This is a genomic window from Streptomyces sp. LHD-70 (genome assembly GCF_031157275.1).
In the GTDB taxonomy this organism is placed as follows: Bacteria; Actinomycetota; Actinomycetes; order Streptomycetales; family Streptomycetaceae; genus Streptomyces.
This window is the reverse complement of the sequence record NZ_JAVIFW010000007.1, coordinates 1-115,343: the sequence shown is the minus strand read 5'-3', so window position 1 is coordinate 115,343 and position 115,343 is coordinate 1. Positions and strand designations below refer to the sequence as shown.

At 71.8% G+C, this 115,343-nt stretch carries 94 protein-coding genes and 2 pseudogenes (1 of these 96 running past the window's edge); 47 read left to right on the top strand and 49 right to left on the bottom strand.

Translation table 11 applies throughout. The features are described from left to right. The 3 genes from RCO28_RS15365 to RCO28_RS15355 all read left to right on the top strand — a co-directional run. Window positions 1-63: the final stretch of an AraC family transcriptional regulator gene (locus RCO28_RS15365; RefSeq protein ID WP_308941675.1), read on the top strand. The gene continues 954 nt to the left of window position 1, outside the view; the window shows 63 of its 1,017 coding nt (coding positions 955-1,017); the start codon falls outside the window, past its left edge; the stop codon is at window positions 61-63. 101 nt (window positions 64-164) lie between these two features. After that, complete coding sequence (locus RCO28_RS15360; protein WP_308941674.1) at window positions 165-1,346, top strand: hypothetical protein; 1,182 nt, start codon at window positions 165-167, stop codon at window positions 1,344-1,346. After that, entirely contained in the window at window positions 1,343-2,170 is an 828-nt protein-coding gene (locus tag RCO28_RS15355; protein WP_308941673.1) for an SDR family oxidoreductase, read from the top strand. The genes RCO28_RS15360 and RCO28_RS15355 overlap by 4 nt, the downstream gene beginning before the upstream one ends. Window positions 2,171-2,187: 17 nt before the next feature. Here the strand turns inward: RCO28_RS15355 and RCO28_RS15350 are convergent, their stop codons facing one another. Then, window positions 2,188-2,625 (bottom strand): DUF4345 domain-containing protein, encoded by a 438-nt coding sequence (locus tag RCO28_RS15350; RefSeq protein ID WP_308941672.1) that lies wholly within the window; start codon window positions 2,623-2,625, stop codon window positions 2,188-2,190. Window positions 2,626-2,732: 107 nt separating this feature from the next. Between RCO28_RS15350 and RCO28_RS15345 the strand changes: the two genes are divergently transcribed. Beyond that, entirely contained in the window at window positions 2,733-3,335 is a 603-nt protein-coding gene (locus tag RCO28_RS15345) for a TetR/AcrR family transcriptional regulator (protein WP_308941671.1), read from the top strand. A gap of 44 nt (window positions 3,336-3,379) precedes the next feature. On the opposite strand, the gene RCO28_RS15340 is transcribed toward RCO28_RS15345, so the two are convergent. From RCO28_RS15340 to hutU, 5 genes and pseudogenes are all read right to left on the bottom strand, one after another. Continuing rightward, window positions 3,380-4,669 carry a phosphodiester glycosidase family protein gene (locus tag RCO28_RS15340; protein WP_374991168.1) on the bottom strand — a complete coding sequence of 430 codons (1,290 nt, stop codon included), beginning with the start codon at window positions 4,667-4,669 and terminating at the stop codon, window positions 3,380-3,382. A gap of 177 nt (window positions 4,670-4,846) precedes the next feature. Continuing rightward, window positions 4,847-4,997, bottom strand: a pseudogene (locus RCO28_RS15335) (DUF779 domain-containing protein); the annotation flags it as partial. A gap of 152 nt (window positions 4,998-5,149) precedes the next feature. Further along, complete coding sequence (locus RCO28_RS15330; RefSeq protein ID WP_308941670.1) at window positions 5,150-5,653, bottom strand: hypothetical protein; 504 nt, start codon at window positions 5,651-5,653, stop codon at window positions 5,150-5,152. Window positions 5,654-5,968: 315 nt separating this feature from the next. Next, window positions 5,969-6,949, bottom strand: a complete 981-nt coding sequence (gene hutG / locus RCO28_RS15325) for a formimidoylglutamase (protein ID WP_308941669.1) — start codon at window positions 6,947-6,949, stop codon at window positions 5,969-5,971. Then, entirely contained in the window at window positions 6,946-8,622 is a 1,677-nt protein-coding gene (gene hutU, locus RCO28_RS15320) for a urocanate hydratase (RefSeq protein WP_308941668.1), read from the bottom strand. Before hutU ends, hutG begins: the two co-directional genes overlap by 4 nt. A gap of 268 nt (window positions 8,623-8,890) precedes the next feature. On the opposite strand from hutU, the gene hutC reads away from it, so the two are divergent. Next, window positions 8,891-9,640 carry a histidine utilization repressor gene (gene hutC, locus RCO28_RS15315; protein WP_308941667.1) on the top strand — a complete coding sequence of 250 codons (750 nt, stop codon included), beginning with the start codon at window positions 8,891-8,893 and terminating at the stop codon, window positions 9,638-9,640. On the opposite strand, the gene RCO28_RS15310 is transcribed toward hutC, so the two are convergent. After that, the gene (locus RCO28_RS15310) at window positions 9,573-10,454 is read right to left on the bottom strand and encodes an IclR family transcriptional regulator (RefSeq protein WP_308941666.1); all 882 of its coding nucleotides are present in this window, start codon (window positions 10,452-10,454) and stop codon (window positions 9,573-9,575) included. The genes hutC and RCO28_RS15310 overlap by 68 nt on opposite strands. Window positions 10,455-10,596: 142 nt before the next feature. Between RCO28_RS15310 and RCO28_RS15305 the strand changes: the two genes are divergently transcribed. After that, on the top strand, window positions 10,597-12,024 hold the full coding sequence (locus tag RCO28_RS15305; protein WP_308941665.1) for an amino acid permease: 1,428 nt from the start codon (window positions 10,597-10,599) through the stop codon (window positions 12,022-12,024). Window positions 12,025-12,238: 214 nt separating this feature from the next. Next, window positions 12,239-13,777: a histidine ammonia-lyase gene (hutH, locus tag RCO28_RS15300; RefSeq protein WP_308941664.1), complete on the top strand. Its 1,539-nt coding sequence runs from the start codon at window positions 12,239-12,241 to the stop codon at window positions 13,775-13,777. A gap of 99 nt (window positions 13,778-13,876) precedes the next feature. Here the strand turns inward: hutH and RCO28_RS15295 are convergent, their stop codons facing one another. From RCO28_RS15295 to ltnD, 8 genes are all read right to left on the bottom strand, one after another. After that, window positions 13,877-14,641 (bottom strand): IclR family transcriptional regulator, encoded by a 765-nt coding sequence (locus tag RCO28_RS15295; RefSeq protein ID WP_308941663.1) that lies wholly within the window; start codon window positions 14,639-14,641, stop codon window positions 13,877-13,879. A gap of 255 nt (window positions 14,642-14,896) precedes the next feature. Then, a complete protein-coding gene (locus RCO28_RS15290; protein WP_308941662.1) occupies window positions 14,897-15,643 on the bottom strand; it encodes a FadR/GntR family transcriptional regulator in 747 nt (248 codons plus the stop codon). Between the two features lie 17 nt (window positions 15,644-15,660). Further along, on the bottom strand, window positions 15,661-16,701 hold the full coding sequence (gene denD / locus RCO28_RS15285; RefSeq protein ID WP_308941661.1) for a D-erythronate dehydrogenase: 1,041 nt from the start codon (window positions 16,699-16,701) through the stop codon (window positions 15,661-15,663). Further along, complete coding sequence (otnI, locus tag RCO28_RS15280; RefSeq protein WP_308941660.1) at window positions 16,698-17,528, bottom strand: 2-oxo-tetronate isomerase; 831 nt, start codon at window positions 17,526-17,528, stop codon at window positions 16,698-16,700. Before otnI ends, denD begins: the two co-directional genes overlap by 4 nt. A gap of 53 nt (window positions 17,529-17,581) precedes the next feature. Beyond that, the gene (locus RCO28_RS15275; protein WP_308941659.1) at window positions 17,582-18,886 is read right to left on the bottom strand and encodes an MFS transporter; all 1,305 of its coding nucleotides are present in this window, start codon (window positions 18,884-18,886) and stop codon (window positions 17,582-17,584) included. A gap of 108 nt (window positions 18,887-18,994) precedes the next feature. Continuing rightward, window positions 18,995-19,669: an aldolase gene (locus RCO28_RS15270; RefSeq protein WP_308941658.1), complete on the bottom strand. Its 675-nt coding sequence runs from the start codon at window positions 19,667-19,669 to the stop codon at window positions 18,995-18,997. Beyond that, window positions 19,666-20,952, bottom strand: coding sequence for a 3-oxo-tetronate kinase (gene otnK / locus RCO28_RS15265; protein ID WP_308941657.1), 1,287 nt, complete (start codon window positions 20,950-20,952; stop codon window positions 19,666-19,668). Before otnK ends, RCO28_RS15270 begins: the two co-directional genes overlap by 4 nt. A 2-nt stretch (window positions 20,953-20,954) precedes the next feature. Beyond that, window positions 20,955-21,914 (bottom strand): L-threonate dehydrogenase, encoded by a 960-nt coding sequence (gene ltnD, locus RCO28_RS15260; protein ID WP_308941656.1) that lies wholly within the window; start codon window positions 21,912-21,914, stop codon window positions 20,955-20,957. A gap of 215 nt (window positions 21,915-22,129) precedes the next feature. Here ltnD and RCO28_RS15255 point away from each other — a divergent pair, with 215 nt between their 5' ends. Next, window positions 22,130-22,708: an NUDIX hydrolase gene (locus RCO28_RS15255; RefSeq protein ID WP_308941655.1), complete on the top strand. Its 579-nt coding sequence runs from the start codon at window positions 22,130-22,132 to the stop codon at window positions 22,706-22,708. A 39-nt stretch (window positions 22,709-22,747) separates the two neighbouring features. Here the strand turns inward: RCO28_RS15255 and RCO28_RS15250 are convergent, their stop codons facing one another. Continuing rightward, window positions 22,748-24,718 carry a BTAD domain-containing putative transcriptional regulator gene (locus tag RCO28_RS15250; protein WP_308941654.1) on the bottom strand — a complete coding sequence of 657 codons (1,971 nt, stop codon included), beginning with the start codon at window positions 24,716-24,718 and terminating at the stop codon, window positions 22,748-22,750. Window positions 24,719-24,903: 185 nt separating this feature from the next. Here RCO28_RS15250 and RCO28_RS15245 point away from each other — a divergent pair, with 185 nt between their 5' ends. After that, the gene (locus tag RCO28_RS15245) at window positions 24,904-25,275 is read left to right on the top strand and encodes a VOC family protein (RefSeq protein ID WP_308941653.1); all 372 of its coding nucleotides are present in this window, start codon (window positions 24,904-24,906) and stop codon (window positions 25,273-25,275) included. A 192-nt stretch (window positions 25,276-25,467) separates the two neighbouring features. After that, entirely contained in the window at window positions 25,468-25,878 is a 411-nt protein-coding gene (locus RCO28_RS15240) for a hypothetical protein (RefSeq protein ID WP_308941652.1), read from the top strand. A gap of 142 nt (window positions 25,879-26,020) precedes the next feature. On the opposite strand, the gene RCO28_RS15235 is transcribed toward RCO28_RS15240, so the two are convergent. Next, on the bottom strand, window positions 26,021-27,406 hold the full coding sequence (locus RCO28_RS15235; protein ID WP_308941651.1) for a DEAD/DEAH box helicase: 1,386 nt from the start codon (window positions 27,404-27,406) through the stop codon (window positions 26,021-26,023). A 133-nt stretch (window positions 27,407-27,539) separates the two neighbouring features. Here RCO28_RS15235 and RCO28_RS15230 point away from each other — a divergent pair, with 133 nt between their 5' ends. After that, window positions 27,540-28,031, top strand: a complete 492-nt coding sequence (locus RCO28_RS15230; protein WP_308941650.1) for a hypothetical protein — start codon at window positions 27,540-27,542, stop codon at window positions 28,029-28,031. A gap of 99 nt (window positions 28,032-28,130) precedes the next feature. On the opposite strand, the gene RCO28_RS15225 is transcribed toward RCO28_RS15230, so the two are convergent. The 6 genes from RCO28_RS15225 to RCO28_RS15200 all read right to left on the bottom strand — a co-directional run bounded on the left by RCO28_RS15225 (window position 28,131) and on the right by RCO28_RS15200 (window position 35,437). Further along, window positions 28,131-28,793 (bottom strand): DNA alkylation repair protein, encoded by a 663-nt coding sequence (locus tag RCO28_RS15225; RefSeq protein WP_308941932.1) that lies wholly within the window; start codon window positions 28,791-28,793, stop codon window positions 28,131-28,133. A 101-nt stretch (window positions 28,794-28,894) separates the two neighbouring features. Beyond that, window positions 28,895-30,532 carry a glycoside hydrolase family 13 protein gene (locus tag RCO28_RS15220; RefSeq protein WP_308941649.1) on the bottom strand — a complete coding sequence of 546 codons (1,638 nt, stop codon included), beginning with the start codon at window positions 30,530-30,532 and terminating at the stop codon, window positions 28,895-28,897. A gap of 49 nt (window positions 30,533-30,581) precedes the next feature. Continuing rightward, window positions 30,582-31,433, bottom strand: coding sequence for a carbohydrate ABC transporter permease (locus RCO28_RS15215; protein WP_308941648.1), 852 nt, complete (start codon window positions 31,431-31,433; stop codon window positions 30,582-30,584). Then, on the bottom strand, window positions 31,430-32,374 hold the full coding sequence (locus tag RCO28_RS15210) for a sugar ABC transporter permease (RefSeq protein ID WP_308941647.1): 945 nt from the start codon (window positions 32,372-32,374) through the stop codon (window positions 31,430-31,432). Before RCO28_RS15210 ends, RCO28_RS15215 begins: the two co-directional genes overlap by 4 nt. 24 nt (window positions 32,375-32,398) lie before the next feature. Then, entirely contained in the window at window positions 32,399-33,694 is a 1,296-nt protein-coding gene (locus tag RCO28_RS15205; protein ID WP_308941646.1) for an extracellular solute-binding protein, read from the bottom strand. Between the two features lie 12 nt (window positions 33,695-33,706). Next, on the bottom strand, window positions 33,707-35,437 hold the full coding sequence (locus RCO28_RS15200) for a glycoside hydrolase family 13 protein (RefSeq protein WP_308941645.1): 1,731 nt from the start codon (window positions 35,435-35,437) through the stop codon (window positions 33,707-33,709). A gap of 90 nt (window positions 35,438-35,527) precedes the next feature. On the opposite strand from RCO28_RS15200, the gene RCO28_RS15195 reads away from it, so the two are divergent. Both RCO28_RS15195 and RCO28_RS15190 read left to right on the top strand, forming a co-directional pair. Then, window positions 35,528-36,766 (top strand): ROK family transcriptional regulator, encoded by a 1,239-nt coding sequence (locus tag RCO28_RS15195; RefSeq protein WP_308941644.1) that lies wholly within the window; start codon window positions 35,528-35,530, stop codon window positions 36,764-36,766. A gap of 31 nt (window positions 36,767-36,797) precedes the next feature. After that, a complete protein-coding gene (locus tag RCO28_RS15190) occupies window positions 36,798-37,574 on the top strand; it encodes an SDR family oxidoreductase (RefSeq protein ID WP_308941643.1) in 777 nt (258 codons plus the stop codon). 34 nt (window positions 37,575-37,608) lie between these two features. On the opposite strand, the gene RCO28_RS15185 is transcribed toward RCO28_RS15190, so the two are convergent. The 4 genes from RCO28_RS15185 to RCO28_RS15170 form a co-directional block, all read right to left on the bottom strand. Next, complete coding sequence (locus tag RCO28_RS15185) at window positions 37,609-38,985, bottom strand: cellulase family glycosylhydrolase (RefSeq protein ID WP_308941931.1); 1,377 nt, start codon at window positions 38,983-38,985, stop codon at window positions 37,609-37,611. A gap of 134 nt (window positions 38,986-39,119) precedes the next feature. Further along, entirely contained in the window at window positions 39,120-40,205 is a 1,086-nt protein-coding gene (locus tag RCO28_RS15180) for a MerR family transcriptional regulator (protein WP_308941930.1), read from the bottom strand. A 197-nt stretch (window positions 40,206-40,402) separates the two neighbouring features. Further along, window positions 40,403-41,053, bottom strand: a complete 651-nt coding sequence (locus RCO28_RS15175; RefSeq protein WP_308941642.1) for a HEAT repeat domain-containing protein — start codon at window positions 41,051-41,053, stop codon at window positions 40,403-40,405. Window positions 41,054-41,199: 146 nt separating this feature from the next. Further along, on the bottom strand, window positions 41,200-41,676 hold the full coding sequence (locus RCO28_RS15170) for a hypothetical protein (protein WP_308941641.1): 477 nt from the start codon (window positions 41,674-41,676) through the stop codon (window positions 41,200-41,202). A gap of 644 nt (window positions 41,677-42,320) precedes the next feature. On the opposite strand from RCO28_RS15170, the gene RCO28_RS15165 reads away from it, so the two are divergent. From RCO28_RS15165 to xdhC, 3 genes are read left to right on the top strand one after another with little or no spacing between them, the layout of a single operon-like run. Next, window positions 42,321-43,796, top strand: coding sequence for an FAD binding domain-containing protein (locus RCO28_RS15165; protein WP_308941640.1), 1,476 nt, complete (start codon window positions 42,321-42,323; stop codon window positions 43,794-43,796). Beyond that, window positions 43,793-46,180 carry a xanthine dehydrogenase molybdopterin binding subunit gene (gene xdhB / locus RCO28_RS15160; RefSeq protein WP_308941639.1) on the top strand — a complete coding sequence of 796 codons (2,388 nt, stop codon included), beginning with the start codon at window positions 43,793-43,795 and terminating at the stop codon, window positions 46,178-46,180. The genes RCO28_RS15165 and xdhB overlap by 4 nt, the downstream gene beginning before the upstream one ends. A 1-nt stretch (window position 46,181) precedes the next feature. After that, window positions 46,182-46,991, top strand: coding sequence for a xanthine dehydrogenase accessory protein XdhC (xdhC, locus tag RCO28_RS15155; RefSeq protein WP_308941929.1), 810 nt, complete (start codon window positions 46,182-46,184; stop codon window positions 46,989-46,991). Between the two features lie 66 nt (window positions 46,992-47,057). Here the strand turns inward: xdhC and RCO28_RS15150 are convergent, their stop codons facing one another. Continuing rightward, window positions 47,058-47,930, bottom strand: a complete 873-nt coding sequence (locus RCO28_RS15150; protein WP_308941638.1) for a hypothetical protein — start codon at window positions 47,928-47,930, stop codon at window positions 47,058-47,060. Window positions 47,931-48,060: 130 nt separating this feature from the next. On the opposite strand from RCO28_RS15150, the gene RCO28_RS15145 reads away from it, so the two are divergent. Next, a complete protein-coding gene (locus RCO28_RS15145; RefSeq protein ID WP_308941637.1) occupies window positions 48,061-49,692 on the top strand; it encodes a serine hydrolase in 1,632 nt (543 codons plus the stop codon). A 71-nt stretch (window positions 49,693-49,763) separates the two neighbouring features. Here the strand turns inward: RCO28_RS15145 and RCO28_RS15140 are convergent, their stop codons facing one another. The 4 genes from RCO28_RS15140 to RCO28_RS15125 form a co-directional block, all read right to left on the bottom strand. Continuing rightward, the gene (locus tag RCO28_RS15140; RefSeq protein WP_308941636.1) at window positions 49,764-52,616 is read right to left on the bottom strand and encodes an NHLP bacteriocin export ABC transporter permease/ATPase subunit; all 2,853 of its coding nucleotides are present in this window, start codon (window positions 52,614-52,616) and stop codon (window positions 49,764-49,766) included. Window position 52,617: 1 nt separating this feature from the next. Next, window positions 52,618-54,903, bottom strand: a complete 2,286-nt coding sequence (locus RCO28_RS15135) for an NHLP family bacteriocin export ABC transporter peptidase/permease/ATPase subunit (protein WP_308941635.1) — start codon at window positions 54,901-54,903, stop codon at window positions 52,618-52,620. Next, a complete protein-coding gene (locus RCO28_RS15130) occupies window positions 54,900-55,703 on the bottom strand; it encodes an HlyD family efflux transporter periplasmic adaptor subunit (protein ID WP_308941634.1) in 804 nt (267 codons plus the stop codon). The genes RCO28_RS15135 and RCO28_RS15130 overlap by 4 nt, the downstream gene beginning before the upstream one ends. Window positions 55,704-55,831: 128 nt before the next feature. Continuing rightward, window positions 55,832-56,059: a type A2 lantipeptide gene (locus RCO28_RS15125; protein WP_308941633.1), complete on the bottom strand. Its 228-nt coding sequence runs from the start codon at window positions 56,057-56,059 to the stop codon at window positions 55,832-55,834. A gap of 564 nt (window positions 56,060-56,623) precedes the next feature. Between RCO28_RS15125 and RCO28_RS15120 the strand changes: the two genes are divergently transcribed. The 10 genes from RCO28_RS15120 (at window position 56,624) to RCO28_RS15075 (ending at window position 70,875) form a co-directional block, all read left to right on the top strand. After that, window positions 56,624-57,541: a LysR family transcriptional regulator gene (locus RCO28_RS15120; protein ID WP_308941632.1), complete on the top strand. Its 918-nt coding sequence runs from the start codon at window positions 56,624-56,626 to the stop codon at window positions 57,539-57,541. A 398-nt stretch (window positions 57,542-57,939) separates the two neighbouring features. Continuing rightward, a complete protein-coding gene (locus RCO28_RS15115; protein WP_308941631.1) occupies window positions 57,940-59,319 on the top strand; it encodes an MFS transporter in 1,380 nt (459 codons plus the stop codon). Further along, entirely contained in the window at window positions 59,316-60,989 is a 1,674-nt protein-coding gene (locus tag RCO28_RS15110; protein WP_308941630.1) for an acyl-CoA dehydrogenase family protein, read from the top strand. The genes RCO28_RS15115 and RCO28_RS15110 overlap by 4 nt, the downstream gene beginning before the upstream one ends. Next, complete coding sequence (locus RCO28_RS15105) at window positions 60,982-62,244, top strand: CoA transferase (protein ID WP_308941629.1); 1,263 nt, start codon at window positions 60,982-60,984, stop codon at window positions 62,242-62,244. Before RCO28_RS15110 ends, RCO28_RS15105 begins: the two co-directional genes overlap by 8 nt. Before the next feature lie 117 nt (window positions 62,245-62,361). Continuing rightward, window positions 62,362-63,543, top strand: coding sequence for an acyl-CoA dehydrogenase family protein (locus RCO28_RS15100; RefSeq protein WP_308941628.1), 1,182 nt, complete (start codon window positions 62,362-62,364; stop codon window positions 63,541-63,543). 59 nt (window positions 63,544-63,602) lie between these two features. Beyond that, complete coding sequence (locus RCO28_RS15095; protein ID WP_308941627.1) at window positions 63,603-64,169, top strand: dihydrofolate reductase family protein; 567 nt, start codon at window positions 63,603-63,605, stop codon at window positions 64,167-64,169. A 112-nt stretch (window positions 64,170-64,281) separates the two neighbouring features. Beyond that, window positions 64,282-65,451, top strand: coding sequence for a serine hydrolase domain-containing protein (locus RCO28_RS15090; protein WP_308941626.1), 1,170 nt, complete (start codon window positions 64,282-64,284; stop codon window positions 65,449-65,451). A gap of 214 nt (window positions 65,452-65,665) precedes the next feature. Beyond that, entirely contained in the window at window positions 65,666-66,898 is a 1,233-nt protein-coding gene (locus RCO28_RS15085; protein WP_308941625.1) for an alginate lyase family protein, read from the top strand. A gap of 232 nt (window positions 66,899-67,130) precedes the next feature. After that, on the top strand, window positions 67,131-70,046 hold the full coding sequence (locus tag RCO28_RS15080; RefSeq protein ID WP_308941624.1) for an FAD-binding and (Fe-S)-binding domain-containing protein: 2,916 nt from the start codon (window positions 67,131-67,133) through the stop codon (window positions 70,044-70,046). Between the two features lie 115 nt (window positions 70,047-70,161). After that, a complete protein-coding gene (locus RCO28_RS15075; RefSeq protein ID WP_308941623.1) occupies window positions 70,162-70,875 on the top strand; it encodes a GntR family transcriptional regulator in 714 nt (237 codons plus the stop codon). On the opposite strand, the gene RCO28_RS15070 is transcribed toward RCO28_RS15075, so the two are convergent. Next, the gene (locus RCO28_RS15070) at window positions 70,872-71,084 is read right to left on the bottom strand and encodes a hypothetical protein (protein WP_308941622.1); all 213 of its coding nucleotides are present in this window, start codon (window positions 71,082-71,084) and stop codon (window positions 70,872-70,874) included. The genes RCO28_RS15075 and RCO28_RS15070 overlap by 4 nt on opposite strands. An 88-nt stretch (window positions 71,085-71,172) precedes the next feature. Between RCO28_RS15070 and RCO28_RS15065 the strand changes: the two genes are divergently transcribed. The 9 genes from RCO28_RS15065 (at window position 71,173) to RCO28_RS15025 (ending at window position 80,881) form a co-directional block, all read left to right on the top strand. Beyond that, complete coding sequence (locus RCO28_RS15065; RefSeq protein ID WP_308941621.1) at window positions 71,173-71,748, top strand: rhodanese-like domain-containing protein; 576 nt, start codon at window positions 71,173-71,175, stop codon at window positions 71,746-71,748. Window positions 71,749-71,951: 203 nt separating this feature from the next. Next, on the top strand, window positions 71,952-72,911 hold the full coding sequence (locus RCO28_RS15060; protein WP_308941620.1) for a hypothetical protein: 960 nt from the start codon (window positions 71,952-71,954) through the stop codon (window positions 72,909-72,911). A 146-nt stretch (window positions 72,912-73,057) separates the two neighbouring features. After that, the gene (locus tag RCO28_RS15055) at window positions 73,058-74,104 is read left to right on the top strand and encodes an FAD-dependent oxidoreductase (protein ID WP_308941619.1); all 1,047 of its coding nucleotides are present in this window, start codon (window positions 73,058-73,060) and stop codon (window positions 74,102-74,104) included. Between the two features lie 20 nt (window positions 74,105-74,124). Then, a complete protein-coding gene (locus RCO28_RS15050; RefSeq protein ID WP_308941618.1) occupies window positions 74,125-75,945 on the top strand; it encodes a carbamoyltransferase C-terminal domain-containing protein in 1,821 nt (606 codons plus the stop codon). A gap of 87 nt (window positions 75,946-76,032) precedes the next feature. Beyond that, a complete protein-coding gene (locus RCO28_RS15045) occupies window positions 76,033-76,530 on the top strand; it encodes a nucleoside deaminase (RefSeq protein WP_308941617.1) in 498 nt (165 codons plus the stop codon). A gap of 47 nt (window positions 76,531-76,577) precedes the next feature. Next, window positions 76,578-77,057, top strand: coding sequence for an SRPBCC family protein (locus tag RCO28_RS15040; RefSeq protein WP_308941616.1), 480 nt, complete (start codon window positions 76,578-76,580; stop codon window positions 77,055-77,057). A gap of 5 nt (window positions 77,058-77,062) precedes the next feature. After that, window positions 77,063-77,680 carry a histidine phosphatase family protein gene (locus RCO28_RS15035; RefSeq protein WP_374991167.1) on the top strand — a complete coding sequence of 206 codons (618 nt, stop codon included), beginning with the start codon at window positions 77,063-77,065 and terminating at the stop codon, window positions 77,678-77,680. A gap of 185 nt (window positions 77,681-77,865) precedes the next feature. Further along, entirely contained in the window at window positions 77,866-78,585 is a 720-nt protein-coding gene (locus RCO28_RS15030) for a sortase domain-bontaining protein (RefSeq protein WP_308941615.1), read from the top strand. A gap of 319 nt (window positions 78,586-78,904) precedes the next feature. Further along, window positions 78,905-80,881 (top strand): hypothetical protein, encoded by a 1,977-nt coding sequence (locus RCO28_RS15025; protein WP_308941614.1) that lies wholly within the window; start codon window positions 78,905-78,907, stop codon window positions 80,879-80,881. A gap of 224 nt (window positions 80,882-81,105) precedes the next feature. Here RCO28_RS15025 and RCO28_RS15020 read toward each other — a convergent pair whose 3' ends face one another. Together RCO28_RS15020 and RCO28_RS15015 are read right to left on the bottom strand one after the other, a co-directional pair. Then, entirely contained in the window at window positions 81,106-82,629 is a 1,524-nt protein-coding gene (locus RCO28_RS15020; RefSeq protein WP_308941613.1) for an aldehyde dehydrogenase family protein, read from the bottom strand. A 244-nt stretch (window positions 82,630-82,873) separates the two neighbouring features. Next, a complete protein-coding gene (locus RCO28_RS15015) occupies window positions 82,874-84,136 on the bottom strand; it encodes a GAF domain-containing protein (protein WP_308941612.1) in 1,263 nt (420 codons plus the stop codon). A gap of 246 nt (window positions 84,137-84,382) precedes the next feature. On the opposite strand from RCO28_RS15015, the gene RCO28_RS15010 reads away from it, so the two are divergent. Then, the gene (locus RCO28_RS15010) at window positions 84,383-84,754 is read left to right on the top strand and encodes a DUF6479 family protein (protein WP_308941611.1); all 372 of its coding nucleotides are present in this window, start codon (window positions 84,383-84,385) and stop codon (window positions 84,752-84,754) included. A gap of 137 nt (window positions 84,755-84,891) precedes the next feature. Here the strand turns inward: RCO28_RS15010 and RCO28_RS15005 are convergent, their stop codons facing one another. The 8 genes from RCO28_RS15005 to RCO28_RS14970 form a co-directional block, all read right to left on the bottom strand. Then, window positions 84,892-86,451, bottom strand: coding sequence for an FAD-dependent oxidoreductase (locus tag RCO28_RS15005; RefSeq protein ID WP_308941610.1), 1,560 nt, complete (start codon window positions 86,449-86,451; stop codon window positions 84,892-84,894). Between the two features lie 171 nt (window positions 86,452-86,622). Continuing rightward, window positions 86,623-87,273 carry a peptidoglycan recognition family protein gene (locus RCO28_RS15000; RefSeq protein WP_308941609.1) on the bottom strand — a complete coding sequence of 217 codons (651 nt, stop codon included), beginning with the start codon at window positions 87,271-87,273 and terminating at the stop codon, window positions 86,623-86,625. Window positions 87,274-87,397: 124 nt separating this feature from the next. Continuing rightward, window positions 87,398-88,414, bottom strand: a complete 1,017-nt coding sequence (locus tag RCO28_RS14995) for an acetamidase/formamidase family protein (RefSeq protein ID WP_308941608.1) — start codon at window positions 88,412-88,414, stop codon at window positions 87,398-87,400. A 241-nt stretch (window positions 88,415-88,655) separates the two neighbouring features. Further along, the gene (locus RCO28_RS14990; RefSeq protein ID WP_308941607.1) at window positions 88,656-90,104 is read right to left on the bottom strand and encodes a pyridine nucleotide-disulfide oxidoreductase; all 1,449 of its coding nucleotides are present in this window, start codon (window positions 90,102-90,104) and stop codon (window positions 88,656-88,658) included. Next, window positions 90,101-91,303, bottom strand: coding sequence for an MAB_1171c family putative transporter (locus tag RCO28_RS14985; RefSeq protein WP_308941606.1), 1,203 nt, complete (start codon window positions 91,301-91,303; stop codon window positions 90,101-90,103). Before RCO28_RS14985 ends, RCO28_RS14990 begins: the two co-directional genes overlap by 4 nt. Next, on the bottom strand, window positions 91,300-92,862 hold the full coding sequence (gene xylB / locus RCO28_RS14980) for a xylulokinase (protein ID WP_308941605.1): 1,563 nt from the start codon (window positions 92,860-92,862) through the stop codon (window positions 91,300-91,302). The genes RCO28_RS14985 and xylB overlap by 4 nt, the downstream gene beginning before the upstream one ends. A 495-nt stretch (window positions 92,863-93,357) precedes the next feature. Further along, window positions 93,358-94,716, bottom strand: a complete 1,359-nt coding sequence (locus RCO28_RS14975; protein WP_308941604.1) for an SWF or SNF family helicase — start codon at window positions 94,714-94,716, stop codon at window positions 93,358-93,360. Further along, window positions 94,713-97,613, bottom strand: a complete 2,901-nt coding sequence (locus tag RCO28_RS14970; RefSeq protein WP_308941603.1) for a DEAD/DEAH box helicase — start codon at window positions 97,611-97,613, stop codon at window positions 94,713-94,715. The genes RCO28_RS14975 and RCO28_RS14970 overlap by 4 nt, the downstream gene beginning before the upstream one ends. A gap of 333 nt (window positions 97,614-97,946) precedes the next feature. Here RCO28_RS14970 and RCO28_RS14965 point away from each other — a divergent pair, with 333 nt between their 5' ends. The 3 genes from RCO28_RS14965 to RCO28_RS14955 all read left to right on the top strand — a co-directional run bounded on the left by RCO28_RS14965 (window position 97,947) and on the right by RCO28_RS14955 (window position 103,754). Next, window positions 97,947-99,068, top strand: coding sequence for an acyl-CoA desaturase (locus tag RCO28_RS14965; RefSeq protein ID WP_308941602.1), 1,122 nt, complete (start codon window positions 97,947-97,949; stop codon window positions 99,066-99,068). Between the two features lie 342 nt (window positions 99,069-99,410). Further along, window positions 99,411-99,593, top strand: coding sequence for a hypothetical protein (locus RCO28_RS14960; RefSeq protein ID WP_308941601.1), 183 nt, complete (start codon window positions 99,411-99,413; stop codon window positions 99,591-99,593). A 498-nt stretch (window positions 99,594-100,091) separates the two neighbouring features. Continuing rightward, window positions 100,092-103,754, top strand: a complete 3,663-nt coding sequence (locus RCO28_RS14955) for a hypothetical protein (RefSeq protein ID WP_308941600.1) — start codon at window positions 100,092-100,094, stop codon at window positions 103,752-103,754. Window positions 103,755-103,788: 34 nt separating this feature from the next. Here the strand turns inward: RCO28_RS14955 and RCO28_RS14950 are convergent, their stop codons facing one another. The 3 genes from RCO28_RS14950 to RCO28_RS14940 all read right to left on the bottom strand — a co-directional run bounded on the left by RCO28_RS14950 (window position 103,789) and on the right by RCO28_RS14940 (window position 106,065). Further along, on the bottom strand, window positions 103,789-104,889 hold the full coding sequence (locus RCO28_RS14950) for a hypothetical protein (protein WP_308941599.1): 1,101 nt from the start codon (window positions 104,887-104,889) through the stop codon (window positions 103,789-103,791). A 150-nt stretch (window positions 104,890-105,039) separates the two neighbouring features. Continuing rightward, window positions 105,040-105,375 carry a hypothetical protein gene (locus RCO28_RS14945; RefSeq protein ID WP_308941598.1) on the bottom strand — a complete coding sequence of 112 codons (336 nt, stop codon included), beginning with the start codon at window positions 105,373-105,375 and terminating at the stop codon, window positions 105,040-105,042. 27 nt (window positions 105,376-105,402) lie between these two features. Further along, entirely contained in the window at window positions 105,403-106,065 is a 663-nt protein-coding gene (locus tag RCO28_RS14940; protein ID WP_308941597.1) for a methyltransferase domain-containing protein, read from the bottom strand. 204 nt (window positions 106,066-106,269) lie between these two features. Between RCO28_RS14940 and RCO28_RS14935 the strand changes: the two genes are divergently transcribed. The 5 genes and pseudogenes from RCO28_RS14935 to RCO28_RS14915 all read left to right on the top strand — a co-directional run bounded on the left by RCO28_RS14935 (window position 106,270) and on the right by RCO28_RS14915 (window position 111,434). Continuing rightward, the gene (locus tag RCO28_RS14935) at window positions 106,270-107,046 is read left to right on the top strand and encodes an MHYT domain-containing protein (protein WP_308941596.1); all 777 of its coding nucleotides are present in this window, start codon (window positions 106,270-106,272) and stop codon (window positions 107,044-107,046) included. A gap of 51 nt (window positions 107,047-107,097) precedes the next feature. Next, a pseudogene (locus RCO28_RS14930) lies at window positions 107,098-109,669 on the top strand (nitrate- and nitrite sensing domain-containing protein). Continuing rightward, window positions 109,666-110,103 (top strand): roadblock/LC7 domain-containing protein, encoded by a 438-nt coding sequence (locus RCO28_RS14925; RefSeq protein ID WP_308941595.1) that lies wholly within the window; start codon window positions 109,666-109,668, stop codon window positions 110,101-110,103. The pseudogene RCO28_RS14930 and the gene RCO28_RS14925 overlap by 4 nt, the downstream one beginning before the upstream one ends. A 45-nt stretch (window positions 110,104-110,148) precedes the next feature. Beyond that, on the top strand, window positions 110,149-110,571 hold the full coding sequence (locus RCO28_RS14920) for a DUF742 domain-containing protein (RefSeq protein ID WP_308941594.1): 423 nt from the start codon (window positions 110,149-110,151) through the stop codon (window positions 110,569-110,571). A gap of 251 nt (window positions 110,572-110,822) precedes the next feature. Next, window positions 110,823-111,434, top strand: a complete 612-nt coding sequence (locus RCO28_RS14915; protein ID WP_308941593.1) for an ATP/GTP-binding protein — start codon at window positions 110,823-110,825, stop codon at window positions 111,432-111,434. Window positions 111,435-111,482: 48 nt separating this feature from the next. On the opposite strand, the gene RCO28_RS14910 is transcribed toward RCO28_RS14915, so the two are convergent. Next, window positions 111,483-111,914 (bottom strand): PPOX class F420-dependent oxidoreductase, encoded by a 432-nt coding sequence (locus tag RCO28_RS14910; RefSeq protein ID WP_308941592.1) that lies wholly within the window; start codon window positions 111,912-111,914, stop codon window positions 111,483-111,485. Between the two features lie 76 nt (window positions 111,915-111,990). On the opposite strand from RCO28_RS14910, the gene RCO28_RS14905 reads away from it, so the two are divergent. Beyond that, on the top strand, window positions 111,991-112,398 hold the full coding sequence (locus RCO28_RS14905; RefSeq protein ID WP_308941591.1) for a roadblock/LC7 domain-containing protein: 408 nt from the start codon (window positions 111,991-111,993) through the stop codon (window positions 112,396-112,398). 208 nt (window positions 112,399-112,606) lie between these two features. Continuing rightward, window positions 112,607-113,716, top strand: coding sequence for a DUF6397 family protein (locus RCO28_RS14900; RefSeq protein ID WP_308941590.1), 1,110 nt, complete (start codon window positions 112,607-112,609; stop codon window positions 113,714-113,716). Window positions 113,717-113,899: 183 nt separating this feature from the next. Here RCO28_RS14900 and RCO28_RS14895 read toward each other — a convergent pair whose 3' ends face one another. Together RCO28_RS14895 and RCO28_RS14890 are read right to left on the bottom strand one after the other, a co-directional pair. Beyond that, entirely contained in the window at window positions 113,900-114,421 is a 522-nt protein-coding gene (locus RCO28_RS14895; RefSeq protein WP_308941589.1) for a tetratricopeptide repeat protein, read from the bottom strand. Beyond that, window positions 114,418-115,305: an acyl-CoA thioesterase II gene (locus RCO28_RS14890; RefSeq protein ID WP_308941588.1), complete on the bottom strand. Its 888-nt coding sequence runs from the start codon at window positions 115,303-115,305 to the stop codon at window positions 114,418-114,420. Before RCO28_RS14890 ends, RCO28_RS14895 begins: the two co-directional genes overlap by 4 nt. Window positions 115,306-115,343: the final 38 nt, after the last annotated feature.

Below are 115,343 nucleotides of genomic sequence, written 5' to 3'. Positions count from 1 at the left end.
GCCGTGCGGCGCTGGTTCGGGTGCAGCCCGCGTGCACTGCGCCGAACGGCAGGCACCGGCTGAGGGACCGTACCGGCAGAACTTTGTCGTACTGGAACAAGTTCCGGCTGCGGCGCGGCGGCACTCTGAGGGGGCGCGAACGCCCGCACGGAGGAAGGACCCCCATGGCGCATCAGACAGAGCGACCGACACCGGATCTCACAGCACCGGATCTCACAGCACCCGATCTCGCAACACCGGATCTCACCGCGATCGGCGCCCGCCCGGTCCCCGAGTTCGACGGCGTCCACGACGTGTGGCCGCGCGGCGAGCGACTGGTGGCGGTGCGCGAGGCGGCGGCGGCGTACAAGGAGCGGTTCAAGGCGCAGGGCCAGGTCCGCGCCGTGCGGTCGGTGGACATCGCGGCGGCGCCGTACCCGGTCGACTACGCCTTCCACGGCGCGGTGTCGGTGCCGACGCTGCCGCTGATCTCGATGATCAACCGCATGATCGTCGTCCAGTACGACGACTGGAACGGCACCCCGCGCACGCTGGCGTTCGAGCCCACGGTCCCGGACGGCTCCGCGGAGGCGCCGTTCTACCGGAACCTGCGCAGGCTCATGGACAAGGTGCCGGCCGGCCACCTGATCGAGAAGACCGTCCTGCGCTACTACCACGAGCCCGCCGACGTCCTCGCGAAGGTCGGCCTGACCGCCGCGGACATCGACTTCTGCACCTTCGACCACCTGCACGTCCAGGACCCGCGGATGATCCTCGGCTCCACCGAGGTGATCGAGGGCGAGAGCGCGCCGCGCCGGCCGCTGTTCGGCGACGCGAAGCTGCTCGTGCACAGCCGCGAGCTGGACACGCTGCGCTCGCTGCACCCGATGCAGTGGGCCTGGTACGTCGAGGGCGGTCTCGGCGGCGTGGACCCGGAGAAGTTCGTGACGTTCGACGGCGACATCGAACTCGGCCCCGGCATCGCCCTGTTGTGGACACCCGGCCACACCGACGGCAACCACTCCCTGGTGATCAACACGCCGGACGGCGTCTGGGTCTCCTCGGAGAACGGCATCTCCCTGGACAACTGGCAGCCGGAACTGTCGAAGATCCCGGGCGTACGCAAGTACCACCAGCGGTTCGGCCGCGAGATCTGCCCCAACGCGAACACCCTTGAGGACTCCCTCGACCAGTACGACTCGATGGTCAAGGAGAAGACCCTCGCCGACCCCTGCCGGCGCGACCCCCGCTGGCTGCAGATCCTGCCCTCGACGGAGCTGGCCCCGTGGAAGCGGCTCTGGCCGGTGGTGCCCACGTACGTGCACGGCGGCATCGCGTACGGCGAGATCACGAGCGGCCGGCGGTGAGCGGGGCCCCCGCGGGAGCGGTCGTCACCGGAGCGGGCCGCGGGCTCGGGCGGCTGATCGCGGCCCTGCTCGTCGAGCGCGGACACCGCGTGCTCGTCACCGACCTCGACGAGGCCGCCGCCCGTGACACGGCCACCCGGCTCGGCCCCGACGTCCTGTGGGCGGGCGTGGACGTACGCGACGAGGTCCAGGTCGCCGAGGCCCGCGACCGCATCGTGGCGGAGGTCGGACGGCTCGACGTGTGGGTGAACAACGCGGGCGTGCTCATGACCGGGCCCGCCTGGACCCAGCCGTCCGACGTGCACCGGCTGATGCTCGACGTCAACGCGCTCGGCACGATCAACGGCACGGTCGCCGCGATCGAGGCGATGCGCGACACGGGCGGACACATCGTCACCATCGTGTCGCTCGCGGGCCTGACGGCGGTGCCGGGCGAGGCCGTGTACGCGGCTTCCAAGCACGCGGCGATCGGCTTCAGCCTCAGCACACTCGCCGATCTGCGCCTCGCCGGGATCAAGGGGATCACGATCTCCTGCGTCTGCCCGGACGGGATCTGGACGCCGATGCTGCACGACAAGCTCGCCGACCCCGCCTCCGCCCTCTCCTTCTCCGGCACGCTCCTGCAGCCGGAGGAAGTGGCCGCGGCGGTGCGGAAGGTACTCGACCGGCCCCGTCCGGTGACCGCGCTGCCCGTGCGGCGCGGACTCCAAGTACGCCTGGCCGACGCGTTCCCGGCCCTCGGTCTGCGCGCGCTGCCGCTCCTTGTCGCGCGGGGCAGGCGCGTACAGCGGCGGATGCTGGCGCGCGTTCGCCGGCGCGAGTGAGGGGGCGGCCGCGCTGTTCAGGGTGTGCGGGCCGCCGCCACATCCCCGTAGGACGCTCCCGTACGGGACGCTGCGGCGCGTTCGTCGGCGGACGCGAGCCAGAAGTACACCAGTGGCAGGCCGAGTTCGAGGGCCGTCAGCGGGATCTGGAACCAGTGCGGCATGCCGTGCACCGCGACGGACAGGACCCGCCCGATGCCGCCGAGGAGGAACACGGCGGTCAGCGCGCGCACCAGGTTCGCCGGGATCGGGGACCGCCGGGCAACCCAGAGCCAGGTGAGCCCGAACCCGAAGAAGATCGCGTTGTAGAACCGCTCCCGGCTGTCCACCGTGGCCCCCGCCGACTCCGCACCCGGCACGGACGCGACGCCGAGGACCACGTGGTAGATCCCGATGGCCATGCAGTTGTAAGCCATCGCCAGACAGAGCCACTTGAGCCAACGGGCCTTCGTCATGACGGCCTACCTACCTCTCGGCGTGGGCGACACACACGTTGGTGGACACGTGTCCAACAAGCATCAGTGAAGGGTGTTGGTAGACATGTGTCAAGTAAGCTGTGTGCGTGACACCGAACCGGCGCCAGCGCCTCACCCCCGCCGACCGGCGTGCCCAACTCCGCGCCATCGGCGCCGAGTTGTTCGCCGAGCAGCCCTACGACGAGGTCCGGATGGACCAGGTCGCCGCCCGCGCCGGTGTCTCCCGCGCCCTGCTCTACCGCTACTTCCCGAACAAACGGGACCTGTTCACGGCCGTCTACCGGCAGGCCACGGACCGCCTGATCGACACCGTCCGGCTCGACCCCTCGGCCGGCCTGGAACAGCAGCTGAGGGACGGACTCGACGCGCACTTCGACTACTTCACGGCCAACCGGCACGCGGTCCTCGCCGCCAACCGGATCCTCGCGGGCGACGAGACCATCCAGGCGATGATGGCTGACGAGCTGGACGTGATGTGCGAGCGGCTGCTCGACGGCGGCACCCTCGGCGACGCGCCCCGCGAGGCCGTCGGAGCCGTCGTCATGAGCTGGCTGGTCTTCGTCCGGGTCCTCTGCGTCGAATGGCTCGGACAGGAGCAACCCGCGTTCAGTCAGGAGGAGTTGCGGGAGATCTGCGTCGGCTCCCTGCTCGGCTCGCTGCGCCCGCTCATGGACCCTCCGCAGGGCTGACCCACCCATACTCACCCCGTGCTCACCCCCTACTCACCCCCTACTCACCCCCCTACGAACACCCCGATCCCGTTCGGCACCGCCCGCTCCATCCCGCCGCTCGGATGGTTGCGTACGGTCACCGTCGGTGCGCCCGGGTCGCGGGACGCGAGGGTCGAGGAGCCGCCGCCGTCCAGGCTGAACGCGTCCCGTGCACCCAACTCCCGCATCAGCGCGGCCACTTCGGCGATCGTCAACCCCGTACGGAAGTCCGGCGCGCCGTCCAGGGCGAGCAGATACAGCCGGCGCCCGTCGTCCGAGGCCCCCACGGCCGAGCGCACGGCCGACGTCAGCGTGTCGAGCCCCGCCAGCGGCCGCCCGTCCCGCAGCACGGGATAACCGCCCACCGCGAACCGGAACGGACTCCGCGAGCCCTCCGCGACCAGCCGATGCCGTACGTGGACCCGCTCGCCCACCGCCAGCTTCCGCAGCTGCTGCGCACCCGACTCGCGGCCGACCAGGACCGTCTCGTGCGCGCCCACGGGCCCGGCGCCCGGCGTGTCGGCGGCGGCGACGACACGCCCGGCACGGACCGTCACCTCGTACGTGTCCGTACTGCACGGCGCGGCCCGGTCCGTGTCCGTACCGCAGACCGAGCGGAGCCGGGACATCGCGCCCCAGTCGGCGGTGAACGCGCCGACCGAACCGACCGGCAGGGCGTACTGGTTGAGCCCGCCGAGCGGCAGCCTGCCCTGCTCGGTGTGGACCGTGCCGTGCAGGTCGAGGCGGCCGATGCGGGCGCGCCGGTCCAGGCCGACGCCGAACACGTCCGGGGTGTGCGTACCCGGCGGCAGGGCGGGGCCGAAGCGCTGGCCGTCCGGCACGGCCGCCTTCAGCTGCCGCCCGTCCGCCACGGCAGGACCGACGGCGGCGCCGGTCGCCTCGACGCCCGGGTGCTGTGCCTCGCTGATGTTGAAGAAGTCCCCGTTCACCGCGGCCACCGCGCCCGCCGTGTCGGCCATCGCGGAGACCGTGCGGCGGGCCGCGACCGCGCCGGGGTGCAGCAGGCCGAGCCGGACACGCGGGTCGCGCAGGTCCACCGTGACCAGATGCGCGCGGGCCGGGCCGTAGGTGGCCGGAACGGTGAAGGAGCGGTACTCGACGCCGGAGGCGACCCGTACGACCGGGCCGTCGCCTCCTCCTCCGGATGCCGCCGCCCCGGCGGGCGCGGCCCCGGCGAGGCCCGCGCCGACCAGGGCGGCACAGGTGAGGACGGTGACCACGGCTCTGCGCCGCGCCCCGCCGAGAGAGCTTCTGATCCGCTGTGACCGTCCGACCCACGCCGTGCGCAGCACCGCAGACCCCCTGATGCCTCCGGGGCCGCCCCGACACGCCGCGAGCCGCCCGCCCTTGACCGCCATCAAGCCGCAACAGCCCTCAACTGTCCCAGTTGACAGGGGAGTTCACCAGAGTGCGGCACGGGAGGAGAGGCTAGGCGCTCACCGGGCCTGCAAGATCAAAACGACACGGGTCTACGTTCCGACGGCAGGGGAACGGATCAGGAAACGCACCCCTTCGGGCGCTTCGAGGGAGAAGCCGCTGCCCCGCCCCGGCGCCACGTCCACCACGAGCCGGGTGTGGCTCCACAGCTCGCATAAGGCTCTTCGACATCCAGAACCCGATCTATGCGGGTCCGCGACGCCTGGCACCCTCCCCCCAGCCTCCGGCCGGGGGGACCCCCCACTCACCGCACCGGGTGGGGCTCGTCACCATGCGGGCCAGTCCACCCCCCCCCGCAACGTTGCAACGGGTTTGCGCGGGACCGACGCCCGCCCTCAGGCGCGGGCGCGGGCGCGGTGGCGGAGGACCGCGACCGTTCCGGCCCCGGCGAGTGCGACCAGGCCGACGCCGATCGCGATGTCCGTGCCGGTGGTGCCGTCCTGCGCACCGCCGATTCCGCCGCGTACGCCCGGGGCCGGTGAGGGAGAGGCGGACGCGCCGGCGACGGTGATCGAGTAGGTGGACGTGCCGCTGCCGGGGCAGGCGACGTCGACGGTGTGGCTGCCGGGGCGGGCGTTCCGCTTGATGGTGGCGTTGCCGGTGTAGAAGCCGCCGGAGCCGCTGGAGAGCGGGACGCTGCTGGTGAACGCGTCGGACGTGGCGGTCGCGGAGGAGGCCGTGCAGCCGCCGGAGACGGAGACCACGACCGACGCGCCCGGTCGGGCCGGGCTCGGCGTGATCGACAGGGACGGCTCCGGCTCCGCGACGGCCGCCCCCGCCACGCCGACGACGGCGAGGGAGGAGAGGGCGAGGGAGCCGAGCAGATGTGCAGGACGCATGGGGAACCCACTTCCCGGCGCGGGCCGTCGTTCCGGATCCGTCGGCTGCCTGACCGCGCCGCGCTCTCATGGAACGTGGCCGGTGCATGCGTCAGCACCTCGATACGGACCGCCGAACGGGCGGCACCCGTCCGTGCCGCCGACCGAACCCGCTGGTCATACGGCCGGGGCCGGGCGCCGCACACGCCCGGCCCCGGTAGCCCGTGTGTGTGAGGGACACCCGGGCAGCGGGAGGAAGCCGAGGGAGGTTGGTGCGGTCGCCGGGCCGCGGCTGTCCTCTGCTGCGCGGCCCGGCGACCGGATCGTGAGGGCCTGTCAGGCCTTCCCGACTGCCGCGTGACGTGTCGTCAGGATGCGGTGGACGAGACGGGCGCCCGCGCGGGCCGTGCGGTGGTCGACGTCGAGGTCGGGGTTGAGCTCCGCCACGTCCACGACCAGCGGCTTGCCGCTCGCCGCGATCCGGGCGCAGACCCGCTCGACGATCTCCATCTGCACACCGTGCGCGGCCGGGGCGCTGACGCCGGGCGCGACCGCGGCGGGCAGCACGTCGAGGTCGATGCTCAGGTGCAGCACGTCACCGCCGTCGACGAACGCGTCGGTGAACGCGTCCACCTTGGCCACGTCGAGCAGCCCGCACTCCGTGTCCGCCAGATACCGTACGCCGAGCGCGTCCGCCGTACGGAACAGATGCTCCGTGTTGCTCGGCTGACTCACGCCGAGGACCTGGTAGTTCAGCCGCCGCCCGAGCTCCTCCTCGCCCCGCGCCATCTGCAGGAACGGCGTGCCGGAGCTGGGGCGGACGTCGTCGCGCAGGTCGAAGTGCGCGTCCAGGTTCAGCACGGCGAGCCGTCCGCCCGACCGCACTACGCCGCAGTCGCGCAGGCCCAGATACGTGCCGTACGCCACCTCGTGACCGCCGCCGAGGACGATCACCGGGGAGCCGCTGTCGAGCAGCGCGGTGACGGCCTCACCGAGGCGCCGGTGGCCCGACTCCAGGTCTCCGTCGGCGACTTCGACGTCACCGGCGTCGAGCGCGGTCAGCGGGGCCGGGAGCGCCATCGACGCGAGGGCGGCCCGCAGCTCGCGCGGACCGTTCGCCGCGCCCTGCCGCCCCTTGTTGCGCCGTACGCCCTCGTCGCTGCGGAAGCCGACGAACGCCGCGTCCCACGGGCCGGGCCCACCGGAGTCCGCAGTGACGACGTGGTGCCAGCGCAGGTGGGCGTCCCCGGGACCGTCGTCCCGGCCGTGCCACCGCTCCGCGGCCGCGTCCACCGGGAGGGAGGCAGTGGCGCTCACTTGGCCTCGCCCTCGGCCATCGGGATGCGCACGCCGCGCTCGCGGGCCACGTCACCGGCGTGCTCGTACCCGGCGTCGACGTGCCGGATGACACCCATGCCCGGGTCGTTGGTGAGCACCCGGGACAGCTTCTGCGCGGCCAGCTCGGTGCCGTCGGCGATGCAGACCTGGCCGGCGTGGATGGAGCGCCCCATGCCGACGCCGCCGCCGTGGTGGATGGAGACCCAGGAGGCGCCGGACGAGGTGTTCACGAGGGCGTTGAGCAGCGGCCAGTCGGCGATCGCGTCGGAGCCGTCGAGCATGGCCTCGGTCTCGCGGTACGGGGAGGCCACCGAGCCGGAGTCCAGGTGGTCGCGACCGATGGCGACCGGGGCGGACAGCTCGCCGCTCGCGACCATCTCGTTGAACTTCAGCCCGGCGCGGTGCCGTTCGCCGTAGCCGAGCCAGCAGATGCGGGCGGGCAGGCCCTCGAAGGAGACGCGCTCGGCGGCCATGTCGAGCCAGCGGTGCAGGTGCTTGTTCTCCGGGAACAGCTCCTTGATGGCCTTGTCGGTGGCCTCGATGTCCTTCGGGTCGCCGGACAGGGCGGCCCAGCGGAACGGGCCGAGGCCCTCCTCGAACAGCGGGCGGATGTGCGCCGGGACGAAGCCGGGGAAGGCGAAGGCGCGCTCGCAGCCTGCCTTGCGGGCCTCGTCGCGGATCGAGTTGCCGTAGTCGAACACCTCGGCACCGGCGTCGAGGAAGCCGACCATGGCCTCCACGTGCAGGCGCATCGAGTGCCGCGCCTTGTCGGTGAATCCGGCCGGGTCCGCCTCGCGCTCCTTGTCCCAGTTCTCGACCGTGACGCCGACGGGCAGGTAGGCGAGCGGGTCGTGGGCGGAGGTCTGGTCGGTGACGATGTCGATCGGGGCCCGGCGGCGCAGCAGTTCGGGGAAGACCTCGGCGGCGTTGCCGACGACGCCGATGGACAGGCCCCGGCGCTCGTCCCGGGCCTGGACCGCAAGCTCCAGGGCGTGGTCCAGGTGGTCGGCCTTGACGTCCAGGTAGCGGGTGCCGATGCGGCGGTCGATGCGGGTCTCGTCGACGTCGACGCAGATCGCGACACCGTCGTTCATCGTCACGGCGAGCGGCTGCGCGCCGCCCATGCCGCCGAGTCCCGCGGTCAGCGTGATGGTCCCGGCGAGGGTGCCGTCGAACTTCTTGCGGGCGACCGCGCCGAAGGTCTCGTAGGTGCCCTGGAGGATGCCCTGGCTGCCGATGTAGATCCAGGAACCGGCGGTCATCTGCCCGTACATGGTGAGGCCGCGGGCCTCCAGGGAGCGGAACTCCTCCCAGTTCGCCCAGTCGCCGACCAGGTTGGAGTTGGCGAGGAGCACGCGCGGCGCCCACTCGCTGGTGCGCATGACGCCGACGGGCTTGCCGGACTGCACGAGCATCGTCTCGTCGTCCTTGAGCGACTTCAGGGTCCGCACGATCGCGTCGTACGCGGCCCAGTCACGGGCGGCCTTGCCGGTGCCGCCGTAGACGACCAGGTCCTCGGGGTGCTCGGCGACCTCCGGGTCGAGGTTGTTCATGAGCATGCGCAGGGCGCCCTCCTGCTGCCAGCCGAGGCAGGTGAGTTCGCTGCCACGGGGTGCGCGGATGTGGCGGGCATCGGGGGAGGTGCCGGTCATGTTCACTCCAGGTCGCTTACGGAGGTACGGAGGTACGCAGGCACCCGCCGGTACGAGGAGGTACGGGGGTGCTGTGTGCTCCATGACAGGCCCGGCGCGAGCCGCGATCCAGCGACGCGGCGCGAAGTTCTCGGATCCGAGAACGCGATCGCCGGAACCTGGTGATCCGGGGCCTGACCAGGCCAAGTCCCCTCGCCTACACTGCCGGTGAGTCTCGGGCCGCGGCACGGCGGACCGATGGGGGACGAGGACGGTGGACGGCTTGGTCGTGAGCGCTGAGGAACTCGCCAGGCTCTATGCGGCGCAGGAGCCCGCCTCGGCCCCGGCCTATCAGCGGGTCAAGGACCTGGTGGCGGGCCAGATCGCGGGCGGGAGCTGGCGCGAGGGGCAGGCGCTGCCCTCGGAGAGCCAGTTCGTGGAGTCCCTGGGCCTGTCCCGGATGACCGTCAACCGGGCCCTGCGCGAGCTGAGCGCCGAGGGTCTGCTGCGCCGCGTGATGGGGGTGGGCACCTTCGTGGGGCGCCGCAAGAGCAGCTCGGCCCTGGTCGAGGTGCACGACATCGCCGACGAGATCCGGGGCCGCGGCCATCAGCACACCGCCCGCGTGCTCTCCCTGCGCGAGGAGCTCCCGGACCCGGAGACCGGCGCCCAGCTCGGGCTCGACGGGCGGCGCAGCGCGTACCGCTCCCGGGTCGTGCACCTGGAGGACGGCAAGCCGGTCCAGCTGGAGGACCGCTTCGTCCACCCGGACTTCGCGCCCGGTTATCTGCGGCAGGACTTCACGGCCCGTACGCCGTACGCGTTCCTGTCCGAGGTCGCGCCGCTCGGCCGGGGCGAGCACATCGTCGAGGCGGTGCTGCCGTCGGCCGAGGAGTGCGAGATCCTCCGCGTGGGCCCGTCCGAGCCCTGCCTGCTGATCCGGCGGCGTACGTGGTCGGGCGAGGCGGTCGTCAGTGTGACGCGGCTGATCCACCCCGGCTCGCGCTACCGCCTGGAGGGGACGTTCGACGCGCACTGAGGCGCGTACCGGACGCGGGGCGCCGGCCGGACATCGCGGCGGTCAACCGGGCCGCCGCGCGTTCCAGGACCTCGCGCACCTCGTCGGGGGAGTGCTTGCTGTAGTGCCGCTGCCAGGTGGAGCTGAGCGCGGCGACGGGCCGCTCGTTGTGGTCGAACGCCGCGACCCCGAGCGACCTGAACCCCTCGGAGACCAGCTCGACCTCCTCCGACCAGCCGCGTTCCCGGTCGGTGGCGAGCAGGTCGATCAGCTCGGCGAGCGAGCGCGGCCCCTTGCCCGTCCGCGTGATCAGGCTGGCCTGGCGCGGGAAGAGGGCGCGCAGCTGGGCCGGTGAGGAGTGCGCGAGGACGGCCCGGCCGTTGGCCGTGAGGTGGGCGGGCAGCCGTACGCCGACATCGGTCACGAGCGCCGGGTCCGCCTCGCCCGACCGGCCGGACGGCGGGCGCTCCTTGAGCAGGTACACGGTCTCCGCGCCGTGCACGATGCCCAGGTGCACGGTCTGCCCGAGCCGTGCGGAGGCGCTGCGCAGGATCGGATGGGCGAGCCGCTCCAGGGGTTCGTGCCGCAGATAGGCCGAGCCGATCTCGAACGACGCGACCCCGAGGCCGTACGCCTGCTCCTGAGGCAGATACGTGACGAAGCCGCGGTCCACCAGGACGGTGAGGATGTGGTACGCCGACGAGCGGGGGATGCCGAGCTCGCGTGCGAGGGCCGCCGCCTGCACCGGTCCGGAGCGGCCCGCGAGATGCAGGAGAATGTCCAGGGCTCGCCCGACGGCGGGCGAGGCGCTCGACGTCGTCTCTCGTTCACCCATTGGTCCACCTCTTGACGAGCCTGTATATACAGGAATATACAAGGCCCTCGTCATGCGGGATGTGCCGACGGAAGCCGTAGACCGGCCCGTGATCCAACCCCGCTACCTCGTCCGGAACACGGCGTTCCAAGGAGGCCCTTCCTTGACCAGCGACACCTCGTCGTCCCTGCAGCGCGGGCTCAAGTCCCGGCACATACGCTTCATCGCCCTGGGTTCCGCCATCGGGACCGGTCTCTTCTACGGTTCCTCGGAGTCCATCAAGGCGGCCGGGCCCGGAGTCCTGCTGGCCTATCTCATCGGCGGTGCCGCGGTCTTCCTCGTACTGCGCTCGCTGGGCGAGATGGCGGTGGCCAGACCGAGCGCCGGATCCTTCGGTGAATACGCCACAAAGTACCTCGGGAAGCTGCCCGGCTTCCTCACGGGCTGGACGTACGCCCTGGAGATGATCGTCGTCTGCCTGGCGGACATCACGGCCCTCGGGCTCTACATGGGCTTCTGGTTCCCCGACGTGCCCCGCTGGATCTGGCTGCTCGCGGCCGTCGTCGTCATCGGCGTGATGAACCTGTTCAGCGTGAAGGTCTTCGGTGAGCTGGAGTTCTGGCTGTCGTTCGCCAAGGTCGTCGCCATCGTCGCGATGATCCTCGGCGGGCTCGCCATCCTCGTCTTCGGCATCGGCGGCGACGACGGCGCGAGCATCTCCAACCTGTGGAGCCACGGCGGCTTCCTGCCCAACGGGGTCCAGGGGCTCGTGCTCTCCTTCGCCGTGGTGATGTTCGCCTTCGGCGGCACCGAGATCATCGGCGTCACGGCCGGTGAGGCGCAGGACCCGGAGAAGACGATCCCGAAGGCCGTCAACACCATCCCCGTACGCATCATCCTGTTCTACGTCCTGACCCTCGCCGTGCTGATGTCGCTCGACCCGTGGAAGCACATCGGGTCCGAGGGCAGCCCGTTCGTCGAGATCTTCGCCGGGCTCGGCGTCACGGCCGCCGCGGGCGTGCTGAACCTCGTCGTGATCATCGCGGCGCTCTCCGCCATCAACAGCGACATCTTCGCGGCCGGCCGGATCATGTACGGCATGGCCGAGCGCGGCCAGGCCCCGGCCGTCATGCGCAAGGTCTCCCGCAACGGCGTGCCCACGATGACCGTCGGCATCATGATCGGCGCCCTGCTCTTCGGCGTGGTGCTCAACTACCTGATGCCGGAACGGATCTTCCTCGTCATCGCCTCGATCGCCACCTTCGCGACCGTCTGGGTCTGGCTGATGATCCTGCTGTCCCAGGTCAGCGCCCGCCGGAAGATGACCCCGCAGGAGGTCGCGGAGCTCAAGTACCCGGCCCCCTTCTGGCCGTACGGGCAGATCATCACGATCGTCTTCATGGCGGGTGTGGTCGTGCTGCTCGCGTTCTCCGAGGACACCCGGATCGCCCTGATCGTCGGCGGGGTGTGGCTGGCCCTGATGACGGCGGTGTTCTACGTGTTCGTACGGCCGGGGCTGCGGCGGGCGGAGGCGGCGGAGGACGTGCCGGTCCAGGCCGACCAGGTGCTGGAGGCTGCGCCTCGGGCGTAGGTCTCTTTTGGCCCCTCCCCGCCCCTTCCCGGAGGCCCGTCCGGCGAGGACTTTCGGGAAGGGGCGGGTCAGGGGAGAGAACCGGCGGTACCGCGAACCATGCGGTGCCGCCGGTTCTCGTCTGTCAGGGGCACCGTCAAGCGTCTGGGATGCCAGACAGCAACCAACCCGTACCCCCTGCCGAAACACCCCCGACCTCAGGCTTCATTGACCCATGAACGAAACCTTCGTAGGGGTCGGCCCCCTCTCCGCCGCCGATGTCGTGTCCGTCGCCCGGCACGGGGCCCGCGTGACCCTCAGCCACGAAGCCCTCGGCGAGATCTCCCAGAGCCGCAAGGTCATCGAGAACCTCGCCGACGACGTGGTTCCGCACTACGGCGTCTCCACCGGCTTCGGCGCCCTCGCCACCCGCCACATCCCCGTCGAGCTCCGCGCCCAGCTGCAGCGCAGCCTCGTCCGCTCCCACGCGGCCGGTTCCGGCCCCGAGGTCGAGCGTGAGGTCGTCCGCGCCCTGATGCTGCTCCGCCTCTCGACGCTCGCCACCGGCCGTACCGGTGTGCGCCCCGAGACCGCGCAGGCCTACGCGGACCTGCTCAACGCCGGTATCACCCCGGTCGTGTACGAGTACGGCTCCCTCGGCTGCTCCGGTGACCTCGCTCCGCTCGCCCACTGCGCCCTGGCCGTCATGGGCGAGGGCCAGGTGCGCGACGCCGCCGGCGAGCTGGTGTCCGCCGCCGACGCGCTCGCCGCCGCCGGGCTCGCCCCGGTCACGCTGCACGAGAAGGAGGGCCTGGCCCTCATCAACGGCACCGACGGCATGCTCGGCCAACTCGTCATGGCCGCCCACGACTTGAGGCTGCTCCTTCGTACGGCCGACATCGCCGCCGCGATGAGCGTCGAGGGCCAGCTCGGCACGGACGCCGTGTTCGCCGCCGACCTGCAGGCCCTGCGCCCGCACCCGGGCCAGGCCGCGAGCGCCGCCAACCTCACGGCCCTGCTCAAGGACTCGGGGATCGTCGCGAGCCACCGCGGCCCCGAGTGCACCCGCGTCCAGGACGCGTACTCGCTGCGCTGCTCCCCGCAGGTGCACGGCGCCGCCCGCGACACCCTCACGCACGCCGAGACGGTCGCCGACCGCGAGCTGGCCAGCGCCATCGACAACCCCGTCGTCACCCCCGACGGCCGGGTCGAGTCCAACGGCAACTTCCACGGTGCGCCCGTGGCCGCCGTCCTCGACTTCCTCGCGATCTCCGTCGCCGACGTCGCCTCCGTCAGCGAGCGCCGTACGGACCGCTTCCTGGACGTCGCCCGCAACCACGGGCTCAACGCGTTCCTCGCCGACGACCCCGGCGTCGACTCGGGCCACATGATCGCCCAGTACACGCAGGCCGGCATCGTCTCCGAGCTCAAGCGGCTCGCCGCACCGGCCTCGGTGGACTCGATCCCCTCCAGCGCCATGCAGGAGGACCACGTGTCCATGGGCTGGTCCGCCGCGCGCAAGCTGCGCCGCGCGATCGACGGCCTGACCCGGGTCGTCGCCGTCGAGATCCTCACCGCGGCCCGCGCCCTCGACCTGCGCGCCCCGCTGGAGCCGTCCCCCGCCACGGCCGCCGTCCTGGCGGGCCTGCGCGAGCACGTCGAGGGCCCCGGCACGGACCGCTACCTCGCCCCGGAGATCGAGTACGCCGTCCGGTACGTACGCGAGGGCCGCGCCCTGGCGGCGGCGGAGTCGGTGACGGGCCCGCTCGGCTGAGCCTCCCCCCGCCGTACGTCAGGCCCCTTCCGCCACCGTGCACCTGGTGGCGGAAGGGGCCTGCGGGCACTTGCGGCCCGAGGTGCGCGGGGGCCTCGCTCAGCCGCCCGCCCCGCCGATCCGACGGCTCAACTGCTCGGCCGTACGCGATACTTGGGCCGCGATCCGCTGCTGCTCCGCCGCGTCGACCTCCGCCGCGGGGAACGTGACCGCCACCCCGGCCACCGGATGGGCCTGGTGGTCGAGGACGGCCGCGGCGACCGAGGCGAAGCCGGGGGTCACCTCGCCGTCCTCCGTGGCGTACCCGCGGCGGCGGGCCTCCACGAGGAGGTGGCGGAGCGCGGTGAGCGAACCGGGGCCCGTCTCGTTGCGCAGGACGAACGCCGAGGCGTCGGGGAACAGGGCGCGCACCTGCGCCGGGGAGAGGCCTGCCAGGACCGCTCGGCCGCTGGCGGTCAGATGGGCGGGCAGCCGGACGCCGACCTCGGTGACCAGCGGGGCCCGGCCGGGGGCGCGTTCCTCGATGACGTAGATGACCTCGCGCCCGTGCAGCACGGCGAGGTGGGCGTTGTGGCCCGTACGGTCGACCAGCTTCGCCAGCGGCACCCGGGCCAGGCGCTGGAACGGGGCCTGACGGCTGTAGCCGGAGCCGAGCTCGAAGGCCCCGACGCCCAGTCCGTACCGCCGTTCCTCCGGCAGATGCACCACGAAACCCTCGCGCGCCAGCGTGTCGAGCAGGTGGTACGTGGTCGAGCGCGGCACCCCGACGTCCCGGCTGATCGCCGCCGCGGGCACGGGGCCCGCCTGCCCGGCGAGGTAACGGAGGATCGCGAGCACCTGAGCGGCGGCGGGAACTTGGGCCATGGCGGGAGGCTACGTCCGAGCACGCGCCCCATCCCGCACGCCTGCTCCGACGTCTGGGATGCGAGACACCGGCCGGCGAGGTCTTACGGGCCGACGATCTCGCGCAGGGCGCGCTGCTCCACGCACCCGGCGTCGATCGGCGCACCGGTGTGTCTGCTCAACGCCGAGGCGGACAAGCCGAGTTGCTCCTGCGGCACCGCGAACTCGGCGTCCCCTGCTTCGGGGCTCCGCCGCGGACGCCGATCGCCCTCCGGGCTACAGGTTGACGTCCACCTCGTCCGCCTCCGTCCAGAACCCCTCATCCGCGTCCTGCAGCCGCGAAGCCGCGTGCTTCATGTGGCGGCGGACCGCGTCCCGGGCCGCGCGTGCGTCGCCGGACTCGACGGCCTCGAGGATCGCGTGGTGCTCGACCCGCACCGCCTCGATGAAGTCGTCCCGGCGGGCCTCGTTGGCGCGGGTGACGCGGATGCCGCTGCGCAGCACCTCGCCGAGGTAGCGGACGGTCGAGACCATCACCTCGTTGCCCGTCGACTCGGCGATCGACTGGTGGAACGCGAGGTCCTCGTCCACCCCGTCACCCCCGGCGGCCACGGCCCGGTCGATCGCCGCCAGGGCCTGCCGCATCCGCTCGACGTCGGCCGGGGTGGCCCGGGTCGCGGCGAGGGAGGCCGCCTCGCCCTCCATGGCGCGGCGGACCTCCACGATCTTCAGGACCTTCGCCTTGGTCGCGGAGCCCTCGCCGTCCGCCTCCAGGTCGAGCGGCCGGGTGCGGCGCGGCATGACGAACACGCCGCGGCCCTGCCGGGGTTCGACGAGGCCGGCGTTGCGCAGCCGGGACACGGCCTCACGGATCACCGTGCGGCTCACGCCCAGCTGCTTCACCAACTCGACCTCGGTGGGCAGCTTGTCGCCCTCGGCGAGGCGCCCGGACTCGATCTCCTCCGAGAGGATCGCCGCGACCCGGTCGGCCAGCCGTACGGGGCCACTCACCTTGGAGAACATGCGTGCCAGTCTATCCGTCAGCCCTCGACCGCCCCGGCGGCGGCCGGTGCACCGGCGGTCACGGCCTCCGGGTGGTCCTCGACGTACGCCCGTACGACCGCCTCGAAATCGGCGTCGGGCGTGAGGCCGAGCCCCGCCGCCCGCGCGTTGTCGAAGACGGCGGGCCAGGAGCCGACGATCGCCTCGACGGCCGGGTCCGGCTCGACGGTCACCAGGTCCGCGACCGCGTCACCGGCGACCCGGCGCAGCGTCGCAAGCATCTCGGCGACCGTGACGGTGAGCGCCGGCAGGTTCACCGGAAGCTCCCCGTCCAGCTGGCCGGGACCGCTGCCGCGCTCCGCCTCGGCGATCCGCAGGATCCCCTCGACGGTGCGCCGCGGCGAGGCCAGGGCGACCCGCAGGTCCGGGCTGACCGGGCAGACCGCCTCAAGCCCGGCGAGCGGCTCGCGGACAATGCCGGACAGGAAGCCGGAGGCGGCCGCGTTCGGCTTGCCCGGGCGTACGGACACCGTCATGAGGCGGGCCACGCGCCCGTCGAGGAAACCGCGGCGGGTGTACTCGGCGACGAGCTGCTCGCAGATCCGCTTCTGCACGCCGTAGCTGGAGCGCGGCGTGGGCAGCGTCGACTCGCTCACCACGGGCGGCAGCGGCAGCGCGGCGTCCGATCCGTACACCGCGACACTGGACGAGAACACGATCCGGGGCAGCGGACCGCCCGCGGCGGCCTGGGCGCGGGCGGCCTCCAGGAGGGCCCGCGTGGTGTCCAGGTTGGCGCCCATGCCGAGGTCGAAGTCGGCCTCGCACTCGGCGGAGACCGCGGACGCCAGGTGGATCAGGACGTCGACGGGCTCCGCGAAGACCTCGTCGAGCCGTTCGACCAGGTCACCGCGGACCGCCCGCACCAGGGGATCGGCCAGAAGCGGGGAGTCCTCGGGCACGAACCGGTCGGCGAGCACGAGCCGTTCGACGGGCGCCCCGCCCAGGGTGCGGCGCCGCAGCAGGGCCTCGGCGACCTTGTGTCCCAGGAAGCCGAACCCCCCGGTGATGACGATCCTCATGCCTGTGCTCCTCGGTTGTTCACGTGCTGTGCGCCCTCGTGGTCCTTGATCCAGCCGAGCCCCTCGCTCGTGCCGGCCCGCGGGCGGTACTCGCAGCCGACCCACCCGTCGAAGCCCAACTCGTCGGCTACGGCGAGCAGTTGACGGAAGTTCAGCTCGTTCGCGTCGTCCGGTTCGTGGCGGTCGGGCACGCCCGCGATCTGCAGATGGGCGACGCGGCCCGTGGGCAGGTCCCGGCGCAGCGTCGCCGTCAGGTCGCCCTCGACGATCTGGCAGTGGTACAGGTCCAGCTGCACCTTCAGGTTGGGCGCGCCCACCTCCCGTACGACGGCGTGTGCGTCGGCCTGCCGGTTCAGGAAGTAGCCCGGCATGTCACGGGTGTTGATGGGCTCGATCAGCAGGTCCACGCCCGCCGCGGCGGCCTGCGCGGCGGCCCGGGTCAGGTTGGCCACGTAGGTCTCGCGGTGCGCGGCGCGCTGTTCGGGCGTCGCGTCCCGCGGGACGAGTCCGGCCATCACGTGCACCTGCCGGCAGCCGAGCGCGGACGCGTACTCCAGGGCCCGGTCGATCCCGGCGCGCAGTTCGGCCTCGCGGCCCGGCAGTGACGCGAGGCCGCGCTCGCCCGCGTCCCAGTCGCCGGGCGGCGCGTTGAACAGCACCTGGCGCAGGCCGTGCCGGTCGAGCAGGCGGCGCAGTTCGGCCGGGTCGTGGTCGTACGGGAAGAGGTACTCGACGCCTTCGAAGCCGTCGGCTGCGGCTGCGGCGAAGCGGTCGAGGAAGGGGTGTTCGGTGTACATCATGGACAGGTTCGCGGCGAACCTCGGCATGGCTGCTCCTGTGCTCGGAACGGAAGCGGACCCGGGCCTGAACCCGGTACCGGTCATCGGTTCACGACGTGCTTCTTGGTGGTGAGGACCGCGGCGGCGCCGATGATGAGGCTCAGGGCCAGGACGTACATCGGGATCTCGGCCGACCCGGTGGCGTCCTTCAGCTCGCCGATCATGAACGGGCTGACGAAGCCCGCCAGGTTGCCCACCGAGTTGATCACGGCGAGACCGGCGGCGGCAGCGGTGCCGCCGAGGAATGCGGTGGGCAGCGACCAGAACAGCGGGGCGCAGGTCAGCACACCGGCGGCGGCGAAGGACAGGGCGATGAGGGAGAGCGTGGTCGAGCCGCTCCAGCCCGCGGCCAGGGAGAAGCCGACGGCGCCCATGAGGCTGGGTACCACCAGGTGCCAGCGGCGCTCGCGGCGCTTGTCGGCGGAGCGGCCGAAGAGGTTCATCGCGATGAGCGCGGCGAGGAACGGCACGGCGCTGAGCACGCCGATGGTGAGGGTGTCGTCGATGCCGGTCGACTTGACGAAGGTCGGCATCCAGAACGTCAGCGCGTACTGGCCCATCACGAAGCAGAAGTAGATGAGGCACATCAGCCACACCTTCGGGTCGCGGAAGCCGTCCCAGGTGCTGCCGTGCTTCTGGTGCGCGGTGTCCTTGGCGAGGGCCGCCTCGACGATGTCCTTCTCGTCGTCGGAGAGCCACTTGGCGCCACGCACCCCGTTGTCGAGGTAGAAGAGGCAGGCCACACCGATCAGGATCGCCGGGATGGCTTCGAGCAGGAACATCCACTGCCAGCCCTGCCAGCCGTTCTTCCCGTGGAAGGAGTCCATGATCCAGCCGGAGAGCGGGTTGCCGAAGATACCGGCCACGGGGATCGCCGACATGAACATCGCGATGACGCGGGCCCGGCGGTGCGACGGGAACCAGTACGTGCAGTAGAGGATCACGCCCGGGTAGAACCCGGCCTCTGCGGCTCCGAGGAGGAAGCGGAGCACGTAGAACATCGTCTCGTTGGTGACCAGCGAGAACGCACCCGAGACCAGACCCCAGGTGATCATGATCCGGGCGATCCAGGTGCGGGCGCCGATGCGCTGCAGCATCAGGTTCGACGGCACTTCGAAGAGGAAGTAGCCGATGAAGAAGAGCCCCGCGCCGAGCCCGTACGCCGCCTCGCTGAGGCCGAGGTCGTCGGACATCTGCAGCTTGGCGAAGCCGACGTTGACGCGGTCCAGGTACGAGAAGGCGTAGCAGAGGACCAGGAAGGGGACGATGCGGAGAACGACCTTGCGGAACACGGCGTTCTCACGGGCGAGGTCGGGGGCCTCGGCCGTCGTGGTGGACGTGGACATGCGGAATCCTATCTGCGGCTCAGGGGATTCTCGGGCAGGAAGATGAACGGTCGTACGGGGGGACCGGTGGTGCGGGGACGAGCGGTGGTGCGGGGACGGGTCCGGCGGTCACCAGGAGGCGCCGAACGTGGCCTTCAGTTCGTCGAGTGCGGGGACGGGGAGGGGCTCGGGGCGGCGGTCGGTGAGGAGCCAGAGGCGCGCGGTCTCCTCCAGCTCTTCGAGCACGGCGAGCGCGGACGCGGCATCGGGGCCCCAGACGACCGGGCCGAGCCGGTCGAGCAGCACGGCCCTGACCGGGGTGGAGTCGGCGGCCCGCCGGGCGATGTGCCCGGCGACCAGGTCGGCCACGCGGGGATCGCCGGGCCGGTGGTACGGGACGAGCGGGACGTGCCCGACCTTCATGACGTAGTACGGCGTGATCGGGGGGAGCACGTCGTCCTGGGTCCACACGCCGGCCAGGGTCAGCGCGACGAGGTGCGTGGAGTGGGTGTGGATCACGAACCGGGCCGCGGGGTCGGCCTCGTAGATCCGCCGGTGCAGCGTGAGCGTCTTGCTGGCCCGGTCGCCCGCGACCTGGGTGCCGTCGGCGTCGACCAGGGCGAGGTGCTCCGGCGCGAGGAAGCCGAGGGCGGCGTCGGTGGGCGTGATCAGGTGCGCGTCGTCGAGCCTGGCGCTGATGTTGCCGGCGCTGGCGTGCACGTACCCGCGCGCGAAGAGGCTGGTGCCGACGCGGACGATCTCGGCGCGGGCCGCGTCCACGGCCTGCTCGGAGGGGAGGGTCATGCGGGCTCCCCGGAGGCCGCGAGCCGGGCGAAGGCTTCGTGGAAGAAGCCGGGGCCGCCGAAGTTGCCCGACTTCAGGGTGATGTGAAGGGTGTCCCCGCCGGGCAGCGCCGCCGCGCACCACGGCACGCCCGGGTCGATCTGCGGCCCGATGCGCAGGCCGGTGAGGCCGAGTGCCTGGACGACCGCGCCGGAGGTCTCGCCGCCGGCCACGGCCAGCTGCCGTACGCCCAGGTCCACCAGGCCCCGCGCCACGCGGGCCAGGGTCTGCTCGACGAGCTCACCGGCCTCGGCGGCCCCGAGCCTGCCCTGCACGCTCTTGACGGTGTCCGGCGTCTCGGTGGAGTAGACGAGCACCGGCCCGTCGGCGAGGTGCTCGGCGGCGAAGGCCAGGGCCTCGGCGGCGACGTCCGCGCCCTCGGCGATCCGCAGCGGGTCCACGCTGAACGCGGGCCGGCCGGTGCTGAGGAACTCCCGCACCTGACCGTTGGTCGCGGTGGACACCGAACCGGAGACGACCGCCTGGAGGCCTGCGGCCTCAGGGAGCCCGGCGGCGGCGCGGGACGGCTCGAAGCCCCAGTTGGCGGGAAGGCCGATGGCGAGCCCCGAACCGGCGGTCACCAGCGGGAGGTCCTTTACGGCCGCGCCGAGCCGTACGAGGTCGTCGTTGGAGACGGCGTCGACGATGGCGGCGCCGAACCCCTCCTTGCGCAACTCCTCGATACGGTCGAGGACTTCGTCCGGACCGGCCGCGACGGCGTTGTGGTCGATCAGACCCACCGGGCGCGCGGACTGCGACTGAAGGACCGACACCAGGTTGGAGTCCGTCATCGGCGTCAGCGGGTGGTGGCGCATGCCGCTGTCGCTCAACAGGACGTCCCCGACGAAGAGATGGCCCTTGAACACGGTCCGCCCGTTGTCCGGGAATGCCGGTGTGGCCACCGTGAAGTCGGTGCCGAGGGCGTCCATCAGGGCCTCGGTGACGGGGCCGATGTTGCCGTCCCGGGTCGAGTCGAAGGTGGAGCAGTACTTGAAGTAGATCTGCTCCGCACCCGCCGAGCGCAGCCAGTCGAGGGCTCGCAGCGAGACCTCGACGGCCTCTTCGGCGGGCGTGGTCCGCGACTTGAGGGCGATGACGACGGCATCCGCGTCGATTGGCCCCGGGGTGCCGGGCGCGGGTACGTCGATCAGCTGGACGACGCGCATGCCCGCGCGTACGAGGTTGTTGGCGAGGTCGGTGGCGCCGGTGAAGTCGTCGGCGATGCAGCCGAGTCGGATCGTCATGGTCAGTTCTCCTCCGCCTGCCGGCGCTCGGGCCGCTCGACGTCGCTCCGGCCGGGCAGCTCGATCCCCGGGAACGTCTTGATCACCGCGCTGTCGTCCTCGCCGCCGAGACCGGACGCGGAGGCCTGGAGGAACATCTGGTGCGCGGTGGCCGCGAGCGGCAGCGGGAACTTCTCCGGGCGGGCCGCGTCGAGCACGAGCCCGAGGTCCTTGACGAAGATGTCGACCGCCGACAGCGGCGTGTAGTCCCCGGCCAGGACGTGCGCCATCCGGTTCTCGAACATCCACGAGTTGCCCGCGCTGTGCGTGATCACCTCGTACAGCGCCTCGGCGGGCACCCCGGCCTTGATGCCGAGAGCCATCGCCTCGGCGGCCGCGGCGATGTGCACCCCCGCGAGCAGCTGGTTGACGATCTTTACCTTGGAGCCGGTGCCCGCCTCGTCGCCCAGGCGGTAGACGGTGCCGCTCATCGCTTCGAGCACCGGGTCGGCGAGGGCGTACGCGGCGGGGGAGCCCGAGGTCATCATCGTCAGCTCGCCGCTCGCGGCCTTGGCGGCGCCGCCCGAGATCGGGGCGTCCAGGTAGAGCACGTCCCGCTCGGCGAGCCGCTTCTCCAGCCGCGCCGACCAGTTCGGGTCGGCGGTGGAGCACATCACGTACACGGAACCGGGGCGCAGGGATTCGGCCGCACCGCGGACCTCGCCCGCGCCGAACAGGACCGCCTCGACCTGTGCCGCGTTGACCACGACGCCGACGAGGACGTCGACCTCGGCCGCCAGCTCGGCGGCCGAGGCGTAGGCCGTACCGCCGTCCTCGGCGAAGGCGGCGGCGACCTCGGGGCGCAGATCGTGGACGCCGACGTCGAAGCCCGCGCTGCGCAGGCTGCGGGCCATCCCGAGCCCCATGGCCCCGAGGCCCACCACACCCACGCGGGGCGGCGCCTGCCTGACCTGGTCGTTCATGAAACATCCTCGTTTCGCAGTGCAGTCCGGTGCGGTCCGCCGAGGGCTGGTGCTCGATGCGGCCCTGGGAGCGGCGCTCCGGTCCTGATTCCGTGCGGCGATCGCGTCATATGATGACCTGCGGACAGCGTCTAATGGAACTGTGATGCCGGTCACATTGCGGGGTCCGGCTCGCGCGGACTTCGAACCGGCCCGTCCTGGGCAGGACTTCACCCATGGACGAACAGGAAGCCACCACTCCGGACGCGGCCGGCCTCGGCCCCTGGGCCCGCCACCGCCGCACACCCCTGTACGCGACGCCCCGCCTCACCGCGTACCGCGACGAGGTCACGTTCCCTGACGGCAGCACCGGCCCGTACAACTGGGTGCGCGTCCCCGACCAGGTGCGGGTGGCCGCCCTGGTCGACGGGGCGCTCCTCGTCTGCGAACAGCACCACTACCTGACCGGCGTGATGTGGCAGCTGCCGGGCGGCTCCGTCGACCCGGCGGACGGCGACCCCGCCACAGCCGCCCGCCGTGAACTCGCCGAAGAGACCGGCTACCGCGACGGCCACTGGACCGACCTCGGCACGCTGCATCCCCTGCCCGGCGCCACCCCGGCCCGCGTGCACCTGTGGAGCACGGTCGACCCGGACCCGTACCCGGCGGCGCCGGAACCCGTCGAGGCGGACCTGAAGATCCATCACGTACCCCTGGCCGAGGCCGTGTCGGCGGTCCGCGACGGGCGGCTGCGGTGCGCGGCGAGCGCGGCACTGGTTCTTGCGGTGGCCCTGGGGGAGGGGCGCAGGTCCTGAGGGCCGCGCGGTCCGAGATGTGCGCCCGGGTGCGGAGGCTCAAGTGTCTCGGCGGGCGGCCCCGTGCCGTTCGCGGGCGCCCCGCGCCCGTACCGCACGCGCCGCCTCCGCGAGCGCGGTGACGGCCGGTTCGCCCGCCCGGTCGCGGTGCCAGGCCAGGGCGGCGGTGGACGGCGGCAGATCCGGTACGTCGACGTAACGGACGCCCGGACGCGGGAAGAGGTGGCGGGCGGGGGCGGGCAGGAGCGCGACGGCCTGTCCGCGCGCGACGGCGAGCAGCATCCCCTCCACGCCGGACACCATGGGCCCGAATCGCGCCGGGCTCCCGTCGGGCCGGGGGTTCGCCGCCCAGAAGTCCCACCAGAACCGGGGCACTTCGGGCGGTACGTCGACCACGGGCCGGTCGGCGAGCTCGGCGAGGGTGAGCCGTTCGGCGCCGGAGAGCGGATCGTCGTCGGCCAGGCAGACCACGCGAGGCTCGGTGGCGAGCGTCACGGCGTCGAGGTCGGGGGCGAGGGGCGGTCGCAGGAACGCCGCCTGCACGGAGCCGCCCGCCAACGCCTCGAACTGCTCGGCGAACCCGAGCGCGCGCAGTTCGAAGGTCAGCCGCGGATGGCGCCGGTGCAGCTCGTCGAGTACGTCGTGGGTGTACGGCATGGCCGCCTCGCCACCGATCGCGCCCAGCGTCAACGCGCCGCCCAGGGCCGCGGGTTGGTCCGCTTGCCCCTGCCCCTGCCCGTGCCCGTGCCCGTGCCCGTGCCCGTGTCCGTGTCCGGCGAGGTGGCGGAGCCGGTCCAGGGAGGCCACTACGGCCCGCGCCTCGGGGAGCAGGGCGTGGCCCGCCGGGGTGATGTCGAACGGCCCGTGCCCCGCGGGGGGCGTCAGGCACAGCCGCAGCCGGCTCTCCAGCGCGCGCAGCTGCCCGGTGACCGAGGCGGCCGGAACCCGCAGCCGCCGGGCGGCGCGGTCGACGTCCCGCTCCTCGGCGACGGTGAGGAACGACCGCAGCTGATCGGGGCTCGGATCCACCCCGGGCCGATCCTCGCCACCGCCACCGCCACCGCCACCGCCACCGCCACCGCCACCGCCACCGCCATCGCCACCGGCGCCTGCACCGCCACCGCCACCGGCGCCTGCACCGCCACCGGCACCGGCGCCTGCACGGCCACCGACCGCCCCACCTCGCCGGGCCGATCGCCCGGCCCTCGCCCGCGGGGCGGCCTCCGGGCTCCTGGCCGTGGCTCCCCGATGCAGCAGACCCGGGTCGTTGCGCAGGACCCGCTGATGCAGGGTGAGCAGTTCGGGGCCGGGGTCGGTGCCCAGGTGCTCCACGAGACCTCGCCGGGTGGCCTCGAACTGTCGTAGCGCTTCCGCGGGTTGTTCGTCGCGGTAGAGGGCCGTCATCAACAGCCGTACGACGCGCTCGTCCAGGGATTGGGCGACCGCCAGCTCACGCAGGGCCGACAGGGCGGCGCGGTGGCGGCCGAGGCGTAACTCGCCCTCCGCCAGGTCGAGTCGGGCGGTGAGGTGGTCCCGGTCGAGCTGGGTGCGCTGCCCGGCGGCCCACTCCCCGGAGATCCCCGAGAGGGGCGTACCCCGCCACAACTCCAGTGTCTCGCCCAGGAGTTGGCATCCGCGTACGTCCTCGTCCTCCCGGAACGCCACGGCCGCGGCGGCGGTGAGGCGGGTGAAGCGGTGCGCGTCCACCTGGTCGGGGTGCACGGTGAGCCGGTAGCCGTCGGCGTCACGGACGAGGCGGACCGTGCCCGCCCCGTCCTCGGCCGACCGCAGGGCACTCCGCAGCCGGGCGACATAGCCGTACAACACATTGCGTGCCGCGGCCGGTGGGTGCTCGCCCCATACGCAGTCGATGAGCCGCCCCGGCGTCACCGCGCGTCCCGCCGCGCCGATGAGGACCGCGGCCACACACCGCCGCTTCGCGTGCCCGAGGCTGATCCGCTCGCCGTCGTCCGTCGTCGCCTCGACCGGCCCCAGCAAGCCGAACCGCATGACTGCCCACCCCCGTCGAGTCGTCACCCGCACCACTGTTTGCGTGCCGTCGCCCGATGTCAGCCGCATCCACACCATCGGCCACGGACCGTCACGGCCCGTTCATCGCGGGCGCGGCCCGGCCGGCGGCGTGTGGCGCGCGCAGAGGAGGGCACCCGGTCCAGAGCGAGTCAAGGAGGACCGATATGCGTGCGGTCGAGTACTGCCTGGTCGCCGTGGACTGCCCGGACCCGGTCGCCCTCTCGGGCTTCTACCAGGGGCTCCTCGGGGGCGAGGTGAAGAAGTACGACGACAACTGGTACGACCTGTACGTGCCGGGAGGCCACCGCATCGCCTTCCAGCGCGCCCCCGGCCACCGTCCGCCCCAGTGGCCGCGCGCCGACGACAACTCCCAGCAGCTGCACCTCGACTTCCACGTCAGGGACATGGGGGCGGCCGAGACGCAGGCCCTCGCCCTGGGCGCGGTACCGCTCGACCTGGACGACCAGGACGGACAGCGCGGCTTCCGGGTGTACGCGGACCCGGCGGGGCACCCTTTCTGCCTCTGCCAGGAGTGAGCCTCTCCGGCCGTGGCTCCCGCCGTGGCTCCCGCCGCGGCTCCGGTGGCGCGCGGCGCGCGCCCGAGCGGCTGCGGTGGTTCGCTTGGGGGTGGCAGGTCGCAGCCCGCCGAGGCTCGCAGCCCGCTGAAGCGCGCACCCCGGCGATGGACTCAGCCCGGCGATGGACTCAGCCCTACGAAGGAACGGCCCATGAACGACCAGAGCACCACGAGCAAGGCAGCGGACGGGGCCTCGGCCTCGAGCAGCCGCTGTGTCACCGTGACGCTGAGTGACTGCAAGGCCGACGAGGCCCACGCCGTCCTCGACTACCTGAGCAGCCTGTTCCCGTACGAGGAGTCCGGCCCGGTGACGCCCGACAAGCACCCGCACACGCCCACCGTCTGGTCCGCCACCCTCGACGTGACGACCCCGGCCACCGCGTCCAGCGTGCCGCGCCGGCCCGTGGGCGTGCACGGACCGGTCGAGGTCACGCTGCAGGGCACACCGCTGGACGTCGCGGCCGTCCACGGCGCGCTGGAGGACGCCTTCGAGTTCCACGACGAGGGCACGGTCTCGGGCGACCAGGAGCGGGAGGTGCAGTTGCGGATCAGCTCACGGTGAGCGCAGGCCCCCGAGGCTCGGCCCACCGGCCCACCGGCCCACCGGCCCACCGGCCCACCGGCCCACCGGCCCACCGGCTTAGCGGCTCAGCGGCTCAGCGGCCCACCGGCCCCCCGGCCCCCCGGCCCCCCGGCCCATCGGCTCAGCGGCCCCTGCGCACCCGGGCCGCCTTGCGGGCTTCGGCGAGCTTGCGGGCCTCGGCCGACTTGCGGGAACCGCCGCCGCCCTTGGCGGTCCTCGTGCCGCCCGTCCCCGTGTCGCCCTTCGTGCTTCCCAGTCCGCGGAAGGGCTGGTTGGTGTTCTTGGGGCGGGGTGCCGCACCGTCGAGCGACGTGCCGGAGGGCGTCCTCGCCCCGGTGATCCGGCTCAGCTCCGCCTCGCCCGAGCGCACCTTGGTGACCTTCGGCTCGACGCCCGCCTCAGCCGTCACGCCGCTCAACTCCCGCCGCCCACCCGACAGTACGAGCGTGACGACCCGGCCCGACTCCCCGGCGCGAGCGGTGCGCCCGGCGCGGTGCAGGTAGTCCTTGGCGTCGGCCGGCGGGTCGACGTTGACGACCAGATCGAGGTCGTCGACGTGCAGGCCGCGGGCGGCGACGTTGGTCGCCACGAGGGCGGTGACCTCCCCGTTCCTGAACTGCGCGAGCGTCCGGCTGCGCTGCGGCTGCGACTTCCCGCTGTGCAGCGCCGCGGCGTGCACCCCGCTCGCCCGCAGGTGCCGGGTGAGCTGGTCGACGCCGTGCTTGGTGTCGAGGAAGAGCAGGACACGGCCGTCGCGCGCGGCGATCTCCGTCGTGACGGCGTACCGGTCGGGCCCGTGGACGACGAGTACGTGGTGCTCCATCGCCGTGACCACGCCCGCGGACGGGTCGACGGAGTGCACGACCGGCTCGCGCAGATAGCCCTCGACGAGCTGTGCGACGTCCCGTTCCAGGGTCGCCGAGAACAGCAGCCGCTGACCGTCGGCCGCCACCAGGTCGAGCGCCTCCCTGACCTGCGGAAGGAAGCCCAGGTCACACATCTGGTCGGCCTCGTCGAGCACGGTGATCCGGACCCGCCCCAGGCGGACGGCCTTGCGCTCGACCAGGTCGTGCAGGCGGCCGGGGGTGGCGACGACCACCTCGGCGCCGTCCCGCAGCGCGGCGATCTGGCGGCCGATGGACAGGCCGCCGACGACTGTCGCGACCCGCAGCCGCAGCGCCTCGGCGTACGGCGTGAGTGCCTCGGTGACCTGCTGGGCCAGCTCGCGCGTGGGCGCCAGGATCAGCGCGAGCGGCTGCTTCGGCTCGGCCCGCCGCCCGGCCGTCCGCGCCAGCAGCGGCAGACCGAACGCGAGCGTCTTGCCGGAACCGGTCCGCCCGCGCCCGAGCACGTCCCGACCGGCGAGCGCGTCGGGCACCGTCGCCGCCTGGATGGGGAACGGCTCGCGCACGCCCCGCTCGGCGAGGGCCCGCAGCACCGGGGCGGGCAGCCCGAGCCCGGCGAAGCCGTCGGCGTCCGGGAGTTCGGGGTGTTCGGGGTGCGTCATGAGGAGCCTTCCGCAGGCGTACGTACCGAGGAAGGCCCGGCAGGAGTGGTCAGCAGAACTGAGGAGAGTCCCTGAAACAGTACCGGCGGAAAAGCCGGTGCGGCGCCACAGGACCGGCGCCTACCGTGCTGACATGCGCATCGTCTTCACCAAGGGCCCCGGCACGAGCTACGACATCGCGGTGCACCGCGAGGCGGGCGCGGCCCTGGCCCCGCGAGGCGGCCCCGGCGGCCACCCGTACCTTCCGCACGACCTCGTGCACTTCCTCGTCGAGGCCGAAGCGGGCATCGAGCTGGGGGTGTACGGACGCCTGGCCGCCGGGGACAACGGCATGTTCTGGCCCGCCGACCCGGCCGAACGCACCAGGGCCGCGCGCCGCCGCAAGCAGCGGCCGGCGCAGTCGACACCGCGCGCCAAGGCCGACATGGAGCGCTCGGAGGAGCTGGCGGGCATCGCCGTACCGGTGTGGGAGCTGCGCCGCGGCCACGCGAAGACCCTCCCCGCCTACGTGCCGGAGGCCGAGGCGGCCACCCCGCTCGTCGAGCGCATCGTGGCCCGCCTCGACACCTGCGCCGACCGCTGGCACGCCCTTCCGGTGGGCGGCTCGCTCGAACTGAACTGGTAGCGGCGCAGGACACGGGCAGGGCAGGGACCGCACGCGTGCTGAGCGGCGGGGAGGGGGAGCGGCGCCGCACCGGCGCCGCACCGGCGCCGTGATCGACGGCTACATGGCCTCCTTGCGGCGCACCATCTCGCCGATCCACACCGGTGCGTACGGCGACGTGCAGCCGGGGGACGTCGGGTAGTCCCTGAGGACCTCAAGGCGTTCGCCGATGCCGAGGGCGCGGGCGCGGAGCTCTGAGTGCTCGATGCCGATCTGGGCCAGGCAGGTGTTCATCGCCCACTGCAACCGGTCCGGGGCGTCCTTCATCTCCGCCTCGACGACGTCCAGGAGTCCCGCCAGATCGAGGCCGTCGGGCCTCTTCACCACGCGCTCGGCGGTCAGCGCCCACCCGGCGCTCGCGACGGCCGGGTCCGGGTCGGCGGACCAGGCCACGCGCAGCTCCTCGGCGTGCGGGCTCTTCTTCACCACGTGGTTCACGAGCCAGTCGTGCACCTTGGGCGTACGCGCCGCGCGCACCATGACGTCCAGCTCGTCCCGGTCGAACGCCTTCGGACGGCAGACGAGGAGCGCGAGGAGCCTCGCCGCGGTGTCGTCCGTCGCCCACAGCGCGCGGGCCAGCTCCTGCTGCGTCTTCAGCCGCTTCGCGAGCGCCCGCAGCTTGCTGAGGTTGACCCCGTGGTCGTCCCCGTGCCGCTCGTTGACCGCCCGCGCCTTCGGGTCGTCGAGCGCGGCCAGCTCGGCCATCACCTCGTCCACCGGCATCTCGCCCACCACGGGCCACCTTCCGTCGCTCCCGTACGCGGTCCTCACGTACCGGATTCAGCGTACGGCGGTGCCGGGACCGGTCGATTCAGTCGGCCGACTCAGTCCAGGGCCCGCACCCAGGCCGTCGCATCCCCCGGAAGCCGTCCGTCCGGCTCGACCGGGCTGCTGGCCAACAGGAGCTCACCCTCGGGCAGCCGCACCGGGTCCGCCCCGAAGTTGGTGACGCAGTGCCAGCCGCCCGCGCGCCGGAAGTGCAGGACGTCCGCCGAGCCTGTGTCGACCCACGCGAAGCCGGGCCCCGCGTCGAGCGTGCTCCGCAGCCGCAGCGCCGTGCGGTACAGGTTCAGCGTGGAGTGCTCGTCCCGCTCCTGTACGGAGACCGCGTACGCGCCGAACCAGTCCGGCTGAGGCGGCCGCGCCGGGCCGGGACCGAAGCCGAAGGACGGGCCGTCTGCCGTCCAGGGGAGCGGGACACGGCAGCCGTCGCGGCCCTTCTCCCGCCCGCCGGACCGGGTCGCGACCGGGTCCTGGAGGACCTCCTCCGGCAGGTCGCCCACCTCGTGCAGGCCCAGCTCCTCGCCCTGGTAGATGTACGTCGAACCGGGCAGCGCCCAGGTCACCAGGGCCGCGGCGCGGGCGCGGCGCTCGCCGAGTGCGCGGTCCAGGGCCGGGGCGGAACCGTCCGTGAGCAGCCACTCCTTGGCGGCCTCGATGGCGGTGAGCTTCGGGTGCTCGGGGAGTCCGTACCGCGTGGCGACGCGGGCCGTGTCGTGGCAGCCGAGCAGCCAGGTCGTCGTGGACCCGCTCTCCGCGGCCTGCGCGAGGCCCGAGTCGATGGCCCGCGCGAAGTCCGCGGACCGCCAACCCGCCTCCTGCATCTCGAAGTTGAAGGCCTGGCCGAGGCCGTCGGGCGAGGCGTAGCGGGCCCGGCGGGACGGGTGGGCGAAGGCCTCGGCGACCGCGAACCGCGGCGGGTCGTACGCGTCGAAGACCCGGCGCCAGGACGCGTAGATCTCGTGCACGGCGTCCCGGTCCCACAGCGGGTGCGAGCCGTCCGTGCGCGGCTCCATGCCGACCTCGGACCATGGGGCGAGCGGCTCGGACAGATCCTTTGCGAGCCCGTGCGCCACGTCCACGCGGAATCCGTCGACGCCGCGGTCCGACCAGAAGCGCAGCGTGTCGAGGAAGTCCTCGCGGACCTCGGCGTCGTCCCAGTTGAGGTCCGGCTGCTCCTTCGCGAAGAAGTGGAAGTACCACTGGCCGTCGCCGACCGGCTCCCAGGCGCCGCCGCCGAAGCACGACTCCCAGTCGCTGGGCGGCAGTTCACCGTTCGGGCCGAGGCCGTCACGGAAGATGTAGCGCTCCCGCTCCCGCGAACCCCGCCCGGCGGCGAGTGCGGCCCGGAACCACTCGTGCCGGTCGGAGGAGTGGTTCGGCACGATGTCGACGACGACCTTGATGCCGGCGTCGTGCAGCGCCCGCACCATCGCGTCGAACGCGCCGAGGGTGCCCAGGCGCGGGTCGACGTCGCGGTGGTCGTCCACGTCGTAGCCGCCGTCGGCGAGCGCGGACGGGTAGAACGGGCTCAACCAGACGGCGTCGACGCCGAGTTGCTTCAGATAGGGGACGCGGGAGGTGACCCCGGCGAGGTTGCCGATGCCGTCCCCGTCCGTGTCGGCGAAGCTGCGGGGGTAGATCTGGTAGACGACGGCGTGCTTCCACCAGGTGTCGGACATGCGGAACTCCAGGGGTATGAAGGCGAGTTGGAAGGTGGTGGAGGTGGCGTCACTTGATCGCGCCGCGCGTGACCCCCGACATCACCCAGCGCTGGGCGAAGAGATACGCGAGCAGCGTCGGCGCCATCGCCATCAGGTAGGAGGCGAAGGCCACGTTGTAGTTGGAGGAGAACTTGAGCTGGAAGATCTTCTGCACCACGGGGATCGTCTGCATCGACGGATCACCGATGATCATCGACGGCATCATGAAGTCGTTCCACGACATCAGGAACGCGAAGATCCCGACGGTCGCGTTCATCGGCGCGAGCAGCGGAAAGATCAGCTTCCAGAACGTCTGCCAGGTCGAGCAGCCGTCGATCCGCGCGCTCTCCTCCAGCTCGTACGGGATGGAGCGCAGAAACGCCGTGTACAGCAGGATGTTGAACGAGATCCCGAACAGGATGTGCAGCACGGCGACGCCGAGCGGATTGTCCAGGCCCGCCATCGACGTCAGCTTCACCTGCGGCAGCGCCACCACGGGGAACGGGATGAACATCGCGGCGAGCAGGTAGAAGTACGACCACCGGAACAGCCTGCGGTCCCAGTTGCGCGCGATCGCGTACGCGGCGAGCGAGGACACGATCAGCTGGCCCGCCACCGCCACCACGCTGATCAGCAGCGAGACCGCGAAGGCCCGGGGGAAGTCGGTGAGTTCCCATGCCGTGCGGAAGTTGCCGAGCTCCAGCGGCGAGGGCAGGTCGAAGCCGGAGCCGGAGGCCGCCTGGCGGTCGGTCTTCAGGGCCATGAGGACCGCGAAGACGAGGGGGACGAGCACGGCGAGCGTGCCCACGGCGAGCAGCCCTGTCCGCAGCCGGCTCGCCGGGCGGCCCTCCTCGCCGGCCCTGCGGGCGGTGATCGTCATGACAGGTTCACCTCGCGGTTGCGTACGAAGAGCAGTTGGAGCAGGGAGACGCCCGCGGTGAAGAGGAAGAACACCACCGCGTTGGCCATCTGGAAGGCGTACTCGCCGTCCTCGAAGCCGCCGAAGATCGTCATGGCGACGCTCATGGTCGCGGTCCCGGGACCGCCGCCGGTGAGGCCGACGATGATGTCGTACGCGTTCAGGAAGCCCTTGAAGCCCAGGATCGTGTTGATGACGACATAGCCGATGAGCAGGGGGAACGTGATGCTGCGGAAGCGGCGCCAGGGGCCCGCGCCGTCCAGTTCGGCGGCCTCGTAGATGTCCCTCGGGACGGCCATCAGACCGGCGAGATAGATGATCATGGCGCTGGGGGTGGCCTGCCAGGCCGTCACGATGACGACGGCCAGCCAGGCCCAACTCTCGTTCGCCAGCAGGCTGGTCTGCCCGGCCTCCCAGCCGAGATGCGTCGCGAGCGCCGGGACCGCGTTGGAGAACAGGTGGTTGAAGACGTACGCGATGACGATGCCGGAGATCACCATCGGGATGAAGTAGACACCGCGCAGCCCGGTCTTCCACCTGATGCGGCCGTTCAGCCCGATGGCAAGGAGCAGCGCCACGGCGTTGACCACCACGGTGGTGACGACCGCGAACCAGAGGGTGAAGCCGTACGACTCCAGGATGCGGGAGTCGCCGAGCATGGAGGTGTAGTTGCTGAGGCCCACGAACTCCCAGTCGCCGAAGCCCGCGTAGTCGGTGAAGCTGTAGAACATCCCCACCAGGCCGGTCATCGTGATGAACACGGTGAACAGCAGGACCGCGGGGATCAGCATCAGGTAGTACGTCCGCTCGGCCCCGCGCCGGCGGCGCCGCGGCCCGCCCGGGTCCGGCGGCGGGGTGGTGGCCCTCTCGGGGCCTGGCCTGGTGATGGCCGGTGCGCTCATCGTCGGTTCCCTCCGGTCACCACGTCACAGGTTGCGCTGGGCGTAGCGCGCCCAGTCCTCGTCGAGCCGGTTGAGGAAGGCCTCGGCGTTGCCGCCGGTCACCAGCTTCTGCAGATAGTTGTCGTGCGGGATCGCGCCGGGCAGGTAGGTGCCGGCGCCCTGGAAGAAGCGGCCCGAGTCCAGATAGGGCTGCAGCCCCTCGACCCGGTCGTCGGCGACCGGTGGAGCGTTCCTCGTCGTGGACCAGCCGACGAACTCCGCGTTGTACGCGTCCATCACCGGCTGCCGCATCAGATACCGCAGGAACGCCCGCGCCCCCTCCGGCTGCCGGGCGGCGTCCGGCACCCACAGGGCCAGGTCGAGGTTGACCCGGACCTTGACGTCCTTCGGGTCCTCCGTCGCCGGCAGGGCGAACGTACCGAGCCGCAGCTCCGGGTTGATCTTCTCGACCTCGCCGAGCGCCCACGGACCCTGCAGATACATCGCCGCTCGGCCGCGCGCGAACGCCACGTTCCCGTCGTAGTAACCCCGGCTCGCCGCATCCCGGTTGGTGTACTTCCCGAGGGCGAGCATCTTCTCGGCCGCGTCCCGGAACTCCGCGCCGAACGACACCTCCGCCCCCGGCCCGGCGTCCGCGCCCTGCTCCTTGAGCCGCGCGAAGAACCCGGTGACGTCGAGGGCGCTCCCCGTCACGTAGTCGAACAGCCCCTGCGAGATGGTCCAGAGATCCTTGTACGTCTGGACGATCGGCACGATGCCCCGCGCCCGGAACGTCCGGCAGGCCGCCAGGAGTTCACTCCAGGTCGTCGGGACCGCGACGTCGGCCCGCTCGAAGAGCGCCTTGTTGTAGATGACGCCGGCCGCGGTCGCGGAGTACGGCAGCACGCTGGTCTCGGACCCGTACTGCGCGTACTGCCCGACGAGATCCTGGATCCGGTCGTCGATCCGCCGCGCCTCCGGAAGCTCCGCCAGGTCCGAAAGGGCACCCCGGGCAAGGAAGTTGGACGTCTCCAGGTTGTAGTTGTAACACCCCAGGTCGGGCGGCGTGCCCCGGACGAACTGCGGGACGAGCGGAGCGGGCGTCGAGTCGTGGACGACGAAGAACTCGGACTGCGCGGCGTTGAACCGGTTGACCAGGCGGCGGAAGTACGGCACGGCCTCGGGCTTGTTCTGCAGGAACCGCACCCGTGTCCGCCCCTCGGCCGAGGACGCGTACCCGGAGAGCACCGCACCGCCCGCGGCCGCGCCCGCGAGGGCGCCGCCGATCCGCAGGACCGTACGGCGGGACGGCCGGTGCTGCGACATCGTCGATGAACGCATGAGCCGGTCCCCTCAGTCCGCGAGACCTGGACGGGAATCGCCCGCCGCATCCGGCTCCAGCCACACGGTCGTGTCCGGCGGGAGCAGCGGCCCGTCGAGCGGCGCGCTGGCGAGGACGACCCGGCCGGACGGCAACGCCACCGGCGCCGTACCGAAGTTGGTCACGCAGGCCCAGCCGCCCGGACGCCGGAAGTGCACCCTCTCCGGCTCGTCGTCCACCCAGGTCAGCGACTCGTCGGTCTGCAGCCGGCGCCGCTCGGCCAGGGCCCGCCGGTAGAACGCCAGCGTCGAGGCCGGATCGTCCTGCTGCGCCTCGACGGAGTGCCCGGCGAACGCCTCGGGCTGCGGCAGATGCGCGCCCCCGGGCCCGAATCCGTACGACGGCCCGGACTCGGCCCACGGCAGCGGCACCCGGCAGCCGTCCCTGCCCCGTTCGGCGCCCCGGGACCGCAGCCACGTGGGGTCCTGCAGCGCCTCATCCGGCAGGTCGGCCACCTCGAACAGGCCCAGCTCCTCGCCCTGGTAGAGATAGGTCGAGCCGGGCAGCGCGAGCGCGAGCAGCGTCACGGCCCGGGCCCGGCGCAGGCCCCGCGAGAGGTCGGGCAGCGGGTCCTTGCCGCCGCCGAGCAGCCACGCGGGCAGGTCGGTGCCGTTCGGCAGGGCGTAGCGCGTGGCGTGCCGTACGACGTCGTGGTTGGAGAACACCCACGTGGACGAGGAGCCGGAGGCCGCGGCCAGGGTGAGGTTCTCGGCGATGATCCGGCGGAAGTCCTCCGGGTCCCAGCCGGCGCGCAGCAGATCGAAGTTGAAGGCCTGGCCGAGCCCGTCGGGGGAGGCGTAGCGGGCCCGGCGGTGAGCGGGCACCCAGGCCTCGGCGACGGCGGTGCGCGGCGGGTCGTACGCGTCGAAGACGGCGCGCCACTCGCGGTAGATCTCGTGCACCCCGTCCCGGTCCTGGAGCCGGTGCGTGCCGTCGGCCTGCCCGGCGGCGTCCAGTCGGGCCCGGTCGGGCAGCGGCTCGGAGAGGTCCTTCACGAGCATGTGCGCCACGTCGACGCGGAATCCGTCCACGCCCCGGTCGGCCCAGAACCGCAGCGTGCGGAGGAAGTCGGCCCGCACGTCCGGGTGTTCCCAGTTGAGGTCGGGCTGCTCGGGGGCGAAGAGGTGCAGATACCACTCGCCGTCGCCCACGTGCTCCCAGGCCGGACCGCCGAACGTCGCCGTCCAGTCCGTGGGCGGCTCCTTGCCGTCCGGGCCGGTGCCGCGCCGGAACACATAGCGGTCGCGGGCGGCCGAGCCGGGCCCCGCGGCAAGGGCTTCGCGGAACCAGGCGTGCCGGTCGGAGGTGTGGTTGGGGACGATGTCGACGACGATGCGGATCCCGGCGGCGTGCAGCGCGGCGACGAGGGCGTCGAACTGGTCGAGCGTGCCGATGCGGGGGTCGACGTCGCGGTGGTCGTCCACGTCGTAGCCGCCGTCGGCGAGCGCCGAGGGGTAGAAGGGGCTGAGCCACACCGCGTCCACGCCCAGCTCGCGCAGATGGCCGACGCGCGAGGTGATGCCGGGCAGGTCGCCGATGCCGTCGCCGTCGGAGTCGGCGAAGCTGCGCGGATAGATCTGGTAGACGACCGCCTGCCGCCACCAGGCCTCGGTCTCGTTCCCCGGGGTTCCGGACACCTCGTACTCCGGTGCGCCGGTCGCGTCCTGTCGGGTTTCGAGGGTCTCCACAGCCGTGTCCACCATGGGGCGGATCCTTTCGCCGGGTATTAAATCTAGGAACTAGATTTATTAACTCGCTGTAAGCTAGGCGGGCATTCAGAGGGGGTCAAGAGGTTGGTCGAGAGAACATCGTCGGCGTCGACGCGGCAGATCCGGGAGGCGAACCTCCGCGCGGTCCTGCACCGCATGTGGGACTCCGAACCCGTCACCGGCACGGACCTGATCGACTCCACCGGGCTCACCCGCGCCACCGTCCACGGCGTGTGCGAGGACCTCACCCGGCGGGGCTGGATCCACGAGGTCGAGAACCAGCGCGAGCACGGGGGCTACCGCATGGGCCGCCCCGCCCGGCGGTACGCGTTCCAGCCCCTGGCCGGCGTCGTCGTCGGCGTCGACTGCGGCCAGCACCGCGCCCGCGCCACCGTCGCCGACCTGCGCGGCAATACGCTCGCCCGGCACGGCAGCTCCTTCTCGGGCCCGGAACACCCCCCCGAGGAGCGGCTCGACGTCCTGAACCGCACGATCCTCGCGGCCCTCGCCAAGGCGTCCGTACCGCCCGAGCGGGTGCTCGTGGTCGTGACCGCCGTCCCGGCGCCCGTCGACGCCGAGGGCCGCACGGCGGGGACGGTCAACCCCTTCTGGGAGCAGATGAATCCCGACATCGCCGGGCATCTGTCCCGCGAGCACGGCTGGCAGGTCATCGTCGACAACGACGCCAACCTCGCGGCGGAGGCGGAGCGTTGGCAGGGTGCTGGGCGCGGCCTGGACAACTTCGTCACGCTGCTCACCGGCGAACGCATCGGCGCGGGCATCGTGGACGACGGCAACCTGCTGCGGGGGGCGCGCGGCGGCGCCGGTGAGATGCGCTTCCTCGACCTGGTCGAAGGCGTCGGCTCCGCGCACGGCATCGCCAGACTGGCCCGCGACTGGGCCCAGGAAGCCGTGCGCACGGACGCCCACCCCGAATCCACACTGCGGGACCTGCCCCCCGAGGGCATCGACGCCGAAGCGGTCTTCACGGCGGCCGAGGCCGACGACCCGCTCGCCGTGGAGGTCGTCGAACGCCTCGGCGCCCGCTTCGCCCGCATCGTCGGCGCCCTGGCCGCGCTCCTCGACACCGAACGCCTCGTCCTCGCGGGCGCCCCCGCCCGCTCCTGCGCCCCGATCCGCCGCGTCATCGAGCGCGACCTGCCGCAGTACGTGCACCCGCCCCTCCCCGAGATCGTCATCTCGGATTTCGGCGACGAGATCGTCTCGGTGGGCGCGGTGTGGCGCGCCCTCGACCACGTACGCGCACACGTGGTGGAGATCGACCTCGGGGCTCTTGTGGCCGAGGGGTCGGGACTGGTTTGATCGATGATCGATCAAACCTGGAGGTCTCGCCGTGCAGCAGCCAGCCGAACAGCCGACCCGGCAGCCGGCCGAACAGCCGACCCGGCAGCCGGTCACCGTCGTCACCGGCGGCAGCCGGGGCATCGGAGCCGCGATCTGTGTGCGCCTGGCCGCCGAAGGCCATGACGTCGTCATCGGCTACCGCTCCGACACCTCGGCAGCCAAGGAGGTCGCCGAGGCCGTCACCGCCCAGGGCCGCCGCTGCCTGACCGTACGCGTCGACACCGCCGACGAGGCCGACGTCGACCACCTCTTCGCCACCGCCCGGCAACTCGGCCCGGTCACCGGACTGGTCAACAACGCGGGCGTCAGTGGACCCAACGGCCCCCTCGCCGAGGCCGACGCGGAGGGCATGCGCCACGCCCTGGACGTCAACGTCCTCGGCTACCTCCTCTGCGCCCGCCGCGCCGTACGCGACATGGCGCCCCGGGGGAGCGGCGCCATCGTCAACATCTCCTCGGCCGCCGCGACGCTCGGCGGCCCCGGCCAGTACGTGCACTACGCCGCGGCCAAGGCGGCCGTCGACGCGATGACCGTGGGCCTCGCCAAGGAGGTCGCGCAGGACGGCATCCGCGTCAACTGCGTTGCGCCGGGCACGGTTTGGACCGACTTCCACGAGGACCCGCAGCGCCCCGCCAAGGTGGCCGCGGCCATCCCGATGGGCCGCGCCGGCCGCCCCGACGAGATCACCGGCGCCGTCTCCTGGCTCCTCTCCGACGACGCCTCGTACGCGACCGGAGCCGTGGTGCGCGTGGCGGGCGGACTCTGACGGCTTGGGGCTCACCAGGCCGGAAATCGACCGATCAGCGGCGTACGACCGTCACCGCCACCCGCGCCCCCGGCACCGCCCACACCCACGCCCTGCCCTCGCGCTCGACCACCACGGCCCTGCCGCGGGCCGTGACGCGCCAGTCGGCCGAGGGGAGGGCCAGTCCGGTGAGGTGGGGGCGACGGGATGCGTCGTAGGTCAGCCGATACGTGCCCTTCGCGGGGTCGTACGAGGAGGACCTGACGGTGCCCGCGACGGCCTCCGCGTACGGCTCCGCGGTGCGCTCCTTGTTCGTACGGAACGCGCCGGACTCGTCCACGGCGCAGTACCCGCCGCCGTAGCACCACACGTAGCCCGCCCAGCCGGAGCTGTAGCGGGCGAGGGAGGACATGGCGTCGCGGTAGAAGCGGTTCATGTTCGGCAGCGAGTTGTTGAGCGGGCCCCATTCGCCCACGACCACCGGGACCCCGTACTGCTTCGGGTACTGCGTGACGGCCCGCTCGTACGCCTCGATCCAGCCCGCCGACGGGTCGTAGTCGGCGCCGCCCTCCATCGCGGTGTTGTAGAAGTGCGGCGCGTACACCACCTTCTCGTCGTCGATGCGGCCGAGTCCGGTCGGGACGCCCTCGCCGACGATCGGGGTCGGCTCGACGAAGACCCAGTTGTCGTCGTCCACCGAACGGATCGCGTCGGCCAGGCGGTTGTACATCGGGGTGAGGTGCTCGCGTTCGATGCGCCGGGCGGCGTCGGGGAGTTGCTCGCCGGGGCGGAGCTCTCCCATCGGCTCGTTGATCAGGTCGTAGCCGAACACGGCCGGGTGGCCGGCGAGGCGGCCCGCGAGCACGCGCCACATCCGGGCCTGGGCGCGCCGCAGATCCGCGTCCTCGTAGAGATGCGTGAACGCCCGCTGCACGGCCGGCTGGAAGTACTCCGAGAACCAGTCCTCCGGGTTGGGTTCAAAGGGCAACCCGTCGGTTCTGGTGGCCCATTCGGGAATGCCGCGGTGCCCGAAGGCGGGCCCGAACACGTCCTGGTGCGCGTCGAGGAGGACGCGTACGTCGTGCCGCTCCGCCCAGTCCAGGATCCGCTCGATCTTTCGCAGGTAGGAGCGGCTGTAGTGGCCTCGGCGCGGTTCGAGGTCGTCCCAGAACACCAGCAGGCGGGCGAAGTTGAAGCCCTTGGCCCGCATGTCGCGGAAGTGCTTCTCCTCGATCGCGGAGAGGGCCGCGTCGCCCCGGTTCGCCTTGTCCTCGACGTTCCAGCCGCGCAGCGTCAGCGTACGGCCGCGCTCGTCGGTGAGCGCGGGGATCGTGGAACGCGCGGTGGCGTCGTCGGCGTGGGCGGCCGGGACGGGGAGGAGGAGGACGGCTGTCAGCGTGGCGGCCAGGGAGGCGACGAGGGTTCTGCGCAGCAAGCGGGCTCCAGGTGGTCAAGTTGCCCAGAGGGAACGGGAGTTGGTCACCACGCGGTTCTACTCGCTGGTACGGAAGAGGGGAATGGGCGGGGCGCGGGAACCTGGCGGGCGTACGGGCGGGGCCGCTGCTGTCAGGGGGTGGCGCGGAGCTGGAGCAGATACGTGGCTGTCAGCGCCACCGCACGGTCGCCGTCGTGCGACAACTCCTCCAGGGCCCGGGTCGCCCGGTCCCCGGGAATGTCCGCGAGGGCCTGGGTGAGCCGTCCGCGCGCGGGTGCCGCCGTGGCTTCGTCGGTGAGACGGTCGACGAGGGCGGTCGCGATCCGGTCCCCCGTCGCGGTGTCGCTCGCGAGGGCGGCAAGGACGTCGGCCGCGTCGGTGTCGTTCCTGCCCGCCACGACCATGTCGACGAGCGTCGGGACCACCTCGGGCACCCCGCGCGTGCCGAGCGCCAGTGCCGCGTGCCCGCGGACCACGACGTCCGCGCTGCCGAGCGCGTCCCGCAGCCGCGCGGTGGCCTCGTCGCCGGGCAGCTCGGCGAGCGACTGCACGGCCCGCTCCCGTACGGCGGCGAGGGGCGAGGTCAGGCCCTCCGCGAGGAGAGCGGGCACGCCGGGCACGCCGGTGCCCGCGTCCGCGCCCTCGCCCTGGCCTTCTTCTCGGCCTTCTCCCGCGCGTTCTCCCGCGCGTTCTCCCGCGCCCGAGTGGGCGAGGGCCCAGCGCAGTGCTCCGGCGACGTTCGGGTCCGCCTCGTTCAGGGCGGCCTCGACCAGGGCCTCCACCGGAACCGGAACCTCGTCCACCGAGGAGAGCGCCGCGCGCTGACGCGTCTCCGTGTGCGTCGAACCGAGCGCATGGAGCAGGGAGACGACCTGCAGCACGTCCTCCCACCCGCCCGGCTCCGCGGCGTCGATCCGGCGCAGCCGGGTGAGCAACTCGGTCTCGGCGGCGATGCGTTCACGCGTCTGCCGGATCAGGTCGTCGACGAGGGCCGAGGGCGTGAACCCCGGATCGTCGAGCGCGCGCCCGATCTCGCGCAGCGACATCCCGAGCGAACGCAGGCTCTCCACGTGGAAGATCCGCCGGATGTCGTCCCCGGAGTACTCCCGGTAGCCGGAGCTGGTCCGCCCCGTCGGCCGCACCAGGCCCAGCGACTCGTAGTGCCTGAGCATGCGCGCACTGACGCCGGAGCGCCGGGCGACCTCGCCGATCAGCACTTCTGGTGTCCTTCCTGAGCGGTGGGAGTCCTGCCGGTGTGTCTCCATCCCCTACCCGCCCCTTCCCGACAGCCCTGGCCGGGCGGGCGTCCTCAGGCCGGACGGGCCGAATCTCAGCCCGTCCGGCGCTTGAGGACGAGCCCGGAGGGCGATCGGCGGTCACCGGGTCGACGGTGCGGGACGGTGTCCGCGAGCACCTATTCCAGCACCCGTACCCGCTTCGCCTCCTCGATCGCGAACTCGAACCCCATCTCCGGGTCGTGCAGCAGCCGCTCTGTGGCGAGCGCGTGGGTCCGCACCCCCGGGTCGGTGGCCGCCGCGGCCGTACGCAGCGTCGGAACGATCAGCTCGCCCAGGGCGATCAGCGCCCGGCTGAGGCTCAGCTGCGTCTCCCGGTCACCGCGCCCCAACTGCGTCGCGAGCACGGCGGCGAGCCCGGCCTCCTCGCCCTCCGGTACGAGCAGGACCGCGGCCCGCCAGGCGCTCCGGGCCACCTCGTCCTCGGGGTCGGAGAGGAGCGCCGGGGTGATCGCAGGCCAGGCGCTGCGGTCCCCGATTTTGGACAGGGTGTGCAGGGCCTGACTCCGGGCCTGCGCGCGCTCCGAGCGGACCTCCCGGAGCAGCTCGGGGAGCGTCAGGTCCACCGGGTGGCGGGTGAGCGCCCAGGTGAGCATGTCGCGCACGAAGAACTCCGGCTCGACCGCGCAGCGCTCGACCAGCTTGCCGACGAACCGCGGGTCCGGCTCCGTACCGACCGCCATCGCCGCCCGCAGCCGCACCGACGAACGGCCGTCCTCCAGGGCCGCCCGCGCAGCCGCCGCATCCCCGCCCAGGGTCTCCATGGTCATCGGGACCACCTCCTCGACAAGGAGTGAAGGGCTTGTCACCGTGTCAAGGTCAAGCGGTCCCACCCGTTACGGCGCGCGGGCCGGGCGCGGCGGCCCCGTTCAGGCCCGCCCGCGCCCGGCCCGCGAAGACCGGTCGAGCTGTGCTGTCAGTGGTCCTCGACGATGCTGACCGCGATGCCGTCCTTGAGTTCGACCTTGGCGGAGACGCCGTTCTTGGAGGCGGCTTCGAGTTCGGCCTCGGTGCACTTCTGGGCGGCCTGGCCTTCCGCGTCGCCGCAGATGTCGCCCGCGCCCTGGATGTCGGTGGTGGTGGAGGTGAAGAACTGCTGCTCCACGCCCTTCTGGTCGCTGACGGTGTACTTGCCGGGGGCGAGGTAGGAGACGTTGCCGAACCAGGTGCCGCTCACGCCCTTGCCGCCGCTGCCCTGCGCCTTCGCGTCCTCGTCACCGCCGCCCTCGCCGCCGGACTTCGCGTTCCCCGAGTCCTTCGGCGCGGAGGCGGGGTCGTCGGACTTCTTCGTGCCCGTGTCGCTGCCGCTGTCCTGGCACGCGGTGAGCAGAGCGGTGGACGCGATCAGGGCGACGGTGGCGAGTACGGTCTTGCGGGCGTTGGTACGAAGCATGGTTCGGGCTCCCCCTGCGTGGTGATCATGGTGCGGCAGGCCGGGCCGGACGGCCCTCGTGCCTGCGTGGTCGATCTTCATCCTCACCCACGCCGTGAGCCCCGGGGAAGCGCGGTTACGAGGCGGAGACAGAGCCGCCACCGATACGGGACACCAGGTCAGGCGGTACGGAACGCGCGCGGACGCGGCCGTGCGCGACCCCCGTCGTCGTCAGTGACCTCTTGGCTGCGTCGCAGGTGCCCCCCTGACTTCGTCGCAGGTGACCCCTTGACCGCCGTGAGTCCAGCGATTAACTTGCGGTAGCCGTAGATTTACGACCGCCGAAAGGAGGCGACCAGCGGATGAACACCAACTCCGACCTCGGCCGCCTCGCCCAGCTCACGGTCTGGGTGCCTGGCCGGATCGCGCACGGCTGCTGAACCCGCCGCCGTTCTGACGGTCCGCTTCACGGCGCCGTCCCCCGGGTTTCCCCTCACATCCTTCTCCCGTCACACCTGCCGGTATTCCCTTGCCTTCCGGTACGTCGATGACGCATGCCGTAGTGCGCCCGCCCCAGCTCGCGCGGAGCGTCCGAACACAGAAAGCTGCCCGACCTTGGCGAACACGATGAACCAGCCGATCGCGCACCGAACCGAGGGCCTGTCATGACGGCGGCACGGATCACGGTCAACGGCACCGAGACGCCCCTCGCCCCGGCTGCGCCCCACACCACCGTTCTCGACTTCCTGCGAGAGCGCGGCCTCACCGGCACCAAGGAAGGCTGCGCCGAGGGCGAGTGCGGCGCCTGTTCGGTCCTCGTGGCCCGGCCCGGCGTGGACAAGCCCACCGACTGGGTCGCGGTCAACGCCTGCCTGGTCCCGGCCGCCGCCCTCGACGGCCAGGAGGTCGTCACCTCCGAAGGCCTGGCCACCGTCGGCGAGCCCGGGACGGCACCCGAACTGCACCCCGTACAGCAGGAGATGGCCGTCCGCGGCGGCTCCCAGTGCGGCTACTGCACCCCGGGCTTCGTCTGCAGCATGGCCGCCGAGTACTACCGGTCGGACCGCTGCGAGCACGCGGACACGGAGGCCGAAGCCGCCGACGGCGCCGACCACGAGCACGGCCCCAACGGCTTCGATCTGCACGCCCTGAGCGGCAACCTCTGCCGCTGCACCGGCTACCGGCCGATCCGCGACGCCGCGTTCGCCGTCGGCGCGCCCACCGACGAGGACCCGCTCGCACAGCGCCGCGAGCAGTCCCCGCCCGCGCCGGCCGCCACCGAGTACACCCAGGACGACTCCGTCTTCGTACGGAAGAACACCCTCGCCGAGACCCTGCAGCTGCTGCGCGAGCGGCCCGACGCGGTGGTCGTGGCCGGGTCCACGGACTGGGGCGTCGAGGTCAACATCCGCTCCCGCAGGGCGAGTTGCGTCGTCGGCCTGGACCGTCTCCCCGAACTGCGGGAGCTGCGCGTCGAGTCCGACCACATCGAGGTCGGGGCCGCGCTCACGCTCACCGAGATCGAGCGCCGCCTCGACGGCGAAGTCCCGCTGCTCGCCGAGCTGTTCCCGCAGTTCGCGTCCCGGCTGATCCGCAACGGCGCCACCCTCGGCGGCAACCTGGGTACCGGCTCGCCCATCGGTGACAGCCCGCCGGTGTTGCTCGCCCTGGAGGCGTCGCTCGTACTCGCCGACGCCGACGGTGAGCGGGAGGTGCCGCTCGCCGACTACTTCACCGGTTACCGGCAGAGCGTGCGCCGTCCCGGTGAGCTGATCCGGGCGGTGCGCATCCCGCGCCCGCTGTCGCCGGTCACCGGCTTCCACAAGATCGCCAAGCGGCGCTTCGACGACATCTCCAGCGTGGCGGTCGCCTTCGCCCTCGACATCGAGGACGGGATCGTCCGCAAGGCCCGCATCGGCCTGGGCGGCGTGGCCGCCACCCCGATCCGGGCGCTGGAGACCGAGGCCGCCCTGGAGGGCAAGCCCTGGTCGGCGGAGACCGTCGACGCCGCGGCCCGAGTGCTGCGCGGTGCGGGCACGCCGATGAGCGACCATCGGGCCAGTGCCATCTACCGTTCCGCGATGCTCGGCCAGAGCCTGCTGAAGCTGCACGCACAGACCACCGAGGCGGTGTCGTCATGAGCCATCTGTCCGAGCGTCCCGAGAAGCCCGTAGTCGGTGTTTCGCTGCCGCACGAGAGTGCGTTCCAGCACGTCACCGGCGGCGCGCTCTACACCGACGACCTGGTCCAGCGCACCAAGGACGTGCTGCACGCCTACCCGGTCCAGGTCATGAAGGCCCACGGCCGGATCACGGCGCTGCGCACCAAGCCCGCCCTCGAAGTGCCGGGCGTGGTCCGGGTGTTGACCGGCGCCGACGTCCCCGGGGTCAACGACGCCGGCATGAAGCACGACGAGCCGCTCTTCCCCGACGAGGTCATGTTCCACGGCCACGCCGTCGCCTGGGTGCTCGGCGAGACCCTGGAGGCGGCCCGGCTCGGCGCGGAGGCCGTCGAGGTCGAACTCGACGAACTGCCCTCCCTGATCACGCTCCCCGAGGCGATCGAGGCCGGCAGCTACCACGGCGCCCAGCCGCTGATGGAGACCGGCGACACCGACGCGGGCTTCGCCGACTCCGCGCATGTGATCTCCGGCGAGTTCCAGTTCGCCGGCCAGGAGCACTTCTACCTCGAGACGCATGCGGCCCTGGCCCAGGTCGACGAGAACGGCCAGGTGTTCATCCAGAGCAGCACCCAGCACCCGTCCGAGACCCAGGAGATCGTCTCCCACGTGCTCGGCGTGCCGTCGCACGAGGTGACGGTGCAGTGCCTGCGGATGGGCGGCGGCTTCGGCGGCAAGGAGATGCAGCCGCACGGCTTCGCGGCCATCGCCGCCCTCGGCGCCAAGCTGACCGGCCGCCCGGTCCGGTTCCGGTTCAACCGGACCCAGGACCTGACCATGTCCGGCAAGCGGCACGGATTCCACTCCACGTGGAAGATCGGCTTCGACGCGGACGGCCGCATCCAGGCCCTCGACGCCACCCTGACCGCGGACGGCGGCTGGAGCCTGGACCTCTCCGAGCCGGTCCTCGCCCGCGCGCTGTGCCACATCGACAACACGTACTGGATCCCCAACGCGCGCGTCGCCGGTCGCATCGCCAAGACCAACACCGTCTCCAACACCGCGTTCCGCGGCTTCGGCGGACCGCAGGGCATGCTCGTGATCGAGGACATCCTCGGCCGCTGCGCGCCCCAGCTCGGCCTGGACCCCATGGAGCTGCGGGAGCGCAACTTCTACCAGCCCGGCCAGGGCCAGACGACGCCGTACGGCCAGCCGGTCACCCAGGCCGAGCGGATCTCCACCACCTGGCAGCAGGTGGTGGAGAAGGGCGGCATCGCCGACCGCAAGCGCGAGATCGCGGCCTTCAACGCCGCGCACCCGCACACCAAGCGGGCCCTCGCGATCACCGGCATCAAGTTCGGCATCTCGTTCAACCTCACCGCCTTCAACCAGGGCGGCGCGCTCGTGCTGATCTACAAGGACGGCTCGGTCCTGATCAACCACGGCGGCACCGAGATGGGCCAGGGCCTGCACACCAAGATGATGCAGGTGGCCGCGACCACCCTGGGCATCCCGCTGCACAAGGTCCGCCTCGCCCCGACGCGTACCGACAAGGTGCCCAACACCTCGGCCACCGCGGCCAGTTCGGGTGCGGACCTGAACGGTGGGGCGATCAAGAACGCCTGTGAGCAGCTGCGCGAGCGGCTCCTCCAGGTGGCCGCGAGCCAGCTGGGTTCGAACGCCTCGGACGTGCGCATCGTCGAGGGCGTCGCGCGCTCGCTGGGCAGCGACAAGGAGCTGGCCTGGGACGAACTGGTCCGCACCGCGTACTTCCAGCGGGTGCAGCTGTCGGCGGCCGGTTTCTACCGGACCGAGGGGCTGCACTGGGACGCGAAGACGTTCCGGGGCTCGCCGTTCAAGTACTTCGCCAACGGCGCCGCGGCGACCGAGGTCGAGGTGGACGGCTTCACCGGCGCGTACCGCATCCGCCGAGTGGACATCGTGCACGACGTCGGCGACAGCCTCTCCCCGATGATCGACATCGGCCAGGTCGAGGGCGGCTTCGTGCAGGGCGCGGGCTGGCTGACCCTGGAGGACCTGCGCTGGGACGTCAGCGACGGTCCGAACCGCGGCCGGCTCCTCACCCAGGCGGCGAGCACGTACAAGCTGCCGAGCTTCTCGGAGATGCCCGAGGAGTTCCACGTCACGCTCCTGGAGAACGCGACCGAGGAGGGCGCGGTCTACGGCTCCAAGGCGGTCGGTGAGCCGCCGCTGATGCTGGCGTTCTCGGTCCGTGAGGCGCTGCGGCAGGCCGCCGCCGCGTTCGGGCCCACCGGCACCGTCGTCGAACTGGCCTCGCCCGCGACGCCGGAAGCGGTGTTCTGGGCGATCGAGTCGGCCCGCGAGGCGCCTTCGGACGCCGGGTCGGCCGAGGGCCGGCGCGCAGAAGTTCTGAGCGGTGCCTGACATGGCCTGGGTCGCCGCGGTCGCGCGGTTGCGGGCACGCCGGGAGTCCGGCGTGCTCGTGACCGTCGCGACCGTGCGCGGCCACGCCCCGCGCGAGGCCGGAGCGAAGCTCGTCGTCGGACGGACCGGGGCCTGGGGCTCGATCGGCGGCGGCAACATCGAGGCCGTCGCGATCGACCGCGCCCGGGAGCTGATCGAAGCGGCCAAGTCGGAGCCCGAGTTGATCGACTTCGCCCTGAACGACAAGGTGACCAACCAGCACGGCGTGCAGTGCTGCGGCGGCACGGTGCAGGTGCTGCTCGAACCGCTGCCCGTGGTGCGGGCGGTGGCCGTCTTCGGCGTCGGGCACGTCGGCCTGGAGCTGGCGCGCATCCTCGTACGCCAGGACCTCGATCTGCATCTGATCGACAGCCGCGCCGCCATGCTCACCGATGAGCGGCTCGGCGTCCTCGGGGACGCGGTGGCGCAGCTGCATGTGCATCACACGCCGCTGCTGCCCGAGGAGGTCCTGGAGGACCTGCCGCAGGGCACGCACGTCCTGATCATGACCCACGACCACGCGGAGGATGCCGCCCTGTGCGACGCCGCCCTGCGGTCCACGCACCTCGGCTCCGTCGGCCTGATCGGTTCGGCGGCGAAGTGGGCGCGTTTCCGCAAGCGCCTGTCCACCGAGGGCGGTCACGACGACGCCACGATCGACCGGATCAAGACGCCGATCGGCCTGCCCGACATCACCGGCAAGGACCCGTCGACGATCGCCGTGAGCGTGGCGGCGGATCTGCTGCGCACGTTCGAGGCGGAGGAGGGCTGACACCGCCCATGCGGCCGACGGGCGTTGGCGCGACGCCTGCGCGGGCACGGGCGGTGGCAGCCCCGGTCACCTTCGATCCGCCTTCGTGTAAGTGGCCAGGGCCTTCGCCTCGTCCAGCTTCCTGAGGACCATCTCCCCGCCGGGCGCCCGCAGCACGTACTTGGACTCGAACTGCGGGGCCGGGCAGTGGGTGGTCTTCCTGCCTCGCAGGAGCTCGGCGTGGGAGGGCTCGATCGTGTCCTCCCAGATGTTCACCACGTCCATCCGGACCTGGCAGTCCGTGCCCTTCAGCGTCTCGACCGTCAGCGACGCGGGACGGTTCGGCGCGGCCTGCCGGAACGTCAGCCGATGGCTGCCGTCCTTGGCGCGCCAGGTGCCGAGGAAGCGCTCGCCGAGCTGCTTGTAGACGGTCCGCTGCTCGCCGAAGCCCTGCCCTGCATGCCAGTCAAGGGTCGTACCGCTGTTCCAGGTCTTCGTCGAGAACGTCGCCGACCGCCCGTCGCCCGCGACCCGGACCCGGTCCCAGCCGTCCCAGTCCTTGGAGACGTGGGTGTCCCAGGCACCGAACTCCCCGGTGCCGACGGCCGCGACGGTCTCCGCGGGCGGCTCACCGTCGCGGCAGTAGTCCGCGAAGTTCGCGCGTACGGCGACGGTGCCGAGGCGCACCTCCAGGTCGATGCCCTGACACGGCTCGGTCTCCGTCGCGTACAGCGTCCGCGACGCGGACCAGGGCGCGTCCGCCGCACTCCGGTGCCGCTCGACAAGCCCCGTGCCCGGCCGGTACCGCAGGGAGACCCGGTGCCCGTCACCCAGCTCGACGACCGCCTCGTCGTCGGTGTCCTTCACGACCCGGGACGCGTCGGCCCCCGTCTCACACCCGGTGACACCGCCCACCGCCACGAGTGCCGCGGCGACCCCCGCGAGAACCTTGCGTGACATGCGCTTCCCCCGAACTCGACTACGAGGCCACAGCGTACGGACGGCGTCGGCCGCGCCGCCCCCCGCCCCACCCTCACTCGAACGGCTCGCCAGGGGGACAGCCACCGGGGCAGGACCTTCACTGGGAGACATGGCTCGCCTCGACCAAGCGCCCGCCCCGCGTCTCCGCTCCGCCGCCGCGCTGGGCCTTGTCGCGGCCCTCGCCGCCGCGGGCTGCTCGGGCCCCGACAACACCGCGGCCCTCCGTGCGGCGCCCACGCCGACCTCGGAGTTGTCCTCCGCCCCGCCCGCCCAGCCGCCCCCGAGCCTCACCCGGGACAAGGTCGACGCGGCCGTGGACCAGCTCGACGACGTCGTCCAGGACGCCATGCGCAAGACCGGTGTGCCGGGCGTGGCCGTCGCTGTGGTCCATGACGACGAGGTGCTCTACCTGAAGGGCTTCGGGGAGCGGAAGGCCGGTGCGGAGGGGAAGGTCGGGGCCGACACCGTGTTCCAGCTCGCCTCGGTCTCCAAGCCGGTCGCCTCGACCGTGGTCGCCGCGGAGGTGGGGGAGAAGACCGTCGGCTGGGACGACCCGGTCGTCAAGTACAGCCCCGGCTTCGCCCTCAAGGACCCCTGGGTCTCCGACCACGTCACGCTCGCCGACCTGTTCTCGCACCGCAGCGGGCTGCCCGACCACGCCGGTGACCTCCTGGAGGACCTCGGCTACGACCGCTCGTACATCCTGGAGCATCTGCGGTACGAGCCGCTGGCCCCGTTCCGCGCGAGCTACGCGTACACCAACTTCGGGCTGACCGAGGCCGCGGTCGCCGCCGCGCGGGCGGCGGACACCAGCTGGGAGAAGCTGTCCGAGGACAAGCTGTACGGGCCGCTCGGCATGGACTCCTCCAGCTCCTCCTTCGCCGACTACGAGAAGGCCGAGAACAAGGCCGTCACACACGTGAAGCAGGGCGACACCTGGAAGGCCGCGTACGTACGGGACGCCGAGGCGCAGAGCCCGGCCGGCGGCGCCAGCTCCACTGTGCGGGACATGGCGAAGTGGCTGCGACTGCAGCTCGGCGACGGCAAGTTCGAGGGCAAGCAGGTCGTCGACGGCGAGGCCCTCGCCGAGACGCATCTGCCGCACATCGTCTCCGAGCCGCCGCACGCCCCGGCGGGCAGGACCGGGTTCTACGGCCTCGGCTGGAACGTCAGCTACGACGACCAGGGCAGGCTCAAGCTCGGCCACTCCGGCGCCTTCGCGCTCGGCGCGGCCACCAACGTCACCATGCTGCCGTCGGAGAACCTCGGCATCGTCGTCCTCACCAACGGCCAGCCCGTGGGTGTGCCCGAGGCGATCGCCAGCACGTTCCTCGACACCGCGCAGACGGGCGGGCCCACCGTCGACTGGCTGGCGTTCATCGGCCCGCTCCTGCAGCAGGCCGCGGAAGGCGACCGCTCCGAGACGGACTACGCCAAGCCCCCGAAGGACGCGGCCCCGGCCAAGGAGGACGACGCGTATACGGGTACGTACGCGAACGACTACTACGGGCCGATGACCGTGAGCGCGGAGGGCGACGAGCTCGTCATGCAACTGGGCCCGAAGAAGCAGAGGTTCCGGCTCACGCACTACGAGGGCGACACCTTCAGTTACAGCACTACGGGGGAGAACGCGGTGGGCTTGTCCGGGGTGACGTTCAGCGTGGACTCCGCAGGGCGCGCCGAGAAGGTCCGGGTCGAGAACCTGGACGCGAACAAGCTGGGCACGTTCACGAGACAGTGACCGTCACGGGGGCCAGCCCTCGGACCCCCCGCTCCTCAAACGCCGGAGGGGCTGGATTTAGCCCCTCCGGGCTACTGCATCTGTCGCCGCACCAGCTCATGCAGCCGCCCGCCCGTGTCCGCCAACAGCTGGGCCGGCGGGCCCTGTTGGACGACGCGGCCCTCTGACATGACGATGACGCGGTCGGCGCCGAGCACCGTGGAGAGGCGGTGGGCGATCACGATGCGGGTGGCGTTCAGGGTGCGGGTGCTGTCCATGACCGTGCGCTGCGCCTCGTTGTCCAGCGCGCTCGTCGCCTCGTCGAAGAAGAGGACGCGGGGGCGGCGGATCAGGGCCTGGGCGATCATCAGACGCTGGCGCTGCCCGCCGGAGATCGCACCGCCGCCGGAGATCATCGTGTGCAGCCCCATCGGCATCCGCTTGATGTCCTCGGCGAGGCCCGCCATCGCCGCCGCCTCCCAGGCCTCCTCCTGCGTGAACGACTCGGCTCCGCAGATGCAGTCCAGGATCGAACCGGTCAGCGGCTGGGCGTTCTGCAGGACCACACCGCACTGGCGGCGCACCGCCGACTGGTCGAGGGCCGCGAGGTCCTGGCCGTCGTAGAGCACGCTCCCCGCGACCGGCTCGTCGAAGCCGATCAGCAGGCGCAGCAGCGTCGACTTGCCGCAGCCGCTCGGGCCGACCACGGCCACGAACTCGCCCGGCCTGATCGAGAGCGACACGTCGTCCAGGACCAGCGGACCGTCGTCGGAGTAGCGGAAGGAGACGCCGCGCGCCTCGATCTCGCCCTGCAGCTCGCCCGGCTGGGTGCTCCCGGCGCGCACCTCGGGGGCCTCGTCGAGGACGGGCTTGATCTGCTCGAACATCGGCAGCACCGCGGCCGCCGAGAGCAGTGCTCCGGTGAGCTGCGTGACGGCCGTCAGGAGCATCGTCACGGCCGTGCTGAACGTGAGGAACTCAGCCGCGGTCAGGCTGCCCCTGGCCGGTCCCGCGAGCAGCACGAACATGATGAGCGTGCAGAGCGGCAGATAGACGGAGTTGAGGACCGTCGTGACGTTCTTGATGCGGCCGGCCCGCTGCTGGAGCTCCCGGCTGCGCGCGAACTCCCCGGCCCAGGCCGCGTACGCGAAGCTCTCCGCACCGGCGACGCGCAGCTTGGGCAGACCGCGCAGGGTCTGGAACGCCTGGTTGTTCAGCTTGTTGGCGAGCTCCACCAGACGCCGCTGCCAGCGCAGTTCCCACAGGCCGAGGGCCAGGAACACGGCCGCGATGACGACGAGCATCCCCATCGCGGCCAGGGCGAGCGGGACGCTGTAGAGCATCAGCAGTACGACGTTCATCGCGCCGATCGAGGACGCCTGCAGGGAGACCGGGCCGATGCCCGACAGAACCCGCCGGATCGCGCTCACGCCCATCGCCGCACTCGCCAGCTCGCCTGTGGAGCGGGCCGCGAAGAAGCGTGTGGGCAGCCTCAGCAGCCGGTCCCAGACGGCCGGTTGGAGCGCGCTCTCCATCCGGCCCTCCATCCGGAGGACGGTGAGGTTCTGCAACAGCATGAACGCCGCGGAGACGATGCTGGTGATCATGACGGCCACGGACACCTGGACGATCAGGCTCGTCTCGGCGTTCGGCACGAAGACACCGAGCACCTGCCCCGTGGCGATCGGCACGAGCGCGCCGACCACGACCGTCACCAGGGAGGCGAGCGCGAGGTTGCGTACGTCGACGCCACTGCCGCGCAGACTGAACAGGCCGAGCCGCCACGGCGTCAACGGCCGGTCCGGCAACGGCCGGTAGAACATCACGGCCCGCGGCTCGAACTCGTCCGCGTTGGACTTGTCGACCCGGGTCCGCCGCCCCGACGTCGGGTGCACCGACTCGTAGCCGCCGCGCCGCCACAGCAGGGCGACCGGAGTACCGCTCACGCGCTGCCCCACCAGCGGGCCCGCGTTCTCCCGCCACCAGGGGCCGGCGAGCCGCACGGCACGCGTACGGATCCGGGAGGCCACCGCGATCTGCTCCACCGGGTCGATCCGGTCGCTGACGGCGCCGCCCTCCACCGTGTCGGCCAGCGTGATGCCCGCCGCCTCGGCGACCAGACGACAGGCCGCGTACGTCGCGTCCCGGCCGCCCGCCGACTCCGTACGACGGGACGAACCCCGCCTGCCCGAGCGGCCGATGGAGGCGATCAGCGTGCGGTCGGCCTGCTCGCGGACGTTCTCGCCCGCCTTGATCCCGGCCGCCGTACGGTCCTCGTGGGCCCGCTCCAGACGTTCGATCCAGCGGTCGAGCGCGGAGAGCAGCCGCCACTGCTGGTTGACCATCCGCTGCCACATCGCCGGGTCGACGAGCAGGTCACCGGCGGCTTCGCCGCTGTAGGCCGCGCCGTACTGCACGCTGCCCGGCACGACCGGCATCCAGAGGATCTCGTCGTCGGCGACGACGTCGTCCCCGATGTTGCGGCCGTCGAGCGGTGCCTCGAAAAGGACCCGGTGGCCGCGTCCGATGCCGAGCGCGAAGGCGTGCTCCAGGAGGCTCAGCGCCTGGTCCTGGGTGTCGTAGTGACTGGGGAACTGCTGCTCGTACGTCCAGGTGTCGCCGTAGTCCGCGCGGTACAGCTCGCGCAGCGGGATCCGGCGGAGCTCGCAGCCCGCCAGGGGCCGGCCGACCAGGGTGTGCTGCGGGCCCTCGACCGGGCCGAGGAGCAGCGTGCCCGGTTCGAGACGGCCGAGGTAGTGCCAGTGGCCCTGCTGCACCGCGTCGACGGCGAACAGGTCGAGGGCGCCCGACACCACGAGCCACAGCACCTGCGGGCCCTCCAGGTGCACGCTGCGCAGGCCCGTGCAGTCGACCGGTGTGCCGAGCGCGCCGAACGCGGCGGCCACGGAATCGTCGTACGCGTGCTGTTCCGGTACGGAGGTCACCTCAGTGCTCCTTGACCAGGTCGGCGTAGGCCCCGCCCGCGGCGACGAGGTCCTCGTGTCGGCCGCGCTCCACGATCTGGCCGTGGTCGAGCACGACGATCTCGTCGCTGTCGCGCACCGTGCTCAGCCGGTGGGCGATGACGACGCAGGCGCAGCCGCGGCGGCGCAGGTTGTCGATGACGGTCTGCTCGGTCTCGGCGTCCAGGGCGCTGGTCACCTCGTCGAGGACGAGGATGCTCGGGCGGCGCACCAGGGCCCGCGCGATCTCCAGGCGCTGCCGCTGCCCGCCGGAGAAGTTCCGCCCGTCCTGCTCGACCCGCCCCTGGATGCCGCCGGGCCTGCGGGCCACGATCTCGTACAGGCAGGCGTCCTTGAGCGCGGCGACCACGTCGTCGTCGGGGATCGACGGGTCCCACAGCGCGACGTTGTCGCGGACCGTGCCCTCGAAGAGGAAGACGTCCTGGTCGACGAAGGACACGGAGGCGGAGAGCGCCCCGCGCGGGATGTCCTCCAGGCGCTGCCCGTCGATGCGGATCGTGCCCTCCCACGGGCTGTAGAGCCCCGAGATCAGGCGGGAGACCGTTGACTTGCCGCTGCCCGAGCCGCCGACCAGGGCGACCTGCTGGCCCGGCCCCACCGTCAGCGAGAAGCCGCTCAGGAGCGGCTTGTCGAGGGGGCTGTAGCCGAAGGTGATGTCGTCGAGGGTGACGTGCCCCTTCAACCGCCGTGTGCTGGCGGCCGGTTCGGGGCGTGAGTAGAGCGAGTCGACGGGGAAGTTCTCCACGTCCTTGAGGCGGGCCACGTCGGCGGCGAAGTCCTGGATGCGGCCCGCGACGCCGTTGAGGCGGGTGATCGGCGCGGTGAAGCGGGTCACGAGCGCCTGGAACGCGACGAGCAGGCCGATCGACAGATGCCCCTCGACCGCGCGCAGACCGCCGATCCACAGGATCAGCGCGCTGTTCAGGGTCGCGAGCGCCGGCGCGACGATGCCGAGCCACGCGCTGGGCACACCGAGCTTCTGCTGCTCCTCCAGGGTGGTGGCGTGCTGCCCGGCCCAGCGCCGGAAGTAGCCGTCCTCGCCGCCGGTGGCCTTCATCGTCTCGATCAACTGCAGACCGGTGTACGAGGTGTTGGTGAGCTTGGCGCTGTCGGCCCGGAGCTTCTGGGTGCCGGTGGCGCGCAGCCGGATGACGATCCGCATCGCGACGACGTTCAGGAGGGCGATGCCGAGGCCGACGAGGGTGAGCTGCGGATCGTACGTCCACAGCAGGGCCGCGTAGAGCAGGACGACGATGCCGTCGACCGCGGTGGCCGTCAGGTCGCGGGCCAGGGTCTCGGCGACCGCGTCGTTGGACGCCAGGCGCTGCACGAGGTCGGCGGGGCTGCGCTGGGCGTAGAACGTGACGGGCAGGCGGAGCAGATGGCGCAGGAACCGGGCGCTGCCGAGCGTGGAGGAGATGATCCGGCCGCGCAGCAGGTTGGCCTGCTGCAGCCAGGTCAGGACCACGGTGAGCGCCACCATCGCGCCCATCGACGCGAACAGGGCGCCGAGCAACGAGGTCTGATGCTCGATCAGGAACAGGTCGATGTACGTCCGGCTGAGCGCGGGCAGCGCCGCGCCGACCGCCACCAGCAGCAGGCTGGCCAGGAGCGCGGCGACCATCGTGCCCGTGGTGCCGCGGAGGCGGGCCGGCATGGCCTTCATGACGCCGGGCCTGCGCCCGCCCGGACGGAAGTCCTCGCCCGGTTCGAGGACCAGGACGACACCGGTGAAGCTGGTGTCGAAGTCCTCCTCGGGTATGAACCGGCGGCCCTTGTCCGGGTCGTTGATGTACACGCCCCGGCGGCCGAAGCGGCGCCCCATGCCGTCGTACACGACGTAGTGGTTGAACTCCCAGAACAGGATCGCGGGCGCCTTGACCTCGGCGAGCGCGGCGGGCTCCATCTGCATGCCCTTGGCCGTGAGGCCGTAACTGCGGGCCGCCTTCAGGACGTTGCTGGCGCGCGAGCCGTCGCGCGAGACGCCGCACGCGATGCGCAGCTCCTCCAGCGGGACGTGCCGCCCGTGGTGGGCGAGGACCATCGCGAGGGCGGCGGCGCCGCACTCCACGGCCTCCATCTGCAGGATCGTGGGCGTACGGACCGACTTCGGCCGCCTGCCCTTCGACGCCGGGCGCGGTGCCGCACGGCGCCCGCCGCGCCGCTGGGGCTCCGGGCGGTGCCTGCGCCGGCCGCCGGGGGGCGGCAGTTGCTGCTGGTGAGCCGGGGAGGGGTGCGGTGCGGTCACGGAAGCAGCCAATCGATCGGGCGCTGCTCGGCGAGGTGGAGGGCGCCGTTGGCCGGGGTCATGGAGTCGAGCGCGAACGGCGGTCCGCCGGCGGCCGACCAGGCGAGGCCGGACTTGGTGCCCGACTTCTCCAGCTGTACGAGGACGGCCACGGGCGGCCCGCTCCGCGTGAACTGCCCGGCGAGTTCCTTGTCGCCGAGGAAGCCGGTGATGCGCTGTCGGCTCTGCGTGGCGCGCCCGATGGCCTTCACGCGACCGCGCAGCGTCCCGTACTCCTCGGTGGGCACGGACTGGACGGTGAGGTCGACGGCGGCGCCGACGGGGACGGTGGCCGCGCTGTCGGCGGGTACGTAGAGCATGGCGACGAGCGGGTCGCCGGTCCTGGCCACGCGTTCCAGGGTCGCGACGTCGGCGCCGGTCGTGACGACGGTGCCGATCCGGGCGACGAGCGCGCTGACGCGGCCGGCGGCGATCGCGCGCACGACCTTGTCGCCCTGCTGCGTACGGACGTTGAGCACGGGGTCGCCCGCGGCGAGGCGGTCGCCCTCCTCGGCGAGGACGCGGGTCACCTGACCGGTGACGGGGCTCTGCAGGACGTAACTGCCCTGTCCGTACGTGAGGATTCCGGGTGCCCGGAGTGTCGAGGTGACCGAGCCGGTGACGGCCCAGACGCTCGCGGCGGCCATGACGACGAGGGTGACGGCGAGGACGAGCAGGCCCTGCGGGCGGGCGTAGCGCACCGGTACGTCGAGTTCCTCGGGCGACTGCAGCTTGGACAGGGCCTGTTGGCGGAACTGCACGGAACGCTTCTTTCCTTACTGTGCCTGTGCCTGTGCCTCTGGCTGTGGCTGTGCCTGTGGCGACCGTAAGCCCCGGAACTGGATGTTCCGGGGCTCACGGATCAAGGGTGCCTCAATGAGTTCGAGACTCAGAGACCGGCGACCGTGCTGGTGGCCAGGCCCTGGAGGGGGGCCGTGTTCAGGCCGGTGGTGCCCTCGACGGTGCCCACGACGGTGCCGAGGGTGGCGGAGACCGGGGCGACCGAGTCGACGGTGTTCACGACGGTGCCGACGGCGGCGGCCGAGAGGCCGGCGGCGACGTTGTCGAGGTCGGCGTCGGCGAGCTCGGCGGTCTGGACCTGGGGGGTGTTGTTCATGGTGAAAGCTGCCCTTCTCATGAGTGGTGCAAAGGTGTTTCCAGGGGCCCGCGGAACCAGGGATGTGAATTCCGCGGTGGCGAGGATCAAAGCACGTTGACGGCAGGTGCATCCAATCGCCGGAGCGGCCGTCGATCACGGGCACCGCATCGAATCACCGCTGCGTGCAGGCGGGTTCACCGCGTGGCGGCAGCTCCTTCACAACATTCACAGGGGGAAATGAGGGGCGCTGCACGACTCCGCCCAACAAATCGGACACCTGCCAGCTGAAGGCCACTGCGTGTGGCCCATGCACGGAAATTCGGGGGCGACCACGGGCTGAATAGCGTGACCTTGGTGCACATTCGATGTGCAGGTTTACTGAAGGCGTGCTGAATCGGTTCCGAAGCGGACACAGGGGCTAATAGGCAGTCAGTTCATGCCCGGTCCTGACCTGCCCGGCACGGGCGTGACTCACCGTGGCGCGGTCGCGACCCGCAGGTGGTACTCCTGCGACCGCTCCCACGACCGCTCCCGGAACCGCAAGCGGTACGCCCGCGACCCGCAGATGGCATCGTCGGGGGAGTGGAGCTACGTCACCTTTCCGGATTCGTCGCCGTCGCCGAGGAACTGCACTTCGGGCGGGCCGCCGAACGCCTGCACATCGCGCAGTCACCGCTGAGCCAGCAGATCCGGCTGCTCGAACGGGACCTGGGGGTCCGGCTGTTCGACCGTACGACCAGGTCCGTGCGGCTCACCAGCGCCGGGCGTGCCCTGCTCGAACCCGCCCGGCATCTGCTCGCCGAGGCCTCGGCCGTGCGCCGGACCGTGCTTGCGGCGCACCTCGGCGAGGTCGGCCGCGTCACGCTCGGCTTCGCGGGCGCCAGCAGCTACTCCGCCCTGCCGGTCCTCACGCGCGCGGTCACCTCCGAACTCCCCGGCATCGAGCTGGTCCTGGAGGGCCAGACCTACACCGGCGAGGCCCTGGGCCGGATCGCCGACGGATCCCTGGACATCGGGTTCGTGGCGCTGCCGGTCCGGCGCGGCATCAGCGCACGCGTCGTACGGGTGGAGCGGCTGCTGCTCGCGCTGCCGGACAGCCATCCGCTCGCCCAGCGCACCGAGGTCGCCATCGCGGAGCTGGCGCGGGAGCCGCTCGTGACGTTCCCGCAGGCCCGCGGGTCCGCCGTGCGCGAGGCCATGGTGCAGGCCTGCCACGAGGCCGGGTTCGCCCCGCGGATCGCCCAGGAGGCACCCGACTCGTACAACCTGCTCGCCCTCGTCGGCGCCGGTGTGGGGCTCGCGGTGGTCGTCAGCTCGGCGCGCAACATCCAGCTGGAGCACGTCGTGTTCCGCCCGCTCGCCGGGGACGACGTGCCCGTCCTGCCCATCGCGCTCGGCTGGCGCACCGGCGACTCTTCCGCTGCGTTGGCTGCGGTGCTGCGCGTGGCCGAGCAAGTGCTGCCCACACCGGCGGAGTTCGAGGGGACGGCCGAGGGATAGTGCCCCCGGCGTGCCTGTGCCTGTGCCTGTGCCTGAGGTGTGACTGTGACGGATGACGTCTCAGTGGACGCCCTGATTGGTCTTGGACACCTCCTAATCGGCCGGTGCAGAGTGGCCCACGTCTCGCGACGGAGCGGGGACCGGCCGCTAGGGCCCGTCTCCCCGATCTTTGCGGGTCCGCGACGTCTGGCACGCTCCCCCAGCCTCCGGCCGGGGGGACCCCCACTCGCCGCACGCCCGAATCACCCAAGTACGTCCAGTACGAGGGCGATCCGGGCGCACGCCGAGAGCACGCACCAGACGCCGCGGCCTGGTCCGCAAAGATCGGGGAGACGGGCCCTAGGCCCCCCGCCCATGGCTTCCGTAGCGAGATCTGCCGCTACGAGAGGACGCTCGTCATGCAGCAAGACACCCCGGAGAAGGGCACCCCCGAGCAGAGCACCCCGGGGGAGGACACCTCCGAGGCCCCTCCGCCCACCGCCCGCGACGCCAGACGCGCCGGGATCACCGCCTTCGTCGGCACCACCATCGAATGGTTCGACTTCTACATCTACGGCGCGGCCTCCGCGCTCGTCCTCGGCAAGATCTTCTTCACCGGCATCCCGCCCGCGGTCAGCACGCTCGCGGCCTTCGCCACCTTCTGGGTCGGCTTCCTCGCCCGGCCGCTCGGCGGCCTGATCTTCGGTCACTTCGGCGACCGCTACGGCCGCAAGAAGGCCCTGGTCACCACCCTCACCATGATGGGCACGGCCACCTTCTGCGTCGGCCTGCTCCCCGGATACGCCGAGATCGGCGTCGCCGCCCCCGTCCTCCTCGTCGTCCTGCGCATGGTCCAGGGCGTCGCCATGGGTGGCGAGTGGGGCGGCGCGGTGCTCATCGCCACCGAGTACGCCCCGCCGAAACGCAAGCTGCTCTACGGGGCCTTCGCCCAGCAGGGCTCCCCGGTCGGCAACCTGCTCGCGACGCTCTCCTTCCTCGGCATCGCCCAGCTCCCGGACGCCGAGTTCGAGGCCTGGGGCTGGCGCGTCCCGTTCCTCGCCTCCGCCGTGCTCGTGATCGTCGGCCTGTTCATCCGGCTGCGGCTCGCCGAGACCCCCGAGATGCTGGCCGCCCTGAAGCGCAGGCAGACCACCAGGCTGCCCATCAAGGAGGTGCTCACCCGCTATCCGCTGCTCGTCGTCCTCGGCGTGTTCGCCGGCACGGCAGGCGTCGCGATCACGTACGTGAAGACCACGTTCGCCCTCTCCTGGGCCACCACCAACCTCGACTTCGACCGCACCAGCTTCCTCACCGTCATCTCCCTCGCTCTCGTCGTCCAGGTCGTCGTCCAGCCCTTCGGCGCCGTCCTCGCGACCAAGTGGCCGGTGAAGAAGGCCGTGCTGTGGATGCTGATCCCCGAATTCGCCCTGCTGCCGCTGATGTTCCTGCTCGTCGGCACCGGGAACTTCTGGCTCGCCGCGCTCGGCATGGGCCTCGCGACCTTCCCGCACGCCATGTACTACGCGGCCCTCGCGGGCATCCTCGCCCGCGTCTTCCCCGTCGAGGTCCGCTACACCGGCATGTCCCTCTCGTACCAGCTCTGCACGACGCTCTTCGCCGGGACCGCGCCCGTCGTCGCGCAGTACCTGCTCACCACCTCCGGCTCGATCTGGCCGGTCGTCGCACTCGGCCTCGGCTACACCGCCGTGACCCTCGCCGGTGTGCTGCCCCTGCTCACCCGCACCGCCGGACAGCCCGAGGCGATCCCGTCCCGTACTCGTCAGGAGACCCGTTCATGAACTACGCCGACCAGGACCCGGCGCTGCGCCCGCTCCTCGACCGGATCCTGTCCGCCGAGGACCGCGCCCGCGTCGAGCCGCTGCTCACCGAACTGGGCGCGCTCGCGGGCGGGGAGCTCGACCGGCAGGCCGCCCTCGCCGACGCCAACCCGCCGAAGCTGCGCCAGTACGCGCCGGACGGCGAACGCCTCGACCAGATCGAGTACCACCCGGCCCACGACCGCGTCGCCTCGATCGCGTACGAGCGGTTCGGCCTCGCCGCGATGTCCCACCGGACCGGCGTCCACGGCTGGCCCACCACCGTCCCGCACACCGTCAAGTACGCCCTCTCCTACCTGTACGTCCAGTCCGAGTTCGGCATGGCCTGCCCGCTGTCGATGACCGACTCGGCCGCCCGCATCCTGGGCCTCTTCGACCCGGAGCGGTACACCGACGAGATCGCCGCCCTGTCCTCCACCGACCCCGAACACCGCGTCACCGGAGCGATGTTCATGACCGAGAAGCAGGGCGGCACCGACGTCGGCCGCACGGAGACCGTCGCCACCGACCACGGCACGCACTGGACGCTCACCGGCCGGAAGTGGTTCGCCTCCAACCCGGCCGCCGAAGTGATCCTCACCCTCGCCCGGGTCCCGGGACAGGGCGAGGGCACCCGCGGACTCGGCATGTTCCTCGTGCCGCGCCTGCGCCCGGACGGCAGCCGCAACGCCGTCCGTATCGACCGCCTCAAGGACAAGCTCGGCTCCCGCTCCATCGCCAGCGGCGAGGTCACCCTCGACGCGGCGTACGCGACACCGGTCGGTCAACTCGACCGCGGATTCCGGCAGATGGCCGAGATGGTCAACGTCTCCCGCCTCTCCAACGCCATGCGCGCCACCGCCCTCATGCGCCGCGCCGTCCGCGAGTCCGTCGACCACACCCGGACCCGCGAGGTCTTCGGCAAGCCGCTCTTCGAGCAGCCCCTGATGCGCGCCACGCTGCTGCCGCTGCTCGTCGACGCCGAGGCCGCGCTCGGGCTCGTCCTCGAAGCCGCCGCCCGCCTGACCGAGGCCGACCAGGGGTCCGCCGCCGCCCGTGACCTGATCCGCGTCCTCACCCCGCTCGCCAAGCACACCCTGTGCAAGCGCGCCCGTACCGTCACCGGCGAGGCGATGGAGATCCGCGGCGGCAACGGCTACATCGAGGACTGGGTCAACCCGCGCCTGCTGCGCGACGCGCACCTCGGCTCCATCTGGGAGGGCTCCTCCAACGTCATCGCCCTCGACGTGCTGCGCTGCATGCGCCGCCAGAACGCCCACCACACCCTCGCCGACACGTACGGCCCCCCGGCCGCGGGCCGCCTCGCCGACCGCTGGAAACTGCTCCGCGAGAAGGGCGACGCACTCCTCCAACTCCCGCCGGACGAACAGGAGATGACGGTCGGCCGGTACGCGGACGAGCTCACCCGCGCCGTGATGGCCACGCTCCTCTTCGAGCAGGCCGACCACGAGGCCGCGACGACCGGCAACGGCCGCACCCTCCTGGTCGCCCAGGCCCACCTCGCCCTCATGGACGACCCGGACGCGCTGCCCCGCACCGCCCTCGACCACCTCGCCGAACTGGCCGACGGGGGCGTCGTTCCCCTCGACCAGGTGTCCGGCCCGCACACGCCGGAGGCCCGCCGTGACTGAACCCGCTGCTGTCGCCCCCCTCGCCGGCATCAAGGTCGTCGACCTGTCCAAGATCCTGGCAGGCCCGTACGTCACGATGTCCCTCGCCGACCTCGGCGCCGACGTCGTCAAGGTCGAACACCCCGAAGGCGGCGACCCCACACGCTCCTGGGGCCCGCCCTTCAACGGCCCCGACGCCACGTACTACCTGGCCGCCAACCGCAACAAGCGCTCGGTGACCCTGGACCTCAAGTCGCCCGAGGGTCAGGAGGCCGTCCACCGGATGCTCGCGAGCGCCGACGTCGTCGTGGAGAACTTCCGCCCCGGCAGCACCCTCGCCCGCACGTTCAACTACCAGGAGCTGTCCGAGCGTTACCCCCGCCTCGTCCTCCTCCACATCTCCGCCTTCGGCGACCACGGCCCGCTCCGCGACGAGCCCGGCTACGACATGGTCGCCCAGGCCTCCGCCGGCCTGATGTCCCTCACCGGCGAGCCCGACGGCCCGCCCGTCAAGGCCGGATACGCGATGGGCGACCTCGGCGCGGCACTCTTCGGGATCATCGGCGTCACCTCCGCCCTCGTCGAACGCGCACGCACCGGACGCGGCCAGTACGTCACCACCTCCCTCTACGAGTCCCAACTCGCCCTGCACATCAACTGGGCCACCGGCTACTTCGCCACCGGCCAGCGCCCGGGCCGCCTGGGCTCAGGGCACCCCAGCCTCGTCCCGTACCAGGCCTACCCGGCCGCCGACGGCCACTTCGTCATCGCCGTGGGCAACGACGGACTCTTCCGCCGCCTCTGCACCGCCCTCGGCCACGAAGAGTGGGCCGACGACCCGCGCTTCGCCACCAACCGCGACCGGGTCACCCACCGCACCGCCCTCAACGCCAAGCTCGAATCCGTCCTCGTCGACCAGCCCGTCGCCCACTGGTGCGACCTGCTGAAGAGCGAAGGCGTGCCCGTGACCCCGATCCGTACCCTCGACGAGGTCTACGACTGCCCGCAGACCGAAGCGCTCGGCATGGTCCAGAAGGTCGACCACCCCGACGTCGGAGCACTGCGGCAGGTCGCCTTCCCCGTCACGTTCCGCGGCCTGCGCCCGTCCGTGCGCACGGCCCCGCCCACCCTCGGCCAGCACAGCCACGACGTCCTGGCCGAACTCGGCTACAACGACGCCGAGATCGGCCGACTGCTAGGGGGGCGTCTCGCCGATCTTTGCGGGCCCGCGACGCCTGGCACGCCCTCTCGCCGCACCGGACAAAGGCCCAAGTAGCTCCGCTACGAGGACCTTCGCCCGGCACGCCGAGAGCACGCACCAGACGTCGCGGTCTGATCCGCAAACATCGGCGAGACGCCCCCCAGACCACCCGCACGCGCAAGGAGACTGACCATGCCGATCCCCGCCCTCGACGCCGCCGACCCGCTCGGCCTTGAATCCCTCCTCACCGACACCGAGCGGGCCGTCCGCGACACGGTCCGCCAGTACCTCACCGACAAGGTGGAACCCCACATCGCCGACTGGTTCGAACGGGGCGAGCTCCCCGCCCTGCCCGAACTTGCCCGAGACTTCGGCGAGTTGGGCCTCCTCGGCATGCACCTCGACGGGTACGGGTGCGCGGGCATGTCCGCCCTCGCGTACGGGGTCGCCTGCCGCGAGCTGGAGGCCTGCGACTCCGGACTGCGGTCCTTCGTCTCCGTCCAGGGCTCGCTCGCCATGTTCGCGATCCACCGCTTCGGCTCCGAGGAGCAGAAGCAGGAGTGGCTGCCGCGCATGGCCGCGGGCACGGCCATCGGCTGCTTCGGCCTGACCGAACCCGACCACGGCTCGGACCCCTCGTCGATGCGTACGCGCGCCCGGCGCGAGGGCGGGGACTGGATCCTCGACGGCCGCAAGATGTGGATCACCAACGGCTCGGTGGCGGCGGTTGCCGTGGTCTGGGCGCAGACCGAGGACGGCATCCGCGGCTACGTCGTACCGACCGACTCCGCCGGATTCTCCGCACCGGAGATCAAGCACAAGATGTCGCTGCGGGCCAGCGTGACCAGCGAACTGGTGCTTGACGGCGTGCGGTTGCCCGCATCCGCCATGCTGCCCGAGGCGCGCGGCGTCGGCGCGCCGCTCACCTGCCTCAACGAGGCGCGGTACGGCATCGTCTGGGGCGCCACCGGCGCGGCCCGCTCGGCCTGGCAGGCCGCCACCGACTACGCAACCCAGCGCGAGCAGTTCGGCAAGCCCCTCTCCGGCTTCCAGCTCACCCAGCAGAAGCTGGTCGACATGGCCGTGGAGTGGCACAAGTCGACCCTGCTCGCGCTGCGGCTCGCCGACCTGAAGGACTCCGCGGCGGACGTCCACCCGGCGCAGATCAGCTTCGGCAAGCTGAACAACGTACGCGAGGCCCTGGAGATCTGCCGTACGGCCCGGACCATCCTCGGCGCCAACGGCATCTCGCTCGAATACCCGGTGATCCGCCACATGAACAACCTGGAGTCCGTCCTCACCTACGAGGGCACCACCGAGATGCACACCCTCGCCCTCGGGCACGCCCTCACGGGGCATGCGGCGTTCCGCTGATCCGCGCCGTGGCGGTCGTACGGTCGAACCTTCGATCCGTTGCCGAGGAAGGACTGCAGATGCGCAGCGTCACGTACTCGATGGGTGTCTCCCTCGACGGCTACATCGCCGGACCGGACGGCCGCTTCGACTGGACGGAGCCCGACGAGGAAGTCTTCCGCTTCGTCACCGACGAGACCCGGGAGGTCGGCGTCTACCTCCTCGGACGACGCCTCTACGAGACGATGCTGTACTGGGAGACCGCCGTCCAGGACCCGACGCTCGACGCCGCGAACCGCACGTGGGCCGAGCTCTGGACGGCGCTGCCCAAGGTGGTGTTCTCCACGACCCTGACGGAGGTCCAGGGCAACGCCCGCCTGGCCTCCGGCAGCCTGACGGAGGAGATCGAGCGGCTGCGGGCCGAGCCGGGCGACACCACCATCGCGGTCGGCGGCGCGACACTCGCCGCCCAGGCCGCCGCGGCGGACCTGATCGACGAGTACCGGGCCAGGGTCCACCCGGTCCTCGTCGGCGGCGGCGTCCCGTTCTTTCCCCGGGGCGAGCGCCGGGTCGACCTCGAACTCGTGGAGAACCGCACGTTCAGGTCGTCGCGGATGGTCTATTTCCGCTACCGGGTGGTGCGTTAGGGGCTCTTCAGGGGCTCTTCAGGGGCTCTTCCCATCGTGCCGACCGGTCAGTATGTTGCGGTGGCAGTCGAGTCGAGTCGCGCCCGAGTCGTGCTCCGATGGAGGGATCCGTATGACGCCACCGTCCGTGCCGCAGATCGAAGGCCGCTGCGACGAGCGGTTCGCCGGAGTGCGGGCCGCCTTCGAGGCGAACTTCCGGGACCGCGACGAGCTGGGCGCGGCGGTGACCGTGCAGGTCGGCGGCGAGACCGTGGTGGACCTGTGGGGCGGCTGGGCGGACCCCGGCCGCACCCGGCCCTGGCGGCGGGACACGCTGGTCAACGTCTGGTCGACGACCAAGGGGCCCACCGCGCTCTGCGCCCACGTCCTGGCCGACCGGGGCCTGCTCGACCTGGACGCCCCGGTGGCCGCGTACTGGCCGGAGTTCGCGGCGGCCGGCAAGTCCGCCGTCCTCGTACGCCATCTGCTCTCGCACCGGGCCGGCCTGGCCGGACTGCGCGAGCCGCACTCCCCGGCCGAGCTGTACGACTGGGAGCTGACCACGGCACGGCTCGCCGCGATGGAGCCGCTGTGGGAGCCGGGCACGCGGTCCGGGTACCACGCGATGACGTACGGCCACCTCGTGGGCGAGGTGATCCGCCGGATCACCGGCCTGCTGCCGGGGGAGTTCCTGCGCCGGGAGATCACCGGCCCCCTGGGCATCGACTTCACCATCGGACTGGCGGAGAAGGACGCCCACCGCGCTGCCGAGTTGGCCCACTCGCCGGTTCCGGACCGCAGTGAACGGGCAGCCGCCTTCGCCCAGTTGACGCCGACCGCGCTCGCCGCACTGGCCAACCCGCCCGTCGGAGCGGCCCAGGCCAACTCCCCGGAGTGGCGGGCCGCGCACATCCCGGCGGCCAACGGGCACGGCACGGCCCGCGCGGTCGCCGAGCTGTACGGCATCTTCGCCCGCCGGGGACGCTCCGGCGACCACCGCGTCCTCTCCCCGGAGGCGGTCGAACGCGCCCGCCAGGGCCAGGGCTCCTGCCGCGACCTGGTCCTGGGCGCGGGCTTCGACCGCGACACGGAGCTCGCCCTCGGCCTCTGGCTGAGCGGCCCGAGCGCCTCGTACGGCCCCAACCCCCGCGCCTTCGGCCACGACGGGTTCGGCGGCTCCTGCGGCCTGGCGGACCCGGAGGCCGAGATCGGCCTCGGATACGTCATGAACCGGATGGGTCCCCACCTCGCGGACGATCCACGGAAGATGACCCTGATCGACGCGGTCTACAAGGCACTTTGACGACCACTCGACGAGGCTCTGCATGACGCCCGCGCCGTTGCATCGGCGCGGGCGGCGCTGTCCGCGCCCTGGCCCTTGACGTGAGCATGGCTCAGCTCTAGGTTCCGGCCCGAGTCGGGCGTTCAGGAAGCCGTCCTGCATTCAGCTCTGTGAACGCCCGCGCCCCTCGCGCCGTCGTCTCGCGGTTCCCCACACCGGAAGGCGCTCACCCCCCATGCGTTCAGGAAAACTCGTTCTGGCAGGCCTCCTCGTGGCCGCCGTCGCCGTGACCGTGCCCACCGCCGCCGGGGGCTCCCCGGCTCCCCGGCAGCCCGCCGCCCAGCCCGGCCGAAGTGCCCAACAGGCCGCCGCTCCCGCCGAGTTCGCCCACCCCGGCGTGCTGGTGAACAAGGCTCAGCTCGATTTCGTACGCGGGAAAGTGCGGGCGGGCGAGGAGCCGTGGAAGACGGCGTACGACCGGATGGCGGCCAGTGAGTACGCCTCCCTGTCCCGTACGCCCAAGCCGCGGGAGATCGTCGAATGCGGTTCGGGCTCCAACCCCGACCACGGCTGCACGGAGGAGCGCGAGGACGCCATCGCCGCGTACACCCAGGCGTTGGCCTGGTACGTGACCCGCGACGAGCGGCACGCGAAGAAGGCCATCGAGCTGATGGACGCCTGGTCCGCGACGATCAAGGACCACACCAACAGCAACGCGCCGCTCCAGTCCGGCTGGGCCGGGGGCGTGTGGCCGCGCGCCGCCGAGATCGTCAAGTACACGTACCCCGGCGGCTGGTCCGGCTCCGGCCGGTTCGCGACGATGCTGCGGGACGTCTACCTGCCCGAGGTGATCGAGGGCGCGCCGGGGAAGAACGGCAACTGGGAGCTGATCATGATGGCGGCGGCCCAGGGCATCGCCGTCCACCTGGAGGACAGGGCGAGCTACGACAAGGCCATGGAGATCTTCGACGGCCGGGTCCCCGCGTACGTCTATCTGAAAGGCGACGGAGGGCAGCCCGCGTATCCGCCGCGCAGCTCCATCGACACCCGCACCGAACTCGTGAAGTACTGGCACGGGCAGTCCTCGTTCGCGTGGGACGGGCTGTCGCAGGAGACCTGCCGCGACTTCGGGCACACCGGCTGGGGCATCGACGCCCTCTCCCACGTCGCCGAGACCAGCCGCATCCAAGGTGCCGACCGCTACCCGGAGTTGAAGGACCGGCTGCGGCACGCGCTCGGGTTCCACACCCGGATCGAGAACGGCGGCGACGTGCCCTCGACGCTGTGCGGCGGCACGGTGAAGAAGGGCTTCGGCGCGACGACCGAAATCGCCTACAACGCGCTGCACACCCGCATGGGCCTCGACCTGACCGACACCGGTACGTACACCGAATCGCGCCGGCCGCACGGCACCGACGACCACTTCATCGCCTGGGAGACGCTGACGCACGCGGAGAACCCCAGCTGAGGTGGGCTCCGGCGATCGGCTTGAGTAGCATGCAACTGCCTTCGCCTCTGCTGTGCCGCCGTGGAGGGAGCCCCTCCTGAAGGGGGTAAACGGGGCGTCTCGCCGGTGTTCTGGTCCGCTGCTGAGGCGGCAGAGGGGTGCCGGGGGTTCCGTTCGGGTGAGTTGCATGTAACATCCCTGCTCAGGGCGCACCAGTCGCCCCTCGCAGCGCGTGGACTTGGAGTTGATGCACATGCCGGGCTCGGGACAGCAGACGGCCGCAAGCCCTGCCGAAGCCCTGCACACCGCAGAAGCCCTGCATACCGCCGAAGCCCTGCACGCCGCCGTGGCCCGGCTGCGGGCCGAGGTCGGCGGTGAGGTGGACGACTCGGTGCGCAGAAGGGCCGAGTACTCCACGGACGCCTCCAACTACCGCGTCGTACCGGGCGTCGTCGTCGCACCTCGGGACGCCGACGACGTGCTGGCCGCCGTGGCGGTCGCGCGGCAGACCGGGGTGCCGCTCACCTCGCGCGGCGGCGGCACCTCGATCGCCGGGAACGCCATCGGCACCGGCATCGTCCTCGACTTCTCCCGGCACCTGAACCGGATCGAGGCCGTCGACCCGGAGGCCCGCACCGCGCGCGTGCAGCCCGGAGTCGTCCTCTCCGACCTCCAGCGCGCCGCCGGGAAGCACGGGCTGCGGTTCGGCCCCGACCCGTCCACCCACACCCGCGCGACCCTCGGCGGCATGATCGGCAACAACGCCTGCGGCCCGCACGCCGTCGCCTACGGCAAGACCGCCGACAACGTCGCCTCGCTGACCGTCGTCGACGGCACCGGCCGCCAGTACACCGCGGGCCGTGGGCTCGATCCGGTACCCGGGCTCGACGCGCTCGTCCGCTCCGAACTCGCCCTCCTGCGCACCGAGTTCGGCCGCTTCGCCCGGCAGGCGTCCGGCTACTCGCTGGAACATCTGCGGCCCGAGAAGGGTGCGCATCTGGCTCGCGCCCTGGTCGGCACCGAGGGCACCGCCGCCGTCCTGCTCGACGCCGAGGTCGACCTGGTCCCGGTCGCGCCCGCACGCGTGCTCGTGGTGCTCGGCTACCCGGACATGCCGTCGGCCGCCGACGCCGTACCCGCCCTCCTCGGTCACCACCCCCTCGCGGTGGAAGGCCTGGACGCCCGGCTCGTCGACGTGGTCCGCCGCCACCACGGCGCCCACCGCGTACCGCCCCTGCCGAAGGGCGCCGGCTGGCTGATGATCGAGGTCGGCGGCGCGGACACCGCCGAGGCGCTGCGCACCGGCGAGGCCATCGCCGCCGACGCCCAGGCCCTGGACCACACCGTCTTCCCCGCAGGGCCGGCCGCCACCGCGATGTGGCGCATCCGCGAGGACGGCGCGGGCCTGGCCGGCCGCACCGCCGAGGGCAGGCAGGCCTGGCCCGGCTGGGAGGACGCCGCCGTACCGCCCGAGCACCTGGGTGCCTACCTGCGCGCATTCGAGACCCTGATGGACGGCTACGGCGTCACGGGCCTGCCGTACGGGCACTTCGGAGACGGGTGCATCCACGTACGCATCGACCTGCCGCTGGAGGATGGGGGCGATGTGATGCGGGACTTCCTGCACGATGCCGCGCGCCTCGTCGCCTCGTACGGCGGATCCCTGTCCGGCGAGCACGGCGACGGGCGCGCCCGCAGCGAACTCCTCCCGCTGATGTACTCCGCCGAGGCACTCGACCTCATGGGCCGGTTCAAGGCCCTCTTCGACCCCGAGCGGGTGCTCAACCCCGGCGTCCTGGTCGACCCCCGGCCCGTCGACGCCGACCTGCGCCGACCTGCCGCGCCGAGCCTGCCGCTGCGCCGGGGGCTCCCACTCGTCGAGGACGGCGGCGACTTCGCCAAGGCCGTGCACCGCTGTACGGGCGTCGGCAAGTGCCGTGCCGACAACAGCGCGTCGGGCGGCTTCATGTGCCCGTCGTACCAGGCCACCCGCGACGAGAAGGACTCCACCCGCGGACGCGCGCGCGTACTGCAGGAAATGGTCAACGGAACGCTCGTCCAAGGGGGTTGGCGCGCTCCCGAGGTCCAGGAGTCGCTCGACCTGTGCCTGTCGTGCAAGGCGTGCGGCAGCGACTGTCCGGCCGGCGTCGACATGGCCGCGTACAAGTCGCAGGCCCTGCACGAGAAATACCGGGGGCGGCTGCGTCCCCGTACGCACTACACGCTCGGCCGGCTGCCCGCCTGGCTGCGCCTGCTCGGCCGCACCGGCCGCCTCGGGCCCGCACTCGCCAACGCCCTGACCCGCGTACGCCCCCTCGCCCGGCCGCTGCTGCGCCTGGCCGGCATCGACCCGCGGCGCGGCGTGCCGCACTTCGCGAGCCAGACGTTCACCAGGCGGTGGCGCCGGGAGCAACGCGTGGTGCCGGACGCCGAGGGGCCGCGCGTGGTGCTCTGGGCGGACTCCTTCTCCGACGCGCTCAGCCCGACCGTGCCGCAGGCGGCCGCACGTCTGCTCGGCGACGCCGGATTCGACGTGACCGTGCCCGAGCGGTCCGCCTGCTGCGGCCTCACCTGGATCAGCACCGGCCAACTCGACGGCGCCCGAGCCCGGTTGACGAACCTGCTCGACGTCCTCGCCCCGCACGCCGAAGCCGGGGAGCTGATCGTCGGCCTGGAGCCCTCGTGCACGGCGGTGCTCCGCTCCGACCTCCTTGAACTGTGCGGCGACGACCCCCGCGCACGACAGGTGGCCGAGGCCACGCGCACCCTGGCCGAACTCCTCACCGACCACCTGCCCGAGCACTCCACCTGGACGCCACCCGACCTGAACGGCGTGACCGCCGTCGTCCAGCCGCACTGCCACCAGCACGCCGTACTCGGCTTCGACGCCGACCGGCGACTCCTCGCCGCAGCCGGGGTCACCGTCCAGGAACTCGCCGGCTGCTGCGGCCTCGCGGGCAACTTCGGCATGGAGCAGGGGCACTACGAGGTGTCCGTCGCGGTCGCCGAGAACTCCCTGCTGCCCGCGCTGCGCGAGGCGGGAGCCGAGACCGTGCTCCTCGCGGACGGCTTCTCCTGCCGCACGCAGGCCGCCGATCTGGCGGGGGTACGCGGCGTGCACCTCGCGGAGCTGCTGCACCGTACGGGAGCCAGGGCCCAGGAGCGCTGAGCCGCCTGCGCGCGGCCGGCGGATACGGTGTGCCGAGGACGTGGGACGGAGCGGCCGTCCGTACGCGAGGAGGGGCAGGCGGGACGGGGACGTGGTGGAGCGGCCGGAGCAGACGGTGAGCGTGCCGAGCAAGACGGAGAGCGTGCCGAGCAAGACCGACCAGCTGGCGGTCGTGATCCGTGACGCCATCCGCCGGGGCGAGTTGGCGGGCGGCGCCCTGTACTCCGCACAGGAGTTGGGGCAGCGGTTCGGGGTGTCCCGTACGCCGGTCCGTGAGGCACTGCTGCGGCTCGCCGACGCGGGGCTCGTCACCATCGAGAAGAACCGCGGCGTGCGCATCGCCACCGCCAGCGAGTCCGACCTCGCAGAGATCTTCACGCTGCGGCTGCTCCTGGAGCCCCCGGCCGCCCGCCGCGCCGCCGCGCGTATGTCGCCCGACGAACTCCTCCGGATGGACACGGCACTGCAGGAGATGCGCGACACCGCGGAGGACGTGGAGGCGTTCTTCGCGGCCGACCACCGCTTCCACCAGGCGATCCTGCACGGCAGCGGGAACAGCCGGCTCGCCGGTCAGGTCGCCAATCTGCGCGACGCCATCACCCTGCAGGGCCGTCGCACCATTCCGGGGCGACGCGAGGCCCGGCAGGTCATCGCCGAACACGAGCGGATCGCCCGCGCCATCACGGCCCGCGCCCCTTCCGGCGCGGCCCACGCGATGCGGCAGCACCTGCTCAACTCCGCCGAACTCCTCGTCGGCGACGAGGAGTCGGTCGGCTACCTGGACTGGCAGGAATGGGTGGGCGGCGGGGGTTGCTGCGGGGAGTCCTAGTTCCAGCTCCAGTTCTCCACGATGCTGCGCGCGGCGACGACATCGCGCTCAGCGAACTTGGCGCCCTTGACCGCGCCCTTGAGGACGGCCTTGCCCGCGAAGCGGTGGCAGGCGACGCGGCGGCCTTCGCCGCGTTCGGTCCTGTGGCAGACCAGCTCACGCCGGTTCAGCACCGACTTCAGCTCCGCGCCCGCCAGATCAGGCTCCATCACCACTCCTCAAGGAATACCCGCATACCCCCAAGGGTATTATGCTCGCCCCGACGGGGCCCGTAGATCAGGAAGGATGACTCCTGCCATGACCACGCCCGCCGCCCTCAGCACCGCCGAAGCACGCGGCCGTCTGCACGAGCTGACCGTCATCGACGTGCGCACCCCGGGCGAGTACGCCGGTGGCCACCTGCCCGGCGCCCTCAACATCCCCCTCGACCACCTCCAGCGCGCCCTGCCCGACATCCGCCGGGCCGCCGACCGCGGCGCCGTCCTCGTCGTGTGCGCCTCCGGTGCCCGCTCCGAGAACGCCCGCAGGGTCCTCGCCGAGAGCGGCGTCGACACCTCCACCCTCTCCGGCGGCACCGGTGCCTGGTCGGCCGAAGGCCATGAGCTGCACCGTCCGCAGGGTGCGCCGCGGAAGGTCTGGGGCATGGAGCGTCAGGTCCGCTTCACCGCGGGCACGGTCGTACTCCTCGGCCTGCTCCTGGGGCTCCTGGTCCACCCCGCCTTCCAGCTCCTGTCGGCCGGCATAGCGGCGGGCCTGGTCTTCTCCGCCCTCACCGACACCTGCGGCATGGCCGCCCTGCTCGCCAGACTCCCGCACAACCGCCCTCGCGCCGCCGACCTGGACCACGCCCTGGCGGCCCTGCGGAACGGCTGATCGCTCGCCCCCGCGCCTGAGCTGCGGCTTTCGCGCGACGATCCGCGGTGCGCTCGGACCATCCGCAGTCCGCCGGGCTCTCGTAGGAAAACACAAAGTACGGGTCTCAGGCCGCCCCCATTTCATGTTTTCGACGCCTGGCTGAATACCGCCCACCAGCGATGTACTCCTCGGACAAGCCGAACCAACGAACGGGGAAAGCCTTGTCCGAGAAGCTGCGTGGCCGTCAGATCGAGATCTCCTGGCCCGACCTCGGCATCACGGTCACCGCTGACCTTGACGACCGCAACCCCGCACTCGCCGACGCCCTGTGGGAGTCCCTGCCCTACCAGAGCCTCCAGGGGCACGCCCTCATCGCGGGAGAGCACCTCTACCACGTAGCGCCGATACCCACCCTGCTGCACACCCCCCACTCCACGCGCATCCCCGACCGCCGCGAGGCCCCGAACGGCACCGTCTTCTGTTCCGGCTTGCAGCACCTCGGCATCAAGTACGGCACCCTCACCGAGCCCATGCCCGCCACCCCCGTCGGCCAGGTCCGTGCGGCGGACATGCCCGCCCTCCTGGAAGCCGGGGCCGAGATCTGGGACGCCGTCTACTCCACGAAGAAGGAGATCCACGTCGAGGTCCGCCGCGCCGGCGAGGAGGGCGGACACCGCATCCCGAGGCTCCGCGCCACCGACACGGACGCCGACCGGCTGATCGCCGACATCTTCGCCGAGACCGAGCAGGCCTGGCTCACGCCCCCGGCCGAGCTGGACGGCCTCCACCAGGGCGTCATCCCCTCCCAGGCGGGCAACTTCGGCACCGTCCTTCCCACCCTGCTGTTCGTCAACGGCGAGACCAGGCCCCTGGGCTACGCCTCCTACGGCGGACTCGTCCGCGCCGCCGTCCAGGACATGCCGATGGCCTCCCTCGCCCACATGGCCCGCCTCCTGGTCGGCGTGCCCGCCGAGTTCCTGGGCTACTGCGGACTGGAGAAGCTGTGGGCGTTCACCCAGCGCTTCCTGGACCTCGTCGACCGCCTCGACCGTGACGACTTCTACGCCGTCACCAGTCAGATGGCCCTCTACATCAACTGCCTCGGTGGCTGGAACCTCCACCTGTACCCGTGGGAGACCGGAGACCACCTGCGCCAGCAGGGCGCCACAGCAGGCGCCTAGCCCTACCGGAGCGAAGTCCGCCGAGGAGATGAAGTCCGCAGCGGAGATGAAGCCCGCCCGAGGAGACGGCGACACCGGCACTCCTGACCGGCACTGCTCACCAGCACTCCTCTCCGCCGTCCGAACCCACACCACAGGAGAAGACCTTGCGCGTCCTGCCTGCCCGAGCTGACGCCGTCGTCATCGGCGGGGGAGTGATCGGCACCTCCGCCGCCTACCACCTCGCCGCCGCCGGCGTGGACACCGTGCTGCTCGAACGCGGGAGCCTGGGTGGCGGGGCGTCCGCGCACACCGCGGGCATGGTCCGTACGTACTTCCCCGGCAACCCCGACACCGGGCGAAGGGCCGTGCGCAGCCTGAACGCCTACCGCGACTTCGCCCACCACACCGCGGCCCCGCTCGGCCTGAAGCAGCTCGGGTTCCTGGTGCTGTTCACCGACGAGGAGCAGATCGCCGCGTTCGAGGCCACCCGGCAGGACCAGCAGGCAGCCGGCGTCCAGGTCGACCTGATCAGCGCCCGGGATGCGGCCGGGCTCAACCCGCTGGTCGACGAACGTGCCGTCCTGGCCGCCGCCTGGTCCCCGGAGGCGTACCACGTGGACGGCCTCGACATCGTCCGCGGCTACGCAGCCGCCGCCCGCAACCACGGCGCCCGCCTGCTCACCCACACACCTGTCACGGGCATCGACGACGACAACACCGTCCACACCCCGCAGGGCAGCATCAAGGCGGACAGCGTCGTATGCACGGCGGGGCCCTGGTCCGGCGAGGTGGCGGCCATGGCCTCGGTCGACCTGCCGCTGACGCCGCACGCGGTCGAGATGCTGTTCACCGACGTCCCGCCGTCCCCGCACCACGAGCTGCCCATGACGATGCACGCCGCGTCCGGGCTGCGGATCCGGTCGTGGAAGGACCGCATCCTGCTGGCCATGGGCGCACCCAAGGACGGCGAGACGCGCGCAGCCTGGCTCGGCCGTGTCGCCGGCCACCTCGGCGCCCTGTTCCCCGCCCTGGACGGCATCGGTCTGCATCGCGCGTGGTCCGGTGACTTCGACGCGAGCCCCGACAACACCGCCCTCATCGGCGAACACCCCACCCGCCGCTTCCTGTACGCGGCCGGATTCACCGGCGCGGGCCTCTGCCAGGCGCCCGCGGCCGGGGAGAAGCTCCGCGACCTGCTGGTCGGCAAGTAGCCATGTCAGGAAGGAATGCCGTGATCGTTCTGGGATGCAACGGGTTCAGCCGGGTGTCGGAGTTCTTCTCCGAACGCCTCGGCGCGACCGGCATCAACAAGCATTACCTCTTGGGCCACGACGCCGCCGCGGCACTCCTGATCGACGGCCGCCTGGTCGCCGCCGTGGAGGAAGAACGCCTCAACCGGGAGAAGAAGACCACCGACTTCCCCAGGCACGCGATCGACTGGTGCCTGCGGGAAGCCGGGATCACCCTCGACGACGTCGACGTGTTCGCCTTCCCCTGGAACTGGTCCCCCCGGATCCTGGACGAGATCCTGGACGGCATCCGCACCTCGCCGCTGCCGGAGGCCGAGCAGGCCGAACTCATGGGCACCATGCGGGACTTGTTCGAGCAGGTCGTCAGCCACGAAGCGATCCTCGCCGACTTCGAGGCCCGCACCGGACACCGCCCCGACCCGGCCAAGGTCCGCTTCGTCCCGCACCACCTGGCCCACGCCACGACCGGCTACTACCTCGCGGGCATGAAGGACTCCGCGTTCCTCGTCAGCGACGGCCGCGCCGAACGCTTCTCGACCCTGACGGGCGAGATCCGCGACGGCCGGATCACCGTCTTCGACGACACGGTCACCGGCTCCGAGTTCTCCATGGGCACCCTGTTCTCCGCCATCACCCGCTTCCTCGGCTTCGTCCCGAACAACGACGAGTACAAGGTGATGGGCCTGGCCGGATACACCGCGCCGCCGACTCCGAACCCCTTCGTCGACCACCTCCTCACGCTGCACGACGACGGCCGCTACACCTTCGCCAAGCCCCTGCAGACCGACGACGTCCACAGCCACGACGCCCTGTTCGAGGAGTACTTCGGGCCCTTCGAGGACACCCTCGAGTACAAGGCCCGCGTCGCCGCGGCCGCGCAGCAGATGCTGAACGTCGCCACCGCCCACCAGGTCAGCCGGCTGGAGAAGAGGACGGATCTCGACCGGCTGCTGTTCGAGGGCGGCGTCGCCCTGAACTGCCTGAACAACACCCCGCTGTTCGAAGGCTCCCGCTTCGCGGACCTGCACGTCAGCTTCGGCGCCTCCGACACCGGCATCACCATCGGAGCCGCGGCCCACGCCTGGCTCAACGACCCCGACCCCGACACCGCCCCCGACCCCGCGAGCCTTTCCACCGCCGCCCCCGTCAGCCCGTACCTGGGCCCGGCCTACGACGACGCCGCGATCGAGGAGGCCCTGGAGGGCTTCACCGGCCGCGTCCACGCCGTACGCCTGGACGACGACGAACTGGTCGAGCAGGTGGCGAAGCTGCTGACGCGGAAGGTCGTCATCGGCTGGTTCGAAGGCCGCGTCGAGCACGGTCCGCGCGCCCTCGGGCACCGCAGCATCCTCGCCAACCCGGGCTTCGACGACATCAAGGACATCATCAACACCCGGGTCAAGCACCGTGAACCCTTCCGCCCCTTCGCTCCCCTCGTCCTCGAGGAGCAGGCGCCGGAGATCTTCGACATGGGGCGCAAGACCAGCTCCCCGTACATGACGTTCGTCTTCCCCGTACGCGACGCCTACAAGGACCGCATCCCCGGCGCGGTACACGTGGACGGCACGTCCCGCATCCAGACCCTGACCGACGAGGGGACCCCGCGGCTCACGGCACTGCTGCGGAGGTTCACCGCGCTCACCGACACGCCCTGCCTGATCAACACCTCGTTCAACGTCGCCGGCGAACCCATCGTCTGCACCCCGACCGACGCCCTGAAGTGCTTCATGGGGACCGAGATCGACTACCTGATCCTCGGGAACCACCTCGTCACCAAGAGCGAGCGGCCGGACGGACGCTGAGCCCCACTGACACCCCCGGCAATCCTCGCCGGGGACCACCGCACCACCCCCCGCTTTCACACTCTCTCTCAACGAAAAGGAACTGCCATGAGCACCAGCACCACGGAGACGGTCACCCAGGAGCGCGCCTGGATGGAGCAGGCCGTCGAGCTCGCCACCACCAGTGCCCTCAACGGAGGTGGCCCCTTCGGCGCCCTCGTCGTCAAGAACGGCGTCATCATCGCCTCGGCCAACAACCAGGTCACGTCCACCTGTGACCCGACCGCGCACGCCGAGGTCAACGCCATCCGTGCGGCCGGTGCCGAGCTGGGCACCTTCATGCTGGACGGCTGCACCCTCATCTCGTCCTGTGAGCCGTGCCCGATGTGCCTGGCCGCCTCCCTGTGGGCGCGCGTCGACCGGCTCATCTACGCCGCCGACCGCGACGACGCCGCGGTGGCCGGTTTCGACGACCGCGTCTTCTACACCCTGCTCGAGAAGAAGCCCCAGGCCGCGTGGCCGATGGAGGTCGAGCACCTCGACCTCCCCAACCGCACCGCTCCGTTCGACGCGTGGATCGCCAAGTCCGACCGCATCGACTACTGAGCAGCCCTCACCGGAAGCCCGCTGACTGGGAGAAGGAGCACACCTCCGTGCCGATCCAGCGCAAGCACACCATGTACCACTCCACCATCCTCGAGGCCGACCCGGACACCGTGTGGGCGACCGTCCGCGACGCGATGCAGATCCTGGCGATCGTGTCCCCCGGCGACCTGGACATCCACACCGACGTCACGTGGGTGGACGGAGCCTCGGTCGACACGGTCCCGGCCCGCTACGACTTCAAGCTCACCCTCAACGGCGGCCTCGTCCAGCAGGAGATCGCCGCCCGGGACGAGATCAACAAGACCCAGTCGTACCGGGCCATCGCCCCCACCAGCGGAGTCCAGAGCTATGAGGCGACCATCCGCGTACTCCCCATCACCAACGACCCGGCCCGCAGCTTCTTCGACTGGTCGAGGGTCCTGGAGATCGCCGAGGACGCCGACCGACAGGTCGTCGAGCGCATCATCGACGTAATGGAGAAGCAGACCGACGCCGTACGCGACCACTTCGCGCAGCCCGCGAAGTGAGCGACGTGACGACGCTCGTACTGCTGCGGCACGGCGAAACCCCGCTCACCCCTGGGCGGCGGATCTCCGGCAGCTCAGGATCCGACCCGGCACTCTCGCCGGACGGACGCCGCCAGGCCCGGGCGACGGCGGACGCCCTGGCCCACCGCGGCGGTATCGAGGCGGTCGTCACTTCACCGATGCGGCGTTGCCGGGAGACCGCCGAGTCCGTGGCCACACGCCTCGGACTGACGGTCCGAGTCGACCGGGACCTGCGGGAAGCGGACTTCGGCGCCTGGGAGGGAATGACCTTCGCCGAAGTCCGCGAACGCTACCCGGACGACCTGAGCGCGTGGCTCGCCTCGCCCGAGGCTCCCCCCTCGGGCGCGGGCGAGACCATGCACGAGGTCACGCTCCGTACCGCCGCCGTACGAGACGCCCTCCTGGCCCGGTACGCCGGCGCCACGGTCCTGGTCGTCTCGCACGTCGGCCCCCTCAGAACCCTGATCCGCCTCGCCCTCCAGGCCCCACCTCCCACCCTGTTCCGCATGGAGGTAGCCGCTGCCTCCCTGTCGACGGTGTCGTACGACGAGGACGGCACGGCCACGGTGCAGTCCCTCAACGACACCCACCACCTGACCTGACCTGACCGGCAGCGGGCACGGGCTGCTGTCGACCTCCGGCCCGATTCGTACGACCATGGACATCCGGGCGACCCCGACCCGAAACGGCCGGCACCATGTGGACCAGACACATACACAGGCGCATACACAGCCACATACACCGACACATACGCAGACACATACGCAGACACCGCGAACCGCGGCTCATGGCGAGACGTCCGCGCACCCCGACCACGCTCTCCGTCGCCGGGATGGCCACACTCCTCGTCACCGTCAGCGCGTGCACATCGAGCACCACCGAGGTGGCGCCGACGCCGCGAGAGCGGCAGAGCACCAGCGAGGTCGCCCTGGAGCGGCCGACGCCCGGCTCGGCACGGAGCACAGCACCGGCACCACGCCCCACCAGCGACGGCCGCCCGCAGCTCGCCCACCTGACGATCCCGGACATCGGCGTCCGCGACCTGCGTGTCGAGCCCTACCGGGGCAAGACCGACGACGGCCCCGGAACGGCGATCCAGAACCGCGGTATCGCGGCCAGCCCACACGGCAGGACCGGAGGAGTCGGCCCCGGAGGCGTCGGCAACTACCAAGTGACGGCGCATCGCAACACGGCGGGCGGACCGTTCGCCGCACTCCCCGAACTCCGGAACGGCGCCAGAATCGAAGTGACCACCGACCGGCGCACCTTCGTCTACCGGGTGACCGGGACCAGAGAGACGTCGTTCCGGTCCGAGCGGTCCCTGGCGGAGCAGCGCGCCGCCGTTCCCGGCCACCCCGGCCGCACCCCCGACCAGGCCGTCATCACCCTCTCGACGTGCGCGACCCAGGAGGACCACGCCGCCGGGAACTACTGGGTCGACGACCTGGGCAATCCGGAGCACCGCATCGACAAGATCGGAAGACTGATCAGCTCGCGCCCGAACTGACCCGCTCCGTCCGCGGAGAACAAGGGTGGACCGTCCGCGTAACCGTCAGAAGAACCACCTGCGGAAGCGAAGAAGGTTGGGTCGTGGAGTAGAAGTTGGTCCGGGCCGGGTCCGGATCTTGGCGGACGGTAGCCGTATTGGATGCGGAGGCGGTGAGTGCCCCTGTGGCGCCACAAGGCAGGCGGTCAAACCCGCGCACAGTTCGCGGGCCACGCGGTCGCCGGTGTGCGCTCCCCCCGACGGAGCGCCGGGTTAGCAAGGTGAAGCGCATGCCCCGGCACCGGCGAAAGGCAGGCACGCGATCCGGCAGGATGGTCGCATGCCCCACACCCCCATACGGCCCGCACAGCCCTTCGACGAGAAGTGGATCACCCAGGCCCTCAACGGTTTCATCGAAGGTTCCGGACACTGGGGGCCCGGCACGCTCGCCGTGTTCACCGAGGTCGGCGGCTACTTGACAGGGAGCGGCGAGGAGCCGCCCGCGCGGAACCGGGGCTGGAACTGGTACCGGTTCATCGGCCGGTGCGGCGCCGTGGCCCTGCGGGCGAGCTCCTTCCACGTGCAGGACCATGTGCGCGCGGTCCAACTGGCGATGCTGGATGTATGGGCAGAAACTCCCTTTGCCGACCCGGAGGTTCGCGTCCGGATGCGTACGGGCGTCCTCGAACTCGCCGACAAGGACACGCGTGCCGCTCGGACCCACGATGGTGCCATGGTCGCTCTGCACGGGCTCGGCGCCGGCCGGGACGGGCAGCGCTTCGTCGAGTTGCGCACCGGCACCGCCCAGCCGCCGGCACCAGGTCGGATCACGGCCACCGAGCCGGTGTTCGCGGCTGGTTGGGACACACCTGACCGACTGCGGCGCCTCGTGCACCTCGTACGGCAGAAGGGCCCCGCGCCCTGGGACCGCGAGGCGGCCGTGGTGCTCGCCGAGCGGACCGGACTGAGCCGGGCCGGTGCAGCGCTGCTGCTCGCCGGAATACCCGATGTGAAGTACGGGAACGGGGGACTCGATGCCGGGGCGCGCAAGGTGATGGGACTCAAGCAGTCCGAAGCCGAGACAGGTGCAAGGGAGTTGGCGACCCTGCGGGTGGCCGAGCGCCTCGACCTGCTGGCCGACGTGCTGCCCGCGGACCCCGGGCAGCTGTGGTTGGAGGGCGGACAGCTGGCGCTCGCCGAGCGGATCGCCGAGGCCTGGCGCAGGCAACAGGGCGTACGCCCCGCCGTGCCCGAGTCGACGCTCGCCGTCGCCGCCGAGCACAGCGATGCACGGATGGCCCCGGCAGCCGTGTGCGCCGTGTTCGCCGATCCCGCGCGCGAGCCGCGGCTGACCCGCGACCCTGACTCCCGGCTGCGGGTGAGCAGCATCAGCGGCGGCGGCTGGGAGGGCGACGAGGGTTTCCGTTTCAGAGAGCTGCTCGCCGTGGTATACGACGCCGTCGACTGGGTGTACGCCGAGCTTCCCGAAGGAGATCCCGTACGCCGGGGTGTCCCTGAGACCGTAAGGCTGCTGCGCGAACGCCTGGCCCACCCGGGGTTGCTGCTCTCCGCCCGTGGCCGCAGCCTGCGCGGCCGTACCGTGGCGGACCTGCTCCCGGGCTTCCCCGGAGCCGTGTCCTACTTGGACGCCGCCGAGCCGCTTGCCCATCCCACGCTGGACGACGGCCTGGTCGTCGTATCCGAGGCAGGGTTCGACCGGCGCGGTGAGCGCGAGGCGCCCGGCGTGTACTTCCGGCCCGGCCGCTACGGCGCCGACGAGCGCTCGCGGCGCCTGGAGGCTGTGGTCGACGCGGAGGACTCGCATCTGGCGCTGGTCCGCCGGCTGCGCGGTCCCGAGTTCGAGCGGATCGTGCAGCGCATAACCGAGGGGTCGCTGCCGCCGGGCGGCTACGAGACCGATCCGCGGCTGTCCGCACCAGAGGTGGTCGAGGAGGCGGCCGCCACCACCGGTCTGGATACGGACGCCGCCACTCTGTATCTGCAGCTGCTCGCCCTGCCCGTGCCCACCGACCGCCGTCTCCGCCGCTTCAACCGGTGGACTCCCGCGCACCACAAGGCCGTTGCGGCCGCACTCGTCGAGGTCGGTCTGGCGGTCGCCGACCGCAGGGCCCGGGCCGGGCGGGGGGTGTTCCTGCCCGGCGACTGGGCGGGCGGGGACAAGTTCTACCCTCCGATGGAGACCTGGAAGGCCGAGCTGCTCGGGGTCCGGGTCATCGGGCAGAAGGTCTATTCTCGGCCCGTCGCCGGCCCCCTGCCCGAACTCTTCGCCCGGGCCTGGCGGACGCGTCCCCACTGAGCGCATTTCAATCCGCTGGGCCCGCTGGCTGGAGCGGCCGGCGACCGATGCCGAGTTCGAGGAAGCCGCAGGGGTCGACGGGGCCGGTTGGTCCGCTACTGGTCCAGGAGAATTCGCTTAAGACGCCAATCGTGGCGCGAGGGTGTTGAAGCGATCGCGGAGGGTAGCGCAGGTGTAGAGGTTGCCTGGAGTGGAACGGAGTCTCCAGGCAACCGACTTGGACTCTAGAAGAACCCAAGTTTCTTAGGGCTGTATGAAACAAGAACGTTCTTCGTCTGCTGATAGTGGTTCAGCATCATCCGGTGGTTCTCCCGGCCGATGCCCGACTGCTTGTAGCCGCCGAAGGCCGCGTGGGCCGGGTACGCGTGGTAGTTGTTCACCCAGACGCGGCCCGCCTGGATCGAACGGCCCGCGCGGTACGCGGTGTTCATGTCCCGGGTCCAGACGCCGGCGCCCAGGCCGTACAGCGTGTCGTTGGCGATCTTCAAGGCGTCGTCGTAGCCGTCGAACGAGGTCACCGAGACGACCGGGCCGAAGATCTCCTCCTGGAAGATCCGCATCCGGTTGTCGCCCTCGAAGATCGTCGGCTGGACGTAGTAGCCGCCCGCCAACTCGCCGTCGTACTCGATGCGTTCGCCGCCCGTGAGGACCTTCGCGCCCTCCTGCCGGCCGATGTCCAGATACGAAAGGATCTTCTCCAGCTGGTCGTTGGATGCCTGCGCGCCGATCATCGTGTCCGTGTCCAGCGGGTGGCCCGGCACGATCCGCTCCGTGCGGGCCACGGCCGCGTCGAGGAACTCGCGGTAGTGGCCGCTCTGGACGAGGGCGCGCGACGGGCACGTGCAGACCTCGCCCTGGTTGAGGGCGAACATCGTGAAGCCCTCAAGTGCCTTGTCGCGGAAGGCGTCGTCCGCCGACCACACGTCGTCGAAGAAGATGTTCGGCGACTTGCCGCCCAGCTCGAGCGTCACCGGCTTGATGTTCTCCGAGGCGTACTGCATGATCAGCCGCCCCGTCGTCGTCTCCCCGGTGAACGCCACCTTCGCGACCCGCGGGCTCGACGCCAGCGGCTTGCCCGCCTCCGCGCCGAAGCCGTTGACGACGTTCACCACCCCCGGCGGCAGCAGATCCGCCACCAGATCCAGCCACACGTGCACCGACGCCGGGGTCTGCTCGGCCGGCTTCAGGACCACCGCGTTGCCCGCCGCGAGTGCGGGCGCCAGCTTCCAAGTGGCCATCAGAATCGGGAAGTTCCACGGAATGATCTGCGCGACGACCCCGAGCGGCTCGTGGAAGTGGTACGCGACCGTGTCGTCGTCGATCTCGCTCAACGTGCCCTCCTGGGCGCGCACCACCCCCGCGAAGTACCGGAAGTGGTCGATGGCGAGCGGGATGTCGGCGGCCAGCGTCTCCCGTACCGGCTTGCCGTTCTCCCAGGACTCGGCGACCGCAAGCGGTTCGAGGTTGGCCTCCATCCGGTCGGCGATCCTGTTGAGGATCCGCGCGCGCTCGGTCGTGGACGTGCGCCCCCACGCGGGCGCCGCCGCGTGCGCGGCGTCGAGCGCGCGCTCCACGTCCTCGGCGGTGCCGCGGGCGATCTCCGTGAACGGCTGACCGTTGACCGGGCTGGGGTTCTCGAAGTACTGGCCACGGGCCGGCGGCACGTACTGGCCGCCGATGAAGTGGTCGTAGCGGGACTTGTAGGACACGAGGGCGCCCTCGGTGCCGGGCGCGGCGTAACGGGTCATCTCTGCGGGCCTCCCGGGAACGGCCGCCCGCCTTCGGGCAGCCCCTTGCCGGGGAGGCTAGGGACGGGGAGGTTGCAACCACGTTGCCTCCGGCCGGTACGGAAGGCCTGCGCCCGGCCGGTTCGGGAGGGCCTGCGCCCGGCCGGTTCGGGAGGGCCTGCGCCCGGCTGGTTCGGGAGGGCCTGCGCCCGGCCGGTACGGAGGGCCTGCGCCCAGCCGCTACGGGAAGGCCTGCGCCCGGCCGTTACGGACCCGCCTGTTCCGCGTCCAGGTCGCGCTGTCGCGCCCGGGCCGCCGCACGCTCCGGAGTGCCCGGCCGGGTGGCCGCCACCAAGGCCTGCCACACGTCGAGATCGTCACCGCCCCACCTGCTGTACGCCCAGTCCGCGAGGAGCTGCGGATCGGCGCGCTCGATCAGCGCGTCCCGCAGCGACCGCTCAAGCTGGTGCCGCAGCCGGGCCACCTCCGGAGCCTGCGACAGCGGCAGCAGCGGACCGTTGTACGAACCGAGTGCGCCGGACACCGACCCCGCCGCGAGCCGCCGTTCCGCGAGCAGGAAGTCCGCGTCGACCTCGGCCGTGAAGCGGTACGGGCGGGACGCCAGCAGCTCGGCGCCGAGCAGCGAGCGCAGCCGCGACAGCTCCGCCCGCAGCGTCACCGGCGACATCGACTCGTCCTCGTAGAGCCCGAGCAGGAGCTGGTCCCCGGTCAGGCCCTCCGGATGCCGCGCGAGGAGCACCGCAAGCTCGCTGTGCCGACGGCTCAGCCGGGTCTTCCGCCCGTGCGCGACGAGCAGCGCCTCGTCCCGGCCCAGCGCGTACAGCTCGACCGTCGCACGGCGCGACGGGCGCCGGTCCAGGGCGAGTTGGGCCTCCGCGGCCCGCGCCACGGCCTGGACGAACGCCAGGCTCATGGGCTCCGCAAGTCGGTCGCCGCCCGTGATGTCCACCGCGCCGATCAGCTGACCGGTGTGCGGATCGTGCACCGGCGCCGCAGCGCACGTCCAGGGCTGCACCGGCCGGCTGAAGTGCTCGGCCGCGAAGACCTGGACAGGGCGGCCCACGGCCACCGCCGTACCTGGCGCATTCGTGCCCATCGCGGACTCCGCCCAGCGCGCGCCCGGCACGAAGTTCATGCGCTCCGCACGCGCCCTGGTCGTCGCGTGCCCCTCCACCCACAGCAGCCTGCCGTGCACGTCGCACACCGCGAGGAGATGCTCCCCGTCCATCGCGAACGTGCTCATCAGCTCACGGAACAGCGGCATGACCCGCGACAGCGGATGCTGCGCCCGGTACGCGCCCAGATCGCCGTCGACCAGCTCGACCCGGGCCGTGCCCTCAGGGCTGACCCGCGCCCGCGCCGAGCGCCGCCACGAGTCGGCCACGACCGACCGCACCGGCCGGGCGACCGTCCCCGCCGACGTGAAGACCGAGTGCGCGCGGCGCAGCATCCGGACCCGCTCGACGCGGTCGGTGCCCGGCGGGAGTGCCACCCATGGATCGGTCAACTCTGCCTCCCTGAACGGGCCTTGCGGTCCGTGCTGCTCCAGTCATCGTCGCCTCGCTCGTACGAGCCGACAACAGCCATGACAACAGAAGTCGTGTCCGGACGGTGATGATTCGGTCACATGGGGTTCGTGGGGTGCTCCCACTGCCGATAACCCGGTGCGGAGTAAAATGAACGCTCGAGGAGGGATCGCTCGAGTTGATTACGGGAGGTGAATCGGTGCCCGGAATTCGGGTGCCCCGCCATCATGATCACGGCAACGAGTGAACTGTTCGACCTGGCTGCTTCCAGTGGCGCCGTCGGGCGTATCGCCGCATTCGTCGGTGGCATCGTCATCGTCGGCGGCCTGCTCGGGGCCTTCTGGCTGGGCAACAGAGTGCGAGACCGAGAGCCGCACCGACCTCGACCGGAGGAGCAGCCGAAGCTGCCCGATTCCGGACCGGTCCGAGAGATTCGGGAAGTGCGGGAGGCAGACGAAATGCCGCAGGCCAAGGAGGAAAGCGAACGGCTCATGCCGTACGCACTCCACGCCTCAGGATCGAGAAGGAGCGAGAACCAGACGCCACCTCGCTGGACTCCGGGAATGAGCGGGTCCTTCGGCAGCGGTGGTCTCCGGTAGTTTCCAGGCAGTTTCCAGACAATTTCCAGGCACTGAACGAACTCCCCCAGGAATGCCTCGAACTCCCCGAATCATTCGGGGAGTTCGAGGCATCATTGGCGCTATTTGGCCCGGCAATGGCGCTATTTGGCCCGGCGTCATTCGGGGAGTTCGCGCCGTTTCAGCGGACGCGTGGCCGGGCCCTGCAGGACCGAGCCGTCCGTGGCGAACCGGGAACCGTGGCAGGGGCACTCCCACGTCCGCTCGGCGTCGTTGTAGTGCACCAGGCAGCCGAGGTGAGGGCAGCGCGCGGAGAGCGCGGTGACCTTCCCGGTGTCGTCGCGATGCACCGCGCAGGGCTTGCCGCCCAGGCGTACGACCGCACCGCCCCCGCGCGCGACGTCCGCAAGGGAAGCGGGCTCGCCGGTGTGCAGCCGGTCCCCGATGAAGTGGCCCGCCACGGAGGCCTGCTGCGCGACGGCATGGCCCGCGTCCCGGACCGGCGGCAGCCGGCGCGGGTCGTACAGCTCGGTCCACGCCGGACGCGGCCCGCCCGCGATGTGCGCGGCGAGAAGGCGTCCCGCCATGACGCCGTTGCTCATGCCCCAGCCGCCGAACCCGGTGGCGACATACAGATGTTGGCTGCCGGGATGTGCGTGGCCCACATACGGCAGCTGGTCCATCGCGTCGTTGTCCTGCGCCGCCCAGCGGTAGACACGGTCCGCCTCCGCGAACCCCGGCAGTTCCGTGCACGCCCATGCGTCGAGCCGCTCGAAACGCTCCCGTACGCCACCGGCGCCCGGTTCGAAGGCCTCGCCCGTCACGATCAGCAGCCTGCGCCCGCTGTCGTACGGGGCGCTGCGCAGTGAACGCGTACCGTCCTCCGGGGTGATGAACATGCCCACGGGCGCCGCTGCCGCCGTGACGGGCGCCGCGAGGACCAGCTCACGCCGAGGTTCGAGGAGCGTGAGCAGCAGCGTGCGGTCGAAGACCGGGTAGTGCGTGGCGATCACCACGTCCCCCGCGTGCACCGTCACGCCCTTGCCGCCGTCCGGGCTCTCGACCGTCAGTCGGCAGTGCGCGCCGTCGTGCAGGGCCGTGACGCGGGAGTGTTCGTGGATCCGCCCGCCCGCGGCCGTGACGCGCTCCGCGAGGCCGAGCAGGAACTTCCGCGGATGGAACTGGAGTTGACCGTCCACGCGCACCGCGCCCGCGACGTCGAAGGGCAGCCCCGTCTCCGTCACGAACGACGCGTCGAGCCCGGCCCGCCGCGCCGCGGCCGCTTCCTCCTTCAGCTCGCCGACGCGCTCCGGATCCCGCAGATACGTGACCGCGGGCATGCGCTCGAGATCCGCCTCGATGCCGAGCTCGGCACAGAGTGTGACGGTCCGCTCGACGGCCTCCTGCTGTGACCGGGCGTAGAGATACGCTGTTTCACCGCCGTGCTCCGCCTCGAGCCGCGCGTATTTGAGGCCGTGCGCCGCGGTCACCTTGGCCGTCGTGTGCCCGCTCACCCCGGCCGCGACCCGGTCCGCCTCCAGGACGATCACGTCGAGGCCCGCGCACACCAGTTCCCAGGCGGCGCACAGGCCCGCGATGCCGCCGCCGATCACGGCCACGTCGGCGGTCTGATCGGACTCCGGCGGCGGGTGGTCCGTACCGGACGCGGTGACCATCCAGTACGACGCGTCCACGGTCGGTCGTTGCTGCGTAGCCATGTCGTCCCCTGACGGGTCCCCTGCCGGCCTCCTCATCGTGGCACGTTCGACCATCCGGGGCATATCGGCGGTGACGGAGGGTGGTGAGCGCTCACTCACCGCACGAACTGGAGGCGCTGGAGACACTGCACGGGACCAGAGGCACCGCACGGGCCAGAGGCGCCGCACGAGCTACAGGGAGTTCACCAAGTCCATGTAATGGGACCAGTCCCAGTGCGGCCCCGGATCGGTGTGGTCCGCGCCCGGCACCTCGTTGTGGCCGATGATGTGGCCCCGGTCCTTCGCGATGCCGTACGTGGCGCACAGATACGCGGTGAGCTCCGCCGACGACGCGTACATCGCCTCCGTGAACCACTCCGGTTGGTCCACCCAGCCCTCGTGCTCGATGCCGATGCTGCGCGTGTTGTAGTCCCAGTTCCCGGCGTGCCAGCCGACATTCCGGTCCCGTACGCACTGCGCGACGTGCCCGTCCGCCGAGCGCACCACATAGTGCGCGGAGACCTGCGCGTCCGGGTTCTGGAAGATCGCGAGGGTGTCGTCGTACGTCTCCTGCGTGACATGGACGACGACGAAGTCGACCGGGTACGTCACGGGCCGGTTCGACACCGTGTAGTTGGAGGTGCTCGCCGGGACCCACTCGGCGTCCGGATAGTCGGCAGGGCGCTTCCGTGGCTTCGGCAGCTTCGGCAGCTTCGGGGGCTGCGGCAGGGCTTCGGTCCGGGTGGGGACGAGGAGGGCGGCGGGGACGGCGGCGAGGGCGGCGCCCTGCAGCAGACGGCGCCTGCTCGGACCTCCGGTGGGGACTCCGCGTGCGCGGTCCATGGGGTGACCTGCCTTTCCTGTGGGGGAGTTCAGGTGCGGGATGTGCTCCTCGGGTGGCGCGGTGGGGGAGTTGTGGTCGTAGGGGCAGGAGCGGTTTCTTATTTGGGAGGGCTCAGAGGGAGGCTCAGAGGGAGGTGAGTGCGGCTGCCGACAGGCGGAGGCGGGCGTGCGCTGCGCGGTGGCTCTCGCGCTGCGGCAGCCACTCCTTGCGGACCTTCGCCACGCTCGTGTAGTTCGTGTCGCAGACGTTGGCCAGCGGCGACTCCACGGCCTGCGTGAGGAACTGGTACGCGTCCATGTCGCTGAAGCCGTAGTCCCGCACCAGCCAGCGGACCAGGTCGAGTTGGGCGACCCGGAACGCGTCCTCGAGCGGGCGCGCGGAACCGGTCGACACCAGGTGCGTGTCGGACTCGATGCGCGGCCACGGCGTGGCCAGGTCCTTGATCAGGTCGACGATCACGACGGTGTGCATGGCGCACTCGACGGCGACGCCGCATGTCTCGCCCTCGCCCTGCCGCGCATGCCCGTCGCCCAGGCTGAACAGCGCGCCCTCCACGTTCACGCCCAGATAGCAGGTGACCCCCGCCCTCATCTCCGGCGTGTCCATGTTGCCGCCGTGCGCGTCCGGCACCAGGGCCGAGCGCACCTCCAGATTCGCCGGCGCCACACCGACCGTGCCGTGCATCGGATCCAGCGGCAGGTCGACGGTGAACTCGCTGTCGTGCGCGGCGAATCGGGCCGTACGGCGCTCCCGGTCCAGCTGCCAGATCCATACCTGCTCCGGCAACGGCGGCTGCAGCCCGGCCGTGGTGTGGGTGCCGGTCAGCGCCCCGAACAACGGCACCGTCGTCGACGCGGCCCAGTCGCGCGCCGGTTCCACGGACACGAAGTGCACCGCCAGCGTGTCGCCCGGCTCCGCGCCCTCTACGTGGAACGGCCCGGTCTGCGGATTGAGGTACGGGAACTCGCACACCTCGGACACCAGGTCCTTCTCGGACCGTACGCGCCCTCCGAAGCAGTCCTCCGTCCAGAGGTCGAGGACCGTACCGGGCGCGATGCGGGCGACGGGCGGGGCGCCGCCGAACGTCCAGGCGTAGTCACCGGGTTCCGGACGTACGCTGAGGATCCTCGGGTCGCTCATCGCGGCACTGCTCCGCTCTGTCGTGGTCGTGGGGGGCCGTGCCGGGTGCACCTTGGTTGTGCCCGCGCGGAACGCGGTCTACGCGCGTGCCGCTGCCCGAAGTCTGCCTGTACGCAAGCGTGTTGGTCCCCGCCTCCCCGAAACCGCCTCTACGCGCGCGTGCGGCCCCCTCACGTTCCGCGTTCCGCGAAAGTCGCCTCTTCGCGCGCGTGCGGCCCCTCACGTTCGGCGAAAACCGCCTCTACGCGCGCGTGCCCCCCGCGTGGGGTGCCTCGGGCCGGTCGCCGTTCCCGTACACCATCGCGCGTTCCTCGTCCGTCAACGGCGGTGCGGTGAGAGCTGGTTGGCTCGGCCCGCGCAGCGCCGCGAGGACCAGCCTGGGGCGGAACAGGCCCGTCGCCGGTGCCGAGAGCGTCATGACCTCCAGGAGGCTGCGGGCGGCGTACGGGCGGGATGTGGCCGTCGACGTCAGCCGGTCGATGTACCGCTGCCCGGCACGCTCCAGGAACGTCGGCCGCGGCCCGGTCGCCTCCGGGTAGAGCACGTCCTGCCCGGCCGCCATCTGCCACGCCATGTCGATCGGCGTGGCGACGGCCCGCTGCACCCGGCGCGCGAGCCCCGTCGCCTGCGGCCCGTTCCTGCGCAGCTCGGCCCGCAGCGCAAGGACACCCTGGGCCGCCACCGACATGCCGTGCCCGTACACCGGGTTGTACGTCGCCACCGCGTCCCCGAGGACGACGAAACCCTCCGGCCAGGTGCGGCACTTCTCCAGATAGCGGCGCCTGTTGTACGTACTGCGGGAGAGGGTCACCTCGTCGTCCAACGGCCGTGCTCGTGCGATGAGTTCACCCACGACCGGGTCGCGCACCTCGCGTGCGAACCCTTCGAACTCCGCCGCCGCCTGCGGAGGGTGCGCACCGCGCGTGCCGCACAACGTCACCAGCCAGCGCCCGCCCTCGACCGGCACGATGATCGAACCCCTGCCGGGCTCCCCAGTGTTGGCCCGAGGCTGCACGTTGACCAGCGGGAAGTCCGCCACACCCGGCGGGGCCTGGTAGAGGCGGCTGGCGTAGAGGACCCCGGCGTCCACCTCCGCCTCGCGGACCGGGCCGATCCCGAGCCCGGAAAGCCACTGCACCGCGCGCGTGCCGCGGCCCGAAGCGTCCACCACGAGGTCCGCCGGCAACTCCTGCACACCACCGCCGGGGGAGTGCGCCCGCACCCCGCGCACCCGGCCCGCCGAGCCCAACAGGCCCGTCACCACGGTCTGTTCGAGCAGCCGCACCTCGGGCAGGGCCAGGACCCGGCGCCGTACCCAGAAGTCGAGCAGGTCGCGGCTGCAGGAGATGAGGAACTGCATCTCCGTGCCGCCCCGCCGGAACCAGCCCTGCGGCGTCATCGACACCAGCGCCGACGGCAGCGGGATGCGGTGCGCCCCGGCGGCCGTCCAGTCGTCGAGGACGCCCGGTAAGAGGCTCTCGATCGCGCGGGCACCGCCCGACCACAGGATGTGCGCGTGCCGCGCCTGCGCGAGCGATCGACGCGGCGACGGTCTCTGCGGCAGGGCATCGCGCTCGACGACGGTGACCTCGTCCACCTGCTCGGCGAGGGCCGCGGCGGCCAGCGTGCCGGTCAGGCCGCCGCCGATGACCACGGCACGGCGGGGACGAGGGCGGGGAACGGTGCTCATACGTGTTGTCCTTCTGCTTCGGCCGCCTCCCGGCGGAACCGGGCCACGACCGCCGAATGGCGCATGGCCTGCGAGATCCTGCGCAGATCGGCCTCCTCGGCCGGGACCGCCCCGGGCGGCAGGCCGGGTCGCGCGGCGTCGTCGCGGCCCGCGGCCTGCCGGTCCGGCGCGAGGCGTTCGAGCTGCGCGGCCACCGCGATCATTGCGGCCGTGCCCGCGACCTCGGCGTCCCGCTCTCCGTGCCCGTCCCGGCGAGCGGCCTCCGTGGCCTGCTCGCGGATCCGCGCGTCCAGGGCGGGGCCCAGGCGCAGGAGCGCGTCGTGGATGGCCGTCTCACGCTGCATCACGCGCAGGGTGAGCGACGTGAGCGGACCGAGGGGCACCTCGTGCGGGCCGCTCGCCGAGCGTGAGTCGAGCTCCTGCAGCAGTGGCCCCAACTGCCGGTACGCGCGCCAGTCCCGCCACTTGCCGACCACCTGCGGGCCCGCCATCGGCAGCAGGAACCCGGCCGGACAGAGCGTGCCGCCGACGGCCGCGAGCGGCGGGCCGATCGACGTGCTCAGGACGTCCCAGTCGACGCCGTACCAGCGCGCCACCACCGCCGTCAGCTTGCACACCGCGTTCCCGAGCGTGATGGCGAAGGCGTACACGAGCAGCAGCAGCCCGGCCCGCAGCCAGCCCGTCGCCTTGCGCGACCAGCGCAGGCACAGCACGCTCATGCCCACACAGAACGCGCCGTGCGCCACCAGATAGAGCAGGATCATCTCCCTGATGTACGGGGAGTTGGCGTAGTACGTGTCGAAGTCCTGCAGCCGCTCCACGGGCGCGTGCCCCAGGAAGAACAGCACGAACAGCGCGACCGACACCGCCCCGAACCCGCCCGCGCACCAGCCGCTGACACGCCGCACCGTGGCCTGGTCCCCGCTGTGCCAGCAGATCAGCAGCACGAAACAGGAGGCGGACAGGGCGCTCAGGATCGAGTACGTCACGGGCGCGGCCAGATTCGGAACGCCGGACGCCGAGTTGACGACCTTGATGGTCGGCGGAGCCGCGAACGTGAACACAAGGCCGGCCAGGAAGATCAGCGTGCACAGCGACCACAGCAGGGGATCGCGCCAGTTCCTGATCAGCGCGGGCAGCTTCAGGGCCAGCGCGAAGCCCAGGACGTACGCCGGTATGTAGTAGTCGCCCGGGCTCACTGCCTCTCTCCCAGGGAGCGCCCCGGCGCACCGAGCAGCGGACCCGCGCCGTCGAGCACCGCCCCGAGCCGCTCCAACGTCTCCTCGTCGCGGCGTACGGGCTCCAGGAGCGTTCCCCGCGCCGTGTCCCAACGACGGGCCACCGCGGCCGGGTCTTCGCCCGTGAGCAGCCCGGCCGCCTGCGCGGCCGCGCCAAGCGCCACCAACTCGCGTGCTTCCGGGACCTGGACGGCCCGCCCGGACAACCGGCGCACGGTCTGCTGCCACGCCGTGCCGCGCGCCCCACCGCCGATGAGCAGCAACGGCGCGCCCTCGCCCGTACAGGCGTCGCCTGCGTGTCCTGCCTGTCCTGCCCGACCCGCGTGACCCGCCAGTCCCGCCTGTCCCGCACGGCCCGCCGGACCCGTCTGACTGGGCGGATCCGCCTTGCCGCCGAGGACGAGGTCAAGGGCCCTGAGGAGCGCGAACGCCGCACCGTCGTACGCCGCCTGCAGCACCTGACCGCCGCTCGTGTCGTGCCGGAGGCCGTGCAGAAGCCCGGACGCGGTGGGCAGGTTCGGGGTGCGTTCACCGTCGAGGAACGGCAGGAACGTCGCCCCGCCGCCGGGCTCGACCGCCTCACGGTCCAGGCCGAGCAGCGCCGCCACGCGGTCCACCGCGAGCGTGCAGTTGAGGGTGCAGGCCAGGGGCAGCCAGTCGCCGCGCGCATCCGCGAAACCGGCCACCGTGCCGGACGGGTCCGCCGGACGCTCCCGGGACACCGCGTACACCGTCCCCGAGGTGCCGAGGCTCAGCACCGGAGTGCCGGGCCGCAGCCCAAGACCGAGCGCGGCCGCCGCGTTGTCACCCGTACCAGCCGCCACCAACACGCCCTTGGAGAACGGCAGTTCCGCACGCCCTCGCACCGTCCCCGCGACCTCGCCGGGCCGCACCACGCGTGGCAGCAACGCCGGGTCGAGGCCGACGGCGGACAGCACGTCGGTGTCGTACGACTCTGTGGCGGCGGCCCACCAACCGGTGCCGGAGGCGTCGCCGCGGTCGGTGGTCGCCTCGCCTGTCAGACGCTCGGTGAGGTAGTCGTGCGGCAGCCGCACCGCCTTCGTCGCGGCCGCGGCCTCCGGCTCGTGCTCGCGCAGCCACGCCCACTTGGGCGCCGTGAACGCCGGTGCGGGCACGCTCCCGATGCGCCCCGCCCACCACTGCGCGCCGCCCAACTCCTCGACGAGCCGGGCCGCCTGCGGCGCGGACCGTACGTCGTTCCACAGCAGCGCCGGCCGCACGGGGCGGCCGTCCGCGCCGAGCGTCACCAGCCCGTGCTGCTGCCCGCCCACCGAGACCGCCGCCGCCTCGTGCGCGGCGTCCCCGCACTGCCGCAACGCCTCGACCAGGGCCTCCCACCACTGCTCGGGGTCGCTCTCGCGTCCCGCACCCGAGGACACGGTGTGCGGCGCCTGCCCGCTCGCCACGACCCGCCCGGTGGCGGCGTCCACGACGAGCACCTTGGTGGACTGCGTCGAACTGTCCACGCCCACGACAAGAGGTCCATCGGCTGCTGACATGACGGCTCCGATTCGCGAGGCGGCCTACCCGGGGGCGCCCCGGTGTACGGCGGGGCGCCCCGGATACTAATGGGCTGTGTGCTGCGAAGAAACGGCGCACGCCTGAGCGTTGGGCAGCGGCGGAGCTGGACGTACCCCGCGGTGCCGTCCCGGGGGCCAGCCCCCGGACCCCCTCCTCAAACGCCGGAGGGGCTGAATTTCAGCCCCAGCCCGCCAAACTCAGCCCGTCCGGCGCTTGAGGACGAGCCCGAAGGGCGATCGGGGTCCGGGGCGGAGCCCCGGGAGCTGTCCGCAGGCCAGGCGGCGCCAGCCGCATATCGACACAGTCGGGAAGGGGCGGGGAGGGGAAAAGCACGCACCTCGCTGGGCCTGACGGATTGCTTTGCAAGGTGTGCGAGGGAATCGGCGGGGTGCGCGCGTCGCGCGAGACGCCGGTGCGGCGGCACCCCGCGTACCGAGGTGTCGCCGCGCCCGCCTTCAGTGACGTGTCCGCGCTCACGCCTCCCCGGCGGCCGCCGCCAGCGCCGTCGCCGGGTCGTGTGCCGCCGGGCCCGCCGGGGTCCAGCGGCCGCGTTCCTTGCGGTAGGGCCACCAGCGGCCGTCCCGGCCGAGGCGCAGCTGGGTGCGGGCGCCGGGCGCGGTCCAGCGGTTGCGGGTGGCGCGCAGGGCGGGCCGCTCGTCCTCGTCCCAGGCCGTCTCCAGCGCGGCACGCGCGCGTGCAGCCGATTCCGCCTGCGGCGTCCACTCCTCCTCCAGTACGGCGAGACCCGCCGCACCGCCCAACTGCCAGGCCCGCACGGCCAGTCGGAGCCCCTCCGTGTCGCGTTCCGTGCCCTCGGCGATGCGCGCGAGCACCCGTAGGTCCGCATCCGGCCCGGCGTCCACGGCGAGGCGCACCGCGTCCTCGGCGGTCGTCGGCGGCGCCTCGGGTGCGGTGGGCCCGTGGCCGGGCGCGAGCGCCTCCGTCAGCGTCCGGTGCGCCTCGGCCGCGGCCGCGACGGCCAGGAACTCCACGGCGGAGGCGTCCACTCCGGGCGCGGGCGCCTTCTCCGTGTCCAGGGACGGCGGCGTGCCGGGCGCCTCGGGCAGCACGGGGAGCGGCGGCAGCGGGGGCAGGATGCCGCCCGTCGCGTACGCCTCCTCGGCCGGCACCCCCTCGGCCGCCTCGGGCTGCCGGGGCGCGGCCTCCCCCTCAGGCTCGTCCTGCGCGGCCCGCGCGACGCTGCGTACCTGCAGCTCGTCGAGCAGCGCGCGCTCGCCCCGGCCGCGCAGCAGGAGCAGTACGAACGGATCCTGGTCGAGCAGCCGCGCCAGCTGGTAGGAGAGCGCCGCGGTGTGCCCGCAGTGGTCCCACGCGTCACAGGTGCACTGGGGCTCCAGGTCGCCGATGCCCGGCAGGAGTTCGACCCCGGCCGCCGCCGCGTCCTCCACGAGGTGCGGGGGCATCTCGCGGTCGAGGAGCGCCGCGATGTGCCCGGCCCGCTCGACGGCCATGTCGAGGAAGGTGTCCCACTCGTCCGCACTGAGCTGCTGCAACAGCACGTCGGAGCGGTGCCCGGTGCCGTCCCGGTCGTTCACCACGGCGGTGATCCGCCCCGGCCGCACCGACACCGCACCCACCGCCCCCGAACGCGCAAGCCTGCGGCCCGCCTTGAGCTGGGCGGTCTCCAGCGCGGTGTCCTCCAGCGCCTTCAGCCAGGCCTGCCCCCACCAGGTGACGGCGAAGCCGCGCCCGTGCGCGGGCGGAAGCGCCGCGAACGTCCGCTCCTCCGCACCCTGTCCAGGCCCGTCGTACGACTCGTCCCGCTCCTCGTAGCCGCCGCGCAGGCCGTCCCGCTCGTGTCCACCACTCATCGCGTGCCCCCTCGAAGCGCCACCAGATCGGCCAGTTCCGCATCCGTCAGTTCGGTCAGGGCCGCCTCGCCGGAGCCGAGAACCGCGTCGGCGAGCTCACGCTTGCGCTCCAGCATGGCCGCGATCCGGTCCTCGATCGTGCCCTCCGCGATCAGCCGATGCACCTGCACCGGTTGGGTCTGCCCGATGCGGTACGCACGGTCCGTGGCCTGCGCCTCCACGGCAGGGTTCCACCAGCGGTCGTAGTGCACGACATGCTCGGCCCGCGTCAGGTTCAGGCCCGTCCCCGCAGCCTTCAACGACAGCAGGAAAACAGGCACTTCACCGGCCTGGAACCGCTCCACCATCCGCTCGCGCCCAGCCACCGGCGTACCGCCGTGCAGGAACTGACTCGGCACCCCACGCGCCGCCAGATGCCCCTCGATGAGGCGCGCCATCTGCACGTACTGCGTGAAGACCAGGACGCTCGCGTCCTCGGCGAGGATCGTGTCGAGCAGCTCGTCGAGGAGTTCCAGCTTGCCGGAGCGCCCGGACACCCGTGGGCGCTCCTCCTTGAGGTACTGCGCCGGGTGGTTGCAGATCTGCTTCAGCCCCGTGAGGAGCTTCACGATCAGGCCGCGCCGCTCCATCCCGTCGGCCGCGGCGATCGCCGCCATCGTCTCGCGCACCACCGCCTCGTACAGGCCCGTCTGCTCCTTGGTGAGCGACACGGCACGGTCGGTCTCGGTCTTCGGCGGGAGCTCCGGCGCGATGCCGGGGTCGGACTTGCGGCGCCGCAGCAGGAACGGCCGCACCAGCCGGGCGAGGCGCTCGGCGGCGGCCGGATCGCCGCCGCCCTCCACGGCCTTCGCGTACCGGGAGCGGAACGTGCCGAGCCGGCCGAGCAGCCCCGGCGTGGTCCAGTCGAGGATCGCCCACAGCTCCGAGAGGTTGTTCTCCACCGGGGTGCCGGTCAGTGCCACGCGCGCGTGCGCCCTGATTCCGCGCAGCTCCTTCGCTGTCGCGGAGAACGGGTTCTTCACGTGCTGCGCCTCGTCGGCGACGACCATCCCCCAGGCAGCGCCCGCCAGTTGGGCCGCGTCGAGGCGCATCGTGCCGTACGTGGTGAGCACGAACTCGCCCGCAGCCAGGTCGTCGAGGCTGCGCGTGCTCCCGTGGAAACGGCGCACAGGGGTGCCCGGCGCGAACTTCCGGATCTCGCGCTCCCAGTTGCCCATCAGGGACGTGGGGCAGACCACCAGGGTCGGCCCGGCGGAGGCCTCGTCCTGCTGCCGGTGCAGGTGCAGCGCGATCAGTGTGATCGTCTTGCCGAGGCCCATGTCGTCCGCGAGGCAGCCGCCGAGGCCGAGCGAGGTCATCTGGGCGAGCCAGCCGAGGCCGCGCAGCTGGTAGTCGCGCAGCGTCGCCGCGAGCGCCGCCGGCTGCTCCACGGGCGCGGCCGTCTCGGGGTCCGCGAGCCGCTCACGCAGCCGTGCGAGCCACCCGGAGGGCTCGACCTCGACGCGCCGGCCCTGGACCTCCGTCGAGCCGGTGAGCGCCGCGCCGAGCGCGTCGACGGGGCTGACCTTGTGGTCCTGCTGGGCACGCGCGCGTTGTGCCTCTTCCGGGTCGAACAGCACCCACTGGTCGCGCAGCCGGACCACCGGGCGGTTGGCCTCCGCGAGCTGGTCGAGCTCCTCGCGCGTCAGCTGCTGATCGCCGAGGGCGAACCACCAGTTGAAGGTGAGGAGCGCGTCAGCGGACAGGAACGACGGCATGCCGTCACCGAAACCGCCGCCGTGGCCGGCATCGCCGGGAGTCTCCGCGTCCTCCGCCGGGCCGATCACCGCGCGCGCGGTCAGCTTCCGGGCCAGCTCGCGCGGCCAGTGCACGTCCACACCCACCGCCGCGAGCGTGCGCGACGCGGGCCCGAGCAGCTCCGTCACGTCCTCGTCCGCCAGCTCCACGGCGTCCGGCACGGCGGCGGAGAGCAGCGGCGCCAGCGGCGCCCACGCACGCGCGGCGCGGCGCAGCGCGAGGAGGGCGTCCAGACGCGCTCGCGGCCCGAACGACCGTGCCGCGGGCCCCGATTCGGCCCACACGTCGGCCGCGTCGGCGACCAGAGCGGGGTCGCTGACGCTGTGCATCTGCAGCACGGCACGGAAGGACCCGGGCGCCTCCTCCGCGCCCTCGCCGGTCAGCCCGGCGACCTCGACGCGCAGCGACACGCGTACGCCCGCGTCCTGCCCCGCCGCCACATCGGCCGCCCACTCCCGCTGCCCGGGCAGCAGCTGCGGCGCCTCGGCCGCGAACGCCCGCTGCCCGGCGGCCAGTTCGGCGGCGGGGGAGCGGGGCAGGGTGTCGGCCATCGCATCGAGGAAGGCGCGCAGCAGCCGCTCCGGGTCGGGGAGGAGCAGGGATTCGTGGGAGTGCGCGTCGCTGAGGGCCTGGGGTGCCGCGTGTGCCGTGGGTGGCATCGCGGCCGCCAGGTCGCGCAGCAGCCGCAGGTCGTCGGCGGTCAGCGGGCCGACGCGCCAGGCGTCGTGGTCGTCCGCCGAAAGGCCGGGCAACAGCAGTCCGCGCGCGACCAGTTGAAGCCCCCACAGGGCAGCGGCACCCCAGAACGCCGACGCGGAATCGGCCTCTTCAAGAGTGCGCGCCCGCGTCAGCACAGGGAGCGCTTCCCTTACGGACATGAACCGCGCGGGTACCCGTGCGAGCTCTACCGCTCCGGAGTCCGCGGGCAGGGCGACGGTCAGCTCCTCAACGGTGCCGATCCCGGCCGCCGGGGGATCCTGGCCGTCGCTGTGCCAGAACGCCACACGGCCGGTTCGGGCCGGGTCTCCCGGCAGAAAAACGGCACTACAGAAGGAGAGTTCAAGGATCTCGGAGAGAGTGACTGCGGGTGGCCTAGGCACAGGGATGTCGAATTCCTCAAATTTGACTACCGAGCGAGTCGCCGAGGGTACTCCGTCACACCCCCGCCAGGCGAACGGTTCCGCTGTGATGGTCATCACTGTGCGTCCCGGGGTGCGGCAGACCGCACCGCGCACCCCCGAAAAGCCCCCCTTCGCGCACGGGTGGTGGCGCCATGGTTGCGCATGGTCACACATACGTAGGTTCGAGTAGGGCTACCGCCCGTCCAGCCGCCCATCGTGCAGCCCACCTCACCCATCCACGCGGCACACGCCAATGGCCATCCTCATAGGCCGCGGCCAGTCGCTTCAGTTCACGCAGACCGGAGTCGCCCCATGTCGCAGACCAGCCTGGCGGAACCCGAGGGAGAGCTCGCAGGAGCGCTGCCCGATGCGGGCGCGGGCAGGCAACAAAGCCCGGAAAAAACAGGCGCACGCGCGGGAGAGGGCGGCGAGCCGAGCGGCAGCGAATTCGCGCCCCTGCTGCGCACCGTGCGCGAACAAGGCCTCCTGGAGCGCAGGACCGGCTGGTACACCCTGAGCATCGCCGCCAACGCGCTGGCGCTCACCGCGATCGTCGCCGGCCTGTTCGCGGCCGGGGGCAGCTGGTGGACGCTGCTCCTCGCCGTGCCGCTCGCCGTGTTCTCCGCGCGAACGGCCTTCATCGGCCATGACGCCGGGCACAGCCAGATCACCCGCGGCCGCCGCGCGGGCCGGGCCATCGGCCTGATCCACGGCAACCTCCTCCTCGGCATGAGCGCGGCCTGGTGGAACGACAAGCACAACCGGCACCACGCGAACCCCAACCACCTGGAGAAGGACCCCGACGTCACCCCCGACGTCCTCGTCTTCGCCACCACACACGCGCAGGGACGGACCGGCCTGCACGGCTGGCTCACCCGCCACCAGGCCTGGCTGTTCTTCCCGCTCTGCCTGCTCGAAGGCCTCAACCTCAAGGTGCAGGGCCTCCGCGATCTGCGCCGCCAGACACCCCGCGAACGGGCCGTCGAGGGACCCCTGCTCCTCGCCCATGTCGCCGCGTACACGGCACTGCTCCTCACGGTCCTGTCCCCGGGCAAGGCGATCGCGTTCGCCCTCTTCCACCAGGCGCTCTTCGGCCTCCACCTGGGCATGGCCTTCGCGCCCAACCACAAGGGCATGGAGATGCCCGACGGGACGGGTGAACGCTGGGGCCACCTGCGCCGCCAGGTCCTCACCTCGCGCAACATCCGCGGCGGCGCACTCACCGACTGGTTCCTCGGCGGCCTCAACTACCAGATCGAGCACCACCTCTTCCCGAGCATGCCCCGCCCCCACCTCTGCCTGGCCCAGCCCCTCGTCCGCGCCCACTGCCGTCGCCTCGGCCTCCCCTACGCCGAGACCGGAGCCGTCGACTCCTATCGGCAGGCCCTCCGGCACCTCCGGGAGGTCGGGGAGCCGTTGCGGGCGGAACGCTGAGGCGGGGCGGGGCGACGCCGGCGCTCCGGTGGCTCCGGGGAGCCGGTGGCTCACGGTCGGGGGACCCGGGGGCGCGTCAGGGTCGGATCAGGGTCAGGTCAGGGTTCCGGACACTCGACAGCAGGGGGACCTCCGGAGGGAGACTGGAACCAGGACGTGCTCGGGCCCGTTCTCCGTACGAAGGCGGCTTCGGCCGCACTGAGACGGCATCGGCCGTACGAAGGCGGTAGTGGCCCCAGGAAGGCGGCCGCGGTCGTACCGAAAGCCGCATCGGACACGAGGCGGTACGCAGAGAACGCGGCACCGGGCGGACGTCCCCAGGGCCGCAGAGGAGGCGACGTCATGTCGAACAACGCGAAGATCGCCATCGGGGGCGTGGCGCTCGGCCTGTTCCTGTGGATCTGGCTGCCGCTGTGGGCCGTGGTGCTGATCGTCGTCGGCGTACCCGCCGCGGCGTATCTCACCCTCGACCCGTCCCAGCGCCGCAGACTCCGTCGCGCACGGCGTCGCGAGATCGGGCGGTGAGGAAGCACGTGGTGATGGGTCGGGTGCTGCACGGACGAGTCGGGTGCTGATGGGGCGGGCGGCCGGATGACGAGCGGTGCCGCTTTCGCTTTCGTGCGCCACGGGGACGGGCTCCGCTACCACTTCGAGAGGGCCGGCGAGCGCCATGGCCGGCCCGCCTATCGCCGAACCGACGGAGTGGTGTGGTGCGCCTGGGCGCCGGACGAGGGCTGGCACTGCGAGATCGCCGGCGGCTCGTCACGGCCCACCCCGTGGGCAGCACCGGCAACGAACCCGAGCCGCCCGCCACGGTCTGGCGCAGCTTCAAGGACGACCGCTCCTACCTCTACGACCTGCGTCCGGCAGAGCCCTGTCGAGCCACGTAGGCACTGAATTGCACCACGGAGATCCTGTGACAACGCGCTCCTCGTAAAAGGAGTTGCCCACCCGACGCCCCACCCGCACCATGTCCTCCATGACTTCCGGAAAGGAGGCCCAGCGGTCCCACGGTGATCGCTGATGGCCACACCCGCATCCACACCCGCATCCCCTCAGCCGCAACGACCGCAGCAGGCCTCGTCGTCCGCCCCGCAACCCCTCACGCCGGGCTGGCTCAGCGCCCACTTCGACCCGCTGCCGTTCCCGGCCCGCGCAAGCGCCCTGGCCCGCTACGCCAGAGCCCTCACCCCGGCCGCCTACCAATCCCTGCACCGCGCCCTCGACAAGGGCACCGACCATGAACGGCACAGGGCACTCTTCCTCGCGGTCGCCCGCCGTGACCTGCCCACCGTTGCCGCCGCCCTGACCGACCCCGCGCTGCGCCGCCGAGCCCTGTCCGCGGCGATCCGCCTCCCCGTAGCCGAACAAGCCCTGGAACAACTGGCGTTGAGCCCCCTTCGGGCCGTACGCCACGACACGTACCGAGTCCTGAAGCACAGCCGTCGCAGGGCCCTGGCTGACGCCCTGCTGCCCAGGGTGCACGAGCGGTACGGCGACGACGACGCGGCCCGGCTCCTGACCGCCTGTCCAGCCTCCACCGCCGACAGGTGGCTGCCGCGACTCGACCCACCGCACGGCGTTCTGCGCACCCTGGCGCGCACGGCACCCGTCGCGGTCGCCCGGCTCCTCGCGGACATGCATGCCCGCATCGAGCCGCACGACCGGCGCGCCCGGTACGCGTTCGACCGCGCCCACAGGCCCCTCGCCTGTCTCGCGGCCCGGCGTGATCCGGACGCCGGTCTCGTCCTGGTGTGGGCGGCGCCGCACCTGCTCGAAGGCGAGGCCGTGCTGTCCGTGCTGCGCCGGCCCGCAGCCGTACTCGAAGCACTGCGCGCGGCGCCGGAGCAGCGGCGGAAGCAGCAGGAGGAAGACCACGGCGGCTCTCCTCGCGCCGAACTGCCCGTTCCTCCGGGCCCGTTGCCGCGGTCCGTCCGCAAGGCGCTGCTGCACCTGTCGCCCGACGACCTCGCCGACTTCGCGGAGCGCTGCACGGAAGGGGCCCGCCGCCTCGGCTTCCGGCAGCGGTACGAGGTGGCGCCGGACGGGCTCCTCACGCTGCTTCCGCCCGCCGAACGCCGCCGCGTCATCACCCGCAGGGCGGAAGGCCGCCGCAACGGCCTCGGCGCGCTGTCCATCACCGCCCTCGCCGCTCTCGCACCCGAAGACCGCGCAGAACTGACCGCCGCAGACCACGACGGCCGGACCCGCGGCCCGCGCATCGCCAGCCGCCGCGCCGTGGCCCTGCCCCTGGACCAGGCCGAGCCGATCCTCCTCGACCTCGCCGCACAACACCGCCTCCACGACTGTGCGCTCGCCTGGCCTGCCCTCCTCGCCTGCGCGGAACTCAACGGCGACCCGCAGGAGTTCGTCCGCATCGCGACCGCCTGCGAACGAGCCTGGCACGACCGGGACGAGATCCGACTCCGTACGCTCACCCAACTCGCCGGAGCCCCACGGCACCTGCTCGCCGCGCTGCCCAGGAAGGTCCTTCGGGACGCAGCGCTGACCGCGGTCCAGTCCGGCGACACCTCACCCGCCACCCTCCTGGAGGCGGACCGGCTGCTGCGCCGCGCCACCGTGGTCGCGGCCGACCGCGACGACCACGAGAACGCCGCCCATGGCGTCGAGTTGCTGTGCGAACTCCTCAACGACCCACGACACCCGTCACATCCGCAACCCGCCACACACCCACCGCGCCGTCACGGCGACCGTCACCGAGCCGGAACCGTACCGGCCCTGCCCATCGACGCAACGACAGCGCGGGCCGCCTGGGAGGCAACAGCGCCACGCACCCGCGACACCCCCACGCTGTGCGTGCCGCTCGCCGAACTCCTCGCGCCCCACCTCCCGCACCTGCCGGAACTCGACGACCGCGTGCACCACATCGCCCTGCACGCGGACGACCCGACCCTCGCCGCGCGCGCGGCCGAAGCCTGGGTCACGCCCCGTCGACTGCGCGAGCAACGCTGCGCGGAACTCCTCGCCCACGACCCGTCGTACGCCTCCGTACCGCGCATCCTGCACACCGTCACCACGCGCCGCACCGACCTCCTGGATCACGTCATCGCAGCAGCGGCGCACGGACTCACCGGGCACCTCCGCCCACGCCCCACTCCCTGGGCACCGCGCATCACGCCCGCCACGATGGGCCGCTGGCTGCCCGAACAACGCAGTGCCCAAAATCAGCACTACGCGCGCGTGGCCCAGGACGAAACAGCCCCACTGCTCACGAGAGCAGCCGGCGCCTCCCAACTCCGCGCCCGCGACCTGCTGACCACCCTCGCCGCCGACGCCCCACAACCTGTCGCCGCAGCGGCACTCACCGCCCTCGGCGCCACCGACGAACCACCCGCGGACCAGCACGAGTTGCACGCCTTGCTCCTGCGGCACGCGGGCACGGGCGGCGTCCGCGGACGCGCCGCCATGGCCGCACTGCGCCGCCTGCTCGGCACCCGACCCGCCGACGAGGCCATCGCGCTCCTGAGCGGAGTCCTCACCACACCGGGCTCACCGGTCGGCAGCCGCAAGGAAGCCGCCCGCGCCCTCGGTGAACTCCCCGACGCCGGCGCCTTCGACGCCCTCCTCGCGGCCTGGGACACCGACGGCCAACACCGTGACGTGCGGGCCGCCCTCGCCCCATTCCTGGTACCTCGGATCGACCGCCCGGACATCGCCGACCGCCTGGCCGCCCACCTGACCGAGCCCGCGATCCGTGAAACCGTGCTCCACGCGCGCGTGCAGCACGATTCCGCGACTGTCACGCCACCGTCCGCCACCTACCTGGCCTTCCTCATCCGGCTCTTGCATCGCCGTACGGACACGGACCGTGAGACCACGGTCGCCATCTGCCGGGTGCTGCCGAACCGGTGCGCTCCCGACACGGAAGCCGCGCTGCAAGCCCTGGCGGAACTGATCGCCGACCCGGCCCGCGAGCCTGAGGTGTGGGGTGCGGCGGCGGAGGCACTGGGACGCTTCCCGAGCGAGGGAACAGCGGCCCGCAGGGTGCTCCTGCCGCTGTGGAACGAACTCCGCACACGGGCGGGCACAGCAGGGCCGGGAGACGGTCCCCCTGCGCACGACGGTATGCCGCCCGGATCGCACCGCGCTGACGCCCTACGCCGCCTCGCCGCCTGCGCGGACACCATCCAGAACGCTTCTCGCCACGGTCACGCAGCTGGCCCCGGTGCGGACCCTGACTCCGGTGCGGACTCCGGATCCGGTGGGGACACTGGCTCCGGTGGGGGCTGGGGCGAGGTGGTCGACGGCCTCGCCGACGCCTTGGAGGCCGTCGGCCTGCATGAGCGCGCAGTGCGACTGCTGCGGGGCGCTCTGGTGAGTGCCCTGCAGCGCGGTTGGCACTACCAGCCGGAACGCTGGGACCGCCTGCTGAGCACCGTCGAAGAACGCCAGCCCCTCCCCGGTCCCTTGTCACTACCGGCCTCCGCACCTGCTTCGGCCCCCGCCGCCCTCCCGGCCGCCACGGACCCAGCCCTCACAGCGGTACGAGACCTACGCGCACGCGGTACCAGCGCAGCAGCACAGCTCGCCGTCGAGCTCGTACGATCCTGCGGCGAACGCTCTTCCTGGCCGCCCGCATGGCGCGCCGAACTCGACGCGCTGCGGCGCCACCCGGACGCGGAGACATCGGCCGAGGCGCTGCTGGTGGATCCCGGCGCCGACTGACGGGGGCGCCATGCGCCAGCAGCCTGGGCCGCCCTCAAGCAGGCCGTACCGCCATCTTGTCCAGGGCCTCGAGGAGCGCGGGCAGTTCAGGGCCCCGGCCCACCGGCAGCACCTCGCCGGGCTCTTCGTCGAGCAGCACGAATGCGATGTCGTCGGTCCGGGCGACCAGGGACCAGCCCGGACCGTCGGCCCGCAACGTACGCGCCTCCTGTGTGGCGAACGCCGACCGCACGCGACCGAGGGGAGGCGGCGCATCCACGTACCCTCGCGCCTCCTCCAGCACGCGCCGCACCCCGCTTACGCGTTGAGCCGTCTCAGCGCCTACGGATCGAGCCTGCTCTGCGGCACCGTCCGCGCCTTCGGGTCCCTCTACGCCTTCGGTACCGTCCGCGTCTTCGGCCTCGGAACCTGCATCGGGCCCGGCCCCGGCCCTCTCCTTGTCCTCGGAGGCGGTGCCCACGGTGTGCGGGGCCTCCGCCGCGGCCTCGGCGTCGGCCTCGGTGTCCGGCCCGGGCTCAGCATCGGGCTCGGCGTCGGCCTGGGCCTCGGCGCCGGGCTCGGAGTCGGGGGTCTGAGAGGCGACGACCCCGGGTTCCACCGACTCCGAGTCGCTCTCCACGTTCTCAAACTCCGAGTCGTCTATCTGTGCCCGCCAAGTCGCCCACTGGAGGGCTATCTCGTCCGCGCCGAGGCGCCGTTGGGCAGGCCCCCACGTGCTCGTGTCCGGTGGCGTGAGCACGCGGACGCCGGAGTCGTCGTCCTCGTCCGGCTCCGGGTCGTGCGGGGCGGGCACGCCGGGGGCGGCGACAGCCACGGCCAGCGGCCAGCCCGGCAGCGCGACCACGACGGTACGGTCGTCCGGCGAGAGGTCGTACTCCATGCCGCAGTCCCACGAGGCGATCGCCACGGCCACGAGGGACACGTCGTCCACGACCACCGTCCACCGCGCGCCGTCGACGTCCTGCCCGAGCACGAGTCCGTACCCGTCGGCGACCGGGGTGAGGCCGAGCGCTCCGCACGCCTCCGGATAGTCGTCGCCGAGCACGCTCGGGAACTTCGCGGGCGTCAAGAGCACCGCTGTGAGCACAAACAGCGCGTCGTCGTCGGCGGCGACGGCCTCGCCCGTCCCGGCCATGGCATCCTCCACATCGCTTCGTCCGTCGGCGCACCTTAACGAGCGGGTAACTCGCGCGTCGAGACTCGGTGATACGGAAAGTGGCTCGTCGGCGCGCTGATCCTCTCCGTTCGCCGGCGCCGGGGGGAGTCGTGCCGGCGCCGGTCGGTGTCAGGCGTCCGGAACGGCCCGCTCCATGGCAGGCAGGTCGAGGAGGGCTCGCGCCACCGCCTCCGGTGACTCGCCGCGCTCCCTGGCCAGGTTGAGGATCGCGCGCGTGGCGAGTTCGCTCACTCCGAAGGAGAGCGCCTCGGGCGAGACCCAGCCCGCGGCCTCGTCCATCCGGTCGTGGTCGTCGGCCGCCGACGCGGATATGTAGGTCGCTGCCGCCTCGAAAAGGTTGTGCGTGGTCTTGGCCTTGGGGTGTTCACTCCTGGCCGCTGTGCGTGCGGTGCCGCCCGAACCGCGTCCGTCCGGCCGGAAAATGCTGCGGATCCTGTCGTACATCTGCTGATCCCCTTCCCCCTGTGCGGTTCAAGCCCGCGCGTTCCGCGTGTGGTCGGCTGAGTCCTGCCGGACCGCGCGAGCCAAGAACCTGGTGTCCTCGTCAACGTACGACATCATGTGCCAACCCGAACTGGCCAGCAGAGGGCGCAAGTTGGCCTCCTCCCGAAGGTCGTCCGAGGTCAACTGGCGTCCCTGGCGGGCTGCGAGTGCCGCGCGCCCGATGGGGTGGAAGAGCGCGAGCTGCCCACCGGGGCGTACGACGCGAGCCAACTCACGGAGATTCTCGGCCGGTTGCGGCAGGTGCGCGATCAGGCCTGCGGCGAAAACCGCGTCCAGTGAGCCCGTTCGAATCGGCAGCCGCGACACGTCCGCGCGCACGAGCTGACCGGCGCGATCCCGGCCCGCCTCCGCCGCTGCGTCCAGCATCTCCGCTGTCAGGTCCGCTCCCACGACCAGGCCGTCCGCGCCCACGGCGGCGCGCAGCGCGGGCAGTGCACGCCCCGTGCCGCAGCCCGCGTCGAGGACGGCGGCGCCGGGGCGCAGGCCGAGCTCCGCGACCGCCGCTTCGTACGCCGGCCCGTCGTCGGGGAAGCGGGAGTCCCAGTCGGCGGCCCGGACCGCGAAGAACTCCTGGACCCGCGCAGGGTCGTACTCCTTGAACTGCCGTCCTCGGCCGTCTTTCTCGCTCATGTGTTCATGATGGCGCAGCCCACTGACAACGGCGCCCGCCGACGGCCAGCAGCGGCAAACCTGTGGATAACTCTCCCTCGTACGTCCGTGCGGTGCGCATGTTCGACCCTTGCTCGGTCGTTCAGGAACATCTCCGCGTCATATTCCGCCAGCTTGCGAACTGCGCCCCCCGCGCGCCCCCTTCAGGTCTAACCTCCCTGAGCCATGGGACACCTGGACCACGCCGCCTTCGGCTGGCTGACCCCCGTGCTGTCGTACGTCATGGCGTGCATCGGCGCCGCCCTCGGGCTGCGCTGCACCGTCCGCGCCCTGGCCGCCACCGGCCGGGCCCGCCGCAACTGGCTGATCACCGCGGCCTCCGCGATCGGCACCGGCATCTGGACGATGCACTTCGTCGCGATGCTCGGGTTCAGCGTCAGCGGCACCGAGATCCGCTACGACGTGCCGCTGACCGTGCTGAGCCTTCTCGTCGCGATGCTGGTCGTCGGCGGCGGCGTCTTCGCCGTCGGCTACGGCCGCGACCGGGGCCGCGCCCTCCTCGTCGGTGGCCTCACCACCGGCCTGGGCGTCGCGAGCATGCACTACCTGGGCATGGCCGCGGTCCGCCTGCACGGCTCCGTCGACTACGACCCGCTGCTCGTCGCACTCTCCGTCGCGATCGCCGTCGTCGCAGCGACCGCCGCCCTGTGGGCGGCGCTCAACATCACCTCACCACTCGCCGTGGCCGCTGCCTCCCTGGTGATGGGCGTCGCCGTCAGCAGCATGCACTACACCGGAATGATGGCCGTGAACGTGCGTGTCGACCCGTCGAGCGCCGCCCTCCCCGGAGCCACCGCGATGCAGTTCGTCTTCCCTCTCGCCGTAGGCCTCGGCTCCTACCTCTTCCTCACCTCGGCCTTCGTCGCGCTCTCCCCGACAGCCGTGGAACACGAGGCATCGGCCTCCGCCCAACGACCGGCCGAAAGCGCCACCGCCCACTGATCCGCCCCGGTGGCCGCAGACCCCATCCACCACGGCCCGAGCGAGGAGGCCATGCGCACACCCCGCCGCACATCCGGCCCCAACTCCCCCTCCGAGGAAACCACTTCACCGCCCGCACAGTCGACGGGCGTCGAACCGGCCTCCGAGTCCAACCCGCCCCCGCAATCCGGCCGCCGAGCGCACGCGGGCCGCCCCGCAGAAGAGGACCAGGAGCAGCCATCCCCTGCTGCCGCCGACCGGCCCACGACGCCACAACCACCATCACGCACGCGTGCGTCACGATTCCGGCTCCGCCCCCGCACCGTGCGCGCCAAAGTCGTGTCCCTGCTCATGGTGCCCGTCGTCTCGCTGCTCGCCCTGTGGGCGTACGCCACCGTCACCACAGCCCAGGACATGGCCCGCCTCAGCCAGGCACAGCGCATGGACAGTCACATACGCGCGCCCATCGACGCCGCCGTCACCGCACTCCAGGCGGAACGCCGCGCCGCCGTCAGCTACGCCACGAAACCGGGCACACAAGCAGCCACCGAACTCCAACAGCGGTCAGCAGCCACCGACCGTGCCGTCGACCGACTGAGCCTAGCCCCCGGCCACACCGTCGCCGACGGCAGCGACCTCCCACCCGAAGTGACCCAGCGCCTCACCGACTTCATGGCACGGACAGACGAACTCACCGCACACCGCAAGGGAATCCGCGACCGCGACAACAACTGGAACGACGCATACGAGCAGTACACCTCCACCATCACCACCGCGTTCGGCGTCACCGGAGCCCTCACCGGGATCCACGACCCCCAACGCGCCTCCCACGCGCGCGTACTGCTGGAAATCGCCCAGGCCGCCGAGATGACAGCCCGCCAGGACACCCTGCTCACCTCCGCCCGCCTGACCGGCACCCTCGACGGCACACGCCTGCACGCCTTCATCGGCGCCATCGAAACCCGCCGCACCCTCACCGGAACCGCCGCACACGACCTGCAAGCAGCCGACCGGCAGGCCTGGCGCGAACTGCAGAGAACCAGCGCCTACCGCGACGTGCGCCAAACCGACGACGGCGTCTTGACCGCCTCCAGCCCCGCGAAGGCGTACGCGGCCGTCAGCGGCATGAAGAGCGAAGCAGCCTACAAGACCGTGGCCGAGGGCCTCCGCGCCATCGAGAGCGACGCACGGAGCGACGCGGTGAGCCGCGCCGACCCGCTGCCCCGCGGCGCGCTCTCCCCAGCCGGCGCCGCAGTCCTCCTCGGCCTCCTCGCGGTCGCCGCGTCCCTCGTGATCTCCGTACGCATCGGACGCGGCCTCGTCGTCGAACTCGTCGACCTCCGCAACAGCGCCCTGCAGATCGCCCGCCACAAACTCCCGCAAGCCATGCGCCGGTTGCGCGCCGGCGAAGAGCTCGACGTCCACGCGGAAGCCCCGCACGGCCCCGCCTCCGACGACGAGACGGGACAGGTCGCAGAAGCGCTCAACACCGTGCACCGCGCGGCGCTGCACGCCGCCGTGGAGCGCGCCGAGCTCGCCGACGGCATCTCCGGAGTCTTCGTCAACCTGGCCCGCCGCTCCCAGATCCTCGTGCACCGCCAACTCAACCTGCTCGACGCCATGGAGCGCCGCGCCGACGACCCGAACGAACTCAGCGACCTGTTCCGGCTAGACCACCTCACCACGCGCATGCGCAGGCACGCCGAGAGCCTGATCATCCTCTCCGGCTCACCCCCTGGCCGCGCCTGGCGCGCCCCCGTACCTCTGACCAACGTCGTCCGCGCCGCCGTAGCCGAAGTCGAGGACTACGCCCGCGTGCAGGTCGAACACTTCCCGGAAGCAGCGGTCGTCGGGTCCGCCGTCGCCGACGTCACCCACCTTCCTGGCCGAACTCGTCGAAAACGCAACCCAGTTCTCCCCACCGCACACCCGAGTCCGCATCAGCGGCGAACCTGTCGGCAACGGCTACGCCCTCGAAGTCGAGGACCGCGGCCTCGGCATGGGCGCAGAGCGCCTCGACGCCGCCAACCGCCGCATCGAGCAGTCAGGCGCCCTCGACCTGTTCGACAGCGACCGCCTCGGCCTGTTCGTCGTCAGCAGGCTCTCCGCCCGCCACAGCATCAAGGTCCACCTGCGGACCTCACCGTACGGAGGCACCACAGCCGTCGTCCTGCTGCCGACCGCTCTCCTCAATCAGGCACAAGCCGGCGCGGAAGGGCAGACCCGAGCCCTTGAGAACACAGCGCACGGAACAAGCATCACCTACGGCAGCCGAGAACTCGGCGAAAACCGCCTCCACGCGCGCGTGCCGGAACCGAGCCAACCGACCGTCCGCCCCAAAACAACCACCCTCACGCTGCACACCAGCACCAGCACCAGCAGCTCTGAGCCCGTCCCCGACTCCAAGGGCCTCCCGCGCAGGGTGCGCCAAGCCAGCCTCGCCCCTCAGCTCCGCGAGCAACCCCCAGACGCCCCACCCGAGCCACCGCTTCCCGAACCCTGGGAACGCACCCCGGAACAGGTCAGAGCGCGTATGACGGCCTACCGCGACGGCTGGGACCGAGGCGGTGGCCGCCCACCGGGAAGCCCCGGAAGCCAGCTCCCGCCCACACGCGGAGACAGCCACGAAGGAGACCGAACGTGATCGACCAAACCGGCCACAGAGACGCCGACGCCACCGGCCAACTCGACTGGCTCCTGGACGACTTGGTGACCCGCATCGCCGACGTACGCCACTGCGTGATGCTCTCCAGCGACGGCCTCGCCATCGGCTCCTCGCACACACTCCGCCGAGACGACGCCGAACACCTCGCGGCCGTCGCATCCGGCTTCCACAGCCTCGCCAAAGGTGCGGGCCGACACTTCGGCGTCGGGGGAGTGCGACAGACCATGGTCGAAATGGATCAGGGCCACCTCTTCATCGCCGCCGCCGGAGACGGCTCCTGCATCGCCGTACTGAGCACCGCCGTCGCCGACATCGGCCTGATCGCCTACGAGATGGCCCGCCTGGTCAAACGCGTCGGCGAGCACCTCCATACCCCACCTCGGCACACAGAACAGCCACCCGCCGCACGATGAGCAGGGAAGGCGGCCGTCACACATGAACACTGAGGAGGGCCCCGAGTGACCGCAGACGAGGGCCCCGAGGGCACCGGCCGCCCCCGGCCCGGCAGCCACTGGTACGACGCAGAGGCCGGCCCCGTCGTCCGCCCGTACGCCATGACCGGCGGACGCACCGACCCCGGCCCGAACGCCGCGCACTTCGACCTCATCGCCCTCGTCGCCCTGGACACCGGCGCCCCTGCCCCGGGCGCCGACACCTTCCTCGGACCGGAGCACCGCGCGCTGCTCGAACTCTGCCGCGTAGAAGCCCAGTCGGTCGCCGAACTCGCCACGGACGCCGACCTTCCCGTAGGAGTCGTCCGCGTCCTCCTCGGCGACCTCCTGAACCGAGGCTGCATCCGCATCAGCCGCCCCGTACCGCCCGCACACCTACCGGACGAGCACATCCTGCGCGAGGTCATCGACGGCCTGCGCGCCCTGTGAGGCGAAACGCCCACTGCGGAGCCCATACCTGCCCCCATATAGGAACGACTTGGACGCGCAGCGGTCAGAACACACAATCCCCGGTCCTGGCCCCCGAGCAAGAGCCCCCGGCCCCGATACTGCTGCCCACCCAGACTTCACCCCCCACCGAAGGAAGCCGCCGCCCCTCAGCAACCGTCACCGCGCGTGTGGCGAACGCCCGTCACGCGCGGCACGTACCCGACTCCCCGCACCCCCTGAGAGAAGTGACCATGGCCCCCGAGCGCCTCTACGCCGACAGCGGCGACTCCACCGCGCTGGCCCTGAAGATCCTCGTCGCCGGCGGATTCGGCGTGGGAAAAACCACTCTGGTCGGTTCCGTCAGCGAGATCCGGCCACTGCGGACTGAGGAACGCCTGAGCGAAATAGGCGAGTTGGTGGACGACACCGCGGGCGTGGACCGAAAGTCCACCACTACCGTCGCCATGGACTTCGGAAGGATCACCATCAGAAGCGGACTGTCCCTGTACCTCTTCGGCACACCGGGACAGGACCGCTTCTGGTTCCTGTGGGACGAACTCTCGTACGGAGCCCTCGGTGCGGTCGTACTCGCGGACACCCGGCGCCTGGAGGACTGCTTTCCCGCAGTCGACTTCTTCGAGCACCGGCGCATCCCCTTCGTGGTCGCCGTCAACTGCTTCCCTGCAGCGCGCAGTTACGGAGCCCACGACGTCTCCCGCGCCCTCGACCTCGACCCCGGCACACCCGTCGTCCTCTGCGACGCCCGCGACCGCGACTCGGGAAAGGAAGTGCTGATCAGGCTCGTCGAGTACGCAGGGCGAATGCACACCGCCCGGCTCCTCGACAGCGTCGCCCAACCCTGACGCACGACACCCCGCCACCAGCGGCTTCCGACACCACTCGGTCCCCGCTCAATCCGCCACCCCACCCTCAGCGGACACCTTCTCGATCCGCACCCGCACCAGCAGTTCACCCGGCACACCATTGCGCGCACCGAACTCCTCGGCACGCTCCGGGCCCATGTAGCGAGCGGCGATCCGCGTCGCCGCCTCACGCACCTGCCCCAACTCCTCGATCAACTCCGCCCGCCCCTGTATCACCACGTACGCGAACGGCGGCCGGTCGTCGTCCACACACAGGGCGACCCGGCCGTCCCGTGCGAGATTGCGGCCCTTCACCGTGTTCTTGCCCGTGTTGAAGATCAGGTGCCGGTCACCGTCAAGGACGAACCAGACCGGGGAGACGTGCGGCGACCCGTCCGCGCGTACGGTCGACAGCTTCCCGGTACGGGTCCCATGTGAGACAAATGCCTGCCATTCAGCGTTAGTCATCTTCTGTGCCATGTCCCCATCCTGTCTTGCCCGCAGCGCGACGGTGGGGAAGGCTGGCGAGCAACGGATGAACGGGGAGGTCCGAATCATGGCGCAGAACACCGGACTTGGCTGGTTGCTGGACGATCTGACGAAGCGCGTCGAGCACGTACGGCACGCACTGGTCCTGTCCAACGACGGCCTGGTGACAGGGGCGAGTTCAGACCTCCAGCGGGAGGACGCCGAACACCTGGCCGCGGTCTCCTCCGGACTGCACAGCCTGGCCAAAGGCTCCGGACGCCACTTCGGCGCCGGCAACGTACGCCAGACCATGATCGAGTTCGACGAGGCGATCCTCTTCGTGACAGCTGCCGGCGACGGCAGCTGCCTGTGCGTCCTGAGCTCCGACGAAGCCGACATCGGACAAGTGGCGTACGAGATGACGCTGCTCGTCAACCGCGTCGGCGAACACCTCGGCGTCGGCACACGCCACCGTCCACCCGCCGTCGACCTCTGAAAGCCCACGAATCCGAACGCGCCCGCCCCGCACGACCCGCCCGACCTGCGGCGACGGCCCGCTCGGAGCGGCGACAGAGGACCGGCGGAAGCAGCCGGAACCGGCCGGCCGCCAGAGTTATCCACAGGCCGAGCGGCCCGAGGCACGTCCGGGCTACGGTCTTCACCGAGAGTAGTCAGAGCGATCCGACCTCACGGGGGAGACCACCATGACCGGAAAAGCCGTACCCACCAAGCCAGTTCAAGCCCTCACAGCGTCCTACGCGCCCAGCCGCGCAGCCATCGACCTGGGCCTGAAACGCACTGAGCTGCTCCTGGCCGTCCAACTCGGCCTGGTCCGCACCACCGCAGGCCAGGATCCCGGGCGTTGGCGCATCCCCAGGGCAGAGATCGAACGACTCCAGTCCGCCCAAGGATTCCCCGACACACTGCGTGAACGCGTCAAGCTCGTCGGTACCACCGAAGGCGCCGAACTCATGGGCATCACCCGCGACCGCTTCACCAAACTCGCCCGCCTCGGCTTCCTCACCCCGGCCAAGTTCTACCTGAACCGATACCGCACGCTCGTATGGCTCTATCTCGCCGACGACATCCGCCAGTTCGCGGAGGCCAACGCCTCGCTGCTCTCCGGCAAGGCACCCATCACGCTCCGGACCCGCCTCGGCGCGGGCGAGGACCGACGCGCCCGCAACTGGCGCGAACGCCACTGCGGCCACCTACTCCGCCTGGCCCGAGACCCCTGGCAGAGCGCAGCGGTGACGGCCTCGATGCTCGACCCCACCCAGGTCGCCGACATCGTGCCCGACCCGTACGAACGTGCCTACCTGAACCGCCTCCGCCCCGAGTCCACGACCCTGCCCGGCGCCCCGGACTCACCCACAGCACAAGCAGCCGCACGCGTCCTGCAAGCCGACGACCCGGACGAGATCCGCTGGCTGCGCACCACACTGACCCTGGGCATCGACGAGGCGAGGAACGAACGCCCGGCTCCACGACCGCGCGAAGCACCACCCAAGACACCGTCCAGCGCCCCCGATGCCCCGGCCCAAGCTTCCCCCTTGAACACCGCCACAGCGCCACAGAGCAACATCCCCCGAGGAGTTGAGCCCACGACCTCCACCCGCACACCGGCTCCGACGAGGCCCTTCGAGGACGCCTTGGAGCACTGCGACGGGCCAGACGACCCCGGCGGGGGAGTGGAGCGCGCACTGTGCGAAGCGCGAGGCGAACACCGAGACCAACGAGACCGAGAAGCGGCGCCCGCAACAGGACCGGCCCGACGCGGCCTCCTGGGCTGGCTCAGCCGCAGACAGGGTTAGGTCTTTCTTGCAGATCCCCTTGCTGGCCAGGTGAAGAGGGCGGCGACGTGCGCGCTGGCAGCTCCTGCCGCGCCTGTTGTCCAGGCGCTTTGGATCAGCGTTCCTCAACTTCGTCGGAGGGGAGGGCTGCGAACCATGAGCCCACCCCACTCTGCACGCTGGCGGACACATGAAGACAGACGGTTACGCCTCGCCGAAGGAGTCACTCTGAACGGTCTCGTGGAGGTCCTGGGCATAGTGCTCGATGGCCGGCCGGTACTCCGCGACGTTTGGATCGTCGCTCGTCGTGGCGACGAGGGTGAGGAGCAGTTCCATCGCGTCATGGTGGCGGCCCACGTTGAACAGGGCCATGGAGAGGAACGCCCTCAGGGCGCCGTTCTCCGGGAACTCCGCCGACGCGGCGGTCAGCGTCTCCACGGCCTTTTCGTACCTGCCGAGGACGCGGTAGGTGGATCCGAGTCCGAGCAGGGCGTTGGCGCGATCGTCGGTGGAGAGACCTCCGGGGATTCCGAGGGCTCGCCGGTAGTGCGGCACGGCTTCGGCTTCGAGGCCGAGAGTGTCGTGCACCCAGGCTGTCTGGTACGCGACTTGGGCGTCGTCGGGCAGTTTCTCGGCGAGAACGACGAGACGTTCCTTGGCTTCGGTCGGGTGACCGTTCTCCCGCAGCCGGACCGCGTCAGCGAGCCGGGTGTCTCGATCGTTCACGAAGCGCCTTCGGGCTGGTACCGACGGAACAGGCCCTCCTGCACGACAGAGACAAGGAGTTGACCCTGCTGGTCGTAGATGCGCCCGCGGGCGAGACCACGACCGCCCGTGGCGATCGGGGATTCCTGGTCGTACAGGAACCACTCGTCGGCTCGGAACGGGCGGTGGAACCACATGGCGTGGTCCAGCGACGCCATGTCGAAACCGCGCGGGCCCCACAAGGGCTCGACGGGGATACGTACAGCATCAAGGAGGGTCATGTCGCTCGCGTACGTCAAGGCGCAGGTGTGGACGAGCGGGTCGTCGCCGAGAGGGCCCACGGCGCGCATCCACACGGCGCTGCGCGGCTCGGCGTCCTGGACCTCGTCCTGGGTCCAGCGAAGCCGGTCGACGTAGCGGATGTCGAAGGGCTGGCGGCGGGCCATGCTCTCCAACTGCTCGGGCAGGGCGCCGAGATGGGCCCGGATCTCGTCGGTGACGGTCGGCAGTGTGTCAGGGGCGGGAGCGTCGATCCGCGGCGGCAACTGGTGCTCGAAGCTGCCCTGCTCGGCCTTGTGGAAGGAGGCAGTCAGGTTGAAGATCGTGCGGCCCTGCTGCACAGCGGTGACCCTGCGGGTGGTGAACGAGCGGCCGTCGCGAACGCGCTCCACCTGGTACACGATGGGCACACCGGGGCGGCCGGGGCGCAGGAAGTAGGCGTGCAGCGAGTGCACTGGCCGGTCGCCGTCCGTGGTGCGGCCTGCGGCAACCAGTGCCTGGCCGGCGACCTGCCCGCCGAAGACGCGCTGCAGCGACTCCTGAGGGCTGCGGCCGCGGAAGATATTGACCTCGATCTGCTCAAGGTCGAGCAGATCGACGAGTCTCTCTGCGGGGTTGGTGGTCATCAGGGGCTCCGGTGGGATCACGAGGGGCGTGGGGGGTG

Bases quoted from the DNA above. Each gene is read 5' to 3' on its own strand.
- RCO28_RS15360 (WP_308941674.1), top strand. From the start codon at position 165: ATGGCGCATCAGACAGAGCGACCGACACCGGATCTCACAGCACCGGAT.
- RCO28_RS15350 (WP_308941672.1), bottom strand. From the start codon at position 2,625: ATGACGAAGGCCCGTTGGCTCAAGTGGCTCTGTCTGGCGATGGCTTAC.
- RCO28_RS15330 (WP_308941670.1), bottom strand. From the start codon at position 5,653: ATGCGTCCTGCACATCTGCTCGGCTCCCTCGCCCTCTCCTCCCTCGCC.
- hutU (WP_308941668.1), bottom strand. From the start codon at position 8,622: ATGACCGGCACCTCCCCCGATGCCCGCCACATCCGCGCACCCCGTGGC.
- RCO28_RS15310 (WP_308941666.1), bottom strand. From the start codon at position 10,454: ATGGGTGAACGAGAGACGACGTCGAGCGCCTCGCCCGCCGTCGGGCGA.
- hutH (WP_308941664.1), top strand. From the start codon at position 12,239: ATGAACGAAACCTTCGTAGGGGTCGGCCCCCTCTCCGCCGCCGATGTC.
- RCO28_RS15295 (WP_308941663.1), bottom strand. From the start codon at position 14,641: ATGGCCCAAGTTCCCGCCGCCGCTCAGGTGCTCGCGATCCTCCGTTAC.
- RCO28_RS15290 (WP_308941662.1), bottom strand. From the start codon at position 15,643: ATGTTCTCCAAGGTGAGTGGCCCCGTACGGCTGGCCGACCGGGTCGCG.
- denD (WP_308941661.1), bottom strand. From the start codon at position 16,701: ATGAGGATCGTCATCACCGGGGGGTTCGGCTTCCTGGGACACAAGGTC.
- otnI (WP_308941660.1), bottom strand. From the start codon at position 17,528: ATGCCGAGGTTCGCCGCGAACCTGTCCATGATGTACACCGAACACCCC.
- RCO28_RS15275 (WP_308941659.1), bottom strand. From the start codon at position 18,886: ATGTCCACGTCCACCACGACGGCCGAGGCCCCCGACCTCGCCCGTGAG.
- RCO28_RS15270 (WP_308941658.1), bottom strand. From the start codon at position 19,669: ATGACCCTCCCCTCCGAGCAGGCCGTGGACGCGGCCCGCGCCGAGATC.
- otnK (WP_308941657.1), bottom strand. From the start codon at position 20,952: ATGACGATCCGACTCGGCTGCATCGCCGACGACTTCACCGGCGCCACC.
- ltnD (WP_308941656.1), bottom strand. From the start codon at position 21,914: ATGAACGACCAGGTCAGGCAGGCGCCGCCCCGCGTGGGTGTGGTGGGC.
- RCO28_RS15255 (WP_308941655.1), top strand. From the start codon at position 22,130: ATGGACGAACAGGAAGCCACCACTCCGGACGCGGCCGGCCTCGGCCCC.
- RCO28_RS15250 (WP_308941654.1), bottom strand. From the start codon at position 24,718: ATGCGGTTCGGCTTGCTGGGGCCGGTCGAGGCGACGACGGACGACGGC.
- RCO28_RS15245 (WP_308941653.1), top strand. From the start codon at position 24,904: ATGCGTGCGGTCGAGTACTGCCTGGTCGCCGTGGACTGCCCGGACCCG.
- RCO28_RS15240 (WP_308941652.1), top strand. From the start codon at position 25,468: ATGAACGACCAGAGCACCACGAGCAAGGCAGCGGACGGGGCCTCGGCC.
- RCO28_RS15235 (WP_308941651.1), bottom strand. From the start codon at position 27,406: ATGACGCACCCCGAACACCCCGAACTCCCGGACGCCGACGGCTTCGCC.
- RCO28_RS15230 (WP_308941650.1), top strand. From the start codon at position 27,540: ATGCGCATCGTCTTCACCAAGGGCCCCGGCACGAGCTACGACATCGCG.
- RCO28_RS15225 (WP_308941932.1), bottom strand. From the start codon at position 28,793: ATGCCGGTGGACGAGGTGATGGCCGAGCTGGCCGCGCTCGACGACCCG.
- RCO28_RS15220 (WP_308941649.1), bottom strand. From the start codon at position 30,532: ATGTCCGACACCTGGTGGAAGCACGCCGTCGTCTACCAGATCTACCCC.
- RCO28_RS15215 (WP_308941648.1), bottom strand. From the start codon at position 31,433: ATGACGATCACCGCCCGCAGGGCCGGCGAGGAGGGCCGCCCGGCGAGC.
- RCO28_RS15210 (WP_308941647.1), bottom strand. From the start codon at position 32,374: ATGAGCGCACCGGCCATCACCAGGCCAGGCCCCGAGAGGGCCACCACC.
- RCO28_RS15205 (WP_308941646.1), bottom strand. From the start codon at position 33,694: ATGCGTTCATCGACGATGTCGCAGCACCGGCCGTCCCGCCGTACGGTC.
- RCO28_RS15200 (WP_308941645.1), bottom strand. From the start codon at position 35,437: ATGGTGGACACGGCTGTGGAGACCCTCGAAACCCGACAGGACGCGACC.
- RCO28_RS15175 (WP_308941642.1), bottom strand. From the start codon at position 41,053: ATGACCATGGAGACCCTGGGCGGGGATGCGGCGGCTGCGCGGGCGGCC.
- RCO28_RS15170 (WP_308941641.1), bottom strand. From the start codon at position 41,676: ATGCTTCGTACCAACGCCCGCAAGACCGTACTCGCCACCGTCGCCCTG.
- RCO28_RS15165 (WP_308941640.1), top strand. From the start codon at position 42,321: ATGACGGCGGCACGGATCACGGTCAACGGCACCGAGACGCCCCTCGCC.
- xdhB (WP_308941639.1), top strand. From the start codon at position 43,793: ATGAGCCATCTGTCCGAGCGTCCCGAGAAGCCCGTAGTCGGTGTTTCG.
- xdhC (WP_308941929.1), top strand. From the start codon at position 46,182: ATGGCCTGGGTCGCCGCGGTCGCGCGGTTGCGGGCACGCCGGGAGTCC.
- RCO28_RS15150 (WP_308941638.1), bottom strand. From the start codon at position 47,930: ATGTCACGCAAGGTTCTCGCGGGGGTCGCCGCGGCACTCGTGGCGGTG.
- RCO28_RS15145 (WP_308941637.1), top strand. From the start codon at position 48,061: ATGGCTCGCCTCGACCAAGCGCCCGCCCCGCGTCTCCGCTCCGCCGCC.
- RCO28_RS15125 (WP_308941633.1), bottom strand. From the start codon at position 56,059: ATGAACAACACCCCCCAGGTCCAGACCGCCGAGCTCGCCGACGCCGAC.
- RCO28_RS15115 (WP_308941631.1), top strand. From the start codon at position 57,940: ATGCAGCAAGACACCCCGGAGAAGGGCACCCCCGAGCAGAGCACCCCG.
- RCO28_RS15110 (WP_308941630.1), top strand. From the start codon at position 59,316: ATGAACTACGCCGACCAGGACCCGGCGCTGCGCCCGCTCCTCGACCGG.
- RCO28_RS15100 (WP_308941628.1), top strand. From the start codon at position 62,362: ATGCCGATCCCCGCCCTCGACGCCGCCGACCCGCTCGGCCTTGAATCC.
- RCO28_RS15095 (WP_308941627.1), top strand. From the start codon at position 63,603: ATGCGCAGCGTCACGTACTCGATGGGTGTCTCCCTCGACGGCTACATC.
- RCO28_RS15090 (WP_308941626.1), top strand. From the start codon at position 64,282: ATGACGCCACCGTCCGTGCCGCAGATCGAAGGCCGCTGCGACGAGCGG.
- RCO28_RS15085 (WP_308941625.1), top strand. From the start codon at position 65,666: ATGCGTTCAGGAAAACTCGTTCTGGCAGGCCTCCTCGTGGCCGCCGTC.
- RCO28_RS15080 (WP_308941624.1), top strand. From the start codon at position 67,131: ATGCCGGGCTCGGGACAGCAGACGGCCGCAAGCCCTGCCGAAGCCCTG.
- RCO28_RS15070 (WP_308941622.1), bottom strand. From the start codon at position 71,084: ATGGAGCCTGATCTGGCGGGCGCGGAGCTGAAGTCGGTGCTGAACCGG.
- RCO28_RS15065 (WP_308941621.1), top strand. From the start codon at position 71,173: ATGACCACGCCCGCCGCCCTCAGCACCGCCGAAGCACGCGGCCGTCTG.
- RCO28_RS15045 (WP_308941617.1), top strand. From the start codon at position 76,033: ATGAGCACCAGCACCACGGAGACGGTCACCCAGGAGCGCGCCTGGATG.
- RCO28_RS15030 (WP_308941615.1), top strand. From the start codon at position 77,866: ATGGCGAGACGTCCGCGCACCCCGACCACGCTCTCCGTCGCCGGGATG.
- RCO28_RS15025 (WP_308941614.1), top strand. From the start codon at position 78,905: ATGCCCCACACCCCCATACGGCCCGCACAGCCCTTCGACGAGAAGTGG.
- RCO28_RS15020 (WP_308941613.1), bottom strand. From the start codon at position 82,629: ATGACCCGTTACGCCGCGCCCGGCACCGAGGGCGCCCTCGTGTCCTAC.
- RCO28_RS15010 (WP_308941611.1), top strand. From the start codon at position 84,383: ATGATCACGGCAACGAGTGAACTGTTCGACCTGGCTGCTTCCAGTGGC.
- RCO28_RS15005 (WP_308941610.1), bottom strand. From the start codon at position 86,451: ATGGCTACGCAGCAACGACCGACCGTGGACGCGTCGTACTGGATGGTC.
- RCO28_RS15000 (WP_308941609.1), bottom strand. From the start codon at position 87,273: ATGGACCGCGCACGCGGAGTCCCCACCGGAGGTCCGAGCAGGCGCCGT.
- RCO28_RS14995 (WP_308941608.1), bottom strand. From the start codon at position 88,414: ATGAGCGACCCGAGGATCCTCAGCGTACGTCCGGAACCCGGTGACTAC.
- RCO28_RS14990 (WP_308941607.1), bottom strand. From the start codon at position 90,104: ATGAGCACCGTTCCCCGCCCTCGTCCCCGCCGTGCCGTGGTCATCGGC.
- xylB (WP_308941605.1), bottom strand. From the start codon at position 92,862: ATGTCAGCAGCCGATGGACCTCTTGTCGTGGGCGTGGACAGTTCGACG.
- RCO28_RS14975 (WP_308941604.1), bottom strand. From the start codon at position 94,716: ATGAGTGGTGGACACGAGCGGGACGGCCTGCGCGGCGGCTACGAGGAG.
- RCO28_RS14965 (WP_308941602.1), top strand. From the start codon at position 97,947: ATGTCGCAGACCAGCCTGGCGGAACCCGAGGGAGAGCTCGCAGGAGCG.
- RCO28_RS14960 (WP_308941601.1), top strand. From the start codon at position 99,411: ATGTCGAACAACGCGAAGATCGCCATCGGGGGCGTGGCGCTCGGCCTG.
- RCO28_RS14955 (WP_308941600.1), top strand. From the start codon at position 100,092: ATGGCCACACCCGCATCCACACCCGCATCCCCTCAGCCGCAACGACCG.
- RCO28_RS14950 (WP_308941599.1), bottom strand. From the start codon at position 104,889: ATGGCCGGGACGGGCGAGGCCGTCGCCGCCGACGACGACGCGCTGTTT.
- RCO28_RS14945 (WP_308941598.1), bottom strand. From the start codon at position 105,375: ATGTACGACAGGATCCGCAGCATTTTCCGGCCGGACGGACGCGGTTCG.
- RCO28_RS14940 (WP_308941597.1), bottom strand. From the start codon at position 106,065: ATGAGCGAGAAAGACGGCCGAGGACGGCAGTTCAAGGAGTACGACCCT.
- RCO28_RS14935 (WP_308941596.1), top strand. From the start codon at position 106,270: ATGGGACACCTGGACCACGCCGCCTTCGGCTGGCTGACCCCCGTGCTG.
- RCO28_RS14915 (WP_308941593.1), top strand. From the start codon at position 110,823: ATGGCCCCCGAGCGCCTCTACGCCGACAGCGGCGACTCCACCGCGCTG.
- RCO28_RS14910 (WP_308941592.1), bottom strand. From the start codon at position 111,914: ATGGCACAGAAGATGACTAACGCTGAATGGCAGGCATTTGTCTCACAT.
- RCO28_RS14905 (WP_308941591.1), top strand. From the start codon at position 111,991: ATGGCGCAGAACACCGGACTTGGCTGGTTGCTGGACGATCTGACGAAG.
- RCO28_RS14900 (WP_308941590.1), top strand. From the start codon at position 112,607: ATGACCGGAAAAGCCGTACCCACCAAGCCAGTTCAAGCCCTCACAGCG.
- RCO28_RS14890 (WP_308941588.1), bottom strand. From the start codon at position 115,305: ATGACCACCAACCCCGCAGAGAGACTCGTCGATCTGCTCGACCTTGAG.